Genomic DNA, 115,343 nt, shown 5'->3' with positions numbered 1-115,343 from the left:
TTCTCTTCCGGCAACGGATTGGCGACTGTGAACACTAGATGCTCATCCACAAACTGCAGCGATATGGCCACGGGATTTTCGGGCTTCCGTTTGTCGATGCCGTGTTTGAACAGGTTTTCGACCAACGGCATCAGCAACATGGGTGGTATCTGTTGTGTGGTGATGACGGGCAACTCGAACGTGAGCTGCAATTGGTGACGCATGCGAATGCGTTCGAGGTCGATGTAGTTTTGGAGAAACGCAATTTCTGTAGACAATGCTACCTGCTCGCGTGGACTTTCCTCCACAAAATAACGCATCATGCCCGACAGTTTGTCGATGAGGGCGGCCGCTCGGGGCGACTCGCGATAAGCTTCGTAGTAAATATTATTTAACGTATTGAAAAGGAAATGGGGCTGCACACGCGCCTTCAGTAAATCAAGTTCTGCACGGTAGCGTTGTGCTTCGCGGGCTTCTTCCATTTTCAGCAACGAAAAATAACGAATGGCGGCGTAGGCCACCACGCTGATGATCACGGTGAGGAATGTGGAGAAGGCTACGTAGGCTATTTGTCGCGGCGAGTAGTCGTACATGGTCTGGTTCAGGCGCACAAACAAAACCTCATAGTTCACCCACATGCGCACAGCGACAACGGCCACAAAAAAAAGAAACAGAACCGCCGCATACTGCCCAACCCGGCCCCGCGCATACCACGTGGGGATAAGCCACAACACGTTGCCATAGATGATGAGCAGATAGAAGCCCACGGCAATGAACGGCGTCACAAAACTCTCTGCCACACCCGACACCGGCCAGTAGTAGGCCACGTGAATGCAATATAATACCAGCCAGCCCACCACCTGGACCTTTGTGATATCGACCGACTGTAGTTTCTGCTGCTGCATAAAAAATCTCTCTTAAAAATAGAAACAATCGGTCACATTCGGTCACCTCTTCAACCGTTGCCCGCTATTCTTCAACGGTTCCATACTAACGGGTCGAACGCGGCATGCGTTGAATATTCGGGGCAGCCGGTTGAATAGTTTTTTTTGAGGCGAAGAGAACGTGCAGTTTCGGGTCTCACTAAATTTTATCTCCATGAACACAAACGCCCGTCAACTCGCCCGCCATGCCTTTCTTGTCTTCGCCCTGTTGTTTGTTATTGCCACACAGGCACAAAACACGTCGCCTGCAAAAGTTTTTGTGGTGGCCACCCTCTATCGCCACCACGCCACCACCCCGGCCTATGGTGTGGACAAACTCAAGGAAGTTATCAGCGCCATCGCCCCCGACGTGCTGGTGCTGGATGTGACGCCCTCCGAATTGAGTGCTCAAAAGGTGCACGCCAGCAAAGCCGAATATCCACAAGTGGTCTTTCCCTATGTGAAGGCCCACGCACGAAAAGCCTACGCCGCCGAACCCGATGAACCCGACTTTACAAACGTGGTGAATTCAACCATCAAATCTATCGGCGACTTTGAGAAAGCCCAACCCACGCTGGCCCAAACCATAGATCGTTATGAAGACGATGTCTATTCGGTTTTGAAAGCGTATTGGAAAACGGCTGCGGATGTGAACAATGCCAAGACCGATCTTGTGCTGTCCGGCAAGAAAACACTCTACGAAGAATTTGTAGGAGCGCCCTTCACCGACGGCGCGCGATTCTGGACCAGACACATGAGCGACGTGGCCATCCGCGCAGCGCAAGAGAATCCGGGCAAGACCATTCTTGTGCTGGCCGGCATTGAAAACTGCGGTGCCATTCGCGCGTTGCTTCACCAGGGTGGTGTAGACGTGGTGGATGTTGAGCGCTGGCTGCGCGACCACAACCTGTAATAATTGCCGGAAACCGCCCGACTATTGTCGGTTGCCACCTTCGTTGTTTTTCGCCGTGTGAATAGGTTTGTATCGTCAACAATTTACTCACAAAATGAAAAGCGAGAACACAAAAACGCGCGTGGTCCTCGACATCACCATGTCGCTTGACGGATACATTGCCGGCCCGAACATCAGCACAGCCAACCCGCTTGGCGAAGGCGGCCAACGTCTTCACCGCTGGATCTTTGAAGACAAAACAGACGCGGCGGCGGCCTTGCTTGAAGAAACCGTGAACACATCTGGCGCGGTGATCACCGGCGGACGAACCTATCACACAGCGATTGAAGATGCGTGGGGTGGTGTCTCTCCCTTTGCTGTGCCTACCTTTGTGGTGACGCACAACGTGCCGGCAAGACGCGTAGAAGGCTTCACCTATGTGACTGCGGGACCCGACGCCGCGCTGACCCTGGCACGAAATGCAGCGGGCGATCAAAACATCTGGGTGATGGGCGGCGGCGACATGGGCCGCCAATACCTTCGCGCCGGCGCCCTCGACGAATTGCACATTCACATCGCCCACGTGGTGCTGGGCGGCGGCACGCGTCTCTTCGACGATGTGTTGACCACGACCATTGAGTTGGAAAAGATCGCTACCGTGGAAACTCCGGGGGTATCACATTTCAAATTCTGCGTGCGTCGTTGAGGATTGTCCGGCACGGCCCTCCTCTTTAAGAAATCGGGCGGTGCCGGGAATTGCCCAAGCCTACATGATTCTTTCCCAAGGCTTGTCCTGATTTGATAATACACATGCCTTCAAGCTTATTCGATGCGTGTCATTATCTCCACATATTCACCATAACATACTGTTAATCAATATACTTACGAAACAACAACATCATCTGGCATCAATTTTGGCATAGGCGGCTTGAATCCCCGTGGGGTCAAACAAAAAAATATAACAATGATTAGCCAACGCCTTTCGACCTCATCACCCTTGTCTTCTATCGCGCGAGGCATTACGCTCCTCTTTACCACTTTGCTTGTTGGCCACTCAGCCATTCATGCGCAAGTAGTGAATGCCTATGCCAAGGTAACAGGCATCGCGGGCAACGTGCTCACGTTGTCGAACATCAATGAAACCAACCACACGTTCACGGTGGGGCAGACGCTCATCATCATGCAAATGCAGGACGATGTGATTGGCGCGAACACAAACGACGACACGAACTTTGGAAACCTCAGTGCCATTGGAAATGCCGGACGTTATGAAGTGCGCACCATCACCGCCAAGACGGCCACCACCATCACCATCACACCGGCCTTAACCTACACCTATAACACCGGCGCCAACGCGGCGGTGCAGATTATTTCCTATCGGGTCTACGGCAGCCCCAACTACACCACCACGGCCGACATGGCTGCACTGGATTGGGATGGGAACGTGGGGGGTGTGCTGGCCATTCGCGTGAACGGCACGCTCACCCTCAATCACAACATCACCGCCAACGGCGCGGGCTTTCGCGGCGGCGCAGCATCGGCTGCCGATGGCACGGAAGATTGTCAGGCTATCTATCGCACAGCAACCTCCACGTTGGGTGGCGAAAAGGGCGAGAGCATTTACAGAAACACGAGCACAACCTATCAATATGGCCGGGCCAAATCGCTGAACGGCGGTGGTGGCGGAAATCGTCACAATGCCGGTGGCGGTGGCGGCGGCAACGTGACGGCTGGTGGTCTTGGCGGACCAGGCTACTTGTGTTCATCCACACCCGTGGGTGGCCAGGGTGGCTTGTCGCTGAATGCACAAATTAGTGTGAGCCGCATCTTCATGGGTGGCGGCGGCGGTGGTGCCCACCAGAACAACAGCGTAGGCTCGGCCGGTGCCGACGGTGGTGGCATCATCCTCATCAAAGCAACACAGATTGTTACTACCGGATCGTGTGGCGGCCGCATCATTTCTGCCAACGGCCTCAACGCTGCCAGCGGTGCCAACGACGGCATGGGCGGCGGTGGTGCCGGTGGCTCTATCATTTTTGATGTTGGGAGCTTCAGCGTTGTGGGCACGTGTACGATTGGTGCACAGGCAAACGGCGCAAACGGCGGAACCACCAACGACGGCGCGACACACGGCGGTGGCGGAGGTGGTGGTCAGGGACGCATCATCTATTCGAATGCCACACCAGCCAACGTGACCACGACCACAAACAACGGAACCGCCGGATGCAACAACAACTCAAGCCCCTGCAACAGCCAGGCCGGCGCTGCTTCGGGCACTAACGGTTCGGGCATTAGTGCCAGTGCGGGACCTTCGCCGCTGCCCGTATCGCTGGTGTATTTTGCCGGCGCGTTCGAACGCACCACAGGCCACATTGTTTTGAACTGGGCCACCGCCACCGAAACGCATAACAAATTGTTTACGCTGGAGCGCTCGCTCGACGGAATGCAATTCGATGTGCTGAACGTGGTGGATGGAAACGGAACATCGGGCACATCGCATCGCTACGAAGTGATCGACTCGGCTGTGTATGAAGCCTATTATTACTACCGCCTGTCGCAAACCGATGTGGACGGCACGGTGACACCGCTGAAGGTGATTCGTGTGGATGCCGGCGCGCAAGCCGTTCCTACGGTATCAGTCTATCCCAACCCTGCACAGGAAGGCGATGTGTTGAATATCGATTTCATACGCATGCCGCAAACACAATATACGCTGGCCCTCGTGAACCTGCAGGGTCTTGAAGTGTATCGCCAGACGACTCAGATTTCGGCCGCCTTTCAACCCGTGGTGCTGGCAACGGAAACTGTTCCTGCGGGGTTCTATACGTTGCGCATCATCTCGGCACAAGGCAAAACTAACCACAAGGTGATTGTACGGCAGAACTAAGCCCTGGCTGGCTCATCTGAGTAAGCATGCCACGTTTCTGCATTTGACATTCAACCCAGACTAAGGCCGGGTGATTACGGTGAACTTTGAGCTGGTTTATTCGAGTACAGTGGAGATAATGTGGCGCGCATCTATATCGTGCCGCCATTCACCGAATATCCGGCTTCGGCCTATGACGCCAAGAAAAATCCGTTTATGATGCTGGCCGATGCCGTAAGGCAATCCCGCATTTTTTCCCGTGGGCAGAATGGTGAATTATCCGGTGGTGGATTATAATATTCCCCTGGTGAGTGTTTTCTCAACCAACAATCCCCTGAAAGCCCAGTACACAATCGACAACGCTCCCACGAACGTGACGTTGCAAGATTTCGCGTAAACGTATGATGGAAATCTGGTAAAGAAAATTGTGTGGTCATCCACGTTTTATACAAGCCCGACGGAAACGCGTACGTATATTTTTGATTACGAAAGGGTCAATTGTGATCCGCACGACGAACACCATGGTTCTTCGGGAGATCATTTGTATCACTAACGATCGTCGACGGGTGGTTCAACGTGGTGGCATGCCCGCACACACACTGCGTGAAGGACGGTAATGGAAAGCCCACAGCCGCTGGGGCATGTGCGTGGGGCGAGGACTTGGAATGGACGGCCTGGCCCCGACGGGTCGGGGACACGCCCACGTTTTTCTCCGAATGTTTGAATCATCCCAAGCCTGCATTGAACAGGCCCGGGCTTTATTCGTATTTCAGGGTGTCGGCCGGGTTGGTGCGCGCGGTTTTAAGAACCTGAAAGCTGATGGTGATGGCGGCGATGATAACGATGAGCAGTGCGGGCACCACAAACAGGAACCATTGCAGCGCGATGCGATAGGGATAGTTGGAAAGCCATTGTTGCATGGCGAGGTAGGCCAGCGGCACGGCCACGATGATGGCCACGGTGACCAGGCGGATGAAATCGGCAGACAGCAAGGTGATGATGCTGGCCAGCGATGCGCCCAGGGCTTTGCGTATGCCAATTTCTTTGGTGCGCTGCACGGCGGTGTAGGATGAAAGTCCGATGAGGCCGAGGCAGGAGATCATGATGCCGAGCACCGTGAAGATGGTGACGATTTTGGCAAACCGATTTTCGTCGTTGTATTGTGAGCGGTAGCGGTCTTCGATGAACGAGTATTCAAAGACGTTGCCGGGGAAAAATTTCAGATAGATCTTTTCTACGCTGGCCACCAGGGCCTGGGGTGTTGACGTGTTTGTTTTGATGGACGTGGACGCGTAGGTGCTGTAGGTGGGCAGAAACACAATGGGCTCCATGGGTTTCTTTAGTGACTCCTGGTGAAAGTTGTTGACCACGCCGATGATGACCCAGTGGCCGTCGCCATCGATGATGTCTTTGCCGATGGCTTCCTGCGCGTTGGCAATGCCCAACAGCGCCACAGCATTCTGGTTTAGGATGGCCGTGGTGATCTTAGAGAAATCGGCCTGGTGATCGGCGGGACGGAAACCACGACCGGCCACCAGCGACACGCCATAGGTGTCGAAGTGCGCATAGTCGGCGCCCATGAAGCTCATGGTGTAGTGCGCTTCGGATGGCTGCTCGCGAAGACGCAGCCCAAACGCCCGGCCCAACCGTTGCCCGGGCAGCTGGCTTGAGGTGGACACGCTGACCACCTGGTTCAACTGCGCAAGTTCTGCCTTATAGCTTTCTACCCGTTCGATGAAGGTGGAGTCCCACGCCGTGCGCTCCGGTGGACTCACGATCATGACACGGCTGAGGTTCATGCCCAGGTCGGCCTCGTTCATAAATTTCAACTGGCGCGACACAATGAGCGTGCCCGTGATGAGCGTTGCCGCCGCGGTGAATTGAAAAACAACCAGCCCTTTGCGCAGCAGCCCGCCACGCGACGACCGTTGAAACTTGCCTTTCAACACCGTGGCCGGCTGATAGGACGACAGCACAAAGGCGGGATAGAAGCCCGCGAGTATGACACCAGCAATCATGACACCGGCGAGGATAAACACCGTGGTCGGCTTGAGGCTGCTGAGCACGCCCCACCACGACAGCTGTGCGCCAATGATGGTGTTGAAACTTTGCTGCGACGCCAACACGATGACCCACGCCACCACAAAGGCCAGCATGCTGATGAGTATGGATTCGAAAATGAACTGGCGCACGAGCTGCGACTTGAGCGCACCCATCACTTTGCGCAAGCCCACTTCTTTGGCGCGGTCGAGTGCGCGCGAGGTGGTGAGGTTGATGTAGTTGATCCACGCGATGAGCAAAATGAACACGGCCACCACCAGCATGGCCCAAACGGCTTTGCCGCTGGCCGTACGCGCAATGTCGTATTCATAGTCGGAATACAGATGGGCTTTCTTGAGGGGTTGCAGGTAAAATTTTTCTACGCTGCCCGATACTTTATCGCCTTTGAAGTAGCGGTCGCTGAAGGCGGGGAATTTGTTTTCCAACGCTTTGGGATCGGTGCCGGGCTTCAGCACGATGTAGTGGCGGAAGTCGGACCAGGTCCAGCTGATGTCTGCACCTTTTTCGTCGCCGCTGTGGAGTGTGCTGTAGGAAACAAGTGCGTTGAATTGAATGTGCGAATTGTCGGGAACATCCTCGCAGATGGCGGTTACCTTATAGGGTTGTTCGTCGTTTCCCCAATACAACGTCTTGCCCAGCACGTCGGCCCACGCGTTGTCGGTGACGCCGAAAAATTTTCGCGCCGTGGTTTCGGTGAGCATGATGGTATGTGGATCTTTCAATGCGGTGGTGCGGTCGCCGGCCCGCAGGGGAAAACTGAACACGGACAGGAAATTTTCATCTGCGAAATGGCAGTTGTCGCCACGAAACATTTTGTCGTTCACCTTCACGTTGAGGTCGCCGCCGGGCATGAGGCGCGTGTAGCGTTCAATTTCCGGGTAGTCTTTGGCCATGGTGGGGCCAATGGTGGGATAGGTGATGGTGCCGTGTTGAATGAGTTTGCCGTTTTGAAAACGATCGTTGGTGATGCGATAGATGCGATCGGCATTTTCGAAGAAGGTGTCATAGCTCAGTTCGTAGGACACAAACTGAAAGATGAGCAGGCATGCCGCTAGGCCCGTGCCCAGCCCGAATATGTTGATGCCTGAAAACACTTTGTTTTTGGTGACATTCCGGATGGCGATGAGGATGTAGTTGCGTAGCATGATGGTGTTGATTAACGAATAGGAAAATGAATTTCGAAGCAGAATGCCGGGGCGACAATAGCGCACGGCGTTCCACACATATTTTCGGCGGGCGCGTTGCTCACCCACCCGCCTGCAGTCGCGCGCGAAAGTTTGCAAAAGGTCGCCTTCGATCTCTTCGGCAAGGTGTGGCGGGCAAATGGCAAGCAGAAACTTCAGGGCCCAGCGCGGAGGTATGAAGGGCGGTTGCTTGCTCATTGGCTCCCTCCTTTGTGTTGGCCCATGCGATCCGACTTCATTTACTTATATTTTGTTAAGCAAATAACAATAAATCGTTGAATAATGAAAATCGCCGGCATCTTTTTTCAGGAAAACCACAGGCACCGCCGTTCAAAACGGCTGTCCATCTCAACCCTGCATGAGCGGGCGAAGTGAGGCATGGGGACGCGCTACGGGGACTTTTCTCTACTGAACACATCCGGGTGCCTGCAAAAAATGCAGCATAGCGAGACGTTTGCCGGGTATCGTTTTTGTGTGGGTAGTGCGTACATAAACACAAAAAAAATGAGCACCACAGAAAAAAAACATCCGCGCCACAGTTCGGAAAGTAAAAGCAAGAAACCCACCTCCGACGAGGGCGAAGGACAGGCCGGAAATTTTGGTTCAGATAGCGACCAAGGGAAGCGCAAAGGGGTGTCTCCCGACCGGTCGAGTCCGAATGTATCGGGGCAGGATAAGCGTGAGAAGCGGGGATAAGTTTTCAGACTCCGATATCCGGATTTACCCTGATATAATTATGCGATAAACTCTGAGATATGGACGTTTGATTAACAACCAGCACGACCTAGTTTAGCGGCCGATCATTTTCTTCAAAAAACAAGTAGCATCAACCTTGGCGTGGTCGATGCAATATCGCCAATGAAACGACACGTTAAGCGACACATCTTCAAAGCCCGCCGGATCATTTACCAGGAAACGCTTGTCGATTTCCAGGAACATTTGTGGACGTTCGTGGGCGCTTTTCTAGGCATCGGAATTATCGGGCTGTTCAACAGCACCTACCTGCCGGCATCTGACAACCTGTTTTTAATCGGCTCCTTCGGGGCCTCCTCCGTGCTTATCTATGGTATTATTAACAGCCCCCTGGCGCAACCGCGAAATCTTATTGGCGGCCATGTGATCTGTGCCTTCACGGGTGTGCTGGTGCACAAACTGGTCCCGGGTGAAGTCTGGCTCACCTCTGCCCTATCGGTGGCGTTGTCGATCGTGTTTATGCAGATCACCAAGACCCTGCACCCGCCGGGTGGTGCCACGGCGTTGATTGCCAACATCGGGTCGGCCAAAATTCAGTCGTTGGGATTTTTCTATGTGATCAGCCCTGTGCTTTCGGGTGTTCTCATCCTTTTCTTTGTGGCCCTGCTTTGCAACAACGCGACTCCACACCGAAGCTATCCGAAGAACAAGCATTGGTTCAAGTTCTGGAAGCGGAGATATAAAAAGGCGGGCTCAGTGGCCAAATAGCATTAGCACATAAACAATGAAGGCCAGTCCGATCAATAGCGCCGCGCCGGCAACGAAAATGGTGATTTTTAAATAACGTTTCATCATAGCAACACACAAAATTAAAGCGCCCCGCGTTAATGGGTGGCTTTTCGGGCATAGTATAATTCTACTAATCTCACTCCCGGAATTCAGAATGACCTGACAACATCACCCTCTGCCCTGTGCCCATGGCGTTTTGTTAATCTCAAAAAATCAGAATTATCAACATCGGGCTTATTCTACACAATTGTTAAAACTATCCCGGATAATCAGAATCAGGGGCAACAATACAGCCTTGTCATATTTCCGTGGCAACGGGAACGTAACGTATTCGGCGACAATGCCGGGGGACTCAATTTCTTGTCGGCGGTATTATAGCAAGCTGCACTCGTTAGAAATAAAGCGCGCACGGATCCCACACGCGCTTCTTGTGGGATGTTATCACTGCAGGTTTGGGTTGTGAGGACTCGGGGTTGCCCGGTTCCTTTTTTTCTTTCATCACGTTGGGATTGGCCTCGACGCGATCCTTCTGGGTTGTATAACTTTTCATCTACCTAAGTCACGGTTGAATTTCTGCGACGTCTACGTTCATGCCTGTTGCTGATAGCGTCATCAGTTTTTTATAGTTCGCACTTTCTTCGTCCAATGTATATTGGAGCAAGGTCACTGCCCTTTCGCATCCCATGGTGATGGCCAACGTCTTCATGGTCTTATAGGCGAGGATTTCATAGCGTTCTATTTTCTGAAGAATGAAAAGTATGGCGGCATCGCGCTGGTTGCCTGCTCTGCGTTCTTTCGTGAGAACGTCGGCTTCGCGAATGAGGCGGTCTGCGGTATCGGATTTGCGGGCGCGATGGTCTTTACCGATCACGTTAAAAATTTCTTCTGCACGTGCTGCATGTTCTTCGGTTTCCACGAGGTGACCATCGAGAACTTTCACGAGATTGGCGGCTGTGGCCTGGCGCACCATGCGGGCAAGCACCTTGATGAGCGCTTTCTCCGTCCAATAGATTTCGCGCAGTTCATCTTCGAAAAGTTTCTCTAGGCGGACGTCCTGATCCACCACTGCCGTATCGGCCATGTTCTGTGGGAAGTTTTTCATATGGGTTGCAGCATCCCAAATTTCGTGCCCTTTGGAAACCGTTGTCAAACGTGGAATTATCATCCTTGTGGGGCGACCGTTGTGGAAAAACTTCAACAGGTTATAGCGGAATTTATACACAAATATACCTCATCACATGTCCGTTCATGTCTATGTTCTGACCTGGTCATGCATTAATCGCCGCCGTTTCAGGAACCGCGAGAGATCGCCACTTCCAACCTGTTTACATCATTGCAAACACTGCGCCTTTTCTGCATGGTAAACATTCAAGGAAGAAGCGGGCATCAAGTTTGCAATCCGACAATCCGATCCGGTCACATGACGGAAGTAAATTCATATGGACATCAAGCAGGATAAAAAACCGAACGAGGTCAACGTGGGTAAAAAGAGTTTCTTCGAGAAATTCTCGGGCGCCGTTACCTCTGCCGCAGGAAGCACGCCGGCGTTTATTGTGGCCTTCACGCTGGTGTTGCTTTGGGCTGTTACCGGGCCGGTGTTTCACTATTCGGAACAATGGCAACTGGTGATCAACACGGGCACCACCATCGTCACCTTTCTTATGGTGTTTCTTATTCAGAAATCTCAAAACAAAGATTCGCTGGCCATCCAGCTTAAACTGAATGAACTGGTGGCGGCCCATGAGTTTGCAAGCAACCGGTTGGTGAGCGTTGAGAACATGACGGAAGACGAACTGAAGGTCATCAAAAAATACTACGCCCATCTCAGCGAATATGCCAAGAAGGAAGAAAGCCTTCAGCAGTCACACTCCATCGACGAGGCAGCGGCGAACCACGAGTTTAAGAAGAACATGGAAGACGAGTTGAAAAAATGTTAGCGCTCCACTTCGCGTAATCGCTCAACGCGATGGGTACATTCTTCCTGCGCTACGTTTAAAAACATCCTGGCTCCATTTTGAGAGTGCTTCGGTTAATACTTCATAAAAAACAGAAAATTTAGACGCGCACATTAGGACCTCAAGCTATTAAACGTATCTTTGCGGTCCCAAAATGTTCGGGGCGTAGCGTAGCCCGGTATCGCGCTTGGTTTGGGACCAAGAGGTCGTCAGTTCGAATCTGGCCGCCCCGACACATAAAAACAGCGAATTCAGATTTGATTCGCTGTTTTTTTCTTCCCTTAAAAACTTCGGTCAGTTAGCATTGTCAGATAAGCGACCAAGAACCCCACTAAAGTCCCGTTCCGGTTTCCTCTACCGAAAGGCTGCCCTCGTGTCTTCGGAAAAAAATCCCTGGTACATCGTTTTCTACACCACCGACAGTCTCAACCAAAAACTGATCCGCCGCCGCGTGCTGCACGCCGAGCTGGCCGCGATCGAAAACCCCGACTTGCGCACCATCTTCGCCCACCAGGCCATTGCGGAAATAAACTCCCTGCTTTTTGACGACTGGCATACCGAAAGCCTTGAACCGGCGCCAAAGATTCTCGAATTCGATTTTAAACACTTCACCGTGCTGAAGGCGATCGACTACGTGTCGGCCTACAAACGCGATGTGGAAGACCTTCGCGCCAACAGCGTTAAGGCATACGCATCCCTGCGCACCACGGTGGTGGAATTCCTTCAGCATCAAAAATTAAGTCAGGACTACAAGCTTCGGGAGGTAAACGCGGCGTTCATGCGCATGTATTTTGACTACCTGAAGCAGGTGCGGGATGTCGCCAACAAAACCTACAACGGACACCGGGCGTCTTTTCATGCGGTCATGGCCGTGCTGATCGATCGCGACAGGAACCTTTTCAAAGGGAAAAATCCGGTTGCCGCTATTAAAATGCTCAGCACCACCACGCGCATGCACGCGGCCTATACCGACGAACAGCTGGCGCAGATCCGCGCCGCCCTGGTGAAGGCAGGGGAACACCACCTGGTGTTTTTTATTCAGGTGATGTATTACACGCTGGCCCGTCCCGAAGAGATGCGCTTCCTGCAGGTGGGGCACATCGATTTAGAGAAGCGACGAATTTTGTTCCGGGACGAAACGGCCAAAACCGGCATCGAACAATATGTGGGCATCAACGACGCCTTTGCCGCTATCCTCCAGGAGCGTAGGATTATGGAATTCCCGCCGTCGTGCTACCTTTTCTCAAACAACGGGTTCCACGGGGGATGGGGGCGAAAATCAAAACCTCACAATCCCGGCCCCTCACCTGTCGGAAAGAGTTTCTTCTATAAGTCAATAGCGCCCGTTATAAGAGCGCTGGGATTCTACAAGATAAATCTCCCAACTACACGCTCTATAGCTTCAAACACACGGGCGCCATCGCGCTCTACAAGGCCACCAAGGACATCAAGCTAGTGCAGGCGCAGTGCCGGCACCAGTCAATCGAGCAAACCAACACGTACCTTCGGGACTTGGGCGTGCTCGATGACTTCGTTCAGCTGAATCAATGGAAGGGCCCGATTTAGAATCCAAAGTGAATTTTTGTGTAAATTAATTCTGCAATCAATCACCAACAGATTAAAAATGAAAGCTGCGAAATCAGTTCTAGCGTTTTTTGTGTGGATCACTTCAATTGGTTACTGTTTTGGCCAACTTGAAGTCACCACTTTTTTCGGGCTACCTAAGGACGTAGCAAAAAAAAAATTCCTCAGCTTAGAAGGCGCCTCACTAATTGCGGAATATGAGACACTTCAATTGTACGGCATTGATTCGGGAGATAGAGATGGGGAAGATATTGTTCTAGATCTATTGGCATTGTCTTTCGCTGAAAACAAATGTGTTAGCGTTGGTATATTGGTTGAAAAGGAATTGATAAATGAATTTATCAGAGACTTCAATAGTAGATTGGTTGCAACTTCGGAATATCATTGGATCGATTACGAAAAGGACACAAATTGGGAAATTAAACGTCTGGAGGGCGTAGTTGTGCAAGGAGCAACTCTAAGCAACTATTTTTCCATTATTGCTAGCCCACACAATTAAATTTACTATATGAAAAATCAAGTTCTCAACATCCTGACAATCGTGTCCATCATGTTTCTCCTTTCATTTACCTATCAATCGCAGCAGCCCAATGCCATTGTAGATAAGATAGACGGAATCGACGTGTTTGTGTATTCGAAGCCTTCAAACCCCTACCAGGTAGTAAAGTCAGGTACAGCGGCAACCATGACCCTGCGCGGTACCGATGGCCTCGTAGATAAAGCTGTGAGCATTGCAGCAAAAGAAAAGGCAGATGGCATCATCCTAGACACGCGCAACGGTAAATATGAAGCGATAAAATATAAGTAGTCTATTGTGGGGACCAGATTTCAAGCAACCACTTTCCGGCAGGGCTGGGGGCAGCTGAATCGCCAAATCCGTTAAGAAGCCAGGCTTCATTTCCGTTAACAGTATGGACCATAAATTGGACACCCGGAAAATATTGCTTGATATTCTGAGATATCTCGTGCACTGTCATAGCCTGATGAATAATAATCAACCATGTGCCAGGTATCCAATGCCAAAACCCACAACCTAACGTCGTCAGGAAATTTGCAAATTCAATATCCATTTTGTTCTGGCCTATTGATTGAGAAATTGAAACAATGAACCTAGTCCTCATTGGTTTTAATATCAGTTTGATTTGCGATCGATCCTATTCTCGTTTGCGTTGGCGAAGGAGCTATCTTGCTAAATCCGCTAAGGCTGTCGCCTTGATAGCCTTTTTCGAATGCTATCATCTGTTCAGTATGCCTTTCGCTCCTAAGGAGGTTCGGATCCTTGTGCAAGCAATAAAGATACGCACCCATGAATATTAGAATTGCTAGTCCGAGAAAAATGAACACTGATATCAATAGCCACTCCGGACCCTTTAAATATAGGATGCCAAAAAGGGCAACGACTAGTATCATAATAAGGCCCCCAAGGCCTTTCAAAACCGTAGATTTGAAACTACTGTTTGCCCCCGTGAGGGTACGAAGAATTTGCACTGTTACTTCGCTCATCGTCTCTTTTGATTAGTGGAGAGTAGTCCTTTTTCTAGCTGCCAACACTTTACATATCTAAATTGTGGAAAAAAAACCACATAATGGCTTTTATTAAGAAAGAAAAGGAGAAAAACGGTATGGATTTGGTGAAGGGCTTCAGGATAGTGCGAGTTTCCTTCCCTAACGTATAGGCCACCCGTTCAGGTCTATGTTCTTACACATAGCACGCTTCGGACACTACCACCCTGAACCCTTCATGTTAACTCAACAGATACGCACCGGCACCAAGGCCGTGTAGACCACTCAAAAGTCCTCCCTTTTGCCAGTCGCCTTTGAATCGATACGGTCCGGGCTTTTCAAAGCTCATTCGCAGCCCCGAGTGAATGCCTATGATTGAAATATATCCATCTGGCCCCTGCTTCAGCTCCGAAACGTAGACAGAATCTTTACCATCCACTTTCACAAGTTTCCCGTATTTGTTCTCTGTGGCAGTCATTTCAAAAATATGACCATCCGGGTCTTTCCAAAGTGTTTGTTTTACCGGCACAACACCGCTTGAATTCACCGCAGGCGTTCCGGGCGCGGTGGCTGCCGGTCCTGCCGGTGTGGTCGCTGTATTCTGAACGGCCGGCGTTTGATTCTTTTTGTAGAGGTACCAGATGATGCCACCGGCAAGACCTGCGCCCACAACTAACACTACTGCTTTTCCCATGCCCTTTATTTTTTTGATGGAGATGAAACGAAATATATAAGTAACCCGGTGAACAAAACCCCACCGACCATAATGGCCACCGTCTTCCCGTCGAGCTCCTGTTTTTTGGAGGCAACCAACGCATTGTTTTCTAAGCTGCCGGCACAGCCCGCAGCTTTCCAATAGTTGATGTCGCCTGCACTGAAGGCCCGCTGACATTCCAGTGGTGTAAGTCCTAAACCGTGCATTACTTTTTCTTCTTAGAACTTGAAACGACGAAATAGGTAGCAATGCCCGCCAGTGCGACACCGCCCGCAATCATCACATATTTCAACGTGTTGCTTTCTGCGGCCGGCGCGGGTGTACCCGGTGTAGGGTTGGGATCGGGGTTTGTCACCCATGGATTCGCAGGCGCGGCCGGCTGCTGTGATGTAGCGTTATTACCCGTTTTTATTTGGGTGTAAACGTTCGTTGCCGGTTGCACCACTTTGGTGATGACGTTGTTCAATTTGTCCATCCAGTTGGTCGTGGCCGGCGCGGTGGTGGCGACACTTGTTGCATCGCCTAATGTTGCTATGTTCATAGTTGAAATTTTATTTGTCCAATGCGTTGATCTGCTTTTTTAACGATGCACGATTATCATACACCAGGTACCCGACAATTAGCGCGGCAGTCCCGCCCAATGCCCAGAATAGAAAATCTTTTGTAGTCTTCTGCTCTTTCAGCTCCAGGATGCTTTTCACCAATTTGTTGTATTCATCCAGCAGCGAAGCAAGTGCAGCGGGGAAGACTACCGTGGTCACCCAGTTTGCCGCGAGCTTCGAGCAATACATCTATTTGAACCTGGAGCTGCCCGACGACCGACAGCCTTTCGAACAGTTCACCACCATAGCGGTGTTGCTGCAGGCCGTATTCTTTTTGAAAAATAAAAGTCTCTCCCAAAGGCAGTATACGCTTTTGTTCATAGACGAAATTCAGGCGGCTCCCGAGGCCATGAACATTCTGCGTTATTTCCACGAGGAGGCTCCCGACATCGCCGTGATTGCCGCGGGGAGCATGTTAGAAACATTGTTCAATAAAAACGTCAGCTTCCCCGTGGGGCGGGTCGAATACAAGGTGTTGCGCCCGGCATCGTTCCCCGAATTTCTTTCGGCCATGAATGAAACGGCCGCGCGCGAACAACTTCAACATGTGCCGGCCGAGTCGTTTGCGCACCGGAAGTTGCTGGCGTTATTTCACACCTACGCGCTGATTGGCGGCATGCCGGAAGCCGTGCAGCACTACAGCACAAACAAGGACCTGGTGTCGCTCGCGCCGATTTACGATTCGTTGCTCACGTCCTACATCGACGATGTTGAAAAATATGCGCGCAATGATTCACAGATGCAGATCATACGACACGCCATCCGCGCGTCGTTTGCCCAGGCCGGAAAGCGCATCAAATATCAAGGCTTCGGGAACTCAAGTTACGGATCCAGAGACATGGGAGAAGCGTTGCGTGCGTTACAAAAAGCACTGCTCCTTTATCTTGTGTTCCCCGACACCGGGTATACTCTCCCGCTGCTGCCTGACCTGAAGAAGTCACCCCGCCTTCATGTGCTGGACACAGGGCTGATGAATTATTTCGCCGCCATTCAAAAAGAAATTTTAAGTACAGACGATCTCAACAAAGTATATCAGGGAAACATGATTGAACACATGATTGGCCAGGAGCTGCTTGCATTTCAACACGACGCACTCAGCGCATTGCACTTCTGGGTCCGTGAAAAAAAGACATCCGTTGCCGAAGTTGACTATCTGTTTCCGTTTGAAGGCCGGCTCATTCCCATTGAAGTGAAATCGGGCACTACCGGAACCCTGCGTTCGCTTCATCAATTTATGGATGCCACGCCGCATGACCTCGCGGTTCGTTTCTATGCCGGCGAAGTTTCCGTTGCCGACGTCGTTACCCCAAACGGCAAATCGTTTTCCCTGCTCAACCTCCCCTACTACGCCGTGTCGCAGCTTGAGAAATATCTGACCTGGATGCTGTCGCGGTAACGCCCGCCGCCCACACCGGAAATATTTTCATACAAAAATTTGCGCAAGCATTTACTTGCTTATATATTCGCAAGCACCTACTTGCCTATTATGAAAGCCAGACGCGACGTCTATCAGGCCATTGCCGACCCCACACGGCGGGCCATCATCAACATGATTGCCACCGAACCTCACAACGTGAATGCTATTGCCGAAAAATTTGAGGTGAGTCGCCAGGCCATTTCGCTGCATGTAAAAATCCTTATCGACTGCGGACTTGTGACGATCAGGCAACAGGGCCGTGACCGGTTTTGTGAAGCGCAGCTGGATCAGCTTGGTGAAGTGGCCCAATGGGTGGAGCAGTATCGCAGGCATTGGGAAAGCAAATTGGATGCAATGGAGACCTATATCGAAAAACTAAAAAAAGAAAGGCATGGAAAACGTAAAAAGTGACACCAAAGACCGTGAGATTCTTCTTTCCAGAACGATAAACGCACCGGTTGACCTGGTATGGGAAGTGTGGACAGAACCGGAGCACATTGTCCACTGGTGGGGACCCGACGGATTCACAAATACCATTGCCAAAATGGACGTGAAGCCCGGCGGCGAATGGGACCTCGTGATGCATGGCCCCGACGGAACCGACTATAAAAACAAAAGCATTTTCAAGGAAATTGTGCTTCACAAAAAGATCGTGTACGAACACGTGACCGCACCCAAATTTATCGCGACCATAGAATTTGAAGAACAGGGCGAAAAAACACTTATCCGTTGGCAAATGGTTTTCGAAACACGCGAACAATTTATACAGGTCGTGAAAACATTCAAGGCCGACGAAGGCTTGAAACAAAACCTGGAGAAGCTCGATGCGTACGTTGTCAACCAAAAAAACAAATCGTAAACAACGTTAGACCTAAAGAACCTCCATCATGAAAATTCTAAAGAACTTCACCTTTATTTTATTGATCATGAATGCATCTCTCTCGCATGCCCAAGCGCCGGGCAAATATGCCCAGGTGAACGGCATAAAAATGTATTATGAACTCCACGGCAGTGGTCATCCGCTGGTGCTCATACACGGCGGAGGATCAACCATTGGCACCACCTTTGGAAAAATTCTGCCGATACTCGCCAGGACACATCAGGTGATTGCCGTGGAATTGCAGGCGCACGGCCACACATCCGACAGGGAAGCGCCCGAATCGTTCGCGCAGGATGCAGACGATGTGGCCGAGCTGTTGAAACAACTTAATATCCGCGGCGCCGATCTCTTTGGTTTCAGCAACGGTGGCAACACGGCCATGCAAGTTGCCATCCGGCATCCGGAACGTGTGCACAAGCTCATCATCGCTTCCTCTTTCTACAAACGCGCGGGCATGCCTTCAGAATTCTGGAAAGGAATGGACAATGCCCAATTCAGCGACATGCCACAAATTTATAAAGACGCATTCCTGAAAATCAACAACGACCCCGCCGCCCTCCTGAACATGTTTAACCGGGATGCTACACGCATGCGCACGTTCAAAGACTGGAGCGACGACGACCTCCGCGCCATACAGGCACCATCGCTTGTGGTGACGGCCGACCGCGACGTTGTGAGTGCCGAGCACACGGTGCAAATGTCGCGCCTTCTGTCCCACGCCCGTCTGGCCATCTTGCCCGGCACTCACGGCAGCTACATGGGTGAAGCCATGACGCAGGATGTGAACAGCAAAGTTCCGGAGCTCTTTGTGGCCATGGTCAACGAGTTTCTGGCGGGTAATTAGCACGACAATGATGCTTAAGCGTCTTCTGAACGGGTAAGCAACATTGTATTTCTTTGGGACGTTGTGTTCTCTTCGTTCAGGCTCATCAGTCACAGCATCCCGGCGCACAGCAATTCACGGGCTTTTCGGCATACACAGTGATGCTGAAAATTCCGGTCTTGCCTTCTTTAAACTCATGAAGCGCTTTGTCGTCCAGATATTCGCTCAGAATTTCTGTTGGCAACGTGATCCGTTTCTCTTTTTGAATTTTAATATTTTTGAATCCTGCATTTTCAATGATGGCCAGGTATTCATCTTTTTGAATGGCTCCCGAAACGCATCCGGCATACATCTCCGCGCTTTTTTGCAATTCACCCGGAAGTTCGCCTACCAGCACGATATCCGAAACGCTGAAGTGCCCACCCTTTTTCAACACCCTGAACGTTTCTGCAAATGCCTGCTTCTTGTCGGGCACAAGGTTGAGCACACAGTTGCTCACCACCACATCGGCCGTGCCACCCGCCAGCGGCATATTTTCAACATCGCCCTGACGGAACTCAACATTCTTATAGCCCAACGTTGCTGCATTGGCTCTGGCCTTCTCTACCATCTTCTCCGTGAAGTCGATGCCGATGATGGTTCCCGTTTCGCCGGTGATCGATCGGGCCACAAAGCAGTCGTTGCCTGCGCCCGAACCAAGATCCACTACCGTGTCGCCTGGTTTTATCAGGGCAAATTCGGTTGGCAATCCACATCCCAGGCCAAGGTCGGCGTCGGCGACATAGCCTTCTAACGCGCCGTAGTCGTCGGCCATCAGGGCGCTATCTATTGTAGAGCATCCGCACGTGGCGCCACAACAACTCGTTTCGTTCTCGTCCTTACTCTGCATGGCGATCTGACTGTATTTCTCTTTCACCATTTGCTTCAGTTGTTCGGGGGTTTGCAAAGTTTCCATAGGGTTTATTGTTTATGTGTATATATAACCATCGTAATATTACGATCAATCAAATCAAAAAAAAGGCCTAGCAGCAGCCCGGCTCTTTATAGCTTTCAAACAAATCGGCAATCGCCTTCTTGGCTTTGTTCCAGGCTTTCTCGTCGATGCAATAGCAGACACTGGGGCCTTCGATGTCGCCCTTTATCAATCCGGCGTTTTTCAATGCCTTGAGATGTTGCGACACGGTAGACTGCGACAGCGGCAGTTCTTCTACGATGTCGCCACAAACACACGACCTGGTCTTTATCAAAAACTGAAGAATTGCTATGCGGGCGGGATGCCCCAACGCTTTGGCCAACACCGCCAATTCGTTCTGCGCTTTTGTGAATTCTTCTGTTTTGGTAAGCCCCATATTTGTTGTAATCGTAATATTACGATTAATGTTTCACTTCTTTACATTTATTTTTTTGAAGTGCTATGAGGAAATGGGGAAAATAGATTTCAGCAGCGTGCCACCGGGTTAATCACGTGACCTGCTAGGCACGTTGTGCCTGCTTTTTAGCGTTGGCAATCCGCGTCGGGCTTCCAAAGATATAGAAGAGTTTTCGTTTCCATCCACGAGCATGCTTCACGTCGCGCAACATGTCGGCGTATTCATGGAAATTGATGTGCAACGGATTTGCCTTATGTTCGATATTGTGGGTGATACCATACACGGCCTGCTCCTCTTCCTTTTGATAGGTATTGAACATGCGATCCCAAAAAATGAATGTGGCCCCGAAATTTTTGTCGATGTATTTTTCCTGCGAGCCGTGGTGCACGCGGTGATTGGATGGTGTGGCAAAGATGTATTCGAAAAAACGGGGAAGTCTGCGAATGTATTCGGTGTGAACCCAGAATTGAAAGAGGATGGCGATTTGGTTGGTCACAAAAAATATGACCGGGTGAAACCCCATGACGGCCACCGGAAAAAGAAAAATAACTTTCAGGTATTGAACCCAACTGAGCCTGAACGACACGGTGAGGTTGTAGTGTTCGCCGGAATGATGTGCCACGTGGGTGGCCCACCAGAACCGCTGACTGTGCGAAATGCGATGGGTCCAGTAGCTGCAAAAATCAAAAAACACATAACAGGGCACCAGCGTCCACCAGTTTAGTTCCATGCGCCACGGCACAATGTTATAGATCCACACGGCCATGTAGAACAGGCTCACTTTAATCCACGTGCTGATGAGCACATTGCCCAACCCAAGTCCAACCGAACCCAGCGTCTCCTTCTTGTCGTAATAGTTTTTGTTTTGTTTATACGAGATAACCAGTTCCACCAGCACAAAGAAAAACATGGCGGGAATGGCCCAAACAATCACTTCGGGAGCGCTGTCTTTGATGTCGTCAATTCGTTCCCAGGGTATTCTTTCTGCTCCAAAAACTTCTAAAAACTTCATTGGTTCATTTTTTATTGTAATGCGCCCGATTTAAAATCCAAATGAAACAGGTCACATGATCCGACCTTTCCATTCGGAGGGCGCTTACATAATGTTGTCAGGCTCGTTTATTTATAGCGCGATCAAGTTCATAAGGCCAGTCACTTGCATGAGTGCCGAACATGAGCCGATGCACCCGAACGCGCATAGCTCAAACCTTTCGCCATCTCTAGTTTATTTCATTGGCGCTCTCCAAACGTCGCGATTTGCAGTGGCCGGCGCGTTGCATAACTTTTTATTTTTCTTGCATCATTCGCGCATGGCACGCAACTTATTCCATGGTTCCATGCCGTTGCCACGTGTATTTGCGAACGGGGGAAATGGATTTCTGATCTCGTCGGGTACTGCCGAGAATTTTGCCACCAGGCCTGAGGGCGGATGGGAAAGCAGTCGGAAGATATTTTCAATAATATCTTTCATGGTCATGGTTGTTACTATCGGGCACAGCTTAAGCAGCAGTTTCATAAGATTTAATTTATTTAAGATGAAAGAACAACACGGTCTCTAAACGTTAGTGTTGTCCATGTCCTGATTATTTGTGAAATACTACGGCGCACTATTTCTGCGGTGGCGCCACCAATTCGCGCTCAAAATACGCGAAGTGCTTGTGGTCTGGTTGTCCCACAACGGAACAGTAGTATATCCGCTGATAGTATCGCGCAATGGTGAGCGGCAAGTCAGGATTCACCTTTGCCGTGATGCCCATGCCTACCGGATAAATATTGTCTGAACTCGGGGTGTTTCGCATTTTTTGTTATTTTTTTTGGACTATGTTTAGGACGTTGAAAAGTGAAGACACCGCCGGTTGGCAAACGGTGTCCCTAGAGGCAAACCCCTGCCGTATTCCTTACCGTGATTTGAATTTTCTTCCAGGAGATCATCATCCGCTGTAAATTCTTTGTAGTACCACCGCTGACAGACGTCAACATTGAAACAGGGCATGTGGAGTGTTTGTTCATAATAAAGAATTTAAAACGTAGCATTGATTTAAAGTGCCGTCTGGGGCTCGCCAGGTTGCGTCACCTTAATCTATAAAGGTCGTCATTCCCGGCGCAGCAAGTATTGCATTCAAATTCTGAAATGTTACACTATTCACAGGTTGGGATGGGCAGAACGAATTGGGAAGGACTGGTGTTGGTTGATTACGCCTCATCGGCCCAAGTGACCGGGAAGCAATCATTGCGTATCTTTGAGAAAGATTGCACATAAAACCCCCGCAGCGTGCCCCAACACCATGAAATGAAACTGTACATCAAGTATATGGTCAGCCTGCGGTGCAAACTACTTGTGAAGGAGGAACTGAATAAACTGGGACTTCATGCCGTGATTGTGGACCTGGGTTTGGTTGAGGTACTGGAAGAAATGAGCCTCACGCAACGGGAACAGCTTCGCGAAAACCTTCTGAAATCGGGACTGGAGCTGCTAGACGACAAAAAGAGCATCCTGATTGAACGAATCAAAAATGTGATCACGGAAATGATTCATTACTCCGACGAGCTGCCCACGCAAAACTATTCCGACTACATCAGCGAAAAGCTAAACTACGACTACACCTACCTGTCCAACATATTTTCGGAGGTGAAGGGCATCACCATTCAACAATTCATCATCATTCATAAAATAGAGCGGGTGAAAGAACTTCTGCTCTACGATGAGTTGAACCTCACCGAAATTTCCTACAAGCTGCATTACAGCAGCGTGGCCCATCTGTCGAACCAGTTCAAAAAAATCACAGGACTCACCCCCTCCTACTTCAAAAAAATGCGGCAATCCCGAAAAGGCAATCTGGAAAGTCTTTGATCGATGCTATGTTAGCGCATTATGTGAGAAATCTATAAAAGATACAATATATCTGTAACAGCAGCACTGGTGGAATCATCACCTTTGCTTACTGCCTCACCTGTCTGCCTCACCTGTCAACACGGGACGACTCGCCCGAAACAAATTGCTTACCCCATTTCAAGGACCACATTCAGAAACCGCCAGGTGCATCAATAATACATCGTCCTATATAGTTGACAGTGAAAGCGGACAGAAACTAAAACGTCTGTCCCTTTCCTTTTAGCTGATGGCTATGCGGCGCTGCCTTTTAAACTTGCATCTTTATCGGGCAAGATATTCCCCAAAACGAGGCGAGTCTGGATCGGTGCAAGCGAAGAACATGGGATCTATGCAAGATTCCCGACATAATGTATAAGACTTCAAGCTGGTAATAGCGCGTCCTTTGTAAGGTCGTCCACTAAAACGAAACGAATGGAAACCACAAAAAAACCAATTGAAGTTTTTACGATCACCGGCGATTGGGCCATGCAGTCGAAACTATTGAAGCTGAAATATGCACAACTCACCGACGCCGATCTGAAATTCGAAACCGGAACTGCTTGTCCGTATGGAGGCCCGGCTACACAAAAAAAGAGAAGAGCTCATCAACATAATTAAAAAGGGAAAGCCCACGGCAAAGGCATAACCCAGGCTTAAACGAAAAAAGCTGCCTGCCCAGCTTCTTTTCTATCGGCACACCGTTTAACTAAACTTCTATGCAGTGGAAAATTCTGAAGTCGAAAAATCAAAGTTATTCATCATCGTCGAGATTATTGAATACGTCCCCAATTCCGTGGTCATAAAAACCATCATGAAAAAAACGACTGGAAATGTTTCGGTTGTTTCGTTCGATTCAGGAGAAGCCCTCACCGAGAAATCATCGGCCTTTGACACGTTCATTCAAGTGATCGATGGAACGGCGCAGATCCTTATCGATGGTGTGAGCAACTCGCTTGAAGTGGGCCAGTCTATCATCATTCCGGCGCATTCCAGAAACTCCATCACGGCCAACGTGCGGTTCAAAATGATATCCACAGTAATCAAAAGCGGCTATGAAGAGGTAGAGGTCTGATGACCAACTAACACATTTAAACACAATCTGCGATGACACGATATAGCGAAAACGACATTGTGTGCGATAGCATAAACCCAGGCCGCCTGTTGGTGGTGGAGCGCTACTTTAAAGGACTGTATTATTGCAGGCTTTTCGAAGACATCGACAAAAAAGCGCGTGTTTATTTTGACTATGAGCTTGTGCCGCATAGCCAGTGCCAGCATTCCAAATCGGCTGTTAACGTAGCAATATGAAAACGCTCGTCATCTCCTTCCTTGTCCTGTTCGCAATATCCTTCACCGGCTATAGTCAGGATACGGTGTTTGTGCACGGGCACTCACAATGGAACGTCGGTCTGAAAGCAGGCATCAATTTCTCCAGTGCCTATGCCCTGCCGGAGGCTTTCACCGCCAAGCCCACCGTTAATTTTGCGGGAGGTTTGTTTATGGAGATTCCTCTCTGCCGGTCGCTCAGCCTCCAGCCCGAAGTTCTGTTTTCCACCCGCGGCATCAAGGGCACGGGCACCTCGCCTACCAATCCTTATTCTTTTACCCGAACCACAAACCATCTTGATGTTCCCGTGCTGCTGGTGATCAAACCTGCTCGCTTTATTTCGTTGTTGGCGGGGCCGCAATTTTCATACTTGCTCCGCCATCACGATTCGTTTTCGGCGGGCGCTCCTGCCACACGCGATGAGTTTAATCGCGAGCCAGTCCGAAAAACCAATGTCGCAATTGTTATCGGCGCCGAGTTCATTGTCCAGCACCTGGTGTTTAGCACGCGGCTGGGTTGGGATGTGCTGCCCAACACCAACAGTTCAACCGATCTCACACCCCGCTACAAATACGTTTGGTATCAGGCGGCATTAGGCTATAAATTGTTTTAACTGCACATCGCAAAGGCATCGCCTTTCATCTGTTAACGCTGCCGTCTCACTCCTTCCGTATCCATTGCATCATCCCAAACGCCGGAACGAATCCCACTTGCCGATAAAAAGGTGTGAGGTTCTCACCTGTGATGAGGGTAGCCAATGCGTTGTTTGGCGCGTGTTTGTCCAGCCATTGACGCAGGGTCTGCATGAGGGTCGTGCCTATGCGCTTGCCTTGCCACTCCGGGTGCACCATCACATCTTTCACATAATACACACTGGCGTTGTCGCTGAGCAACAAGGCGCAGCCCACAACCTGACCCGACGTTTTATGCTGGGCCACAACGGCGAATACCGGTGCAGCAAGAATGGTGGTGGTCAGGTGTAGGTTGGTCGTGGCTGTCCAGCCCACGGCGGCGATCAGGTGTGCGTATTCTTCGGCGGTGGGGGTGCGGGCCACGATGGCAATATCCGCCGGCATGTGTGCATCGTTGGTGCCCCGCTCCGACAACAAGGCACCACCAAAGTTGATGTAGTGGCCGTTGATGTCGCGCAACGTGTAGCCGGCCATGTGCCAGGGTTTGTTTTCAAGGGGATCCACAATGTCGGCGCCCTGGGTCTGATGAAATGCGTAGAGCGCGGGCAGATTTCGGACGTTGATGAAAATGGCTTGCCCTGCCGAAACTTCGGGCGTGAGCGAAAACTGTATCTGCAGGCCGTGCCACGAAACGGCACCATGATTCGGTGGTTCGCCCCATGTCCAATGCGCTGGGAAGCCCAACACGTTGTGCCAATACGATATGGTATCGGTGACGCTGGCAACGGGAAGAACCGGCTCCACGCCCAACAAGACCGGCGACGTGCCGGTGTCTGATGTTTCCATAATCTTTAGTTTTGTATCCGAAGATAAAAAAGAATCGACAGTTCGGATTCACTGAAAATTTAGTTTTCACGGAGCGCTGGTCTTCGCTCACTAACTTTTTTAAAATTTTCTTCGTCGGCTTTGTCCTATCCGGGTCCTTTCGTTTGTCATGGCTTTATAAAAACAATCGTAAACAAAAACAAAACACCATGGCAAAGCTCGTAATCTTCAATTTCACAACCCTGAACGGCTATTTCAAAGGTCCTGGCAACGACACCCGCTGGCACAAACACGGCGAGGAAGAAGGTCGGTATGCCGCCGAGGCCATGAACGTCGGTCCCGTGATCCTGCTCTTCGGTCGCATCACCTACGAAATGATGGCCGGCTATTGGCCCACACCCATGGCACTGGAAAGCGCGCCCGACGTGGCGAAGGGCATGAACAGCACGCAAAAAATTGTATTCTCACGCACCCTTCAGAAAGCCGGCTGGCAAAACACACGCCTCGTGAAAACCGATGTGGTCGATGAAATTAAAAAGCTCAAAAAAGGCAACACCGACATGACCGTGCTGGGCAGCGGCACACTGGTGACTCAACTGGCCGATGCGGGCCTGATCGACGAATATCAGTTTATGATCGACCCCGTGGCGCTGGGCGATGGCACCCCCACCTTCAAAGGGCTGCGCATGCCGTTGAACCTGACGCACACCAAGACGCATACGTTCAAAAGCGGCGTGGTGCTGCTGTGTTATGCACCCGAAAAAAAATAGCAGGCCCCGTTGTGTGGGCGATTTTTGATCCCTTCATAGTATATTGAGTAACCATAAACACACCGTGAACCATGGAAGAATTCGTATTATTATTCCGGCTCGACATCCTGACCAAGGATGCACAGCCGTCGCCCGAGCAGATGCAAGTGTACATGAAACAATATCAGGACTGGGTTGGCGGCATCGCGGCGCAGAACAAATTTGTTGGCGGCAAAGGACTTTCTACCGAGGGAAAAGTTTTGAAACACAACCATGTGATGACCGACGGCCCTTTTGCCGAAATTAAAGAATCCATCGCCGGCTACATCATGATTCGCGCCGCCGACTTTGACGACGCCGTGAACATGGCCCGCGAGTGTCCTATCCTGGGCGGCGAAGGCAATAGCGTTGAGGTGCGAAAGGTGGTGTCGGTGCACAACCTGTAGGCCATCGTCCACCTGTTTCATCACCACACGCATGGCCAACGTAGAACTCATCCCCCACTTGTTCAGAACGGAGTATCGAAAGATCGTGTCCGTGCTTTGCAAGCGTTTTGGGTTCGACCAAATGGAAACGGCCGAAGACATCGCCAGCGACACGTTTCTGACGGCCACCCAAACCTGGGGACTGGAAGGCACGCCACCAAACCCAACCGCGTGGCTGTATGCCGTGGCCAAGAACAAAGCCAAAAACCATCTGCAACGCCACGAGCTGTTCGAATCTAAAATTTCGCCACAACTCAAAGCTACACCCACAGTCCACGAACCGGACCTTGATTTGTCGCCGCAAAATATAAACGACAGTCAATTGCAGATGATGTTTGCGCTTTGCCATCCGGTGATCCCCGCCGAAGCACAGGTCGGCCTCGCCTTGCGCATCTTGTGCGGCTTTGGCATCGAAGAAATTGCCGACGCCTTTCTCACCCAAAAAGAAACCATTAACAAACGCCTGCTGCGCGCCAAAGAAAAACTGCGCGACGAAAAGATTGACATTGTTATGCCCGATCCAGCGCAGATCGACGTTCGACTCGACCCGGTGCTCACCACACTGTATCTTGTGTTCAACGAAGGGTATTATTCTGTGAGCAGCAACAACACGCTGCGAAAAGATCTTTGCCTGGAAGCGATGCGGCTTTGCACCATGCTGGTGGAGAACAAGGCTACCAACAAACCGCGTGTCAATGCATTGCTCGCCCTCATGTGTTTTCATGCGTCACGCTTCGACGCCCGTCTCAACACACGTGGTGAGCTTGTGCTCTATGATGCGCAAGACACCAACCTTTGGAACACCGACCTCATTAGCAAAGGCGGCTATTTTCTGCATTGCGCCGCCACCGGCACCACGCTTTCAAAGTATCACCTCGAAGCGGGCATTGCCTATTGGAACACACAACATCAGGACACACGCGAAAAATGGGAAAGCATGTTGCAGCTCTACAACCAACTGCTGCAAATAGAATATACACCCATTGCGGCACTTAATCGCACCTATGCGTTATGGAAAGCGAATGGGAAAGCGCAGGCCATTCGGGAAGCAGAAAAACTGAAGCTCACCAGCAACCACTTTTATTATGCGTTGTTGGGCGACCTGTATACGAACATCGATAATGGCAAAGCAAAACAACATTTTGAAGAGGCGCTCATGCTGGCGCGCACCGAAACGGACAAACAGGCGCTGCGAAAAAAGCTTGACCTCCTAAGCTGAGAAGGCTCTATGGTGTTGCCCTATGTCAATCCATATAGGATCAGTAGGATGGTGACAAATATGCTCATGATGCTGATGCTCGATTTTTGCCTCACCTTGCTCCATCCGAGCGTGACGTAAGGCTTATCATTTTTTAGTGTTTTCACGTGTGGTTGCATGGGCCTTTTGTTTTAGGGTTATCGATTCTGAACCGCGGGGGTAATGCGTGTCGAAGTTGCAAAGTGTATGCCGCAAGCCCCTGCCCTGTTCCATAGTTACGGGCAAGCCATTCTGGTCGACAAAACCCAACAGGCTTCGGCGAAATAAATATTCATTATAAATCCAGGGCGACCGCGCGGTGTTTCATGCCTCAGGTTGTGGAGTTAATTCCGCATTGTGTTGTGGTTATGGGTAGGCCTGGCGCCACGCACACATACCAACATTCAATATTCAACCTCATCTTGCCATCCCAAGGTTCGAACACCCGTATCGCAAGGTTGGCACTAATTTATCAGTGAGGTTTTGTGGGTGAGCCTTACAACCAAAGGTTTCCGCCCCAACCACTATCCGTAACGCACAGAAATTGATCATGAAAGATCTATCCGGCACCTATCGACACGAACGTTTTCACCAACTATGGGAAGTTGAAAAAGAAGATGACGCCTACATTATCCACGCCTATACGTTGTCTGACAGCAGGGAAAGACTCGGAACCTCCATGTCGACCATTGCCGAGTATCTGCACGAGCTGATCCGAAAAAAGGATCTCACCCTCGTAGAGGAAAAAAAGAGCGTCATGCGAAAGTTGATGAAGAAATTCTGGTAAAAATAAGCCAACACATCACGGCGTTCAGGCTTCCTGCTCAATCCACGTTTCGGCTTCGTGGCGTGTCTGAAAAAATTTCATGTCGATGTTGAACCGACCCGCGGTGAGAATCATCTGTTCGCGCTGGTGTTTTTGCTGATCGGGGGTGTCGATGCAGGCAATTTTCCGTAACCCGTTTTTTGATCCTTCGTTCAGGATCGATTCACCAAACCACACGTGATCGCTTTCGCCGAGGTTGCCACGCTTGCGCACATCGGCAATCCACCGCGGGGTGTTGTAGACGTGCAGCATCTCCAGGCACTTGGTCAACAGCAATCTGTATTCTTCGCTGCTCACCTTGCGCTTCCAGCTGAGGCCCATGGTATTGGTGCGTGCGTTATAGAGCACCGATCCATAGTCACAATCAAAACACAGCTGTCCTTCAATATCGCCCGGCAGTTTTATGTCGATGGTGAACGTGGTTCCTTTGTTCAGTTCGCTTTCGGCCACAATCGTGCCCTGCAATGCTTCCACTTGTGTTTTCACCAGATAGAGTCCAAGACCACGGCCTTCCACGTGGGTGTGAAAACGTTTATACATGCCAAAGAGATTCTTCCCGAACTGATCGAGATTAATGCCCAGCCCGTTGTCGCTCACGGCAATGCGGATGGAGCCCCGGTGGAGTGTGGTCTTCACATCGAGCAGCAAAGGTCGCTGCGGCGACCGGTAGCGGATGGCGTTGCTGGCCAGGTTGTATAAGATGCTGTGCAGGAATGGACGGATGGTATAAACAAACGGTGCTTCCTTGAAATCGGTATGCACAAACATGCCTTCATCAATTTGTGACTGCAGCGATTTGTAGACGTGCGTCCACTCTTCCTCAAAAAACACTTTCTCCTTCACTGTGTACAAATCGTTCCGGATGTCGATGATGCGCGAAAGTTCTTTGATGATGGTGTCGAGCTCCAGCGTGGACTCGCGCAGCAAACTCACCACCTGCCGGTTCTCGGCCGAAAGGTGCGGATCGCGGGTGTCTACCAGGCTGCCGAGCCCCAGCAGTCGAGCCACGGGGGCGCGCAGGTTGTGCGATACGGTATAGGAAAACTGGCGCAGCTCGCTGTTGATTTTGCGCAGCTCTTCGTTGGATTGGATAAGGTCCTGATTTTTTAAATGCACCAACTCCTCCAGCTTTTCCTTTTGCTCTTCAATGAGCTCGAAGGCGGCCGTGAGTTGTTCCGTTTGTGCAGCAATCTCTTCGTTTTGCGTTTCCAACTCATGGTTCTGGTTGGACATTGTTTTTAACAGATCGCGGTTCCGGTCCTCTTCGGCCACCACTATGCGTTTCAGGAAAATGATGCCGCCTACCACCGACAAGCTCACCAGCATGGCAATGGTGTTGATGTGATAATACGTAGCGTTAGCAAAGCCCCGTTGAAAATAGCCCAACCCAAACCATTCGTGGATGGGATCGTAGAGTGCAAGACACAGAAAATCAAAAAGGATGGCGCCATACATGCGCACCGGCTCGCGCGAACTGAAGATCATGCCCGGAAGGGCGCAGAAGCCCACCAGAATGATGCGACTGTCGAAGTAGTGCAGATCGTCGCCGGGCATGTTTTTTTTTAACACCATGGTGATGGTCAACAGCACGGCAGAAGGAATGACGCACAGCAAAAAGCTGCTGATGTTGACGTGGCCGTAGCCGTTCGCAAAAAACAGTCCGATGAAAATAAGGGCCATTCCTGCCGACAGCGGTGTGGCGCGCGACACCCCAAAGCTGAGCACCGAAACGAGCATGAGCACGCCGGTGAGCGCTGCGAATACCAGGGCGATGCGGGCCGTCATCTTGGCGCTTTTACGCATCGTTTGCATGGAGCCGGCTTCGCCTTCCAACGGGTCCAGCATGGTCCGGAATGTCCTGAGCTTCACAATTTCACAGTTAAACGATGTAACATATACGTGTGGCGCCAGGGCAAGTAACCCCCCTTCCTCAAAAATACACGATGTTTGTTACTGTAAAATAGATTCAGGGTTTTTCCAGCATCTCCAATCCTGAAATCCTGCAATTAATGGCTATCCCAAGCCCCTTTTTTTGGTTCAAAATACCTGTCCGCATGCCCAACCCCTCCCGCTACCCGTTAGCGCTTTGGATTTGGGCTGCGCCGTCAGCGCAGGGTCAACGCCTCAGTTTGTCCGCTGGGTTTCGTCTTCCGAGCCGGTGCTTCGCTGGCGGGCCCGCTTGAGCTGCTGGTTGCCAAACGAATACGTAAGGTTCAGCATCACCACACGCGTGTCGAATGCCAGGCGATAGTTCGATTTGAAATTGGGATTGTCCATTTTCCCGATAAAACGATTGGAGTGAAACACATCCTGCAGGCTAAGCTTCGCCTGAAGTCTGGGCGTTACGGCTTTTTGAAGGCCTAGGTCAAGCGACCCCAACCAGGGGGCACGCGACTGCGCGTAGGCCGACGGCGTCCTCACCCACCCCGTTGCCTCGGCCGTCCAGCCATGCCCCAGCACAAACGTGTTGGAGGCATTGAAGCGCCCCGACACCTGTTGCACCAGCACGGGTGTTCCCTGAAAAAGATAATCGAAACGACTATACACCCCGAGAAAATTTGTTTGAACATTCCATCCCTTCATAACCGAAATGGGGAAACTCACGGTGAGGCTGTAGGATTGGGCCTTACCGATGTTTAGCGGAATGCGTTCCGTGATCACGCTATCCACAGGCTGCACCAGATACGACACCATGTCGTTGATGAAGCTTGCCGACAACGACGTAAATAACTTTTCGTGAAAGCCATGTTTCAGCTCAAGCGAATGCGTGTATTGCGGCACCAGGTAGGCATTGCCCTGGCTGTAAAGATACGGGTCGGCATAGGACCGCGCGGGGTTCAGCGATTGATAGTTGGGACGGTCTATGCGATAGCTGTAAGAAAGCGTGAGCGTGTGGTGCGCCGACAACGGTCGCGACACAAACAAGGCAGGAAAGAAATTAAGATAGTCGCGCACCACCTTGTTGTTTAGGGTAATGGAATTTCCAACGGAGTGGGTATGCTCGGCACGCACGCCCAGCTGGAGCTGCGCCTTGCCTGCCTTGCCCGACACACTGGCATAGGCCGCATTGACCTGCTCGGTGTATTGAAAATGGTTCGACTGCGAAACGTCCTCCGTCAAATGTCCGTCCTCGCCCTGGCTCAACGTCAGGTTGTTGTCGCTGTAAACGTAGCTGCTCTTCACACCGCTTTCCAGCTTCCACGTTGTGGCGATGGTGCGGTTGTAGTCGATCTTCGCGGTGCGTATGTCGATGGTGGTCGGCATCTCCATCAGCAGTCCGGTGAGCGGCTGAACGGGTTGGCCCGGCGAACTGGTAGTGGTATGAAGGGCGTTCGAGAACGTGCGCACATAGCGCGCCACATCCACATCGGCCGACAACTGCCCTCCTTTCGCGCCGAAGGTGTGTTGCACATTCACGTTGCCGATCTGATTGGACGAAACGTTGTCAATGGTTTTGTCGGTCAGCGCCTGCAGATAGACGGGGCCGTTCGCTGCCTTTCGAAAATAACTTTCCGCAGTGCCTGCCTCGCCGTTGTCGTTCCAGAAGCCTGTCCACACCACACCGATCGTGGTGTTCTGGCTGAGGAAATAGTCCACACCGGCTTTTGCATTGTGACCACTATTCATTAGGTGAACATAGGTAGACTTGTCGGCAAAGTTTTGCGTTTCATTGCGGGTCACGGTCTGATGTGTTTCCAGATCAAAATAATTTCCTCCGCGATTCACGCTGTAGTTTCCAAAGAAGTTCATGCCCTTGGTCCGGTGATTGACCTGCACAGAGCCTCGCTCCCGATCGTAGTAGCCTGTGCCGGCACCCAGAGAGAGCGATCCGTTCGTGCCCACGCTGTTGTTTTTCTTTAGCCGGATGTTGATGATGCCCGAGTTTCCGGCAGCATCATATTTTGAAGATGGGTTGGTGACCAGTTCGATCTTGTCGATGTTGTCGCTCGACATGGTGCTCAGCAACGTGATGAGGTCGGCCATGGCCATGTAGGTTTGTTTGCCGTCGAGCTGAACGGTGACCCCGTCTTTTCCCTGGAGCTGCAACATACCGTTCTGCCGGTCAACGGTGACGCCGGGCGCCTTTTCGAGCACCTCCAACGCCGTGCTTCCGCTGGCGATAATGCTGTTGGCCACGTTCACCACCATCCGGTCAAGATGTTGCTCAACAAACGGACGCTTCTCGGTCACCACCACTTCATCAAGTTGTCGGCTGTCTTCGGTCAGGGTGATGATCACACTTTTTGGTTCGTCGTCACCCGTAACATTTACCGGAACCGGGTTAACCTGTTTGTAGCCCACCATAGTGACCTTCAGCAAATAGGTTCCGGCCATCACATGATCGATCGCATACACACCCGATGTGTCGGAGAGTACGCCCTTCACCAGAAGAGAGTCTTTGCTAGCGAGCAGCAACACATTCACAAACGGCAACGGCGCACCGTTCACGTCCTGTATTTTCCCTTTCAACGCCTGCCCTAGTGCAGGAAGGGTACCAACAGAAACAAACAACAAAATCAAGAGAGCATTCTTTTTCATACGAGGGGGGGATATTGAAAAGCAACATTTTTTGAATACAAAGTTCATGCTTATAGCGCCGTATGAAATACCCCTTTTGGTGTAAATCCATACAGATTTTCAGGTACCAATGTTGAAACCTGTAAATAAAATTCAGGATAAAGAGGGATGATCGAACGAGGCTACGTCGTGGCTAGCCCAATGCGTTTGTCCCGGCATTATTGTTACCCGCTTCGATGCCGTAAACATTTCTGTCAACATGAATGCGACAAAATAGAAAGGTGTCCGCGAAACGCTGACCGTGCCAGCGGCGGAAACGCGAATACAATTTGTAGCGGTTGTGAAAACACGCACCGTCGGAATGATGATGAAACATGGAGGGGTATTTTTCTATGCGTTTACGGCATGCCTGTCGGGCAGGTTCTCGTCTGTCTATCACAAATAAAGAGACACCGGTTTTCCGGGGTTTCTTTATTTTCCGGGAAAGGTCAATGTGAAGGTTGTGCCGTGTCCCTGTTCGCTTTCGATGGCAACACGTCCGTGATTGAGCTCCGTGAATTCTTTCACAAGGATGAGTCCAAGACCCGTACCCTTCTCACGCTCAGTGCCGCACGTGGTGCGTTGGCCTCGGAGGGAGAACAACGCATCGCGTTTTTGTTTGTCGATGCCCACGCCCGAATCGCGAATGCTAAGGGTGACAAGTTGTTCGTGCCGTGCGGCCACCATCGTGATGACGCCTCCGCGAGGTGTGAACTTTATGGCGTTGCTGACCAGGTTTCGGATGGCCGTGGCCAGCGTGTGGTGATCGGCCTGCAGCGTCAGATCATCTTCTACAGATAGATTCAATGTGATTTCTTTTGCCAGCAGACTGTCCTGATATAACGCTACAATTTGTTTCAGAAATCCGGGGAGCGTTATGGTTTCAAAAACACATTGTATCCCGTTGGTTTGACTCAGCGACCAGTCGAGCAGATTCTCCAACAAATGATTGAGGTTGTCGGCCGACTGATCCACCTTGTCGCAGAGGCTATCAATCTTGTCGGTCTGTCCAAGTTTATGATAGTGACTGAAAAGTCGCGCGAGACTCTGAAACGATGTGACCGGTCCGCGGAGGTCATGACTGATGATGGAAAAAAATTTGTCTTTGGTTTCGCTGAGCCTTTGTAACTCGGCGGTGCGTTCGCGTATTTTTTCCTCCATACTGTCGTACAGCATGGAGTTCTGTATGGACACGGCGAGTGGCTGTGCCAGGGTAATCAGAAAGTTTTCGTCGTCGCGCGTGAACACGCAGAAGCTTCGGCTCTCGGCCATGAGCACAGCCACCAGGGCGTCGTTGGCCACAAGGGGAATGGCCACCTGGCTCTCGGCATCGGGCAACCCGAGGGGCTTCAAAAAGTTCAATTCGCCTTCGTGGCTCACCGCGGCCATGTAGTGTTGTTTTCTGCGGATGCCCGTGAGGTTGATGTGCTTGCGACGCGCTGCCGACAACCCCACGATGCCCTGCCCGAAGGGAACCACCTTGTCTTTCGGATCTTCGTCGTAGCCGTGACTGGCCACCACGGTGAGTTGCCGCTGCTCGCCGTCGGGCACCAGAATCATGCTGTTCTGCAGGGAGAATTGATCGTTCAGAATGTCAAGTATGGTATGCAGCTTTTGCGGAAGGCTCACCAGCTTGCTCAGCTCGAACGACACCTTGGTGATGATGTCCATCTTTCGCTGCGAGCATTCCAGTTGCGTCGTGAGTTTGTGAAGCGCGGCGGTTTCCAAGGGATTATATTTTTTCGATGGACACGACTTCGTAGATATCGGCAGCCTTGAGTTTGAAGATGCCCTCCTTGTTTTGCGCGGTGGCCAGCGCTTCGAGCTGTATCTCCATGGCATCAAATATTTCTCCGTCCGTTTGCGACTCCTCATAGCGGAGAATGAAACGATAGAGGTCGTAGTGCACCGGGCACGTCACGATGGCGGTGAGCATCGGATTCTCGCGCACGTTGCGGATGGTCTTGTTAAAAAACTGATACGACAACGCCACATGATCGGCATCCACAAAATACACTTGCGATATATAGGTCACGTTCGGCGTGTGATCGGCCGATGCCGTAGCCACGATGGTCGGAATAACGCCTTGCAGCGCCGGCATCATGTCTTCCAGGTGAATTTTATCCTCGGTAGTCATGCGCAAACTTTTTCTCCGGTGCCACTTCGCGGCGATTGGTCAAACACGTGGGTAACCTGAAAGGTCAACGCGAGCACAGGGATGTGAAAATAGGCACCATACAATCCCTGTTTTGAGTGACCAAACGAACCCAGGATGTCGGAAAACGCTTCCATGTAACCGCGTTGAAATTCCACTTCATCTTCGGTGCAGCGTCGCCACGCCAGGTAGTTTCCCTTGTATTGATAGCTTTCGAAAGAATGCAGCTCGGTCACCACCAACGCCAATACGGGGTTCTCACGAAGGTGTTCAAAACCTATGGTCATAAATTTTTCAGGGACAAAGCAGGTGAATATCTCAGTCGCCGGATCAAAGACAATGCCGGTACACTTTATGGGTTCGGAGATATTATTCAGCCCGGTGGTCGCGAGCCAGAACGACAACGGTTGTTTCAGGAACTCAACATGCGATGCGGGTACCATGTGTTATGACAGATAATTTAGCGTTGCTAAAAGATGGTCCTTATACGTCTTTCCCACGGGAATGGTTTTGTCCAATATCCGCAGTGTCTGGTCGCCGGTATTGATTTCTTCTATGGCGCTTTTCCTCACCACAAAAGAGCGATGCACCTGAATGAAGTCGCCCGCCGGAAGCTTGTCCAGCAGATCTTTCAACCGCATGTTGATGATGTGTCGCTTGCGGGTCGTGACGATGAAGCAATATTTTTCATCCACTTCCACCATCATCACTTCATCGAGCTTTATTTTGATGAGACGGGTGTTGTCTTTGATGAAGAAAGCATCGCTTTGCACGGCGGTCGTTTCCTGTGCAGGCTTGGGCTGGTCGACACGGCTGAAAAACGCCAGCTCAATGGCAGACTGGAGGCTCACGGGATCGTAGGGTTTCAGAATGTAGGCCGCGGGCGAGGTGAGTTTGGCTTGCTGAAACGTTGCGTTGTCTTTGAAGGCCGTGACGTAGATGATCGGCACGCGCAGGCTTTGGTTGATGCGGGCCGCCAGTTCAATGCCGTTCATGGTGTCGCGAATGCCAATGTCCATGAGGATCAGGTCGGGCGGGTCGGTCTCCAGCAGCTTCAGGGCGGCGGCGGCGTTGTCCACAATGCCGGTGAGGTCGTAGCCCAGTTGTTCCACCACCATTTCCAGCGATGCGGCATAGATGGGATCGTCTTCAACGGCAAGAATTTTGAGAGTCGACACGGGTGCAAAACTTTAGGGCCACACAAAATAATAAAAGTTTTGCAGAATGCAGGGATGCACCGGAACATCGCGTGCCGGATGCTTATGCATTAATCAAAAAAGGAAATCACGATGCTAAGACCTACGAAAACGCGCGCACTTTCTGCGGCATGTCCGACAGCGACAACACCTGGTCGGCTGCCCCGAGCTTGATGGCTTCTTTGGGCATACCAAACACCACGCTCGACTTTTCGTCCTGCGCCACGGTTTTGGCGCCGGCCGATTTCATGTTCAAAAGTCCTTCGGCACCGTCGCGTCCCATGCCTGTCATGATGATGCCCAGCGCGTTTTGTCCGGCGTGTTTGGCGATGGAATTGAACAACACGTCAACCGAAGGTTTGTGGCGGTTCACCAGCTCGCCGTCGCGAATGCGGATGTAGTATTTGGCGCCGCTGCGATACAGCTCCATGTGTCTTCCGCCGGGCGCAATGTAGGCATGTCCGCGCATCACGCGTTCGCCGTCGGTGGCTTCCTTCACCGTCACCTCGCAGATGGTGTTCACCTGATCGGCAAACGATTTTGTGAAGCCGGGTGGCATGTGTTGTGTAATGAGAATGCCGGGGCAGTTGGCGGGTATGCTGCGCAGCAAAAAACGCAGCGCTTCCGTTCCCCCCGTCGACGCTCCCACGGCAATAACTTTGTCGGTGGTCTTATAGATCGGCGAATTGGGATTGGCGGGATCGGGTTTCACAACGGGGCTTTCGTCGGCCGCCGTGCGCAGGCTCTTGCGTTTAACGGGTGCCATATACGCCGCTTTGATCGCGTCGGTGATACGAATGCAGGATTCCTCCAGGTGTTCCTTTGTGTTTCGTATCTCCGACTTCGCCACAATTTCGATGGCACCCAGATCGAACGCGCGCAACGCCAGCTGGCTTCCGCGCTGGGTCAGGCTGGAGATGATCACCACGGGAATGGGATACTGGGCCATCAGTGTTTTCAAAAACGTGAGGCCGTCCATGCGGGGCATTTCCACGTCGAGTGTGATCACGTCGGGGATGAAGGTCTTGATTTTCTGCGCCGCGAAATACGGGTCCGCTGCCGTGCCCACCACTTCCAACTGATCGTCGGAGTTGATGATTTCCGTTAGCGTTTGCCGCACCAGGGCGGAGTCGTCAATAATTAAAACCTTTATTGATTTCTTCATTAATATCTGCTGCTGTTCTGTTCAATAGTCGCATTTTCACTTTGCCGGTGCCGGTGTTGAAAATTATTTTCCGTCCAAATTGACCACCGGTGTCGCTGGCCACGATGGCAATGTCGTTCTCTTTCAGGATTTGCCTGGCAACGTCGATGTTGCGTTTACCAATTTCGTAGAGGTCGTTCTTTTGGTAGAGCGAATTGCATCCGCCAAAAATTTTAGCCTCCAGGTCGGCCTTGTCCACACCGCGATTCAACAGCGAGCGGATCAGCATCTTCACAGCCGGAAACCCGCGGTCGGCGTTGCCCGCCTTGTCCTCTTCCGTACCCGGCAACAGATAGTGATTCATCCCTCCGATGTGTGTTCGTTTATCCCAGAGGCAAACCGACACGCACGATCCCAACACCGTGGAGATGAGCACCGGTGTGGTGGTGATGAAGAACTGGCCGTTCTGGATATAATATTTTCGGATCAGGTTCATGAGACGCATCATTGCACTTGATACACGGTGGGTTTCACCTGGCGCAAGGGCAAGTCCATGCCCATGATCGATTCGCTATGCCCGAGAAATAAAAGTCCTCCGGGACGTAGCAGGTTGCAAAACTTGCGGATCACTTTCTCCTGCGTGGCCTTGTCAAAATAGATAAGCACGTTGCGGCAGAAAATGATGTCGAGATCGTTCTTCACCAACCCATAGTGATCGTCCATGAGGTTGATGCGTTTGTACTGAATCTTCTTCCGGTACTGAGGCTTTACGCGCACCAACCGCGGGTTCAACTTTCCACGCATCAGGTAGGTGCGCTTCATTTCCAACGGCACGGGCTCCACTTTCTCCAGATCATAAATGCCCTGATAGGCCGTTTGAATGACGCGAATGGAAATGTCGCTGGCCAGAAGGTTATACGTCAGTTCGGGATGTGTTTTTTTGTATTCCTCCAGCGTCATGATGAGCGTGTAGGGTTCTTCGCCGGTGGAGCATCCCGCCGACCATATCTTGAGATGGTTGCGCGAGCCCTGGTTTTGATAGCCCGGAAGAAATTGCTGCGTGAGAAAATGAAAGTGTGCGGCTTCGCGAAAAAAATCAGTCTTGTTAGTGGTGATCAGGTCGATCACATGATAGAGTTCGCCTTGCTTTCCCTCGTCGCTGAAAATGAAGTCAAGAAATTCCTTATAGGAACTCATGCCGAGGCTTTTCACCTTTTTATTGAGCCGGCTTTCCAGCATCGACTTTTTGGTGGCTGGCAGTTTGATGCCATATTCCTGGGTCACATATTGGCTGAGGCGTTCAAAGCTTTCTTCGTCCATGCGGAAAAAGCCGTTGACGGGGGATTCCATAAATACGAGGGTCTTGTTTCGATCGATCATCCGCTGCTACTTCCGCAGCGCGCGGACCATTTCAAGCGTCATTAGAAAGTGCCCACGGGCTGGGCTCCTAACAAGAATTCCAGGCCCGCAGGACACTTACCCCCCCTATCGCCAAATGCGATACGGGGGGTTTGATAGATTGATTCTAGAACTCGGTGAAGTCCCCATCCGAAAGATCACTGTCGAGCTTCAGGTCGAAGCCGTGACCATTGGCGTGGCCGTTACCATTTTCATGCGCCAAGGCTTCGGCCACACGGGGCTTCGACACGGCACGTTTGATCATGTTTTTGCGCGAGGTTTTTGCACTCACACGGTTGTCGAGTTTGAAGTAGCTCACGGCCGCTTTCAATTCTTCGGCCTGGCTGTTGAGTTCTTCTGCGTTCGACGACATTTCTTCGGCAGCCGATGCGTTGCCTTGTGTTACCTGCGACAGTTGTTGTATCGCACCGTTCACCTGGTCAGCTCCTGTATTTTGTTCCACACTGGCTGCGGCAATTTCCTGCACCAATTCGGCGGTTTTGTTTATGTCGGGAAGCGTGTTCACCAGCAAGAGCTTCGACTCTTCGGCCGACTTCACAGTCTTGCCTGAAATTTCGGTGATCTCGGCTGCGGCCTTCTGGCTTCTCTCAGCCAGCTTGCGCACCTCGGCAGCTACCACGGCAAATCCTTTTCCATGCTCGCCGGCACGTGCAGCTTCCACCGCAGCGTTCAGGGCCAACAGGTCGGTCTTCGAAGCAATCTCTTCAATGATAGCAATGCGTTCGGCAATGGTCTTGATGGCATCCACCGTAGTCGATACCGACTCGCTGCTCACATGGATATCTTTCGCTGCTTTGTTCGCGATCTTCTCGGTTTCACGCGAGTTGTCGGTGTTCTGCTGAATGTTGGCCACCATCTGTTCCATAGAAGACGATACTTCTTCCGACGCGCTGGCTTGCTCCTGCGCACCTTGCGACATCTGCTGCGATGCAGCGGCTACTTGTTGTGAAGCGGTCGACACGTTTTCGGCGCCGTTATAAATTGTTGTGGCGATGTCGCGCAGGTTGTTCACCATTTCTTCGAGGGCCTGGTCAAGGTCGCCGCCGCGGTTCGACATGCTGCTGAAATCCATCGTGAGGTCGCCTTTGCTCACACGCTTGGCCACATCAACGCTGCTTCGCAATTTGTCGATCATAAACTGAAGTTCTTTCAGCATCAAACCTATTTCGTCGCTCTTGTTCACGTTCACGTCGGCCGAGAAATCGCCGGCGGCAATTTTCTTGATGGCACCGGTGGCCATGCTCAGCGACGACATCACATCTTTCAGCAACCAGATGGCTACGAGGCTTCCGATGAGGATGGCCAGCAGGATCACAATCACCATGGTGCGAACCACGCTGTCATACATTTCGTCTGTGTCAACCTGATCTTTTTCCAACTGTGCGTTGATGATGTCGTAGATGCGGCCAATCACTTCGTCGGCCTGGTCGTCGATTTTTTCACCCTGCAACACCGAGATTTCTTCTGCTTTTCCACCGGAGTTGGTGCGGGCGAGATTTCTCACCTGCATGTGCACGGTGTAGTAGTTTGCATACTGCATTTCGAAACGATCGAAGAGCAACTTAGATTCGCCGCTAAGCATGCGATCCAGCACTGTCGTGTTTTCTTCCACAATGCGTTCTGCATCGGCCACCTGACCCAGGTGTTTGTTGATGTCGTCGTCGGTCTTGGATATGATAAGATCTTTTTCGATCGAGTTGATCTGCGACACCGCTTGCTTCAGCAACACGAGTTCGCTCACCGCTTGTTTGTTGGTCACTTCACTGATGATCTGGTTCAACGTGCCGATGGCTTTTTCGAAAGCGGCTTTTGCTTCGTTGTCGGAAAGTTCTTCTGCTTTGATCTCGGTGTTCTGGGTGGCAATGCGCTGGATGTTTTCCTGCACATTAAAATAGTCATCCAGGATGTCCTTCAAAGACTTCACGAGCGTGAGGGTTTCGCCTTCGCTAAGGCTTTCCAGCTTCGTCATGTTGTCGGTGATGGCTTTGATGTTTTTGTCGATCACGCGGCCAATCTCAACCATCTTCTCGTCGTCGATGGTGGCAATCATGTTTTTCTGATCGCGTGAAATAGCGGTAATGTCGTGCTTGATCTGGCCGATGAGCAGCACCTTGTGGGAGGTGACATCGGTGATCTCGTTGATCCGCGCGTTCATTTCGCGGAAACGGAGGAAGGCAATCGCGAAGATCACGCCCATCAACAGGATGAGTACGGAGAAGGCAATGATCAGTTTGGTTCGAATAGTCATGGTAAACATATACTTCGGGGGTAATATTTTTTAATTTAAGGATCGGTTAAGTTCTACGATGTCGTTCACGGAAAACACCTTGGCGATGTCCATGATCATGGTGATGTCGCCTTGCTGATTCACAATGCCGGTGATGGGGGCATCGGTCTTCAGGTTTTCAAATTCGGGTGCTTCCTGAATTTCGCTGTCGCTGATCTCCACCACCTCGCGGGCGATGTCGACCATGGCGCCGATCTGCAGACTCTTTTCGTCCGACATTTGAATGTCGAGCACCATGATGCGGCTTTTCTGGGTGCGTTCCGTAGCCTGCAAGCCAAGTTTCAATTTGGTATCCAGCAACGGCAACACGCGGCCACGCAGGTTGATGATGCCCAACATATAGGCTGGCGCATGCGGAACTTTTGTGAATTGGCCAAACTCAACAACCTCCTGCACATGATCTACTTTAATGGCGAACTTCTCGCTGCCCAGGGCAAAAGTGAGGTACGCATTGGAATCGTTTTTCATTTATTTGGGGGAGATTTAATTATGGGATAATAAAAACAACCGCGATGGGTCCAGCACAAGCGCCAGGCTTCCGTCGCCAAGAATGGTGCTCCCGGCAATGAAGTCCTGTTGTTGATAGGCATCGCCCAGAGGTTTCAGTACCGTTTGCATTTTTCCTTCTATACGGTCCACAGCAATGCCCTTCTTCACACCGTTCACAGTCACCGAAATGATGTCGGTGGTTTTTGGCAGGGCCGCGGTTTTGTGAAATTCTTTTCGCAGCGAAAAAACCGACAACGGTTGTTCATTCACAACAATGGTTTTGTTCACGGTGTTCTCGCGATCCAGCGCTTCATAGGGAATGCGGTCGATGCGGTCCACCACGTTCAACGGCACCACATAGCGTGTCTCGGCCACGTTCACAAGCAAACCTTCGATGATGGAACGCGACAGCGGCAGTTTGATGTGAATGGACGTGCCCTTTGTGGGGGTGCTTTTCACCGTCACGTAGCCGCGCAGTTCGTTTATCTTTTGCTTCACCACATCCATGCCCACGCCACGACCCGACACTTCGGAGAGTTGTGACGCGGTTGACAAGCCAGGGTGAAAAATAAAATCCAGAATTTCTTCTTCGGTCAGCGAAACATCGGCCGACACCAGGCCTTTGTCTATGGCCTTGGCCAGCACACGGTCTTTGTCGATCCCCTTGCCGTCGTCGCTCACCACGATGTGCACATACGAGCTGGAGTTGTAGGCCTTCAGCTTCACCGTGCCGTGTTCCGATTTGCCGGCAGCTTTCCGATCGGCAGGTTTTTCAATGCCGTGATCGATGGCGTTCCGCACAATGTGCATGATGGGTTCACCCATCACTTCAATCACATCCTTGTCCATTTCGGTATCGGCACCCTCAGAAATGAAGTTCACCTTTTTACCCAACGACTTGGACAAGTCGCGCACGAGGCGTTTAAACTTTGTGACCAGGGTTTCGATGGGCACTAGTCCGATTTCGAGCGACGTGTCGCGCAGGCGGTTGGTGATCATCTCCAGCTGCTCGGTCACTTCGCGGATGTCGGTTGATTGGATACCGCTGGTGGCCGTGGTGAGCTGGGCTTGCAAGATGATGAGTTCGCTGATCCAGTTGAGCAGGTCGTCGATCTTGCGTTTGCTTACTTTAATGTAGGTATCGTTGAGAACTCGTTTTCGGGAAACAACTCCTCCTTCGGCGTCGTCATCGTCGTCCTGTTTTTTAGAACGTTCCAGCGAAAGCGCAATGATTGGTTCAAGGGTTGCAATCTCAAACGGATCATCACCCAACGTCTCAAGATGCTGAACAAATTCGGGTTGCTCGAATAGATCGCAAGCAGCAAGTTTGGTATAAGAAACATGGCATTCATTTTCAACAAACAGAAAATAGCTTTCCAGTTCCGCCTGTGGTGTGGTGGTGGAGATGAAAAGCTCCCAGCACGCAACCTCGCCCGATGCTTTTTTCATGAGCCGGGTTTTGGCGGTTCCGAGGGCAGCAATGTCCTGGATGATGAACACCAAAGGGTGGTTGCCATCTTCCGTCATGCTGATGGTGGGTGTGATGCACAGATAGAACGTGGCAAGCTCGTCGCGTTGCACGGTGTTGCTGTCCAGGGCTGTGCTGGATTGCGACTCCACGGATTTCAAAAATTCCATGGCAATGCGCAAGTGGTCTTTCAGGTCGTCGGCCTGGGCAATTTTGGCGGCGTCTTTTTCTTTCAGCAAATCGCGCACTTTGTCGAAGGCGTGCAGCGTGATGCTGATCAGTCCATCCGAAACCTGCAGATGGCCTTGACGCACCAGGTCATAAAGCGTTTCCAACTGGTGGGCCAGCTCACCAATCTTCTCGAAGCCAAACATGTTGGCGCCGCCTTTGATGGTGTGCATGGTGCGGAAAACTTGCTCGAGGGGGGCGCTGGCGTTTGGATTAGCCTCCAATTGCATGAGGCCTTCATCCAGCTCGTTCAGCAGGTCGAGCGCGTCTTCTACAAAACGCTTTTGGTTACTATCCATTGCTCATGGCATTTTCGATCTGCGCAAAGAATGTTTCGGCGCGATACGGTTTTTTGATCCACGCGCTGAGGCCGGCTTCTTTTGCCGCACGCATCTTGTCGGGGTTGCTTTCGGTGGTGAGAAACACCACGGGCACCTGGGCAATGGTTGGATTGGATTTAATTTTTTTCAGCAGTTCAAAACCCGTGCAGTCGGGCATGTTGTAATCGGTCAGCACGAGGCTCACTTCTGGTTTGTCGGCCAACAGTTCGTAGGCATGGTTTCCGTTGGAAGCGCCTACGGTGTCGTAACCTTTGCGCTGCAATGTTTCACACACAAAATCGCGGATGCTGGCAAAGTCGTCTACAACTAAAATCGTTTTTTTCATTTTGGGGGAAATTAATTTGTCGATTTATGATTCGAAGATATCGTGTTTAGTTCCCGCGTCCTTGGCACAATGAGCAGCCGGGCCGCAGAACTTAGCAAGTGGATTATTTAAATGCTCTGAAGGAAATACCGGTGCTGAGGAAATAATCAGGGGCAACATCGTTCAACCCAATCCCGCCCGAAACATCCCACTGCACGATGGGCGTGAACTTGTAGGTGAGACCGCAGTCGAAACGGTGGTCGGCTTTGTCTTCTTCGGGGAAGAAGCTATACGATTCCACAAACATGCCAACGCGATCCGAAGCTGCGTAGCCCAACGACAGGGTGTAGAGGAACGCCGCATCGGGTGTTTCGCCATTCCACTCGGCACCAAGGTTGTAGCTCAGTGCGAATTTTTCGCTGAGGGTGTGGGCAAACGTGAACCGGAAATCGGCCGCGGTGTAGCTGGGGGTGTATTCCTTCGAGCCGGTTTTCAGGTTGATATGGCCAATGAATGCCGCCGTGGGCCAAAGGCCTTTCTCTTCGGCAAGTTTGATTTTCACACCCAGGGCCAGCGGGCTGAAGCCCTGCACTTTCGACACCGGCGCTTCGGCAACGCGGGCGCGGTTTCCTAAAAATTCTGTAATGAAACGAAGTTCGAAATGATCATTGACACCGTATTTGATGAGCGTGGTATTGTAGGTGAAGTTGGTCATGTCCGTGTCGCCCTGATGGTCTTTCTCGTAGACAAAACCGGTTTCCACCTGCAGGCCACCTTTGGGAACAAGCACAGGGGCTTCCGTTTGGTCAGGACGGTCAGTCACAAGTTCGGGCTTTTCGGTTTGCCCGTGGCTCAGAATCGCGGCTCCCAGAAATGGCAACAATAGAAGAGATTTTCTCATTTGGTTTAAAAGTTTATGAACCAAAACTCTCTCTTATTTTGTTGCCGGCGAATCCAGAATGATTAAGCGGGACCGTTGCGTTAGCAAGTGGGATAAACCAAACGCAGTAGGCGAATGTACATTGCAAACGGTCGAGGTTTAATTTTTGGTGGTGGTGTGGAGCGGTTTTGTGCGGAGCTTGCAGGCTTGGGATGGTGTATAAAAGAAAAAGGCCCTGCGATCGTCTATCACAAGGGCCTTTTGAAATCCTGCAACCTAAACCCTAACCTATGCGCAGGAAAAATTACTGTTGTGGTACAAAGGTGCACCGCTTTTGCCCGGGGCGATAGTGACACTGCGCAGGCGGCGGGTTTGGATGAGTAAGTGGGAGATGTTTTTAGCAGACGGGAGGAATTTTCGGGTCACCGGACAACCCGTCGTTTTCAAAACAGCGGAAGCTGTTGCATGTCTTTCACCGGAATGGAGATGGTGATGCGTTGCTTTTCGGGTGTCAGGAAGTGCACGGTCATCCGGGCGTTCATTTTCCAGGCCACTTTCTGGGCGGCAAAGAAATTGAGAAGACGCGGATAGTGAATCATGTCGGTGTACAGAAACTCCTCCTGACGCATCGCCTTGCGCATGGCATCCTCCACCTCGAACCCGTGGGCTCCGATGGTGATGATCAACTGGCCCTCCTCCACGTTCAGGCGGAAAAAGATCTGGTTGTTCAGCTTGCTCTTGGGCAACGATAAAAGATATAGCAACACATTGGAGAGCAACGACTTCAGCAGGATCTCATTCACACCCATCAAATTTTCACGCGGGGCGGAAAAATGAAATTCCAGAAAGTCGATGAACGCATTTTGTTCGATCACCTTGCGCAGCAGCGTTTCAAACTGGTTGAAGTTGATGCTGTTGCAGGGGGTGTTGTCCTCCTCGTCCGACTGGGCCAGATACACCATGTGGTAGAGGCGCTCGTCCAGTTTGTGGGCGTGGGCATCCAACAATTGGATGATGCGGTCGAGTTCCGTATCGTCTTCGCGTATTTTCAGGAGATTCAGCAGGCCTTGCATGGTGGCCAGCGGGCCGCGCAGATCGTGGGCCGCGCGGTAGATAAATTTGTCGAGCTCGGCTTTCTTCTGCTGAAGCTGCTGGTTGATGAGTTGCACCTCGTCGAGGTTGCGCACTTTCAGAATGATGTGGCCGTTGATGTCGCTGATCAGGCCCAGGTAGAAACCCGATATGCCAACGCTCACGCGACGATTGCCTTTGGTGTAGAAACCTACTTGCTGTTCTTCGAAGAAACCCGACGACAGCGCACGCTTCAACACCATGGCAAGATCTTCTTCACCAGCCACATAGTTGATGGGTTTCAGTCGCAGTTCTTCGTTGGTGAATTCAAGAAAATCCAGAACGTTCTGGCTAATCACCACAATATTGAAATTCAGGTCCACTACCATCGAATCCAAAAAGATGGTGGGCAACTTCTCACGTATGGATTCCTGCGAAATTAATCGCGATGATATATCTGGATCGCTTATGCTCATAGCTACACGTTAAAAGAAGTGCCGGTTCTCCGCTCAGAAAGAACCGGGCACTAACTTTTCCCTAACCTAACCCTAATCTTAGTTTTGTTTTACGCCCCAGTTCCAGGTAAGAATCCACTGGGCAAATTGACTTTGTCGCTGGCTTTGTGTGCCCGACAGAATGCGAAGCACTTCACTTGAAGTCGGCACCGTTACCCACTCCACAGCAACCGAACCCACCGTACCGTTAACATACACCTGGATGGCTGCGTTTTCCAATCTCTTCTTACTCATGGGGATTTGAGTTTAATTGTTTTGTTGATCTGTTTTCTTCACTACTCCCTGTTTGCTGAACAGGCTTCTTTTCTTATGCTACGTGTCGTCTCAACTGGTTTTCCAGTTCGGCGATGCGTGCCTGATATTCTGCTTCCTTGCGGTTGAACTTCTCTTCCTGTTCGGCAATCGCTGTGTTGGCTCTGTCTTTTTCCAATTGTGCGGCTTTCACCGACTGCACGTTTGTGGTAATGTCTTTGGTGAACACACAGGCACCCGAAATTTTTCCTTCGCGGTCATAGAGCGGCAGCGTGGTGATTTCGTAGAACTTGCCAAAATATTCCTGGTTCTCGGTGATGGTTTCGCCCTGCAACACACGGCGATAGTTTTCGCGGGAATGTTCCTGTTGATCGGGATGCGACAACGCAAACACACTCATGCCGGTTTCGACCGTGAGGCCCTGTGCCTGAAATGTTTTTGCGAGGTATTGGTTGAACATCACGATGTTCAACTCCAGATCCACCGTCACGATGGCGTCGTTGTAGGCATTGAGCAGGGCGCTGAGATAGGCTTCCTTGTCCTGCACCAGGCCCAGCACACGTTGCATTTCGTCTTGTGTGGCCGAGAGTTCTTCCATGTTCTGGCGAATCTCTTCTTCCTGCGCTTTCAGCTCTTCGGCTTGTTGTTGTGCTTCTTTCAGCAACGCGTCGGTTTGCTGTTGGAGGCGTGTGGCTTCGGTGATGTCGTGGGCCACGAGGCTGGCACCGATCACTTCGCCTTGCGAGTTTTTCAAAGGCCCGTAGTGCACTTCAAAGTCGCGGCCGAAATAAGATTTGTTTGCCTTGGTCTGCTCGCCTTTGAAGGCGCGGTCGTAGGGTGTTTTGAAAGTCTCCACGTTTCCGGCGCCGGCAAGTGTCAACACGCTCGCGCCTTTCGACAGGTTCACACCATTTTTCCCGAATGTTTCGGTGATCATGCTGTTGGCCAGCACAATGGTGTAGTTCTTGTCTACGGTGAGGATGCTGTCCGACAGTCCGTTCAGCGCGTCGTTGAAGTAGGCGAATTGATTTTTTGATTCTTCCAGCAAGCGCTCGGTTTCCTTTTGCGCCCGGATCAGCAATGTAGCGTCCTTGGCAAAGAGGGCAACCGAAACTATCTCACCCTTCTCGTCGCGGAGGGGACTGTAGCTGGTAACATAATAGGTTTCATGACCTTGGGTTTCATAGCGGTCAGTAACCTCGAAAGTCTCTCCCTTAAACGCTCTATCATAATAGGATTTGTTTTTTACTTTTTGTTCGCCTTGCAAAAGACTCAGCATGTCGAAACCCTTCTCAAGGTCGCCCCCCACGGCGCGGCGGAACGACTTGTTGAAGTTTTGCACGCGATAGCTTCTGTCTACAGTGGCAATGGCGTCGTTCGATGAATCGATGAGTTCGTTCATGTAGCGCTCCTTGCCTTGCACTTCTTTCAACACACGGTGCATTTCTTCCTGTGTGGCCGAAAGCTCTTCCATGTTCTGGCGCATCTCTTCTTCCTGCGACTTCATTTGCTCGGCCTGCACTTGTGTTTCGTGCAACAGCTTCGAGGTGCGGTCGCTCACTTTGGCCGCCGATATGGTGGCTGCGATGCTCTCGCCCAGTTTTTCAACAAACTCGCGTTGATACGATTTGATGGGTTCGAACGAAGCCATCTCCACCACACCAAACACTTTTTCTTCGATCTTCAGGGGCACGATGAGGAGGTTGCGCGGAAGCGCGTCGCCCAGACCCGATGTGATGCGTACAAAGTTTTTGGGAATGTCGGTCATGTAAAGCGTGGCCTGCTCAAGCACCACTTGCCCCACCAGGCCTTCGCCCAACGCGATCCGCTGGTGCATGTGCTTTTTGCGGTCGTAGGCATAGCACGCCGACATTTCTATGAACACGTCCTGTTGATCGTCGTCGTTCACCAGGTAGAGTGCGCCCTGGTTGGCGCCCATGTATTTCACCAGGTGGCGGATGATGTTATCCGACAAGGTGGACAGGTCTTCATTTTTCGAACGGAGGATGTCCACAAATTTGGCAAGTCCTTCGGTGGCCCAGTTGCGTTCCTTCTCTTCCTGCGAGAATTTTTTCATCTGATCGCGCATGCTTTGCAGCGATACGCTGAGGGCATCAACTTCGTTTCCGGCAACTTCCTCCTGCGTATACTGAGCATCCAGGTTTCCACGTTCGATTTCCTTCACGAAAACCGTTGCGGACGAAATCTGCGTTTCCTTGGTTTGCAGCGAGCTTCTGATTTTCTCGAAGGTTGCCTGTTTTACCAAAGTGTAGCGAAGCCTGCTCATAAACGTTTTTTCGTGCCGTGGTTAATTGATACACAAGATTACGTGCGCCAGCCTCAAAAGAGAACATAGAATGAGCAGGTGGGGGTGTTGAGTGAGCGGGCGGACAACGGCTTAAAATTCGATTAAAATACCGGCCATCAGGCACTTGACAGTGCACTCATTGTCAGGGCGTTACTTAGGCATTTCGCACGCCGATCTTGCTGAGGAACGCTTCCTTTTTGCGTTTGGACACATCCAGCGATACGTCGTTGCTGAGGATGACATAGCCTCCTTCGCCTTTCACATATTTTTTGATCGCGTTCAGATTAATGAGGTAGGAATTGTGGATGCGAAAGAAGTTGTGATCAGATAGCAGGTCTTCATATTCCTTCAACGTCTTGCTGACCAGATATTTCTTTCCGTCGCCGGTGTAGATCTGGGTGTAGTTGCTGGAGGCTTCGCAATAGAGAATGTCGTTTGTGCGAATAAAAATGAGTCCTTCCAGCGTGGGCAATGCCAGCTTGTAGTTTTCGGTAGTGCCTACGCGCAGGTTTTGCACCAGCTCGGTGAGGCGGCTCGTGATGTTTCCGTTCACGCGCTTCTCCACTTTGCCCACGGCCTTCTTCAGCTCTTCGATGTCGATGGGTTTCAGCAGGTAGTCGATGGCCGAGAAACGAAACGCTTTGATGGCATATTCGGAATAGGCTGTGGTGAAGATCACTTCGAAGTTGATGTCTTTCACCTTGGTGAGCAGGTCGAATCCGGTTTCGCGTTGCAGCTGAATGTCGAGGAAAACGATGTCGGGTTTGTCGCGTTCAATGGCTTGCATGGCTTCGGAGATGTCCTGGCACAGCGACTTCACTTCCACTCCTTCCACAAAATCATGCAAGAGAATCTGAAGACTTTCACGACTTTTGGATTCATCGTCAACAATTATGGCTTTTAGCATACAGTTCTTAGCGGGGGATCAAAACGTATCATTAAGTCATTAAAGTTCTTCAAGGGTCAAACCTAAGAAAAGACTCGTATTCAAGATATTAAGAAATTACTATTTTCTTACATCCCTATCCAAATCTTTACCCGGGTGCCCGCGGGCTGCCCGCCTTGGAAGAGGTCAATCACTTCATAGGATACCTGCTCGTCCTGGTTCACCAGTTTGAGGCGTTCTTCGGTGAGGACCGTGCCCATGGATTTGTGCTGGGGAAAGTTCTGCTGACGCAACTTGAGGGCCGCCGTACGGCCAATACCGTCGTCTTCGATCTCAAACAGCACCCGGTCGCCGTCTTCCTGCACGCGAATGCACAACCTACCTTTGCCCGCCTTGTTGTAGAGGCCGTGAAGAATGGCGTTCTCCACATACGGCTGAATTAACAGCGACGGGATTTCGATGTTGTCCACGTCCAGGTCGGGGCTCACTTCAAACACACAGTCAAACTTGTCTTCGAAACGCACCAGCTCAAGGTTCACATAGTGCTGCAGCAATTCAATTTCGTCGGCCAGCCTGATCTTGTTTTTCACAGAGTTTGTGAGAATGCCCCGGATCAGCTTCGAAAAGGTCGACAAATAGTTGATGGCGTTGAGCCTGTCGTTTTTGGCGATAAAGAATTGTATGGAGTTGAGGGCGTTGAAGATGAAGTGCGGGTTCATGACCGAGCGCAGGGCCATGAGTTTGAGCTCGCCGATCTTTTTGTTTGCTTCCAGCAGTTCGCGTTCGCGTAGCACCCGGTCGGTGATGTTGCGCGAATAGATGGCTGCACCCACCACGTTCTGGCCTTCGATGATCGGGTTCACGGAATATTGCAGGTAGGCGTTGTTCAGTTCACCTTCGGTCAGCACAATTTCGCCGGCCAGCGCTCGCTTGAAGAGCGAGGTCCAGTAGTCCAGCATTTCGTCGGGCACCTTGTCTTTCGAAATGTCAATCATCTGCTGCCCCACTTCATAGTCCAACCCATACCATTCGCGCATGTAGGTGATGAAATTGTTGTTCACGGCCATCAACCGGAAGTCTTTGTCGACCGACCAGATGCTCATGTCGGAGTTGTTGATGATGGCGTTCATGTTCACCTCGTTTTGCAGAATTTTCCGTTCGGCCAGTCGCCGGTCGGTAATGTCTTCGGCAAACACCGCCACCCCGTCAACGCTGTCGTTGCTGAGGATGGGGCTCAGCGAATATTGAAAGTCGCGGTCGCGGAAACGAGCCTCCACTTTCAACGGTTCGCCCGACAACACTTTCTGACACCACTCCGACCACGAGGCCAACTGCGTTTCGGGAAACGACGTTTTGAAAAACGACCGCACGTCCATGCCCACTTCCAGGTCTGCGCCGTAGGTGCGCTTTATGTGATCTTTCCACGGCTTGTTGAGCGACGTGAGTTGGTATTGACGGTTGATGGACCAGATAAAAAATTCTGTATTGTTGATGGTGGCGTTCAGGTTGGCTTCGCTGGAGATCAGCTTGGCCTCTGCCTCTTTTTTCTCGGTGATGTCGCGCACGATGGTGATGATGTGTCGCTCGCCCGAGAGGTTGATGCGGCTCGATGCCACGGTTCCATAAAACGATTCTCCATTTTTTTTCAGAAACATCGCTTCATAGTAAGCTTCGCCGTGTTTGAAAAGCTCTTCAAAAAACAGCTGGCGCTCATCCAGATTCATCCACAAATTAAATTCTGTCGACGAGCGTCCGATCACTTCTTCGCGTTTGTAGTAGGACACTTCTTCCAGCTTGCTGTTGGCTTCCACCAGCACCATGTCGCGTTCGCGGAAAATGAGCGTGAGGTCAGGGTTGAGGTCGAATGCTTTTTGAAATTTCTCTTCGGCGGCTTTGCGTTCGGAAATGTCCTGGATCACGGAAATAATAAAGGCTTTTCCCTCTATTTCGATACGACTGCTGTTGAGGCGGATCTGGATGCTTCTTCCCTCCTTTCTTCGCCACGCGCATTCCAGCGACACTTCGCCGTGTGTGAAGTATTGCATGTAATAGGCCTGTCGCTCGTGGTCGTTCACAAAGAAGCCAAACTCCATGGCCACTTTGCCAACCACTTCCTGGCGCGTGTAGCCCAGCACATCGAAAATCTTTTCGTTAACGTCCACAATCACGAAGTCTTCTTCGCGCATGATGGTCATGAGGTCGGGATTGTTGCGGAAGGCTTTTGCAAATTTTTCCTCACTCGCTTTGAGGCGCTCTTCCGATTCCTTGAAATAGGTGATGTCGTAGGTCAGGCCCAGCACACGGCGGAAGGTGTCGCCCTCCAGCATGGGGTAGGCCGTGATGCGCACCCATTTTTTATAGCCCAGCGGCGTAACCGTGAGGGCCGTAAGGTCAAAGGGATGATTCTGTTGCTGCAGAATGTTTTGAAACGATTCCTTCACCAGGTGCCCGCTGTTTTCGTCGAACAACCCATAGATTTCATTTAGGCTGTTCACGTTGAAGGAGTGGTCTACGCCAAAGATGTTATACATCTCGTTGGACCAGTACATGGTTTTGGCCTGCACATCATAGTCCCAGCTGCCGATCTTGGCGAGGTGTTGCGATTGGGTGAGGATGAATTCACGCTCGGAGAGCGTTTTCACATTTTCAGAAAGTTGTTCGTTGATCTGACGCAGCTCTTCTTCGGTGCTGGTCAGTTCTTCTTCGCGCAGGGCAAGTTCTTCGTTTAGGTTGCGCTGGTATTGCAGGGCTTCTTCAAGCACGCTCTCACGCTGGCGCTCGCGGGTGATGTCCACCCAGCCGCCCAACGCGCGAACGGCGTTGCCGTTTTCGTCGCGGATGATGGTGGCCTGATCAAGCATGGAGGCATAGCTGCCATCGAGTTTCTTCACGCGGTAAACGTCGACATAGCGCGACGATCCCGAGCTGAGCACGTCGTCAAAATATTTGTCCACGCGGTCGCGGTCGTCTTCGTGAAGGGAGTTCTTCCAGTCTCCCAATACATAGCCAACCCGGTTCAGTCCAAATTCGTCCAGGGCTTTGCTGCCGGCATACCACGACAGGTTTCCGGTGGCCACGTCGAGGTCCCACATGGCGGCGTTTGAAATTTCGGAGATGAGTTTGAAGCGTTCGCGTTCGGTTTCCAGGTTGCGCAGCGTGTCCTCCAGCATTTGTTGACGGCTGCGCTGGTCACTGATGTCTTTCCACGCCCCGATCACCTTATAGGCGCGGCCATCGGCATGGCGCAGAAACTTCATCGTGTCTTCAATGTAGAAGTATTGGGCTTTGTAGCCCCGATAGCGATAGGTGTGCTTGAACTTCAGCACGTTTTTGTCGGCCAGCGCTTTTGCAAACGCCGCGGTGGCCTGGGTTGCGTCGTCGGGATGGATGCCCTGCAACCAGAAGTCCTGGGGCACCTCATCCGGTATGTTGTATTTCCTCCGATTTTCATCCGAGGCGATCCATGTGCCCGCACCGGTGTTTATGTCTTTCATCCAAATGGCTTCGGATGTGATGTCGAAAATGGAGGCAAAAAATTCCGGTCCAAGCTCTCCCTTTAAAAATTGCTCCTGAAAAGTATTCACAGCCTTTAAATTACAAAAAAATAAATCCCGGTTTAGGATAGAGCCTGCGGCACCGTTAACATTTTTCACGATTATTACAGCATGACGTCGGCGTTTTTCCCCTACGAAACCACAACCCTGCATTACACGGTGTCGGGTCATGGACCGGAACCGCTACTCCTCTTCCACGGTTTCGGCCAGGATCACCGCGCGTTTGCCACGCACCTCGAAGTGCTGGCGTCTCACTACACCGTTTATGCGTTCGATCTTTATTTCCATGGCCAGAGCAAGTGGGGGTTGGGCGAACAGCCGCTGACAAAACCGTATTGGAAAAAAATTCTGCAGGCGTTTCTGGATCAGCAACGGCTCACCCGTTTTTCGTTGGGAGGCTTTAGCCTGGGGGGCAAATTTGTGCTGGCCACACTGGAAGCGTTTCCCGAAAAAATCAACGCCGTGTTTCTCATGGCGCCCGACGGCGTAAAAACCAGTTTCTGGTATAGCCTCGCCACATACCCGGTTATGTTCCGCAGGTTCTTTAAAAGCATGATTGTGCATCCGTCGCGATTCACCACGCTGACCCGCACATTCCTTACCCTGGGCGTTGTTGACAAAGGGCTGCTGCGTTTTGCCGAGCATCAGATGAACACGCCCGAAAAACGACAACAGGTCTATTGCTCGTGGGTTGTGTTTCGCGATCTTCGGTTTAACCTTCGTCACATTGCGTCGCTGGTGAACACACATAACATTTCGTTCACTCTCACGTCTGGTAAATACGACAAAGTGATTCGGCCGGCAAACATGCACCGGCTGCTGCGGCATGTAAAGACCCACCGTTTCGAAGTGCTGGAGTGTGGACATAACGCGCTGGTGCGCGAGAGTATTCATTACTTTCTGCGGGCGTAGAACGACCGGCCGTAGCTTCGGGCTCATACTTTTTCAGTTGAACTTGGTCGTCCAAATTTAGCATGCGGTTTCGCACCAGTCAAAAAGATAATCCCTGACAATCAATTCATTACAAAATAAAAAGTACTTGTTTAAACAAATACCTTCGCGTTTTGTTTATGTTTGTATTACCAACAAAAAATTAGACAAGACACGTATGAAAAAAATCAACACACTCTTCGCGCTTTTGCTGTTTGCTACGGCTGGCGTGTTTGCACAAACCACATGGAACCTCGACAAAAACCATTCGAACGTTCAGTTCAACGTTACGCACATGGTGGTGTCGGAAGTGAATGGAAGCTTTAAAGATTTTTCGGGCGTTGTGAAAAGCAAAACCGAAGATTTCAACGGTGCCGATGTTGAGTTCACCGCCAAGGTGGCTTCGGTCAACACCGACAACGAAAAAAGAGATGGCCACTTGAAGTCGGACGACTTCTTCGCCGCTGAAAAATTCCCTGAAGTAAAATTCAAAGGCACCCTCGTGAAAGAAGGTGGCAAGTATGTTTTGAAGGGCAACCTGACCCTGCGCGACGTGACCAAACCCGTAACATTCGACGTTACGTATGGTGGCACCGTTGACACTGGCAATGGCGTGAAAGCCGGGTTCAAACTGAATGGCAAAATCAACCGTCTGGACTATGGCCTGAAGTGGAGCAACAAACTCTCGAATGGCGAAATGGTAGTAGGCGACCAGGTTGAAATCGTCTGCAAAATTGAATTGAACAAAGCCGCATAAGTTTTTTAAAAACGACCCCTGCACAAACAGGGGTCGTTTCTCTTTTTATGAAGATCGAAGACGAAATCAAACAGAAGAAATTTCTCAACGCACACCAGAAGGCAGTCATCAACCTGCTCTACACCGTCAATTGGCTGCAAGGCAAACACCAGCATCTGTTCAAGTCTTTCAACATCACCCCGCAGCAATTCAACATCCTTCGCATTCTGAAAGGCCAACATCCCAACAGCATTTCGGCCACCGAAATCAAATCGCGTATGCTCGACCGCAATTCGGACGTATCGCGTTTGCTCGACCGACTTGTGTCTAAAAATGTGATTGTGCGAAAAGCCTGCCCCACCGACAAGCGCGCGTCTGACGTGAACCTCACCGACGCCGGTCTGGAACTGCTGCGCACCATCGACAAAAAACAAAGTGAGCTAGACAACATCCTCAGCCTCTCCGACGAAGAGGCCCTGCAACTCAGCAACCTGCTGGATAAAAGCAGAGGATAACGCAAAGCTCTTTCTTCACGTTATCCTCTATTGATTTCGACTGTGTTCCTGTAACGCGAGGCCTATACTTTGGCCAGTTCTTCGCGCACAAAATCCATCAGTTCTTTTATGTATTCGCGGCTGAAGTTGAATTCGATGCCGGCGGCTTTATAGATCTCGGGTATGCTGCGCAGATAACCCAGCTTCAACGCGTTCTGATAGCCCGCCAAGCCCTTCTCCGGATTCTTTCTGAAATTGCGCCACACCGCAATGGCACCCAGTTGGGCCATGCCATATTCGATGTAGTAGAACGGCACTTCATACAAGTGCAATTGTTTTTGCCACAGATAATCTTTCACCGGTTGCAGTCCAGACCAGTCTGTTGCCGTGTCGGCGAAGCGGTCGAAGATGGCGTTCCATTCGGCCGTGCGCTGCGCGGGTGTGTGGTTGGGGTTGGTGTAGAGCCAATGTTGGTAGCGGTCTATGGTGGCTACCCAGGGCAAGGTCTCGATAATGTCTTCGAGGTGTTCGCGTTTGGCGCGCTTCAGCTCGGCAGGGTCGGTAAAAAAAACATCCCAGTGATCGAGCGAGATCAGCTCCATGGACATGGAAGCAAGCTCGGCCACTTCCGACGGTGTTGACTTGAAGTCGTTCAGCTCCAGGTCGCGTGTCAGAAAATTATGAACCGCGTGGCCTCCTTCGTGCAGAATGGTGACCATGTCGCGAAGGGTTGATGTGGCGTTCATGAAAATGAAGGGCACGCCAATTTCCGCGAGAGGATAGTTATAGCCGCCCGGCGCTTTTCCTTTTCTCGATTCCAGATCAAGATGCCCCATGGCTTTCATGATGGACAGGCATTGGCCCAGAAACGGATCAAGGCGATGAAACACTTCTATAGTCTTGTCGGTCAGTTCCTGGCTGCTGGTGAATGGCTTCAGCGCTTCGCGTCCTTCGGGATCGACAGCTTTGTCCCACGGGCGAAGCTGCGATACCTTCAGTGCGGCTTTGCGTTCCTGTGAAAACGTGTTGAGGATGGGCACCACCTGATGTTGAATGGCGTCGTGAAAGTCGAAGCAATCCTGGGGCGTGTAGTCGAACCGTCCCAACGATTTGAACATGTAGTCTCTGAAGTTGGCGAAGCCTGCATTTTCTGCCACGCGATGGCGCAAGTTCACCAGGGTGGAAAACAAACTGTCGAGGGCGTCTTTGTCTTTGAGACGGCGGTCGGCAATTTTATGATAGACTTCTTCGCGCACCGCGCGGTCGGTCGACATAAGGTAGACCGAAGCTTGTTGCAGCGTCAGTTCCTTGCCGTCTACCTGCACCGTCATGGCGCCATTGAGCTGGGCGTACTTCTGTGTTTCGATGTTGATCTCCGTGTAGAGCGGCACGTTGGCGTCGCGAAAGATTTCGATTTCTTTTTTGAGGCTGCGGATCATGATGTCGTAGCCTTCGGTGTGCGCCAGCTCATCGAGGAAGGGTGAGGCGGCGGCTTTTTTGTTGAGCTTGTCCGACACCGGGGCCACAAGTGGCTGTATGTTTTCTACGAAGTCTTGATAGTGTTTGCGGTATTCTTCGTTGTCGGTGTAGCACGTCATGCGGATATAGCGCCAGGCCATGTCTTCGCTGATGACGGACTCGAGTTCGCTGCGGTCGAGGAACCACGTCTTAAGGGCTTGCGCGGTGTTGAGCGGTCTTTCCAGAAGGTTATCGAAGAGCGGTTTGAGCACATCCCAGGATGTGACTTTAAAATCTTCGCCGAGAAATTTTCGTTTGGGGCGTTTTGGTATTTCCAGTGTTTGAGCCATACGTGCGATCTGTGAAAAAAGTGTGTATTGTGTCAGGCTGTTGCCACAAAGCAACAACCATTCTATTCCGAAAGGTTCGAAAATAGTAAAACTGTATAACACTTGCGAACCGGCAGCACAGGGCAGGGAAATGGCGCAATGCGGATGACGACAAACCAATGTCCGATAACTCACTTCACTTGCATGGCCGACAACGTGGACCCACCGGAATGCGGTGGGGCCGAAATGACTATTCGTGATGCGCTGTGACGGCGCAAACTTCGTCTACAAAATCGCGCCACACCAGGGCACCGGGGGTTCCGTTGCTAAACAGGTCCATCAGTTCGTCCATCACTTCGGCAGGCAAGTGGAACGACACCAGCAAGTTTCGGATAAACAAGATTTCGTTTTCATTCACCTGACGGTCAACGTATACCAGCTCCATGAGGTCGTAGAGCATGTTCATGCGGTTGGCCATCGATTCGGGCAAAAACACGGTGTGTGCGCTTTTGTCTTCGATGAGTTCGTCGATTTGCCAAACCTTCAGGCCGCGGCGCACGCCGATTTTGGTGATGAGTGCTTTTTCTTCCGATTCCAGATGGCCATCGGCCGAAGCCAGGACAATGAGGTTGCGGAGGTAGTTGCGTTTGAAGCTGGAGCGTTGGTGTTCAAAGAAGCTGGTCATGATTTCTAATGTTCTTGCTGATGTACTTATCAAAATCATTCCAATCCGCTTGGGGGTACGTGGGATTTCGGTAATGTATGAAAAACAGCGAATTACGCATATTTTGATTGCAACCGTTGGCAACCAATGCAGGGCAAATGTCTCATTTCCATATTTCGAATCTCAATTCTGGAATTACCTGAACCATTGCCCTGGTCAGAAACTTGTGTTGCGGTGCTTAATCGATCGTTATTTGTTCGAATCCGCTTCGAATCCGCTTCGAGTGTTCTTCGAATGTTGTTCGACACCGCTTCGACAGAGGTTCGACAGAGGTTCGACACCGCTTCGACAGAGCTTCGAATGACACACTGCAAAAACGACCCTGGACCGCAGAATGATCCCCCCTAAACATTCCCAGTTTTGCATGGCCTTAATGGTCCCCAATACCGGCGTTAAAACATTCAATCACAGGCTTGCCAACGATATTTCGTTGGGCCAACGATATTTCGTCGGCACGCCCTCAAAAAAACCTATCGAACGAGGCGTTAGCGACAGCTGTGGCTCGCTTCTTCGATGCTCATTTTCCAAAAGTAAATCGATAAACTTACATCTACACGCCGGAGTAACTCGATGGAGATTCCGAGCGTGATCATGGTATTCTGCTTGCCGAAGGATTTGATGCCGCCGGAACTCCAGGCGGAAAACCGATGGCGGCACCATTATCCCGGAAGACCTTACATCTCTAAAACGCCTCGTTTCCGGAAAAACGAAAATGCCTTGGTTCTTGGTATGGCGATTGACAATGGCGGAGGAATTCATCCTTTGCACACTAAAACTCCTCGCCATGAAGACCCATCAAACAACCGGAATTTTCGCTTTGTGGGCAACATGTTGTCGGTTCGGCAGGCAACTGCTAACCCTTTCCCCCACCCCTCTACAGCGGATCTGCGTTTTGATCGCCTTCTTCTCGATAGCACCCGGCGCCAAATCGCAAGACCGGATTGTAGACAGTCTTTCGGCGCTGATTCCGTGGCAACACAACCTGGAACTCACGCAGACCTATCTGGAAATGGCGTTTCGTCATAACAATCTTTCGCATGTGGAGCTGGCTTTGACGTATTGTGCGAAAGCCGATTCGATGGCGGAAAGCAATGGTTACGAAAAAGAAAACCTTCGGGCATCCATCCTATTGGCGCGGCTGTATATGCTTTCGGAAAAACTTGACCTGGCCGAAAAGAAAATTCAGTCGGCCTTGCAGAAAGCAAGAAAACGTGATGCTGTTCCCCAACAGCTGCAAGCGTTGCGCGTGTGGGGCATGATTGAAGAAAGAAAAAACAACCACGTGAAAGCATCGATGATCATGGACGAGGCCATTGCACTGGCTCGAAAAGCGAACGATCATAACAATCTGTTGATTCTGCTCACGACCAAAGGGGTGTATCTTTACAGCAACAAGCAGTACGATAAATTCAACGCGCCGATGGAAGAGGCGGTACAGCTTGCCGGAAAATATCCCACCAGTAGCTACAGTGAAACCTTGTATGGCACCTATTCACAGATTCTCTTGGAAATGGGTGACCTGGAACGCGCGGATCTGCTTAACGAGAAAGCCTTTCAATACGCAAAAGCCGATGGCAACATGGCCCACATGCGAAGTTATCGCAGCACGAGCATCATCATTTATCATGCCTTGGGCAAATACCCGGAGAGCATTGCCGCTGCGCGCGAGACCATTCGGTGGGCACGGCAACTGAAAGACACCACGAAAGTTATCAGTTCTCAGTTGAACCTGGCAAACGTGTTTCGTTCCATGGGCCACTTCAGGGAAAATTTCCAGTTGCTCGATTCCACATATGCCCTGCATCACCAAATGAAAGAACCTTCCCCGCAGGTAGAAGCCTATTTGCTCCGCCATTTTGCCCATCTCTACAGTGAGGTTGAAGATTATCCGCGATCCATTCAATCACTGAAACAAGGGCTTCGTTTGCTAGACATACCCGCCAATGGTTTTGAGGTGAACCGTTCCACCTTTCTACGGGGCATTGCCACGGCCTATAAAAAATTGGGACAGCTTGATTCTGCCTTCTTCTACAATTCCGTGGCCCTGCGCGAAAAATTGATGCCGCTCTACCGTGAGACACTACTGGTGCAACGGAGCGATCTGTTTTTGCAAGCCGACCAGATCGATAGCGCCCGCGTTTATATGGACCAGGTTCACCAGGCTTTGCAACTCAGAAATGCCGCTATCCTCAAGGGCTTTCATCCCGAAAATGCTATCGCTGTTGTGGAGCGAAGCAACTACCTGGTGTTCGACTACTACCGGGTGGCCGGGAGCCTGGAAAAGCAACGTGGCCACTACGACAAGGCCATTTCATTTTTCGAGACGGGATTGAAACTGGGCGACTTCTGGGATGCCTACTCGATCGAACCCCTGCTCTATCCGTGCTACCAGGCCGTGGGCCGAACAGAAGATGCCTTGAATTCGCTGCAACGGTATCTGTTGCTAAAAGATTCTGTGACACACTCCGAGATGGCCTATGCGCAAAGCGAAGCACTGGCACGATTCAGGACGCTGGAGAAAGAACATGAGAACGCCATGCTGCAACTGGACAAACATCAACAGACAGACACCATTGAAAGGCAGAAGAATATCATTCTCTTTGGTGTTGGGGGAATTGCGTTGCTGGCGTTGTCGACCGGAATTGCATTTTATAACTACCGCCAGAAGCAAGCCGCCAACGTGGTGTTGAAGCAACAGCACGACGAGATTGTTTTGCAAAAACAAAAGACAGACGATGCGTTTCAGGAGTTGAAAGAAACCGAGTCGCAATTGATTCACGCCGAAAAAATGGCGGGGCTTGGCCAACTCATTGCGGGCATTGCACACGAAATAAACAACCCGCTCAATTTTGTCGTGAACGGCGCCGAAGGCATCAAGTCCAACCTGGAGGCTGTGCGCAACGGCGACGACTCGCACGAAACCCTTGCCGAAGTGGAATTGCTGTCGAACACCATTCGCACCGGCAGCCTGCGCATGCGCGCCATTGTAGAGAGTCTTCTCAAAATTTCGCACGACAACACGGAAACCATTGGCAATGTGAACCTGGTGGAGAACATTGAGCTCGCGCTGGTGCTGATTCAAACTTCGGTGAAAACACGCGACGTCAAAATCGCCGTGCACGTGGAAGGGTCGCCCATCATTCTCGGCAACTCGGGCGAAATCAACCAGGCCATGGTGAACCTGCTCACCAATGCCGTACAAGCCATTCCTGACGCCGGGCGGGTCGACATTTCGGTGACGGAATATGGTGACGAGAGCACAACCGAAATTATTGTGCGCGACACGGGCACCGGCATTGCTCCGCACCATCTGCCTAAAATATTCGATCCCTTCTTCACGACCAAGGCGGTGGGCCAGGGCACAGGACTTGGCTTGCCCATCACCATGAAGATCATTCAAAAACACGGCGGCACGCTCACGGTGCGCACCGGTGTGGGCGAAGGAACGGAGTTTGTGATACGCCTGCCGCGGGGATATTAGATGATCTCGTGCGTTTCTTTGATGGTATCCATAATGAAGATGCTTTTGGTCTGCCCGATGCCTTTCACTTCGCTCAGCACATTCACATAGAAGCTATGATAGTCGGCCATGCTTTCGGCTACGATCTTGAGCATGAAGTCGAAGTCGCCCGACACGTTGTAGCATTCCACAATCTCCTTGAATTTCAGAATGGCCTCGATGAATACTTTACCGGCTTTGCGGCTGTGTTCAGACAGGGAGACATAACAAATCACCTTGATGCCTTTGTTGACGTGGCGCGGGTCGAGCAGGGCCACATACTGGCGGATCACGCCATCGGTCTCCATCCGTTTGATGCGTTCGTGCACCGGCGTTGGACTGAGGTGGACCTGGGCAGCAATCTCACGCACCGTCAGTTTAGCGTTGCCCTGCAACAGGCGCAGAATTTCATAGTCTTTTTTGTCCAGCACTGCAGCACTGGTCGGTTGTTCTTTCGGGGACGGCTTTGGCATAGCGAAACAGTGTGTTTGTTCTTACAAAGAACACATTTATGGACGTTTGTTCCAATTTTTTATCTATTCTATTCATTCGTTTCATAATCGCGTAGAATTGCAGGAACAAAGCACTAAAACAAACCCATGCAACAGCACAAAAACCTTATTCTAATGGTGGCGTCGACGGCCGTCTTCTTTGAGGCGCTCGACATTGCCATTGTGAACCTGGCGGCGCCCATCATTCAGCGCGACCTGGTCCTGAGTGCAAACAGTATTCAGTGGCTTCAAACGCTCTACCTCATTCCGTATGGTGGCTTTCTTATTCTGGGTGGCAAACTGGCCGATACCTATGGACGCAAGCGTATGTTTTTGTGCGGCGGTTTCATTTTCATGCTCACCTCATTGTGTGCCGGGCTTTCAACTTCATACGAGGTTTTACTTTTCTTTCGCATGGTGCAGGGTGTGGGTGCTGCGTTGATCATGCCGGCCGCGCTGTCTATCATTTCATTCACGTTTCAGGAGCCGGCAGCACGGGGCAAAGCGATGGGCATCTTCAGTGCGTTTGCCGCGGTGGGATCAGGACTGGGTATGTCGGTAGGTGGACTGGTGGCCACGTTTCTGGGTTGGCCCTGGGTGTTCTTCATCAACGTCCCCGTGATCGCCTCCACGCTATGGCTGGGCTACAGGTTCATGGACAACGATGATGTGAAAGAAAACGATGCCCGGCCCGATATTTTGTCGGCGGCCTGTCTCACGGGCAGCATCGTGCTGTTGTCGGCATTCATTCACCTGGCGGGCGACCTTCGTCAGCATGTGGCGCTGTCGCTCATCATGCTGGTGTCGTTTGGCATCACGCTTGGCATTTTCATTCTGCGAAGCACTTCATCCAAAAATCCGCTCATCAATTTTTCGGCGATGCTCAATTCGTCCACCAGATTGGCCGTGGGTGTGTTTGTGCTGCTGGGGGCTTTCTTCAACGGCTATTTGTTTGTGATCTCCATCATTCTTCAAAACAGTCTGCACTATAGCGCGGCCCACGCGGGGCTTCTGCTTTTTCCTTTTGGTCTGGTGTCGATGGTGGTTTCCAAATATGCGTTGCCGTTGTTGCTTCACCGGTTCAACATGCACGCCATTGGCATGCTGGGATTGGTGAGCATGGTGGCCGGGGCGGCGGCGCTGTTGTTCTTTTTCCAGGGTGACTATAATTTTATGTTCTTGCTCATGGCCATACTGTGCATCTCGGGTGTGGGCATGGCGATTTGCATTCCCAGCCTCATGGTGCTCACTGTTCAGCACGTGCGCGACGAGCATCATGGTGTTGCGTCAAGCCTCGGCACCACGGCCTATTTTCTGGGTGGCGGTCTGGGCCTTTCTGTCCTCACGCTGTTCGCACCAACCGAAACCGGCTCGGCGCAGGTGACCTCCACGGTGATTGTAGTGTTGGGTTTGTTTGCCGTGGCCGGACTGCTCTGGATGTTGACCCGTGTGAAAATAATATCGCTGCGTTCACAATTCTAAGTGGAACGAGTTAAAGACTTTTTGGCTTTGCGTGTCATTCTGCTTCGGCAAATAACTCGCGATTCCAAAGACAAACCGAAACAAACTACCCGTAACGTTTCGGCATCAAACTAAAAAAGGAGAGCAGACGGCTCTCCTTTTTTGTTGTTCAACATTTTTAATTATTCAGTATTAATCCTCAGCGCCAATCAATACCCCCCGTTCTGAGGATACTTCTTATCGCCGGCCGTGGGGTCGACTGAACCGTCAATCTGGGGCTGGGGAATGGGGCGAAGCACGTGGAAGTCTTTGATGCCCGGGGCTGCCTGGGCGTTGAAGGCTTTCACGCGGTCGAGCAGCTTGCCTGTGCGTGCGAGGTCGAACCATCGCATTTGTTCGCCACACAATTCGCGTGCGCGTTCGTCGAGGATGTAGTCGATGCCGGTGGCCGTCAGGTCAGCTTCTGTGTTGGCCGTTATGGCGGCAATGGCGCCGACATTCGCGGCAGCGCGTGTACGCACCACGTTGATGAGGTTGGCTGCATCGTTGATCTGGCCCAGTTTGTAGGCTGCTTCGGCGGCTATGAGGTAAGTCTCTGCGAAACGATAGACGATGAAGGGCCGCACCGACGTGATGTTGGGGTCGTTGTTGGGACGGCCTTGGGTGGCGTCAAACTTTTTCAGCGTGGGATAGAATTTATTCTGGCCGTTCACTTCCGTGGGCAGAAACACGCGGTATCCTTTTTTATCTTTCAGCGGCGTGAACTTGCCTTCCAGGTTTTTGGGAACCATGAAGGCCGCGGTGTCGCCGAGTGCAAACTTCGGTTGCCCGATTTTTCCGGCCGAAACATTTCCGGCGTCCACGTCGGCTTGTGTCCAGGTGGGAATGGTGCCGGCGGTGTTGGCGATCCATACGGTTTGAAACGATTTGTTGTAGCGCGAATCGTTCACCTTGTCTGCAAAGGCGTTGTCCAGCAGCCATGGCGTTGGTTTGTAGCGCACAAAGGGGCGGCCGTTGGTGACATCGCGCACCATGCCGGGCAAGTCGATGTAGCGACAGCGGAAAAGGAAAAGGCTCACGTTCTGGCGCACGCCGTCGTCGCCTTGCGCGCCGTTGGCCACGTTGTTATTGTATTGTGTATTGTCGATCCAGTCTACCTGAAAGAGCACTTCCTTGCTGTATTCATTTCCCTGCCGGTGCACGTCGGCATAGTCGGGCAAGAGATCCACGCCATAGGTTGTTTTGTTGTCGATGAGTTGTTTCGCGACCTGGTAGGCATTTTGAAAATCGTTTGCCTGAGCCTGGGCCGACCATCCACGCGTGAGATAAGCTTTTGCGAGCAGGTGCAGTGCGCTGGCTTTCCACACACGTCCCTGGGCAGCCGGTCTGTCGGGCAGGTTCTTCGAAGCTTCTGTGGCATCGTCGATGATGGCGGTATAAACTTCGGCCACCGATGAGCGACTGGCAATGTTAGAAGGTGTGGCATTAAACTTTAGCGGCCCTGATCCGAGGTCGAGGGTGACGGGGCCAAATGTCTGTAGCAATATGAAATACCATTGCGCTCTTAAAAACTTGGCTTCTGCCAGCAAGAGGGTTTTCTGCGCGTCGGTGAGCGCTGTTGATTTCTGTGCATACTCAATCACGCCGTTGCAGGTGTTGATGGCGGGATAGGCGCGGTTCCATGGTCCGGACACATCGCCGTTGCTGGAGTTGATGCCGGTGTAGATATTCAGCGGCGGGTTGTTCAGCTCCGACCCGTGTGTGAACTCGTCGGTTCCAAACACCGAAAGGTTCATGCCGCCTTGTGTGCCGTAATAAAATCTGAAATACGAATAGGCGGCCGTCAAGCCGGAGGTAACGCCTTGCGCAGTTTGAAAATAGTCGGGGGTCAACCGGTCTTTCGGATGTTCTTCCAGCACCTGATTGCACGACGATGCCAGCACGAACAGGGCAACGAAGAGTGTGGTGTATAGTTTGAATTGTGTTTTCATACAGTTGATGTTAAAGGCTTAGTACTTAATGCTGAGTCCGACAATGAAGGAGCGCGTGAGCGGCGTGTTAGGTTGCACCGTGAGGCGCTGTCCCCATCCGGTTTGCGCGGCCGAACCTCTGCCCGTGGCTTCGGGATCGAGTCCTCCTGCGTCTACATAAGGCGAGAAGAATGCTTTGAACGGATTGTTGGCCGCTACATAGATTCTTACCGAGCTCAGGCCGGTGCGTCCCAACCAGCTGTCGGGAAGTTTGTAGCCGAGGTTGATGCTTCTCACTTTCAGAAACGTAGCATCGAAATAGCCGAGCGTTGAGCCATACTTGTTGTCGTTGCCCAGGCTTGCAGGTTTGGGATAGTCATTGGTAGGGTTGTCGGGTGTCCAGTAGTCAACCTTGGGGCCGTTGCGTCTTCCTTCGAGTGTGCTGATGGGGAAGCTGGGGTTGGATTGATAGAGTGTGCTGACGAGCATCCCTCCTACACGGGCAAACATGACAATGGAAAGGTCGAAGCCTTTATAGGTGAAACGGTTTGTCATGCCACCCTGCCATTTGGGTTGCAGTGAACCTATGATGGTGCGGTCGGCCGGGTCGGCCACACCGTTCGGGTTGATGTCGGCTATTTTGATGTAGCCTGCTTTCGAGCCGTCGAACGCGGCAGCGGCGGTGGCTTCTTCGGTTTGCCAGATGCCGATTTTTTTATAGTCGTAGATCACGTCTACGGGTTGTCCCACAAACCAACCGTTGTTGATGTCTTGTGTGGCGCCGTCGGCCAGGTAGGTAATTTCTTCGCGGTTGCGGAAGTAGTTGAGTTCAGTTGTCCAACCAAACCCTCCGCTGTTTTTGCTTTCGATGTTCACCGAACTCAGGGTCACTTCTATTCCTTTGTTTTCGGTCTTGCCGATGTTCTGCGCATAGGCACCGGGTATGCCGGCGGTGACAGGCAGTGTGCGGTTCTGCAGGATGTCGGAAGTTTTCTGCTGATAGAATTCGATGGAACCGGTGATGCGGTTTCGCAGCAGGCCAAAGTCAAGCCCAATGTTTGCCGTGGTGGTGAACTCCCAGCTCAGGCCCGGGTTGGGCACGTTCTGCACCAACAGACCATAAAGACCGGTAGTGCCAAAATTGTAGGGCACGCGCGTGAGTTGCCCCAGCGACGAATAGGGCGCGATGGCCTGGTTGGATGTTTTGCCGATGCCCAGTCGCAGTTTCAGGTTCGACAGTGCCGTCACGTTTTCCATGAACGTTTCGTTGTGAACATTCCAGGCCAGCGCAGCTGCGGGATAGTAGAACCATTTGTTGCCTTCGGCCAACCGCGACGATCCATCGGCGCGGGCGGTGACGGTGAGGAGATAGCGGTCGTTGTAGTTGTAGTTCACACGACCCATGTAGGAGAGCAGGCCCCAACGTGAGTACGTGCCCGTGGCGCTGTTGAAGGTGTTGGCCAGCGACGGGTTGGTGTATTGCACGGGGTCGGCCAGGATGTCGCTCATGTTAAAGGTACTTGAGCTGTTTTCCAGTTCCTGCACACTGAAGAGGCCCGTGAAATTCAGTTTGTGTTTTTCGGCAAAGGTCTTGTCGTAGATCAACAGGTTTTCGAGCGTGTAGCTCCAGTTGGTTTCGTCGCGGATCTGGGCCGTGCTGATGGCGCCGTTTTGAAACGGTGTGTTGGAGCCGCGATAGTCGCCGAAGGTGTCGGTGAAATAGTCAAGCCCTACGTTGAGCCGGTAGCGTAGCCCTTCGGTGAGTTTCACTTCGCCGTAGAGACTGTTGAAGGTGCGCAGTCTTTTGCGTTGCTGTTTCCAGAGGTCGTTGTTGTAGATGAGCAGTGGGTTGCGTGTAGTGTTGTCTATCGATCCGGTGGCGGGAAGTTCGTTGATGGAGCCGTCGGCGTTGTGTGCTCTGTAGAGCGGGCTCAGGGTGATGACCTGGAACATGGGGTTGGCATTTTCGCCGTCGGTGATGTTCACAGAGTTGAGCGTGTTCAACCCGATCTTGATGCGCTCGCCCACTTTCTGATCGAGTGTGGCGCGCAGCGAATAGCGCGAGAAGGCCTGCCCCGGAAGCACGGTGGTTTCTTTGAAGTAGCCGGCACCGATGGAATATTGTGTGTTCTCCACGCCACCCGAAAGGCCGACGTTGTGGTTGGTGATGAATCCTTTCTTGTATACTTCATCCTGCCAGTCGGTTTGCGTGCCGGCGTTGAACGAAGCTTGTTCGTCGGTGGTGAATCCTTTCAGGGGATCGGCGGCCGTAGCGCCGTTGTAGCCCGAGGCGGTGCGGAATGCAGCATATTCTGGTCCGTTAAACAGTCCGTATTTTTCAATGGCGGAACTCACGCCATAGTAGCCGTCGTAGGTCAGTTGGGGCTTGCCCACTTTTCCACGTTTGGTGGAAATGAGGATGACACCGTTAGATCCGCGTGAGCCGTAAATGGCGGTGGCCGATGCATCTTTCAACACATCGATGGCGGCGATCTCGTCGGGGTTGATGTCGTTGATGGTGCCGCTAAAGGGAATGCCGTCTACCACGATGAGGGGATCATTGTTGCCGGCATCGGCTGCACCCAGGGAGCGAGTGCCACGCACGCGGATCTGCATGCCGGCCCCGGGGCGCGACGATGTGCGATCTAACGTGACGCCTGCTGCGCGGCCCTGCAAGGCCAACCCTACATTTGACGTGGGCACTTCGCGCAGGGTTTGTTCATCTACGCGCACCAAGGCTCCGGTCACATCGCTTTTCTTGGCTGTGCCATAGCCCACCACAACCACTTCGTTGAGGGCCTGAATGTTGGGAGCGAGCGATACGTCGATGGCCGAGCGACCGGCAACGGTTTGTTCCTGACTGTCAAAGCCGATGAACGAAAACACCAGCACCGGATTTTGAGCGGACTCGGGAATGCTCAGCACATAGCGGCCATCTGCATCCGTTGTGGTGCCCGTGGTTGAATTCTTGAGCAGCACGTTCACGCCGGGCATGCCAACGCCTTCGTTGTCGATCACTTTACCCGACACGTTGTTCTGAGCCTGCGCGGTGTGCGCCAGCAGGAGGAAATGGAGCGGCACGCCCCAGCGACACATCCGTCGCAACCACGCCAGGCCAATTGAAAATAGTAGACTTTTCTGTTTCATAAGTATAGGGTTTAGAATGATTGCAAACGATTGCATAACTATAGCAAACAGCTTCTCATCCCGGCCTCACAGAAAGCGGTAGCGGCAAAATCTCCGGCGAAAAGAAACAATGAGAAGACTAATGTCCGCGATTGCCTATAATATTGCAACCGATTGCAAAAATATCTTCAAATACTATCGTAAATCGATTAAAATGATCATAATTGTAATGCAACCGATATCATTATTCACTCCTTTAATAGCGACTTACGAATAGATGCTGGGAACGAGGACAAAGGGGAGGTCGAGGATTTTATAGTGCCTCTGCCGGCTGGGCAGGAGGGCACAACCAGCCATATCCTTTGATTCATGATGAAAAACAATGTTGGGGGGTTGAGCAACGGGGAGATTGATTCGGATTGGGCATTCCATAACTTTCACAAAAAAGGATTTTTGTTTCGCACACATGAGTAAGCAGATCACCATATACGATATCGCAGAAGCACTTCAGCTTTCGCCGGCCACCGTGAGCCGGGGGCTGAAAGATCATCCGGCCATCCGGAAGGATACGCGCAAGCGCATCGTCGACAAAGCCCGGGAGATGGGCTATCAGCAAAACCACTTTGCCAGCAACCTGCGCAAAAGCAAAAGCAACACCATCGGCGTCATTGTGCCGAGGCTCAATAGTTACTTTATGGCGTCGGTCATTTCGGGGATGGAGAAGGTGGCGAATGCGGCCGGCTACAACCTCATCATCAGCCAGTCGATCGAGTCGAAGGAAAAAGAATTCACGAATGTGAAGACGCTTTACGACAGCCGTGTGGATGGCCTGCTGGTGTCGCTGGCCTATGACACAGAAGATATTTCGCACTTCGACCTGTTTCTGGCCAAAGGCATTCCGCTCATTTTCTTTGACCGCGTGTTTGAGCATCCGCAGTGCACCAGCATTGTGATCGACAATTTCAAGGCCGGCTATGAAGTGACGCAACACCTTATTGACCAGGGGTGCAAACGTATTGCTCACGTGACGGGCAACATCATGCGCAATGTGTATAGCGACCGTCTGCGTGGCTACAAGCAGGCGCTTGCCAACGCAGGCCTGCCCTTCGATGAGGCCTTGGTGTATTATTGCAACCTCAGCGAACAGGCCGGCGCCGAAGCCGCCAGTCACCTGCTGGCACTCCCCCACCCGCCCGACGGAGTTTTTTGTACCAACGACACCACCGCCGTCAACTGCATGCGCGTGTTGAAGCAAGCGGGCATCCGCATTCCCGAACAAATTGCTGTGGCTGGCTTCAACAACGATCCGCTGTCGAAAGTAATTGAGCCTAACCTCACCACCCTGAACTATCCCGGACAGGAAATGGGCGAGCTCGCTGCCGCCACGCTCATCCGCAAGCTCGACCGGAATGAGGGCAGCAGCATCAACACTTTGGTGCTTCGTCACGACCTTATTGTCAGGGAATCGTCGCTTCGAAAAAAATAACCTCGCCGCTCTATGTCATCACTCACCCGCGTTTGTTTTGTTCTTTGTCTTTCGCTCAGCGTTTGTGTTTCAGGCTTTGCTGACGATGGTTACGAGCTTTGGCTTTCCTATCGCCCTCTTGCAGATGCTACGGTGGTGAAACGCTACAAGGCTGCGCTTCAAACGCTGGTTACGGAATATGAGTCGCCCACCCTAACCCTGGCGACCCATGAAATAACGCGCGCCACTGCAGGCCTGTTAAAGACATCGCTTGTGCGTGCAAAGACACCTGCACAAGGATCTCTCCTGCTCGGCACGCCACGACAATCGCCGCTCATCGCGTCGTTAAATCTCGCCTCCCTGGCCACCCTGGGCGACGAAGGTTTTGTGATTGTGAACACCACGGTGAAAGGCAAACCGTGCATTGTTATTGCCGCCAACACCGATGTGGGTATGTTGTATGGAACGTTTCATTTCATCCGCCTGCTGCAAACACAACAGTCCATCCAAAACCTGTCTGTTGCGCAGGCGCCGGTCATTCAACGACGCATTCTTAATCACTGGGATAATCTTGACCGCACGGTGGAGCGTGGCTATGCCGGTTTTTCGCTGTGGGATTGGCACAAGCTTCCCGACTATATCGATCCCCGCTATCACGCCTATGCGCGCGCCAATGCGTCCATCGGCATCAACGGCACGGTGCTCACCAATGTGAATGCCAATGCCCAAATTCTCACGGAACCTTACCTCCGCAAAGTGAAAGCATTGGCCGACGTTTTCCGTCCCTATGGCTTGAAGGTTTATCTCACGGCACGGTTCAGTGCGCCGGTGGAAATTGGGGGATTGTCTACAGCCGACCCGTTAGACCCGGCAGTGAAGGCATGGTGGAAAAAGAAGATCGACGAGATCTATACCTATGTGCCCGACTTTGGCGGCTTTTGTGTGAAGGCAAATTCAGAAGGACAACCCGGCCCCCAAAACTATAACCGCTCACACGCCGACGGCGCAAACCTCTTTGCCGAAATGCTCGCGCCCCACGGGGGCATTGTGATGTGGCGCGCGTTTGTGTACAGCAACGAAACCCCCGACGACCGCGCGAAGCAAGCCTATACCGAATTCAAACCACTCGACGGCAAGTTCAACAGCAACGCACTGGTGCAAGTGAAAAACGGCGCCATCGACTTTCAGCCACGCGAACCGTTTCATCCGCTGTTTGGCGCGATGCCCAAGACGCCGCTGATGCTGGAGTTTCAGTTAACGCAGGAGTATCTCGGTTTTGCCACGCACCTCGTCTACCTCGCGCCCCTCTTCAAGGAAACCCTCGACGCCGACACGTATGCGAAAGGCAAGGGCTCGCAGGTGTCGAAGGTTGTTGACGGGTCGCTGGATCATCACACCGTGTCGGCCATGGCCGGTGTGGCCAACATTGGCAACGACCGGAACTGGTGCGGGCATCCGTTTGGGCAGGCCAACTGGTATGCGTATGGACGCCTGGCGTGGAACCATGCCCTGACTGCTGAAGCGATCGCCGACGAATGGATTCGCATGACGTTTTCGAATGATCCTTCGGTGATAACACCGGTGAAGGCAATGATGCTGTCGTCGCGCGAAATTGCTGTGCAGTATATGACGCCGCTGGGCCTGCATCACATTATGGGATACAATCATCACTATGGCCCCGGACCGTGGATCAGAGACAAGCCTCGTGCCGACTGGACGTCGGTTTATTATCATCAGGCCGACAGCCTTGGCGTTGGGTTTGACCGGACAAAAACCGGAAGCGATGCGCTCTCGCAATATGCACAGCCGGTTCAGGATTTGTATGGGCCGTTAGCGAACTGTCCCGAAAAATATCTGCTATGGTTTCACCACCTGCCGTGGGATCACAAATTGAAGTCAGGAAAATCGTTGTGGGATGAGATCTGTTTTGCCTACTATCACGGCGCCGACTCTGCACGCTGGATGCAGCAACAATGGAACCTGACGGAACACAAAGTGGATGACGAACAATTTCAACACGTGAAGAGCCTGTTGGCCATTCAGCACCAGGAGGCGGTGTGGTGGCGTAATGCTTGTGTGGTCTATTTCCAAACGTTCTCTCGACAGCCTATTCCTGCGGGGTTGGAGAAGCCAGATCACACACTGCCATATTATGAAGGGCTGGAGTTTCCATTTGCACCGGGCATACGGCCGAAGTGGTGAGTGTCGCTTGCGAAAATGAAGCGTACCTACTTTTTCTTCTCCACTTCATAGACACCGTTCATTCCCAACACGCCATATTTATCGAAGGCTTTTTTGCCGGTGAGGGTTCGGACGGTGAGCTTGGACAGATCCTGTTTGCTCAGGTCTTTTTGAAATTCGCGGTTCACTTTATGGCTCTTCAACACAAGACCATAGCCGTCGACCTTGTCTATCCGCTGCTTGTAATGTTTTCCATTCAATACATAGAGCATGTACTTGTCCGAGATGCTATTTTTATCCACATATGTAAGACCCGATACGCAGTCGTATAAATTCTTCTCGCGAATCACAAATTTCGCGGCAAGCAAACGTTTCACCACAATTAAGTCGGGCGGCTTTGCCGGTGTGAAGGTTATAGTGTCGTTTATAACCTTGTGGGTTGGTGGGCCGGGGGAGTTTCGCATGCTAACGACCGAAAACGTGATCGTGTCGTTTACCATCTTATAGTGCAGCAAGATTTCGGACGGATATCGCACACCCGCCATGGCCTCACCGTGATTTAATCCTTCGAACTTGAGCGAACAGTTTCCAGGAGTTTTAAAGGTCAGGTAGTGAAGTTTGATATGTTCTTCCCGAACCGTTCTGTAGGTACCATTGATGATCTGGGCCTGGGTTGTGCAGAGACTGAAAACAAGAACACCACTGAGTATTATTTTCGTCGTGGTGAGTCGCAGGCAAAGTTTCATCATACGAGGTTATGCGTGGCGGCTTGTTTTACTTAAACGAAAACACATTCCCCAAATTAAGTCCCACGTGCACGCTCTTTGAAAAGGGAGATTGTTTGAGGTCGGCAAAATAGGATGAAAAGTTGGGGTCCACATCGAAGCCGCGATAGCCGATGTCGCCGGAGATGAAGGCGTCGATGGTGAAGCCGGTGGCGTTGTTGCGTTTCATGATGCGGTAGCCCAGCATGGCTCCCCACTCGATGCGTTGCTCCACGGCGTTGAAGGTGAAGATGTCGTCGGGGTTTTGGCTGTTCACCTGTTTCATGTTCACGAAGTGGCCCAGGTTGGTGAAGCGTATCTCCTGACCAAAATACCACATGCCTGCTTTCAGAGGATTGTAGAACTTTTGTTTGATGGCGATGCTGTAGCCGCGCTCGAAACGCTTGCCGGGTGTGATGCTGCCGTCGGCCACAAAGAAGGGACTTCGGATGCCGATGAATTCAAATTCGTGACCGATGCGTTCCTGAATGTAGAACTCCAATCCGAGCGGTATCCGGCCCGTGGCGAGCCACACGGGGTTGGTTCCAAAGATCACGCCCTGAAATTCGTTGAAGCGCGAATCGAAGTATCCGAACCTGCGTGATGCAGCCTGTCCTTTCTTCACCGTTCCCTTCTTGTTGGCCAGTGTGGCAATTTCCTGACTCAGTTTTTGATCGTCGTAGAAAGGACGGTAGTAGCCCGATAGTTTTCCGTCTTTTTCGTAGATCTCCCATGTGCCGGTTTTCAAATCGTCTTCCAGTGTTCCTTTGGTTTGGAGGTTGCCGCTGGGATAGTAGCCATAGTAGGTGCCTTTGCCTTTGTCGTATTCGCAGGTGCCTTCTTTCTTGCCGTCTTCATAATAGAACTCCCACTTGCCCTGGCGCTTTTCGTCTACCAGGTTGCCGCGCACTTTCAGTTTGCCGCTGGGGTAATATTCTTTGTATTCGCCCGTGCCTTTGGCATAGGTCACTTCGCTTTTCAGTTTGCCCGCGGCGTCGAGTGTTTTCCAGTAGCCGTCTTTTTTGCCGTTTTGAAATTCACCTTGCGAGCGCACGGTGCCGTCTTCATAGAGGTATTGCCAGCTGCCGTTAGGGTCGTCGTTGTTGAACACGCCTTTGGAGGCCACTTTGCCCGAGGGATAGTAGGATGTCCAGGTGCCGTTCTTTTTTCCGTTGTCGAAGTCGCCTTCGTTCTGCAGTGTTCCGTCTTCGGCATAGTAGCGCCAGAGGCCCACGTTCTTTGTGCCACTGCGCGGACCTTCGCCGTATATTTTTCCGGAGTGATAATATTCCGTGTAGCGCCCAAAGTCGTCGACGTATTCTATTTCGCCTTTGAGGGGACCGTCTTCAAAATAGGTTTTCCAGCGGCCGATGTGTTTGCCCGATTTGTATTCGCCGGTTTCTTTGAGCTGCCCGGTTTCGTAGTAGGTTTTCCATTCACCTTCGCGGTTCTTTCCGTAGATGATGCCCTCCATGCTTTTGCGGCCGCTCTCGAAAAAATACTCCCACATGCCATAGTTGGCGCCTTTAAAAAGGATGCCGCGCATTTTGAGGTTGCCGGTTTCATAATAGAATTCCCACACACCCGATGTTTCGTTGTTGGTGAACTGTCCTTTCGATTCGATCTTGCCGCTGAGGAAGTAGGAAATGTAGTGGCCGTTCAACACGTTCTTGAGCGTGTCTTTGACCTGGTAGACTTCTTTGAGGTGTTTGCGTTCGGCGTCGTGATAGGTTTGCCGGGTGATGCCCTGGCCACAAACGCGCAAGCCGACGCCCGCAAGGAGGAGGATAATTATCGTTGTAAAAATTCTCAAAGCCAGCGCGTTAGTCCCTGGCAAAGGTAGCAATTATTCAGGGTTTATGAATCAGTTCCATGGGATTGCTCACGAAGGCGGCTTTGCCCCAATCGTCCTTTTCTTCGGGCGACCACAATTCGGGGAAAAACATGATTTTCTGGAATCGCGGAGGCAGGAACTTCTGCCAGTTGGTGCCCCCGGTGGCCTTGATGTCTTCGGTGTTTTTGTGCAGGTAGTGACCGGCCGCCTTGAGGTGGGCCAGCGGCCAAAGCACGTTGGCCAGGGTGTCGAATTCGCGGAGGGCCGAAATGACTTCGGGGCTGTGGGGGAAATATTTGAGGTAGCGTTTGCGCACGTTTTTGTCGCGGAATTTCATGCCGGTGCTTTTGAACCAGGCCATGTATTTCTCTTCAAACTGCTGGAGTGTCAACGTCTTTTTGCCGGTGGCCAGCTCGGTGGCTCCGCTGCGCCAATAGAGTTTTTCAAGCTGCGAGTCGATGTCGCTGTATTCGTTCACGGCTTCGCGCTCCGACACGTTCACGAGGTTGATCATGTCGGTGCTGCAAATTTCGATGAGGCGGTATTGGGCCGATTGAAAGCCGCTGGCTGGCAGCAGCGACATGCGGAACTTGAGAAACTGCTCTTTCTCCATGCCTTCCACCATGATGGAAAACGATTCCTTGAGCTGGTGAAAATAGCGGTTCACGCGCTTGAGCCGCGCCACAAAGAATGTTTCGTCCACGGTTTCGCGGTTGGCCAGTTGTTCCAGCTCGTGCAGGATGAGGTTGAAGTATAGTTCGGTGATCTGGTGATAGACGATGAACACCTTCTCGTCGGCAAAGTGCGTTTTGGGGGTTTGAAGGCTCAGCAGGGTGTCGAGGTGAATATAGTCCCAGTAGGTTAAATAGTCGGAATAGAGCAATCCGTCGAGGTATGAGGACAGGTCCTGACCCATCACGTTGTATTTGGCCTGAAGTTTTTTCAACTGTTCCAGAAGGGAAGGATCCACCGCGTTGTCGGCCATGTGCTTGAGATAAGAATGTAAATTACTTGTGTAAATTTGTCCCGAAAGTTAAAAACAAAAAGATTACCGGAGCGAACCCCAGGCTTCAAAAACAACGGAAGGGAGACGGAAAAAGTTGATGCGAACACCGGTTTCGCCGGCAAAGCACAGCGCATCCCAAGCCCGGGCCTGTTTTTATCCACCACGCGCATTAACCAAACTGAATTCATATGTCAACCCAGAACGGCAAGGAAGCAACCCAAACCAAGAAATCGCTGAAGCAAGATGTGTATGAGCAACCCGACTTTTACGCCATCGACGACCTGCTGACGGAAGAACACAAGCTGATCCGCAGTGCCATCCGCGATTTTGTGAAACGCGACATCTCGCCCTACATCGAAGACTGGGCACAACGCGCACACTTCCCCTATGAGATTGTGAAAAAGTTTGGCGACATCGGCGCCTTTGGACCCACCGTGCCCACCGAATATGGCGGCGGCGGTCTTGACTATATTTCCTACGGCATCATCATGCAGGAGATTGAACGCGGCGATTCGGGCATGCGCTCTACCGCGTCGGTGCAAGGCTCGCTGGTGATGTATCCCATCTACAAATTCGGTTCGGAAGCACAACGCAAGAAATACCTGCCCAAGCTGGCTTCGGGTGAGTGGCTCGGCTGCTTTGGATTGACAGAACCCGACCACGGCTCCAACCCCTCGGGCATGGTGACCAACTTCAAAGACATGGGCGACCACTATCTGCTGAACGGCGCCAAGATGTGGATCTCCAACTCACCCCGCGCCGATGTGGCCGTGGTGTGGGCCAAAGACGAAAGCGGCCGCATTCACGGCCTCATTGTAGAGCGTGGCATGGAAGGTTTTTCCACGCCCGAAACACACGGCAAGTGGTCGCTGCGGGCCAGCGCAACGGGCGAGCTGGTGTTCGACAACGTGAAGGTTCCCAAAGAAAATCTGTTGCCCGGCAAGAGCGGCCTCGGTGCACCCATGATGTGCCTCGACTCGGCACGCTACGGCATTGCGTGGGGCGCCATCGGCGCAGCCATGGACTGCTATGAATCGGCACGTCGCTATGCCGCCGAACGTGTGCAGTTTGGCAAACCCATCGCATCCTTTCAACTCGTACAAAAGAAGCTGGCCGAAATGCTCACCGAGATCACCAAAGCACAGTTGCTGAACTGGCGCCTGGGTGTGCTCATGAACGAAGGCAAAGCGTCCACCCCACAGATATCGCTCGCAAAACGCAACAACGTGCACGTAGCATTAGAGATTGCACGCGAAGCCCGCCAGATACACGGCGGCATGGGCATCACCGGAGAGTATCCCATGATGCGTCACATGATGAACCTGGAGTCGGTGGTGACCTACGAAGGCACACACGACATTCACTTGCTCATTCTCGGAAATAACATTACAGGAATACCCGCCTTCTCTTAGTCCTCAACGTAGGCTGAGAAGGTGATGCGCTGCACAGGGTTCTGTGGATCGTTGGAATAGACGGTCACAGACTTCTGCTGCGTGCCCTTGCGCTCAAGCGGGTTGAAGGCGATGCGTATGGTGCTGCTCTCGCCGGGCTTCAGCGTGGTCTTTTTTGCGGAAGCCGATATGCACGAGCAATTGCCCTGCACCGATTTGATGGCCAGTTCTTTTTTGCCCGCATTGAACAGTTGCACCTCGCGCTCGGTGGTGGCATTGGGTTGCACACGGCCAAAGTCGAGGCTGGTGGCTTGCAGGCGCAGTTGGGGTGCTTTGGCAAGCTCTTCGGGTTTCAGGTCGGGAAATTGATCTTCGAGGGTGGCATAGACCGAGAATGACTTTGCGCTGCCTTGCTCGTCGTCGGTGAAGAGTTCGATGTTGTCGGATTGAAAGCCGTATTGTCCTTTCATCTTGCCGTTATAGCTGATCTTGATGTTTCCTTTTTCGCCGGGGTGAAGCACTTTGGGCGATATATCCACTTTGATGTAGGCCGGTCCCACAAATTTGCCGGAGTAGGCAATGTCCTTGGTGCCGCCGTTCACAAACACAAAATCGCGAATGGTGAACTCGTCTTTCACATACACTTTGCCCATGTTGAACGAGCCTGATTTCAGTTTCCAGCTGCCGTTGGAGACCTGATAGTCGGTGTTCACGCCGTCGCCTTCCACGGCCACCTGGCCTTTGATCTGGAGGATAATGGGATTGGAATCGGCATCGGTGGTGACGGTGAGCGACTTGTTGAAATAGCCGGGGCGTCCTTTGGGGTTATAGCTGGCCTGGATGAAGCCGGTTTTGCCGGGGCCTACGGGTTCTTTCGACCATGCCGGCGTGGTGCATCCGCACGAAGCCTGCACCGACAGTATTTTGATGAAGCGGCCGGTGGTGTTGGTGAACAGGAACTCATGGGTGACAGGGCCTCCCTCCTCCTTCACAGACCCGAAATCGAACAATTCCTCGCGGAACTGAACCGGCCGGGCCATCTGACCAAAAGAAACAACAACGGCAAAAAGGAAAAAGACGCTTAGGGATACCCGCATGATGCTCATTATTTTATCTACGCAAATTTAAAACTAATTCAGTTCAGCTTTATTTTATTTTCTTTGCAAAACTATGTCAAGAATCTTAACCGGCATTCAGAGCAGCGGCCGCCCGCATTTGGGCAATTTGCTGGGAGCCATCATCCCGGCCATCGAGCTGTCGAAAGCGCCTGGCAACGAGTCGTTTTTTTTCATCGCCGACCTCCACTCGCTCATCACCATCAAAGACACCGAAACACGCACCAACAATGTGCAGGCTGTGGCCGCCGCCTGGCTCGCATTCGGGTTTGATACAGAGAAAAACTACCTCTACCGTCAGTCGCGCATCCCCGAGGTGTGCGAGCTCACGTGGTATCTCAGCTGTCTCACGCCGTTTCCCATGCTGGCCAATGCGCATTCGTTCAAAGACAAATCCGAAAAACTGTCGGATGTGAACGCCGGCTTGTTCACCTATCCCGTGCTGATGACGGCCGACATCATTCTCTACGATGCACACTATGTGCCCGTCGGAAAAGATCAGCGTCAGCACCTGGAGATTGCCCGCGACATTGCCACGGCATTCAACAATGTGTATGGCGAAACGTTTGTGATTCCCGAAGCCAAGATCGAAGAAAGTGTGATGACCGTGCCCGGCACCGACGGCCAGAAGATGAGCAAGTCGTATGGCAACATCATCGACATCTTCCTTCCGGAGAAAGAATTGCTGAAGCAGCTCAAGACCATCAAGACCGACAGCAAAGGGCTTGAAGACCCCAAAGATCCCGACACCGACAATGTGTTTGCCCTCTACAAACTGCTAGCCACTCCGGAGCAAACGTTGGCCATGCGACAGAAATATCGCGCGGGCAACTATGGCTACGGCCATGCCAAGCAGGAATTGCTGGAGGTGATTCTCACCAAGTTCGCCAAAGAACGCGAAGCCTTTAACTACTACATGAGCAACCTGGAGGCGCTGGAGCAGAAACTCGAAGAAGGAGAAGCCAAGGCCCGCAACGTGGCGTTTGCCGTGCTGGACCGGGTGCGCAAAAAGCTAGGAACAAAATAAGGAACAGGGCCGCGCAGCACGTTCGTGTTAGCGCGGTCCGTTTTCTCTTCATATTTCTCGAACAGACCCTATTTAGGTTATCCCTTGTGCTTCCTTAAAAAGCAAAGCTTTAGCATACTGACACCTGAAGGTCAGTTCGATGCAGGCCCAATGCTGTTGTAAATGGGAATAGTCGTCCGGGGAGGTTCTTATGCTTTCTCAGCGCTCCACACTACTTGTTGTTTGTCTTTGCCAAGGGCCAGAACAATGCGGGTGGGACCTGCATACAACACGAGGCGTGTGTCTTTGCCGGGCAGCTTGTCGATGTCTACGGGAATGCCGGCGCCGAGGTAGGCAATGGCCGTGAGCACATCGTTATCAGGACAGAATTCGTCGTGCACGTTTTGGAAGGCTTCCTCCAGATAGTCGCCATACTCATCCTGAAAGTCGTCTTCCAGGTCGTGCAATTGGTCTTCCAGGTCGTCGTATTTCGGGTTGTTATAGTCTAACTTTTCCAGTTCTCCCCGCTTTGCAACAATTTCCTGAAGGGCCTGGTCGAGTGCTTTCGTGTCCATAAGTGATATTTTCCGTAAAGATTGAAGAATTCGTGGAAATACAAAAATGGAGTTGAGAACATCGGCCGGTAGATCCCGACGCTTTCTGCGCCCCTAATGCCTCTATCATGCCTGTGACTTGCCTCCGTCCTGCCGGTATCATGCCTTAGACCCAACTCCAGGGCATGTCCTGCCGGAAGTGAAGGGAAACTACGTCCATAAAATTTGGTGAGGTCGACGTTTTTTGCGGGGTGGGCCGAAGAATCGTTCTTCAAATCGCGCTTTGCAGAATGTCCTTCGCAATGCGGGTGCGGGAGTTGGGGATACGTTAATTTTGGGAGACTTAAAACGATTGTTCTATGACGGAAGATTTTCTGCCGCTGCTCGGCACCGACCATGTGGAGATGTATGTGGGCAATGCCAAGCAAGCCGCGTTGTTCTATCAACACTGTCTTGGCTTTCAACTGGTGGCCTATGCTGGTCCCGAAACCGGTGTGCGCGATCGTGCATCGTATGTGTTGCAGCAGAACAAGATCCGTATCGTACTCACCACATCGTTGCAACAGGACTCTCCTATCGCCGACCACGTGCGCAAGCATGGCGACGGTGTGAAGGTGCTGGCGCTGTGGGTGGATGATGCGCGCAAGTCGTTTATCGAAACTACGTCGCGTGGCGCAGAAGCCGTGCACGAACCTCGTGTGCTGAGCGATGAGTTTGGCGACGTGGTGATGGCGTCGATCAAGACCTATGGTGAAACGCTGCACACTTTTGTGGAGCGTAAAAATTATAAGGGCCCGTTCCTTCCCGGCTACAAACCCCGCAAAGGATTTATTGAAGCACAGCCCATCGGCTTGCTGCACATCGACCATTGTGTGGGCAATGTTGAACTGGGACAGATGAACCGGTGGGTGAAATTTTATGAAGACGTGATGGGCTTCAAGCTCATGGTCACGTTTGACGATGCCGACATTTCTACGGAATACAGCGCGCTCATGTCGAAGGTGGTTTCCAATGGCAACGGCTATGTGAAGTTCCCCATCAACGAGCCGGCTTCGGGAAAAAAGAAATCGCAGATCGAAGAATACCTCGACTTCTACAACGGTCCCGGTGTGCAACACATTGCCATCGCCACCGACGACATCATCTATACCGTGGCCGAGCTGCGCCGCCGTGGTGTGGAGTTCCTTTACGTGCCCGACAACTATTATAGCGATGTGATGGATCGCGTGGGCACCATCAGCGAAGACCTCAACGAGCTGAAGAAGCTCAACATCCTGATCGATCGCGACGAGGAAGGCTACCTGCTTCAGATCTTCACCAAGCCCCTGCAAGACCGCCCCACGGTGTTCTTCGAAATCATTGAGCGCAATGGGGCCAAGTCGTTTGGCAAAGGTAATTTCAAGGCGCTCTTCGAGTCGATCGAGCGCGAGCAGGAGCTACGGGGAAATCTTTAGAGCTTCCTCCCCTTTCTGTTCACACAAGCAAAAGGCGTCAACCTGAACCGTTCGGGTTGTCGCCTTTTGCCTGCATGGCGCGGTCGTCCATCCCAGGTTAACGGTACGTTCACACAGTAATTAGGAAAAATTCCTACTTTTGGCGCGTATCACCTTATTTTAAAATACCTGAATGAACGACCTTCTGGAAAGCGTGCGCACAAAAGCACAAACCTGGCTCGACAGCCCCGCCATTGACGATGCAACCAAGGCTGACGTGAAAGCCCTTTTGGCAAAACCCGATTCGAAAGAACTCATCGACAACTTCTACAAAGATCTTGAATTTGGCACAGGCGGTTTGCGCGGCATCATGGGCGCCGGCTCCAACTGCATGAACAAATACACCGTGGGTGTGGCCACCCAGGGACTTGCCAACTACCTGAACAAAACATTCCCCGGCAAAAAAATCTCCCTCGCCATCGCGCACGACAGCCGCAACAACAGCCGCTTCTTTGCCGAAGTGGCCGCCGGCGTGTTGTCGGCCAACGGCATCGACGTGCACATGTTTGCAGAACTGCGTCCCACACCGCTGTTGTCGTTTGCCATTCGTTATCTCAATTGCCAGTCGGGCATCGTCATCACGGCGTCGCACAATCCGAAAGAATACAACGGCTACAAAGCTTACTGGACGGGTGGTGCACAGGTTGTGCCGCCGCACGACAAGAACATCATCACAGAAGTGAATGCCATCACGTCGTTTGAGCAAGTGCGCTTCCAGGCCGACGCTTCGCGCATCCACACCATTGGCCCCGAAGTGGAGAAGGCGTATTATGAAGAAGTGAAAAAACTTATTCCCAACAAGGAAGTCATTGCCCGTCACCATAACATTCCGTTGGTCTACACCAGCATTCACGGCGCCGGCATCACGATGGTGCCCGAGTGTTTGAAACAAATCGGGTTCACCAACATTCAATTGGTAGACGAACAGAAAGTGCCCGATGGAAATTTCCCCACGGTGCCCTCGCCCAACCCCGAAGAAAAGTCGGCCATGGAAATGGTGATCGCCAAAGGCAAAGCCGTGAACGCCACCATGGTGATGGCCACCGACCCCGACACCGACCGCGTAGGCATTGGCGTGCGCAAGGCCGACGGCGAATTTATTTTGCTGAATGGCAACCAGGCGTTCTGCCTCATGATGTATTTCATTCTCAAAAATCAAAAAGACAAAAACAACGCCTACATCGCGAAGACCATCGTGACCTCCGAACTGGTGGACACCATGGCGAAGCAACTGGGCATTGCGTGCTATAACACCCTGACCGGTTTCAAATACATTGCCGAACTGATGGGCAAGCTCGAAGGCAAACAACGTTTCATTGCCGCCGGCGAAGAAAGCTATGGCTACATGGTGGGCGACTTCGTGCGCGACAAGGATGCCGTTTCGGCGTGTGCCTTCTTTGCCGCCATGGCCGCCAGCGCCACCGACGAAAACAAGTCGATGTATGACTGGCTCATCGACATGTATGTTGACTTCGGTTTCTACAAAGAAGCCCTCGTGAACGTGACCAAGAAAGGACAGCAGGGCGAACAGGAGATCAAAGCGCTGATGGAAAAATTCCGCAGCAACCCTCCCGCCGAAATCACCGGCAGCAAAGTGGAACGCCTCCTCGACTACAAGACACTCAGCGAAAAGAACCTCATCACCGGCGCCACCTCCACGCTCGACTTCCCCAACTCTGACGTGTTGCAATTCTATCTGCAAGACGGCAGCAAGCTGTCGGTGCGGCCTTCGGGCACAGAACCAAAAATAAAATTCTATGTAAGCGTGCATGCCCCGCTGAAGTCGAAAGAAGACTTTGCCAAGGTGAATGCCACCCTGGATGAGAAGATCAAACAGCTGGAAGCCTACCTGCTTTCGGTCTAAGGTTTTTAAATTGCCGGAACACAAGCAACGAAAGATCATCTTTCAACCCTTGTGTTCCGGCAATTCAACTTTTGTCTGATAAAAAATCACGGTTATGAATCCCCTGCTCCTCTCCCTCCACAAAATCTTCGCCCGCGACCTCGCCAAGCTCGAAGAAGAAATCAAACAATATCCCACAGAGGAATCGTTGTGGAACATCAGCGGGGCCATCAAAAATCCTGGTGGCAATCTTTGTCTTCATTTGTGTGGCAATCTTCAGAACTATATCGGCGCCGTGCTGGGCAACACGGGTTATGTGAGAAATCGGGATCTTGAATTTTCTGCCAGGAACATTGCACGTAAGGACCTGCTGGCAGAGATTCAGAAAACACGGCAAGCTGTTTCTTCCACGCTTGAAAAAATGGATCCCGCTGTTCTCGAACAGGAATATCCCGCGCCGGTGTTTGACTATCCGATGACTACGTCTTATTTTCTTATTCACCTGTCTGCGCATTTGGGATATCATTTGGGACAGGTGAATTATCATAGAAGGTTGAGTGTGGAATAGGTGCACTTCATTTCACCAGGCAAATCTTAATGAAAATCGGCGTGCATTACAGGTAGCTCCTAACAGAGCTCAATCGCTTCCTTTCACGCTTTTTCTATAGACAGGATGCTCCTACAGGAGCAAACGCAAAAGTTTCCGCTCCGTCAGGAGCATCCTGTATATAGAAAATCATATTCAAGATATTAGACTCCGATAGGAGTCACCTGACTTCCAACGAGCTAATGCTCATCCGAACACGCACGCTGTTTCCTTTCACGTTGTTCTATACACCGGATGCTCCTACCGGAGCAAAACGCTAAAGTCTCCGCTCCGTCAGGAGCATCCTGTCTATAGAAAATCCGAATCAGGATATTCAGACTCCGATAGGAGTCACCTGATTCTGATGCTGCATGGCTCTACGGGCAACACCATTCGAAGGCGTGCCGTTGCTGATGGCAAACTGCGCTGCGATGTTGGATGCATCTCCGTATATCTTGACACAAAACAAAAAAAGCGCAACGTCCGTGAACGAACGTTGCGCTTTCTATTTGTGTGTCCTCTATTTCTTTCCCGTAAGGGGTTTTAACGTCACTTCTTCCTTTCTCGGCGTCCAAGCCAAGTCTCCTGCCTCAGGGACTTGGCGTTGCATTGTGGACCACGTCGTTCAAAGACGCGCAGTCCCCGATGGGAGACTGCGCTGCGACACGTTAAACTATTTCTTTCCCGTGAGTGATTTTATCAACGCTACTTCTTCTTTCTTGTAGGGGGTTCCGTCTTTGCGGAAGATTTCGTGGAACCAGACTTTGGGTTCTTTGCCGTTGGGCATGGGGTCACTCCAGGCATAGATGGTGTTTGTTTTGCCGGCTACGAGGCCCCAGTTGTAGGCGCCGATGTTTTCGGCTTTCAGCAGGGGCATGATGTTTTCGAAGCGGCTGCCGCGGGTGCGGGCCATGTATTCGGTGCAGATCAGCGGGCGGCCATAGGTGCGCAGGCTGTCGATCCACGACTTGTGGTCTTTTTCGTCGGCGTAGTTGTGATAGGTGGTCACGTCGGAGTTGTTCAGTTGGTAGTTGTTGAGGTCTACCAGGTCTTTGCGCCACACGCCCGACGACAGCGGTTGTGAGGGATTTACTTCGCGTGCCCACAGGAAGGTTTTCTCCAGCAAGGGCAGCGACTTGTTGCCGTAGTTGCTGTTGCCGGGTTCGTTGTAGAGATCCCAAAGCACAATGCGTTTGTCGTCTTTGAAGGTGGTGAGCACGTCTTTCACGTAGCGTTCCAGAGTGGCCAGCTGCGTGCTGTCGAAGGTGGTGAACGTGGTGTCCGTGAACACCTTGTTGCCGGGGTCGCGAACCCAGCCGGAGTTGTGGATGCCAGTTTTGGGTGCGGGTTGTTTGCCGGCTTCGTAGGATGGGTTCCAGCAGTCGTCGAAGAACACGAACAGCGTGGAGATGTGATGTTTGTCGGCAATGGTGAGGTAGGTGTTCACGCGGTCCTTGAAGCCCGCGGGGTCCACTTCCCACGCGAGGTGGTGGAGGTAGACGCGCATGGAGTTGAGGCCGATCGACTCAGCCCAACCCAGCTCGCGGCTGATGGTGGTGGTGTCGAACGATTCGGCTTGCCACATCTCCAGCTGGTTGATGGCCGAGCTCGGAATGAAGTCGCTGCCGCGCAGCCATCCCCATTGTTTATACCACTCGTTGGCTTGCTCCTTGCTCCATATCTCACGAACGGCTTTCACCGTGTCGACCGCCGCCGTGGTTTCGGCCGGCTTTTCTTTTTTCGCGCACGATAGCAACACGGCTGCGAAGCACAGTGCTATGAGAGACGTTGTTTTGAACATTGACTTCATGTTGACTTTTATAGTTGGTTTTGGTAATTGTTTCTTACGCTCAGTTCACTTCCAAATCATTCTTCGCCGGCAGTTTCGGAAACGACGCATGGGGTTCGGCCTGATACCAATAGACCACCGCGCTGATGTCGGACTGCTGTGGCAGGTAGCGGCCTTCGCTGCGCCATCCCAAATCCTGAATGGTGATCTTCAATTCTTTTTCGAAGCGAATGGGGTCCATGATGTGCCAGCGATACAAGCCAAAGCGCTGCTGCGTGGTGTACAAGCCGTCGGGGCGAATGACCTGGTGCAGGCCGGTGTAGGCCGTGGAGAATTCCTGGTATTGATGGGTCTTCTTGTTTTCAAAATTGTAGGAGCCGCAGAAATAATCTTCGGTGCCGGTGCCGGCAATGGTGGGAAACTTGCTGTCGCCATCCATAAAGAATTTGATTTCACCTTCGCCCCACCAGCCGTTGTTGTTCACACCCCAGGCCATGTATGTTCCCACATAGTGGCCTTTCCCTTTGATGCCGTCGATGAGGGTGAAGAGCGATCCCTTGGTGGGATTGTTTCTTCTGAATTGTGCGTGCAGATAGGCCGCGTCGGCAGGCACATCGGTGAGTGTGTAGTCCACCTGGTAGTAGAGGCTCATGCGCTCGGCGCCGATGTTCTCCATGGTGATTCTGCACTTCTTGCGGAAGGGCATGGTCCAGTAGCAGTTGAATGCACTGCCGGGGTTGACGGTGACGGGCAGCGAATTGAGGTGCGCATACTCACCCCATCCCATGCCAAAGAAGTCTCCCACCGGCACTTCCACCGAAGGCTCTTTCTCATCGTCCCAATAGAAACGAAGAATCGAATAGCGCCAGTTTCCGGTGGGTGTCATCCAGATGTGTTGGATGGCACCGGGGCCGGTGATCTCGCCCAGGGTGAATGTTTGCCCGGGTTCGATGAGCACAAAGGGATTCACCTTCCAACCTTGACCCAGGTCGCGCGCTGCATTGCGGGCGTTGCCCTGTTCGAGGGTGGCGGCGCCGCCTTTGCCCGGCTCGCCTGTAAAGTTTTCGGGACTGATGGAACGTGTCTTCGCGTTGGACATCCGGTAGAGATTGCCCAGGTTCATGTCGAGTCCGTTGAAGTTTGCCGGCGACTGCGCCAGGGTGGCCGTTGCCAGCAAAGAGCATACACAAAAGAAGAGCAGGTTTTTCATACGCATGAGGTTGTGGTTTGTTCTAAGATAATTAATCCGGCGTTCTCAGCTGTTCTGTACACTCCTGTATCCCCTGTGTTATTTGTCAAGCATTTTAATGAAGTATCCACCCACCACGCTGCGCGCCTGGAAGCCTACTTGTCGGCCGTCGGTGGTTTCGTGCCAGTCGCAGAGGGGCACGCGTGTCGGGGTTTCGGTGGCATAGGTGTAGATCGGTTTGATCAAGGCTTCAAAGTCGCTGCGGTTGTCGGCCAACGTTGACGTCCACACAATCCAATCGGACTTTGTGTAGGTCTTGCGGCTGTCGAGGGGAATGCCAAAGGTGTTTTGTTTGGTGAGGTAGTATTTTATTTCCTTCGCGTACACGTCTTTCGGAAACAACGACAGGCCCAGCAGTTTGTCCCACACCAGGTTGTACTTCTGACTCCACGTGCCGGGTTGTCCAAAGGCCAGGGTGTAGTGGTCGCCATCGTCGGCCATGGTCATCCATTTTTGTGCGAAGGCTTTTGCCAGGGCGCTGTATTTTGCTGCGGCCTCTTTCTCGCCAAGTTTGTCGGCCAGTTGCGCGTAGGCACCAATGCCCACAATGGCTTTCACAGAGAGGTTTGCGTTGCGCGCAAGGTGACCTGCAAAGTCGTCGGTGCACAGTTGGTTGGCGGGATCAAAGCCGTCGTTCTCCAGGAACTTCACCCATTGGGTCAGGGTGGTCCAGTGCTTGCGGGCATACTCCGCGTTGCCCTCGGCTTTCGCGATGGCAGCGGTGAGAATGATCATGTTGCCCGATTCTTCTACCGGCATGTCTTCGCCATACGTTTGCCCATTGGCCAGCGGATAGGTGCCAAGGTCGTGAGCAGCAAACGGTTTGGTCCATTTGCCGGATTCGCTATAATAGAAAATTCCATTCAGCATGCCCTTCAGCAGATCGGGATTGTAGAGCAGGAAAAGCGGAGCCGATGGATAGGTAACATCAACCGTGTTGATGGAACCATTGCTGAAGTTTTCTTTTGACAGAAAAAGTATGTCACCTTGCGGACTCTTCACCAACTGATGCGCGGCAATGGATTGACGATAGGCCAGCGCACAAAGTTTGGCATATTCTTCACCACCCGCTTTCAGCGCTTCGGCATACATCTTTTCATCGAATGCCTTGCAGGCCGATTGAATGGCTTTATAGTCTTTCGATGCTTTGGCTACAACGTCCTGAATAGACGCGCCATCTTTGCTCCACCAGGCTTTCAGATTTTGATTGAAGTATTGGATGGCCTCGCGATCGTCATAGGCAAGCATCAGGGTTTTGTCTACGGCGGTGTTGCCAATGGTGCCGAGGTCGTAGTAGGTATTCATCCATACGCTGGTGCCGTTCGCTTGTGTTTTGCCGGGAGCAACTTTGCCACTGCTAAAATTCTTCAGTGTTTCTTCTACGCTGCCGAGGGTTTGCACGGGTTTGTCGCTGTCGGTGGCCACCACATAAGCATAGCCCCAATCGATGCGCACATCGTCGCCTTTGCGTTTCAAAACCGGTTGCTCCACGGTTCCAGCTTTCAGCCATTGAAAGCCGCCTTCGCTTTTTCGTTCGGCCAGCACCGGTTGCTTCGCCGTGTTCACGGCCAGATCGGACGAGGCACTGAAGTTAAGTTGCACGGTGTGCGGCTTGCCATCCGTAGCGCGCGTGCTCATGCTCACGTAGGTGACGGGGCGGGCCAGCAGATCAAGGTCGCTCATCAAAAGCGGGGAAAGGAAGGTGAGGTCGAGTGCCACGGGTCCGCATTGCAATGTGTATTTGGTTTGGGTGGCCGTGATGCGCACGGCGGTTTGCACGGCCGGTGTCAGTCCTTTGGGCACCACCTGGCGCGCCAAGCCGGCGTCTATCCACGCGTTGCCACGGGGGTTGATGCAATGCATGGCCAGCACGTTACGGCCTTTCACCAGTTTGCTTTTCACGGCGTCGCTGAGTTTGTAGGGTCTGTAGTCGCCCACGTAGCAGTCTACACAGCTATACGCCAGTTCGCCGTTGATATACACTTCCACATCGTCGTCGTGGCGAAGTTGGAGGATCAGTTGTTCGAGGGAGCCTGTGTCTTTAAACTCAAATGTTCGGCGCACCCAGATTTCTTTTGATGTCCACACGGTGGCGGGGTTTCCTTCGGGTGTTCCGAAGGGCGCGGTGCCTTTTTTCCAGGAGGCGTCGTTGAAGGATGACTGCATCCAGTCGGCTCCCGGCTTGTCTTCGGTGTACTGACAGGCATATGGTTTTTCCTCACCCGTGGGCAGCAGGGTTTGCGCGGGATATTCGGGTTGCCCGAGAAACGCGTAGGTTTTGCCATCTACTTTGATGAGGCCCAGCAGGGGATTTGCTTTGCCCGTCCAGTGACGAGTAACGCTTTCGTTTAGTTTATCGGTGAACGACCAGATGCTGAAGTAGGGATTGTGTGTCACCAACGGATAGGCCGGAGCTTTATCAGCTTGCGCAAACAAGGCAACGGTTGGGGCTACACAACAGAAAAGAACACTAGTGAATTTCAAAAAACGCATAGGGTTTATGGTTAGGGGAAGAGGATCTATGGCAATCTTACTTTTTTCGGGTAAGTATCGAAGGCATTCTACAGCAATGTAGGGGTAAATGGCAAAAAAACGATGCCGGTAACGTTGTCGAATGACGGCCTGGAATGATGGGCAAAGGCGCAAAAATGCCATTCCAACGTCTCCTGCCCATAGTTTCGGCGGCACCCGACATGTTACGCCGACATTAAACTTTGCCCGTGGAAATGAAAATTTGGTGAAGCGTTTTGCACATAACCCAGCGTCGCCTTCGATTCCGTTGCCAGAGAAACGAATCGTCATTAACATTCATTTAATGCGTTGTCACCGCCGGTTGGGGCACCTCCCATTTCTTTTCCATTTCATTTATGTTTACCCGAAGTAAACCTACCCCCTCATGATCGACAACGAAGTAGTGACCCGCATTGCCCAAAAGATTCGCAGCACACGGCTCGAAAAAAATCTGACCATTCAGCAACTGGCCACGCGCACACACGTGAGCAAAGGCCTGCTGTCGAAGATCGAAAACTCGCGTACCATTCCTTCGCTTCCCGTTTTCATCACGCTCATTCAGTCGCTGGAGATTTCGCTGAAGGAATTTTTTCAGGACATGGTGTTGATGCACGGCAAAGACTACCTGTTTGTGAAGAAGGGCGACTATCGCAACATGGAACGCGAACGCCGCGAGGGTTTCAACTATCACTACATCCTTTCCCAAACCATTCCACACTGCACCATGGAGGCACTGATCCTCACGCTAGAGCCCGGCGCCAAAGGCAGAACCGTACCCACTGAAGGTTTTGCCTTCAAGCACATCCTGGCCGGCACGTGCGACTATCAGATCCACGACGAAACGTTTACCATGGAAGAAGGCGATTCACTTTATCTCGACGCCTCTGTGCCTCACCTGCCGCTCAACAAAACACGCAAGAACGCCGTGATGCTGGTGGTCTATTTCATTTTACCGAAAGGATAATTTCACGCATACTAAAAAAGGCCCGGGCTTTGTCCAACGATGGATGTAGCCCGGGCCTTTTGACATTTTAAGATTCTGTGCCCTTACAGGGCTTCTATATTTTTTTCGGCCAATCCAAAACTCAAGGTCATGCCTGCGCCGCCCATGCCTGTGACGATGGTAACGCCCGGCTCGGGATGCACGGTGAGGTTGATGTTGCCTTGCACTTTGGGATACACGCCGTGCCAGCGCTCGGTGATGCGCAGGTCGCCCAGTTCGGCAAACGAACGGAGGTAGTTCAGGATGATGTCGTTCACCTCTTCGCTGTCGAAGGGTTCCACGGTGCGGCTGTAGTGGTGCGAGTCGCCGATGATGAGTTCGCCTGCTGCGTTCTGCGCCAGCAACACGTGCACGCCGTGGTTTTTATACGCTTCCGATTCCCGGTCGTAGCGCGCGTCGACTTTAGACAACGACGGACATTTTCCAAAGGCGGCGTAGTGACGAAGCGTTAAGCCTGCGCACAGTGTCGGCCCGAGGTCAACCGGTTTTGCCGTGACGGCTTTCATCATGTGCAGTTTGCATTTCGACACGGGGTGCTGATCAAACACTTCGGGGTAGAGCGTTTCGAAATCGGCGCCGCTGCACACAAACACTTTCGACACGTTCCAGGTTTCGCGTGCTGTCTTCACGCGGGGAAGGGCGATCTCGGTCACCACGTGACCGAACTTCAATATCAGCCCGTATTTTTCCTGTAGCCACAGGGGGATGCGGCGAATGGCTTCGCGCGGATTCACCGTGCCTTCGGTGGCGCTCCACAAGGCACCACGCAGTCCCTGCTGCTTCACCACGGCCGACTTCTCTTTCACCTGTGCGGGTGTCAGCAACGCACACTGAAAGGGTGAGGCGGCATAGCGCTCCATAAATTCCTGCAACACGTCCCACTCGTCGTCGTGATAGACCACGTGCAGCGAGCCGTTGGGTTTCATCCAGAAGCCTGCCTCGCGGGCCACTTCCTGCCAGTGTTGCCTGGCGCGCAGCGCATAGTCGAGGCCCACGCTGGGTTCCTGCCCGATGGGCCACGACAATCCGAAATTTCTAACGGAGGCGCCAACGGCAAACTGGTCGCGCTCGAACATCACAACCCGGTGTCCTTTTTTGAGTGCCATGTAGGCGTGGGCCAGTCCAACGATGCCGGCGCCAACGATGGCGATGTCTGCTGTATTATCCATGATGTGTTGTTCTGTAATTTTCCCTGATGTATCTGTCTGACAAAAATGCAAGTTTAAACTGAATTGTGGTGGTGTTCATGCAAAGGGTTTTATCGTTTCATTAAGATTATCAAAGCTTACTGAAAAGAAAATTTGATGGATTTTGTTCACAGCCCAAGGAGTTCTATCCGTCTTTACTTAAATTAACTATTCTAAAACCACCACGCCATGACATAGTAAAATAGTATAACACGTTAACACCTCTATCTATGTGGATGATAAAACCCTCTCTTCCTCCACCATCACTAGCATCTGTCATTCAATATTATTGGATTGGCCATGTGCCCCATGGTGAAACTATTCCCACTGTTTTCCTGCCCTCTACGGGCTGCAGTTCAATGCTGATCTCTTTTGGAAAAAAGCATCTGAAGCTGCGGACCTTTGGCGAACGTATTGTGCAAACGCACAAGGTTGTTGTGATGGGCCAGTACTACAACAATCTCGAAGTCATCATTCCCGACGACCTCGACATTATTGGCATACTGTTCCGGCCCACCGCATTGAACCGATTCTGCGGATTCAACATGGACACGCTCACACACAACATCCTGCCCGGCGAAGATGTGTTTGGCAACAGCGTGCTTCAACTTTCCGACCGCATCGCCGAGGCCGACGCGGAGGCTCGCAGGCTTCGGTTGGTCGACGACTACTTTCTGAAGTTGTTCAAACACCCCAACAACGTTGGGCCATTGGTGCAGGAAGCGCTTCACTACATCGCGGCAAAAAAAGGAAACGTACAGGTGTCGGCGCTGGCCGACTACTTCCATGTATCGGGTCGCTTGCTGGAGAAGCGTTTTCGCGAACAGGTGGGCATATCGCCCAAGTACATGAGCAAGGTTGTTAAGTTCAACACCATGCTGGGCATTCTCAAAAGTCGTCCGAACATCCGGTGGGCGGAGCTGGCTTACCTGGCAGGCTATTACGACCAGTCGCACATGATCAGCGCGTTTATTGAATTCACCGGGAGGACGCCGGTGCAGTATGAGGGGAACGACAATGAGATGACTGAATTTTATCTGAACGCGTAGCGTGTGTTACCGGAACAAGAATTTATTCGCCGCCTGTCCGCGTCAGGTGGGAACGACGGCGAATAAATTTTGAAAGCCGCGCGAAATACTCTAAACTGGAGGTTGAAACCGAAACCTGTCAACCGCCATGTGGTCGAACGTGCACACTCATAGTAATTTCTGCGATGGCAAAGGCCCTCTTTCCGACTATGTAGCACGCGCGCAGGCGTTGAACATGACGAGCCTTGGCTTCTCATCGCACGCGCCCGTTCCATTCGACTGCAAGTGGTGTATGAAAGCCGAACGTCTCGACGAATACATTGCCGCCGTGAAATCGCTGGCGCAAAATTCTGCAGGGCTGGAAATTTACCGCGGGCTGGAAGTTGATTTCATTCCCGGCATGATCGGCCCCAAAGACTTTGCATCAAAACTCGACTACACCGTGGGGTCCGTTCACTTTGTGGACGCCTTGCCCGACGGCACGCCTTGGGAAATTGATGGGCTTCACACCTTGTTCCTGGAAGGCTACGAAAAAATATTTCAGTCCAACATCCGCGACGTTATTTCGCGCTACTATGAACTGACGCGCGCGATGGTGGAAACGTCCTGCCCTACCGTGGTGGGCCACATCGACAAAATCAAAATACAGAATGTGGACGGCAAGTTTTTTGACGAACACGATGCGTGGTATCAGGACCAGATCAACCAAACCCTGCGCACCATCCAAAAAAGTGGCGCCATTGTGGAAGTGAACACGCGTGGGCTCTATCAGAAAAAGTCGACCACACCCTACCCCAGCCCCTGGGTGCTACAACGGCTACACGAAGAAAACATCCCCATCACGCTCAACAGCGACGCCCATCACCCCGACGATCTGACAAACCAATTCCCCGAAACGGCGGCGTTGCTGTCGTCCATCGGATTCAAAACCATAATGGTGCTGCACGAAGGCACCTGGAAACCTTTTTCATTCAACACACATGGCCTCCACCCTTGAATCACCCATCACCCGATGGCTGAAGCAAACCCATAGCTTTTGGTTTGCACTCTATGCCACGCTGATGGCCTTTTGTCTCTACACGTGTGTGTATGCTTTTCGCAAAACATTTTCCGTCGCCACATTCGAAGGCATGAGCTTTGGGCCGTTGAGCTACAAAAGCTGGCTTGTCATCTTTCAGGTGATTGGCTATGCCTGTTCGAAATTTGCCGGCATCAAAATCATTTCTGAACTGAAAGCATCGTCGCGCGCCAAAGGCATTCTCATGATGGTGGCCGTGGCCGGTGTGTCGTGGTTGTTTTTTGCGTTGACACCCGCTCCCTACAACATCATTTTTCTGTTCACCAACGGTTTCCCGCTGGGCTTTGTGTGGGGCATGGTGTTTGGCTATCTCGAAGGCCGGCGGTTCACCGAAGTGCTGGGCGCCGGGTTGTCGGTGAGCTTTATCTTCTCGGCAGGTTTTGCCAAATCGGTTGGCGGTTTCATTATGCGCGACTGGGGCGTTTCGGAAATGTGGATGCCGTTTGCAACGTGCTGTGTGTTTCTGGGCCCCCTGCTGGTGTTTCTCTATTTTCTTGACAAGCTTCCACCACCTACTGAAGAAGACGAGATCCTGCGCACCAAGCGCTTGCCCATGGATGCCACCGAACGCAAAACTTTTGTGCGCACATTTCTTCCCGGCATTGTATTGTTCACCCTGAGCTATATGATGCTCACCACCTTCCGCGACCTGCGCGATAATTTCTCGGCCGAAGTGTGGAAGACGTTGGGCTATGGCAACTCGCCCGAAATTTTCACCACTACCGAGATTCCCGTTTCCATTGCCGTGCTGATGGTGATGGGCGCCACCATGCTTATCAAAAACAATAAACTTGCGTTGATGGTGAACCACCTCATCATCTTCTTTGGCATGGTGCTCATTGGCGTGAGCACGTTTTTATATCAGCAGGAGCTTGTATCACCCACAGGCTGGATGATTCTTATCGGGCTGGGTTTGTATCTGGGCTATGTTCCCTTCAACAGCATTTTCTTCGACCGTCTGCTGGCCGCGTTCAAATATGTGGGCACCGTGGGCTTTGTTATCTATGTGGCCGATTCGTTTGGTTATCTCGGAAGCCTTGGCGTGGTGCTGTTCAAAGAGTTTGGGTTTGCTAAAGTGAGCTGGCTAGACTTCTTCATTTCGTCGGGCTATTTCATTTCGGTTGCCGGCAGTGCGCTCATTGGCGGGTCCATGTTCTATTTCCATTGGAAACACCGGCAGTGGCAGGCAGGCCAAATCAAAACGACGCCATCGACTGTTCTACCCTGATGCCCTGGTTATAGAATTCCAGAATGCGAATGGCATCGGCGCTGCGGGTTGTGCTGAGCTTGTTGGAGGTGATGAAGAAAACAATTTTGTCGCCCGAGGTTTCCACCAGCGTGGGATATACTTTCTGGTTGAACTTGTGCAACGAAATTAAATTGTCGTGAAAGACAATGAAGTAGTCGAAGTCCAACGCGTCTGAATTGGCGTGGGCAACGCTTTCCTTCTGGCGGCGCAAAACGCCGATGTCTCCGTTCAAAACAACTTCAAAGAAGCGTGAGAGCTTCACGGTTTCGCTTCCCTCCTGCCACGTCACAAACTTCCGGTTGATGTTGGCTTCCGTATCGTAGTAATAAAAGGATTTCACTTTGTGTGCCGGCAGCACCCTGCATCCGTCGCCGTGCTGAAGCAATATCAGATCGTGCGACACCTCCACCGAAAGTTTGCCGGTGAGCACTTCGCCTGTGGCAAGCACCACGGCACCATCGTGCCAAACGGGTGGGCTAGCGGCCGCAGTTTGAACGTTGAGCCAGAGTAAACAAATGAATAGTCGTTTCACTTCATGTCACATTCGCGTAACATGAATATAACAATTCAGTAATGCCGGATCAATCTTTCACCCTAAAATATATCGAGCAACTCGGCCACATTCTCTACGAGGTGTGTATGTTTTTCTTTCAGAAGTTGTTGTCTTGTGAATGCGCCGGTGGTGACGCCGATCACCCATCCACATCCTGCGGCTATGCCTTCCTGCATGTCGGAAGCAGTGTCGCCTACTTTTGCTACGTGCGCCGCGGCCATCACACCGGTGAGTTCCATGGCTTTGAACACCAGGTCGGGATAGGGTCTGCCACGGGGCACTTCGTCGCTGGTGACGCTGGCATCGATGAGGCCGCGTTCGTTCCATCCCAGTCTTGCCAGCAGCGCATTTGTTATTTTCCGGTCAAAGCCTGTGTCGACGGCAACTTTGAGTTTACGCTCCTTCAACTTTTTGAATGTTTCGCTCACGCCGGGTTTCTCGCCCACCGACGCATCCGTTTCATAGAACCGGATCATGCCCTCTACAAAGATTTCGTGAATGCGATCGATCCACGCGTCGCTGATGCTCAACGGACCTGCATAACGTTTCTCCAGCAGCTGGCGGATGGCCACGGGTTTGGGAATGCCCATCACGTCGTTGGCATCGTCGATTGAAATTTCAACGCCTTCGGCGGCGAGGGCTTGCTGCAACACGCGGTGCACATCTTTATTATCTTTCACGGTTGTTCCCGCGAGATCGAATACGACAAGTTCTATGGCCATGGTTTTCTAAAAGTTTGGTTCCAAGTTACCGGGGTTTTGCGAAAGCACCCCTGCAAATCAAATGAATCTTAGTTTACCATTTGATTATTTGAAAAAAATAATCCCCTCGTAATACAATCCTTTTTACCTTCGTTTCTCAAAATCTCCTTACATCATGAGCAGCACCTCCATTGACACCATCGTTGACGAAGTTTTGGGTCTCTACGAAAAATTTGGCAACGCCGACTACATCGGCGAACCCGTGTCGCAGCTGGAACACATGTCGCAGTCGGCACAACTGGCCATCCAGGAAGGCTATGACGACCAGGTGGTGCTGGCCGCTTTCTTTCACGACATCGGGCACATTTGTGTGATGAACAACGAAGAAAACAACATGGGCGGCTACGGTGTGAAAAGCCACGAAAAAATTGGCGCCGACTACCTGCGCGCAAAAGGGTTTCCCGAAGCCGTGGCACAAATGGTGGAGAGCCACGTGCAAGCGAAGCGCTACCTCACGTTTAAATATCCGGAGTATTATAATGCGCTTAGCGAGGCCAGCAAAAAAACTCTGGAGTATCAGGGTGGCCCCATGCACGAAGATGAAGCGCTTGTGTTTGAGTCGCATCCCTTGTTTCCCACCTTCATTCGCCTGCGTCAGTGGGATGAATTGGCTAAGGAAACCGAAGTTCCTATTGTGGACTTTGAAGAGATCAGGAATCGGGCGCGGAAGGTGTTGAGCCATTCCTGAATTGCGTTCTGTTGTCGTTGAAAATCTTTTGTTTTATGGAATAGCACGTCGCCGGCGTGGTCTTCCGCCAGTTGGCGGAGACTATGTGGGTTGGGATGTGCATGCTCCTGGCGACTGTCGGGTATCGCCTGATGAAGGGTGGACTTCGTGTGCCAATATAATTCAGTAGATCGAGGTGATTTGTGCTGTGGCACGATGGTGCGGAGATGTTATTTAAATCGCCGGGTGGAACCCGGCGATTTTGCAGAGGCCCGGTTCAGAAATTGGAATGTTGTTTTGCCTTTGATACTATGCGGATTTTAACGCACACGCTTTCAGATAAAATCACAGTCCTCGTAAATATGCGGGGACTGTGATTTTTGTTTTGTATTAGAAATTGAAGTATTGTTTTGCATTGCCGTAGCTGATGTCGCTGATGAGACGGCTGAGGTGGCGCATGTCGTCGGGGAGTTCGCCTTTTTCGACGTCGTTGCCAACGAGGTTGCAGAGGATGCGGCGGAAGTATTCGTGGCGCGGGAACGACAGGAAGCTGCGCGAGTCGGTAACCATGCCTACAAAGCGCGACAGCAGGCCCATGTTGGAGAGGGTGTTCATTTGTCGCTCCATGCCGTCTTTCTGGTCGAGGAACCACCAGCCGCTGCCAAACTGCATTTTGCCGGGCACGGTGCCGTCGTTGAAGTTGCCCGTCATGGTGGCGAACAGTTCGTTGTCGGCGGGGTTGAGGTTGTAGAGGATGGTTTTGGCCAGCTGGTTGGTGTTGTCGAGGTGATCGAAGAAACGTGTCATCGGTTTTCCCTGAGCATATTCGCCAATGGAATCGAAGCCCGTGTCGGGACCCAGTTCACGGAGCATGCGCGAGTTGTTGTTGCGCATGGCGCCCAGGTGAAATTGCTGTACCCAGCCTTTGCTGTGGTAGATCTTGCCTAGGTTCACCAACACAGCGCTCTTGAACAGCAGCACTTCGTTTGCATCGAGTGTTTTGCCCGACATCACTTTGGTGAACAATGCTGGTGCTTCCTGCTCTCCCCTTTCGTGGAAATACAAATGCTCCAGGCCATGATCCGACACACGACATCCCAGCTGATGGAAATAGTCGACGCGGTTCTTCAACGCCTGCAATAAGTCGTCGAAGTTCACGATGCTTGTGCCGGCGGCGACGGCGAGTTGTTCGATGTATTTTTTATACGCCACGGCATTCTCTACCCCAAACGATTTGTCGGGACGGAACGTGGGGAACATGCGGAAGCCTGCGCGTTGTGAGGCAAACTGGCGGTGATATTCCAGCGAGTCAATGGGATCGTCGGTGGTGCACAGCACCTCCACGTTCATTTTTGTCAGCAGGCTTTGCACGGAATAGTCTTCCTGTTGTAGCAGGGCTGTGCAGGTTTCATAGATCTCGTGGGCCGACGATTCGTCGAGCAGGGTGGTGATGCCGAAATAGTTTTTCAGCTCCAGGTGTGTCCAGTGAAACAGGGGATTGCGCAGGGTGTAGGGAACGGTCTCAGCCCATTTCATAAATTTTTCGAAGGGTGCGGCGTTGCCGGTGCAATAGCGTTCGGCCACGCCGTTGGTGCGCATGCCGCGCCATTTGTAGTGGTCGCCCTCCAGCCAGATTTCGGTGAGGTTGTTGAACCGGCGGTTCTCGGCAATGTCTTTTGGCGAGAGGTGGTTATGATAGTCGATGATGGGCTTGGTGGCGGCGTGTTGTTCGTAGAGATAGCGCGCCACGTCGGTTTCCAGAAGGAAGTCGTCGCCGAGGAAAGTCTTGGATGTTTTTATCATACCCTGATGGTTCAATGTTCGTTCAGCATGCGTTGTATGCCCGTTTCGAGTCCTCTCAATTCGGCCAAGCCCCGCAGACGGCCTATGGCAGAATAGCCGGGGTTTGTTTTCTTTTTCAGATCGTCGAGCATCTGATGACCGTGGTCGGGCCGGAATGGGATGGCCTTTTCACGTTTGTGTTGCTCACGCACCAGTTCCTGCATCACAGCAAACATGTCGGTGTCGCCTTCGAGGTGGTTGGCTTCATAGAAGTTTCCATCGGCGTCGCGCGTGGTGTTGCGCAGGTGGATGAAGTTTATGCGCGAGGCAAAACGCCGCACCATGGCGGGCAGGTTGTTGTCGGGGCGCACGCCAAACGAGCCTGTGCAAAAACATAGGCCGTTGCTGGGTGCATCGTAGGCGGCCAGCAGTTGCTCCACATCTTTTTCGGTGCTCACCACGCGGGGCAAGCCGAAGATGGGAAACGGAGGGTCGTCGGGGTGTATGGTGAGCTTCACGCCGGCCTTCTCGGCTACCGGGGCCACGGCCGCGATAAATTCGTAGAGGTGCTTGCGCAGCTCGGCGTCGCCTATGGTGGCGTATTCGTTCAAGGCGTTTTGAAATTCTTCGAGCGTGTAGCCTTCTTCGGCTCCGGGCAGTCCGGCCAGCACGTTTTTTTGCAGCGACACCAGCTCGGTTTGCCAGGCATTTTCCATGTAGGCGCTGGCTTTGGCAACTTGGGTGGTGGTGTATTCGGCCTCCGCTCCCGGGCGCTTCAGCACAAACATGTCGAAGGCGGCAAAGGCGTTGGCGTCGAAGCGCAGGGCTTTCGATCCATCGGCCACTTCATAGGCCAGGTCGGTGCGGGTCCAGTCGAGCACGGGCATAAAGTTGTAGCACACGGTGTATACGCCGCAGGTGGCGAGGTTCCGTATGCTTTGCTTATAGCTTTCAATGTAGCGTTGATAGCCCGGCTTTTGTTTTTTGATGTCTTCGTGCACGGGCACGCTTTCTACCACCGACCACACCAGTCCTGCAGCTTCAATCAATTTTTTGCGGGCATGGATTTCTTCGATGGGCCATGCTTCGCCGTTTGGAATGTGGTGCAGGGCGGTGACGATGCCCGTGGCGCCGGCTTGCCGGATGTCGGCGAGGCTCACGGGATCGCTGGGTCCAAACCAACGCCAGGTTTGTTCGAGAGTACGGTTCATGTTCTGGGCTTTCTCAACAGTTTCTTATCGTCGTCACTTTTCCTACACGCCACAGAACACGGTGAATCCGCCGTCTACCGGAACCGTTACGCCGGTCACAAATTTGGACGCATCCGAGCATAGCCAGATGAGGGTTCCTATCAATTCTTCGGGTTGGCCAAACCGCGCAAACGGTGTTTGACGGATGGCCGCTTCACCACGGGCGGTATAGCTGCCGTCGGGGTTTGTTAACAGGTTACGGTTTTGTTCGGTGAGGAAAAAGCCGGGAGCAATGGCGTTGACACGAATGCCTTCGCCGAATTTCTTGGCCATCTCCACGGCCAGCCAATGTGTGAAGTTGTCTACAGCCGCTTTTGCTGCCGAGTAGCCTACCACACGTGTGATGGGACGGTACGACGCCATGGAAGCGATGTTGATGATGACGCCCTTCTTTTGTTTTGCCATTTCTTCGGCAAAGATCTGTGTGGGCAACACGGTGCCGTCGAGGTTGAGGGCCACCACTTGCTTGAAGGCGTCCATTTTGAGGTCGAAGAAATTCTGATCGGGCGCGATCACGGCGCCGGCCATGTTTCCTCCGGCGGCGTTCACCAGGATGTCGAGTGAGCCGTAGGTTGACAGGATGGTTTCTTTTGCTTTCAGCAGATGGTCGGCGTTCAGCACGTCGGCTTCCACAAAGATGGCTTCTTGTCCTTTGCTGCGGATGGCTTTCACCACTTCGTCGCCGGCTTCCTTGCGGCGGCCAATAATTACCGTGCGTGCGCCGGCGTCGGCCAATCCTTTTGCCATGGCGCCTCCCAGCACACCCGTGCCTCCGGTCATCACAGCTGTCTTTCCTTTCACATCAAAAAGTCCTGTCATAAAAAAGTTATTGAAGTATGGATTTGAATGATTTTCGTTCGGGTAAAGATAGAACAGAAATACTTGTCTGAAACCAAAGGGTTACAAAGTGCCGGCTGCACTTCTTCTATGGCGTCACAACAGATCCTCGTCCTTGAAACGTTGTGTTAATCTGGCAAAGGCGCGGTCGGCATCAAACGGTGGCTCCGGATCTACGGGGTTTACGTTTTGATCCATCCGTTTCAATTCCGATTTCAATTCAGGGTGGCGTGTCACCAGGTCGTCCAGTTCCACCAAGTCGGTTTCGCTCGCTTCCGATTTCAGATAGCGGGCAATTAAAGACCAGTCTCCCGTGGTGAGTCCTTTCATGGTGTGTTCAACTCCAATTGAAAAGACGAATTTGGGAGACGATACCCTGAATTACAATGGGGGGTTATGTGAATTTTACAGGGGCGGCAAAGCGCTGCGCAGGTGTTTGAGGGCGCGGCCCATTTGGGTTTCCACTGTTTTAACGCTCAGGTTGAGCTGGGCGGCTATCTCTCTGTACTTGAGGCCTTCTTCGCGGCTCAGGGTAAAAATGAGGCGGCATTGCTTGGGAAGCCTTGCCATGGACTGTTCGAGGGTGGTGTTCAGTTCTTCCAGCACCAGCAGGTCCTGACTGTCGGTGACGCCGGCGGGCACATCCGATGCTTCTTCGAGGTCGCACCAGGCTGTATTCTTGATTTTACGTAAGTGGTCATATCCTTTGTTCCGGACCGATGCAAACAGATAGGCTTTTGGTGAAGCGATGACGAGGCGGCTCCGGTTTTTCCAAATGTTGTAGAAGACATCGCTCACCAACTCTTCGGCCACCTCACGAGCCTTCACGAACTTCATGCAGAACTGACACAACGGAGAATACATTTTTTTGAAGAGCAATTGAAACGCCGTGTAGTCGTCGTGTTGGATGATGCGGCTCATCAACGTGTCGGTATCGGAATTCAGGTTGAGCGAAATTCCCGGGAATGACCCATAATTCCCGCGTGATTCCGAAGAAGTAAAGTTGTTTGCAGGTAGAGGTTGAATCATAACGAAATCGATTGATTGCTCTAATTTTGACATTTTTATCAGGAAACAATCACGATTCGATTAGTTTTTTCATAATATTTTCACGGGACCGTTCCCGGGAACGGTATCAAGTATTATCTTTATTCCCGGCTCCCCGATCCCAAATTCCATGGATAAAAAAACCGTCACCATCAAAGACATTGCCCGCATGCTGGGCATTTCAAAGTCAACCGTGTCGCGCGCCCTCAGCGGGCGCTCCGACATTCATCCCGAGACCAAGCAGAAAATCATGGCCCTGGCCAGCGAGCTTCACTACGAACCCAACGCCCTGGCCATAAACCTGAAGCAACAAAAGACCAACACCATCGGCGTGATCATTCCCGAAACCATGAACCGTTTCTTTGCCCACGCCGTGGGCGGCATCCAGAAGGTGTCTGACATGGCCGGTGTGAATGTGATGATCTGCCAATCGAACGAATCGTATATCTCCGAGAAAAACAACCTCCACTCCCTGGTGTCGAGCCGCGTGGACGGCCTCATCGTTTCCATTTCGCGCGAGACCGACCGCACCGATCACTTCAAGCCCATCATCGACCGCGGCATTCCCATGGTGTTCTTCGATCGCATCTGTCAGGACATCGACGCCTCGCAGGTGTATACCGACAACTATGAGATTGCTTTTGAGGGAACGGAACATCTCATTCTGCAAGGCTATCGGCGCATTGCCTTTGTGGCGGGACCACAGCATTTATTCAACAGCCGAAACCGGCTTCAGGGTTATGTGGATGCGCTGAAGAAACACAACCTTCCCGTCAGAGAATCTTATATCGTGCATTCGCACTATCGCAGCGACAAAGTGGAAGAGTATACGCGCTACCTCATGCAACTGCCACAACGCCCCGACGCCGTGTTTGCCATCAACGATTATGCCGCCATCGAGATGATGCACATCATGAAAAAGAGCGGCCTGAAAATTCCAGACGACATTGCGTTTCTCGGCTTCAACAACGAGAGCATGTGTCGTTTTGTGGAGCCACCGCTCAGCAGCATCGATCATCCGGCACACGACATGGGCGCCGCCGCCGCCGAAATTCTGATCACACAAATCCGCCATCAGAACCTGAAGCCCGAAAACCGGATCATCAAAAGCAAACTGGTGATTCGCGAATCGACCGGCGCGAAGCAGGTGCTTTAAGAAATAGAAGACACTGACTTTCTTATGTGGATGAAAACAAAGAAGCCCCGACGTGTCGGGGCTTCTTCCTTCCAAAACTAAATCCACCTTCTCTAATAGCCGGGGTTCTGCAAAAAGAGCGAACCGTCGGAATTCGAAGTCCTGTCAATCTGGTCTTGCGGAATGGGCCGCACCGTACTGGTTTCTTTAATGTTGTCTTTTGCTTGCGCGTTATAAAGCTTCACGCGCTCCAGCAATTTTTTCGTGCGCACCAGGTCAAACCAACGGTGTTGTTCGCCCAGCAATTCGCGCGAACGTTCGTCGAGAATGAAGTCAAGCGTCACATCCGCATCGGCAATTTCCATGTCGGCTTCTTTGCCTGCAAATGCTGCACGACGGCGCACGGTGTTGATGAGGGCTGCCGAGCCGGGTTGGCCCAGCATGAGCAACGCTTCGGCACGAATGAGGTAGGTTTCTGCCAAGCGGAACGCAAGAAAGTCGCGCGAACCTTCAAACGTGGTCACGTCAGGACGGAGCGGGTCGAGGTATTTGCGCAGGGAAGGGAAAAGCTTCTCGGTGTATTTGCTGGGTGTGATTACCTGGAAGTTTTTCGCGGCAATCACTTCGGGGGCAAGCTCCACGCCGGGCAGCCACATGGTGGTGTCGCCGGTGGCCAGCGTCACCGACTTGCCGTTGATGGTGTAGGTGCCGGGCTTGTTGCAATAGAACACCTGCTTGAAGTTTTTGTCATAGCGGCTGTCTTTGGCGCGATCGTAAAGTCCCAGCGTGTAGTTGGTGGGCTTGAAGCGTTTGAACGGACGACCGTTGGCGATGTCGCGTTGCATGCCGGGCTGCACGTCGTATTCCATGAGGAAAAACACGTGGGCGTTGTTGCCGCCGCCGTTGGTCAACGGATCGCTGGTGTATTGCACAGACCAGATCACTTCTTCGTTGATTTCGCCCGAGCCTTGCTCAAACACTTTTGCATAGTCGCTCAGCAACTTGAACGAATACTTGGTGAGCACTTCGTTCGAAAGGTCGGCAGCTTTCTGATATTCTTCCTGTGGTGTGGCCGTGGGATCTACCGTGGCCCGCGTCAGGTGCACACGCGACAACAGGTGTTGTGCGGCGGGTTTGGTGGCGCGTCCCCAGTTGGGTTGGGTGGCGGGCAGGTTGGCTATGGCAAATTCGAGGTCGGCCACGATGGCATCATAGATGTCGGGCACCGGTGCGCGATGGGCTTCGGTGCTGGCCGTTACCGTCTCGTTGAGTGTGAGGGGCACGGGGCCGTACAATTGCACAAGAATGAAATAGAACTGCGCGCGCAGAAATTTTGCTTCGGCCACACGGGTTGTTTTCACCGCAGCATCGAGGCCCACAATCTTGTCGGCGCGGTCGATGGCCGTGTTGGCCGTGTTGATGCCACGATAAAAATCAGTCCACAGTTCCGACAGGATGCTGGTGCGTGAATCGAATTGTGAGGTGTATTGATTCACAAACTTGAAGCTTCCATCCGAGCCGTTGGTGTATTCGTCGGTGCCAAACACTGTGAGCGACATTCCGCGTTCGGTAGCATAGAACGAGCGCATGAATGAGTAGGCGCCTTTCACAGCATCTTCAAAACCGGGTATGGTGTTGAAGTAGTCCGGAACGGCATTCGATTTATTTTTCTCCTCCAGCATATCAGCACACGACTGAAATACGAGGGCGACAAAGCATATAGCGATAATTTTCTTCATGGTCCTGGTAGATTAGAGTTTCAGGTTGATACCGAACAAGATGAGTTTGCTGGCAGGCGTTGAAGCGTCCAACTCGGCGGTGCGTTCGCGGCCGGCCGAAGGTGTGCGTGCAAATTCAGGATCGATGCCTTTGTATTTCGAACGATACGAAGCAAAGATGAACGGGTTCTGCGCGCTGGCATAGATGCGCACCGACTCAAGGTGCAGGCGTTCGGAGATGCCCTTGGGCAGCGTGTAGCCAAACGTGATATTACGAATCTTCACAAACGATCCGTCGAAATAGGTCAGCGACGAGCCATATACCGGGAACTCCTGGTTTTGGTTGGGGCGTGGATAGTCGTTCGAAGGATTGTTGGGCGTCCAGTAGTTCACGTCCAGGTTGTTGTAGCGACCAAACAGGTTGTTGTAGTTGCTGTGGAACAAGCTGCGGATCATGCCGCCCTGGCGGGTGTAGATGAAGAACGAAAAATCGAATCCTTTATACGAGAAACGGTTTGTCATGCCACCGGTCCAGTCGGGAACATCAGAACCGAGAATGGTGCGGTCGTCGGCGTTGATCTTGCCGTCGGCACCAGCCACCAGGTTGCCGTTTGCATCGCGACCCGCAAGGTCGGCTACTTTAATTTCACCGGGCTTGCGTTGGTATTGCGTGGCCTGATCCAACTCTGCGGTTTGCCAGATGCCTACTTTCTGATAGTCGAAGAACACCGTCATGGGCTGGCCGATAAACCAGCCGTTGCCGATGTCATCCTTCGTGCCACCATACAGGTTCACGATGGCTTCGCGGTTTGCATAGATGTTGAAGTCGGTTGTCCACTTGAAGTTACCGTTGTCGATGTTCACCGTTCCGATCGAAAGTTCGATGCCCTTGTTGCGGGTCTTGCCCACGTTCGACAGGAAGAGGTTTGATGTTCCGGAGTTTGCCGGCAACTGTTGTTCCATCAGCAAGTCGGAGGTGTTCTGCACATAGAAGTCTAACGAACCCTGCACACGGCCATTAAACAACCCGAAGTCCAGACCGATGTTGGCCGACACGGTGGTTTCCCATTTCAGATCGGGGTTTTTCAGGTTGCGCGGACGGTAGCCGTAAGCCCCCGAGTTTCCAAAAGCATACCTGGTTCTTTCCAGGTCGCCCAGCGTTCTGTAGGGATCAATGCCTGTGTTGCCGGTTTTGCCATAGCTGGCGCGCAGCTTCAGGTTGGTGAACACAGGAATGCCTTTCATGAAGTCTTCTTCAATGATATTCCAACCCACTGCAGCCGACGGGAAGAACCCGTATTTACGACCATCGGCAAAGCGCGACGAACCGTCGGCCCGTCCCGTAATCGTTAGCAGGTATTTATCTTTAAAAGAATAGTTCACGCGACCCATATACGACTGAATGGCCCAGTCAACATAAATGCTGCCCACACCTTCGATGATCGGCGCAGCACCCAGGTTTTCAAACTGCATGTATTCTGCGGGCACGCCACGAACCTGTGTGGTATAATATTCGTCGGTCTGGCGCTGCAAGCTATAGAGGCCCGTCACGTTGAAGTTGCTGGACCCAATGGTCTTTGCATAGTTCACCACGTTCTCCAGTGTGTAGGCTACCGTGCTCCAGTTGTCGCCACGTGCTGTGGGATCGCCCTTGCGGCGCGCGTTGGTGAGGCTTCCGGTGAATTCTCCTTTTCTTCTGTTCTGAAAGTCGGGGCCGAAGTTGATGCGATACGTGAGGCCTTCAATGATTTTTGCTTCTGCATAGAAGGAGGTGAACACGCGCATGCGCTTGTCTTCGCGCACAATGGCGCCGGGAACAATTTCATTCAACGGGTTCGAACGAAGACCGTCGGTGGTGGGAAGAAAATTCAAGGAACCGTCGGCATTGTAAGGATTGCCCAGCGGGTTGTTCAGCAACGCTTCCGGGATGGGATTGAAGCCGTCGCCGTTTTGTTTGTTATACGAGGTGAGCGTTGATGTTCCGATCTTGAAACGCTTGCCGAATTTATGGTCAAGGTTGATGCGGAAGGTTGCGCGTGTAAAGTCCTGGTTTGGCACAATGCCCACGTCGTTGAAATAGTTGGCCGATACGGCAAATTGTGTGTTCTCGTTACCACCCAAAATACCGATCTGGTGATTTTGCTGGTGGCCGTTGCGGATGATCAGATCCTGATAGTCGGTAGTGCGACCCGACTGAATGCCTTCAAGTTCTGTGGGCTCAAACAATTTCTTGTCGGCGGCCACTTTGTCGTTGTCGTCATAGGTGCCGGTGGCGCGGCGCGATTCGCGTTTGTATTCAGCAAACTGTGCGCCGTCCATCATGTCGATGTTGCCGAGACTGCTCGACACGCCGTAGTAGCCATCGTAGGTCACTTTCGTTTTTCCATCAGTAGAGCCACGTTTCGTGGTGATGAGCACCACGCCGTTGGCACCGCGCGATCCGTAGATGGCAGTGGCCGATGCATCTTTCAACACATCCATCGACTGGATGTCTTGCGGATTGATGTCGCCGATGCCGCCGGCCAGGGGAATACCGTCCAATACATAGAGCGGGTCGTTGCCCGCGTTGAAGGAGCGACGTCCGCGAATGCGCACGCTCACACCCGAACCGGGGGTTGTTCCGGTCGACACCACGTCAACACCGGCGATGCGTCCTTGCAAGGCTTGTTGTGCGTTGGTTACGGGAAGCTCCGTCACTTCCTTGGTCGATACCGATGCCACCGAACCGGTGATATCCTTTTTGCGCTGTGTTCCATAACCCACCACCACAACTTCCGTCAGTTGCTGGATGTCGGCGGCTAGCGTCACGTTCACCGTGCTTCTACCGTTGAGGGGTTGTTCCTGTGCCAGATAACCAATAAAGGTGAAAACCAACGTGGCCGAAGCATCGCCTGCAACAGCGATCGAATACTTTCCGTCTGCATCGGTGGTGGTGCCGTTGCTTGTTCCTTTCACAATCACGTTCACACCAGGCATTCCCACACCGGAGTCGTCCGAGACCGTTCCCGTGACCGTGGTGGCCTGGAGCATCGCCATTGCGCCGCTCGCATTTGCATAAACACCCACCGGACTCATGCAGAGCATAACCCCGATGAGCGAGAGCGTTCCATACCGTAATAAAAATTTCATAGGCTTTAAGTGTTTTAGTCAGTTACTCTCCTGACGTTAAATAGCGCGCGACCACCTTACAGGAAAGGTGCTTTTTCTTTCTATTCAATCGGATGAAACCCCAAAACGGTATGTGGCTAAACTATTATCATCATGACAACAATCTGATCGTTGGTGATGTATCTCCCCCATTTGCGAACATTAGGCGACCAGGCTATCGGGTGTACGGATTTGTATAAAAACAGCAAAGCATTGTATCTTCGATACGCTTGCGATTATCAGGCTTCTTTTCGCGTTTGTTTTCGTTTCACCTAAAATTCAAATGCTATGTTCCTACTCTTTCTGATTTTGTATGTGCTGTGCGGCGTCACGTTCAGCTTAATCTTTTTGTCACGTTTCATCACCGCGCTCCACGAGGCATCGAGCGAAACACGGTGGACGTTCATGCTCATCATCTTGCCGGCTTGCGTTGTGCTGTGGCCTGTGTTGCTGGCGAAATATGTGACCAATCGAAACGAGATGAATGATGACCAGACGGCATAGCCGGCATGGTTCGCGTCAACGGCGCACAACAGATTCCACTCCTTCTTCCGAAAAAATTTCGCGCTGCGAGCAGGCAGGCGCTTGTCTTCATAGGCGATGATGTTACCTTAGGGCTATGAAGAAAGTATTGATCACCGGTGCATCCGGTAATTTGGGGAAAGCCTCGGTCGAAAAGTTTTTGAAAGAAGGCTACAAGGTGCTCGCCACCGTCACGCCAGGCAAGACGTTGGGCTTCGAGGTGTCGGGCGACATCCAAACGTATGAAGCCGACCTGACCGACGAGAAGTCTGTGTCGGGTGTGATCGCCACCATCATTGAACAGCACGGCGCCATCGACGCGGCCTTGCTGCTGGTGGGCGGCTACACCTTTGGTGGTATTGCCGAAACCGACGGAGCCGTGTTGAAAAAAATGATGGCGTTGAATTTTGAAACGGCCTATTATGTTTCGCGTCCTGTGTTTCAGCAAATGCTGTTGCAGTCTACGGGAGGCCGCATCATTTTTATTGGTGCACGCACCGCCCTGAAAGCGTCTGATGGCAAGAAGTCGCTGGGCTATGCCTTGTCGAAATCGCTGGTGTTCAAACTGGCGGAGTTTCTGAATGCGGCCGGCAGCGGCTCCAACGTAACGGCCTCCGTGGTTGTGCCCAGCACGATAGACACTCCCGTGAATCGTGAAGCCATGCCCAACGCCAAGTTCGACACGTGGGTGAAACCCGAAGCCATCGCCGACGCACTCGCCCATCTTTGCTCGGATGCCACCGGGCCGTGGCGCGAGAATGTGGTGAAGATCTATGGCGGAGCCTGAGCGCTTTTTACGCTACACACGCCTGATAAAAAAAAGGCCATGTCTTGAAGAAGACATGGCCTTTTGGTTTGTGCACTTTCAATTACTCGCTTCGCAGCGACGTCACCGGGTTGGCAAGCGCGGCGCGCACCGCCTGATAACTCACGGTCAATGTCACGATGACCAACACCATCACCAGGCTGATCACATACGATGTGGCCGTGATGTCGGTGTGGTATACGAAGTTGGTGAGCCATTGGTTCATGAGGTAGTAGGATACGGGCACGGCGATAACAAAGCCCAGCACAATCAACACGGCAAAGTCGCGATAGATCAGCATCAGGATGCTCTTCACATTTGCGCCCAGCACTTTGCGCACGCCAATCTCTTTCACCTTGCGTTGCACGGTGAAGAGCACAAGGCCATACACCCCGAGACAGGATATGAGAATGGCGATGCCGGTGAAGGCCTGGATGATGGTGCCGAAGTCGCGGTAGTTGTTGTATTGTCCATTCAGGGCATCGTCGAGGAAACCGTATTCAAACGCCTTCTCGGGAAACAGTTTGTTCCAGTCAGCCTCCAGCTTGTTGATGATGTCTTGTCCGTTGGCATTTTGGAACGTGATGCTGAGGGTGGTGAACTGGTCGGCATCAAGATCGAGCACGAGTGCCGACATGGGTGTTGACAACGACGCGAAGTTAAAATCTTTTACCACGCCAATCACCTTGCCCTTCTTGCCTTCCTTGTTCACGGTTTTGCCCAATGCGTTCTGAGGGGTTTCCCATTTAAATTCGCGCACGGCGGTTTCGTTCACCACATATCCCTCTTCGGCATCGGTGCCGTGTTCGCGGCTGAAGCCCCGGCCCGCCACCAACTCCATGTCATACGATTTCAGAAAGTCGTAGTCAACCGACATGTTGGCGATGAACATGTTGTCTTCGGGGGTGAAGCCTTCGGGAGTGATGCCGTGAAAAATGACACCAAGTCCCGGCGCGCCCGACGACAGCGTTGTTAATTTAACACCCGCCAATCCCTCGGCCGTGTGGCGAAAGGTTTCTAGGCGCGAGCTGAAGGCGCTGTCGCGCTGACTAAAGATGCCGTTCAGGTTTTGGCTGGTCAGTGGAATGTTGATGACCTGGTCGTGCAGAAACCCAAGCGGGCGGTCTTCGAGGTAACGAAGCTGTTTCACAATAAGCAACGAGGCCGACAGCAGCATGCAGGCAATGGCCAGCTGAAAAACAACCAACGCCTTTCGAAAGAATTGGCTGCCATGATCCAGTTTGCCGTGGCCCTTCAGTGCATTGACCGATTCGAACTGCGTCACAAAATAGGCCGGGTATCCTCCCGCCATGGCGGTGATGAACAGCAACAGCAGCACCGAAGCCACAATCAATTTCACATCTACCGCTTCGGCAAAAACAAGATGCTTGCCCGTGAGCAGGTTCAACAGCGGCAGCGTGAGATGAAACACCGCATAGGCAAAAGCCATCGACAACAGCGAGAACAAAAAACTCTCGGCCAGAAACTGCACGATGAGCTGAAATTTCATGGAACCCAATATTTTACGTATGCCGATTTCCTTGATGCGCGAAAACGACTGGGCCGTGCTGAGGTTGATGTAGTTTATACAGGCGATGATGAGCGTGAGAATGCCCACCCCCACAAAGATGTAGATGTTGGCCATGCTGTTGGTCGACGACGGCTCGGCCAGCAACGTGCTTTTCAAATGGATGTCGAGCAGGGGCATGAGCTGAAACACCTGCCCCACCAGGAAACGCGGCTGTGCATATTTTTTCAGGAAGTCGCCCATGCTGCTGTTGATGTGGGCCGACGTGGTCCCCGGCTTCAGCAGCACATAGGTGTAGGAGTGCGAGATGATGAAATTGATGTCGAGATTTTTACGCAGCACTTCGGCCGTTTGAGGTGTCTCCAGGTCGAACATGTTGTCGTAGGGCACCAGCATGTTGAAGCGGATGTGCGAGTTTTCGGGGAAGTCTTTCACCACACCCACCACCTTGAAACTTTGACGGCCCGAGAAGATGAGCGATTCGCCGATGGGATTGGCATCGCCGAAATATTTTTTGGCCATCTCTTCATTGATGAGCACCGTGAACTTGTCGCACAAGGCGCGTTTAGGATTGCCCTTCACAAACTCGAACGTAAACATTTTGGCCAGGGCCGAGTCGGCAAACAACACCCCCGACTCTTCGAAGGCTTCGGCGTTGTTGGGACGCGTGATGCTGACGTTGCGCAGGTAGACGCGCGCGGCTTCTTCTACTTCCGGAAAATAATCTTTCAATACGGGAGCGATGGGTGGCGGCGAGCTGGCAATCTCCAGGCCGTTGGGCGCTGTGTAGCGCATGCGATAGAGGCGATCTGCCTTCTCGTGGAAGCGGTCGTAGGAAAGTTCGCTTCGCACGTAGGTGATGATGAGCAGGGCAAGCGCAAGTCCACAGGTGAGGCCCACAAAGTTGATGAACGCGTAGGCTTTGTACTTGAGGATGTTGCGAAAGGCTGTCTTGAAAAAATTCTTAAGCATAGGCAGTTGGTTTTATGTACCCCATGGCGGGGTACGATTTGGCGTCCCCTCCAAAGTATTGACAGCATCCGTACGTAAAAAACTTTGCCGGAGTTGTTGCTATGTGATGAGCGGAAACAAAACTACCTCCTTCAACCCCATGCGTTTTTTCTCCGTATCACACGGCCGTTGTAGACTTGGCCTGTGTGACTTCGCGCGGCGCCGCTTCCAGCAATCCGTATTGTTTAATAACGCGCAATATTTCTCCCACACCCCAGGCCTGCGCCACACAACCGCGCGGGGCGTAGGGCGCTTCGGCGTCGAATATTTCCGACACGGTGCCTACACATCCCTCGTTTAAATGCGCAAGGAATTTTTGCACCAACTGCGATGCTTCCGCCCATCCCTTTTCTTCTTTCACCACCATCACGGCGTCAACATAAGGTCCCAGCAAATAGCTCCACACTGTGCCCTGATGATAGGCACCGTCGCGACTGCGCACATCGCCGCCATAGGCTGGACAATACTCACGGTCTTGTGGCGACAGGCTGCGCAGTCCCCGGGGTGTGAGCAAGTGTTTGGTCACCGCGCTCAACACTTTCTTTGCGCGCTCTTTGGTGAGCAGGGGAAAAGGAAGGCTGATGGCATAGAGTTGATTGGGACGCAGCTCGGCATTTTTTTCCGAGTCGTTCACGTAGTCATACAGCACGTTTTGTTCTTTGTTCCAGAACACGGCATTAAAACTTGTTTTCACCCGGGCTGCTTTCAGTTCGTAGGCTTTGGCTTCTTCGTCTTTGTCGGATTCGGCACAGAGAAAATTCATGATGCAAAGGGCGTTATACCACAGGGCATTGATTTCAACGGGCTTGCCTCTGCGGGGAGTCACCACCCAGTCGCCCACCTTCACATCCATCCACGTGAGTTGCACGCCTTCCTGGCCACCACCGAGGAGGCCATCTTCGGGATCGACTTTTATGTTATAGCGCGTTCCTTTTTCGTGCCATTGCATGATGTCGCGCAACACGGGCATCACCGCTTTCAGAAACGATTTGTCTTCGGTGTTTTGATAATAGTGATACACCGCCTGAAAATACCACAGCGTGGCATCGATGGTGTTGTATTCGGGTGCTTCGCCATAGTCGGAGAAGCGGTTGGGCAACATGCCTTCGCTCACGCTTCCGGCAAATTGAAGCAGGATCTTTTTTGCTTCGCCAAAACGTTCTGTGGTGAGGCACAGGCCCGGCAGGGCAATCATGGTGTCGCGGCCCCAGTCGGCAAACCAGTGGTAGCCTGCCAGGATGGTGCTCAATGCACCGCGCTTCACAATGAACTGGTCGGCGGCAAGCGCAAGTTGTTGCAGGCTTGCATGTGTCGAAAATTTCTCGGTGAGCTTTTCGCGACGCTTCCGTTCGTTTGCCAACAACTTCAACGCATTCTTTCCTTCCGGATCGTCGGTAGAGACAATAACACCAAGCACGTCGCCGTATTTCAGCGTCACCGAAAATTTGCCCAGCGTATAGAGGTCTTCCTGAAAGTCGAGGCCGCGTTGTTGCTCCACGGCATATTCAAAATTATAATACCAGCCCTGTTGTTCGGTGAATGTGGCGCCGGGCACGGCGATAAAAATTTCAGGACAGCCCTGGTAGTTTAGCGTGCGGAAGATGCCGTCTTCAAAAAGATATTGTCGGCCAATGTAGTCGTTGGCGTGCGACAGGCTGTGAAAGTCGCGACACGAACTCAACGGCAGCAGTTCCAATGTGAATGGCGCGGGGGCGCGCAGCACTTCATAAATAACCAGCGTGGTGCTTTCGCCATGCACAGCGGCAATGGTCTTGCGCAATTCGATGCCTCCTGCTTCGTAGGTGAACACCGGAAAAAACTCGCGCTCAAAAGATTTCAGGTGCGTATATCCCTGCGGATGCACGACACCGGGATATTGGTTGGTACCCAGTTCGATGCGCGTTGTGTCCTCTCCTTCCGTCAACACCAATGTTTCGTCAAGCTTGGAGAGTGCCACCATGCGACCCACCGGTGGTTGCTGTGCCGCCACCAGCAGTCCGTGATAGCGACGTGCGTTGGCGCCCGACACGGTGCCTGCAGCATAGCCACCCAGTCCATTTGCTTCGATCCATTCCAGACCAAGCGCGGTGTCAAAGTCGGAAAGTGTTGTGTTGTCAAACTTCATGGCCCAATAGTTTATGTAACGTTTCTACTCCTTCACTGTGTTTTTTTTCTGCGCGGTTGAATAAGCTTGGCCACCAACCCGGTCCAGCCGGTCTGGTGTGTCGCGCCCACGCCGCGGCCGCTGTCGCCGTGAAAATATTCGAAGAACGGAATATAGTCGCGGAAATGGGGATCGGTTTGCAGCTTCTCAAAATCGCCATGCACGGGTCGTCTTCCATTGGCGTCTTTTCTGAAAATGCTGATCAGTCGCTCGGAAAGATCGTCGGCAATTTGTTTCAGCGTTTTCATGTTGCCCGATCCTGTGGGATGCTCCACTTTGAAGTCGTCGCCATAATAGTGATGAAAGCGTTGCAGCGATTCGATGAGCAAAAAATTCACCGGGAACCAAATGGGACCACGCCAGTTTGAGTTGCCGCCAAACAACGACGTGTCGCTCTCGCCCGGCGTGTATTTCACTTTAAATTCCGTGCCGCCGGTACGCAACACATACGGATGATCGAGGTGATAGCGCGACAGTGCACGAATGCCATAGCCCGACAAAAATTCGGTTTCGTCGAGCATACGTTTCAGCAGGCGCTTCATGCGATGGCCGCGCAGCAACGACAGCAGGTGTCGCGCGCCTTTTCCTTTTTCTGTCCACCTCGAAATGAGGTTGGCCAGGTC

General features: G+C 52.1%; 102 protein-coding genes and 1 tRNA gene (2 of these 103 running past the window's edge). 45 read left to right on the top strand and 58 right to left on the bottom strand.

Features of this window, described 5'->3' with window-relative positions; genetic code table 11:
* A protein-coding gene (locus JI741_RS25425) for a sensor histidine kinase (protein WP_202014308.1) crosses the window boundary here: on the bottom strand, nt 1-884 show its 5' portion. The gene continues 136 nt to the left of window position 1, outside the view; the window shows 884 of its 1,020 coding nt (coding positions 1-884); the start codon lies at nt 882-884; the stop codon falls past the left edge of the window.
* Between the two features lie 193 nt (nt 885-1,077).
* Between JI741_RS25425 and JI741_RS25420 the strand changes: the two genes are divergently transcribed.
* The 4 genes from JI741_RS25420 to JI741_RS25405 all read left to right on the top strand — a co-directional run bounded on the left by JI741_RS25420 (nt 1,078) and on the right by JI741_RS25405 (nt 4,957).
* Nucleotides 1,078-1,815 (top strand): hypothetical protein, encoded by a 738-nt coding sequence (locus JI741_RS25420; RefSeq protein WP_202014306.1) that lies wholly within the window; start codon nt 1,078-1,080, stop codon nt 1,813-1,815.
* Between the two features lie 94 nt (nt 1,816-1,909).
* Nucleotides 1,910-2,500 carry a dihydrofolate reductase family protein gene (locus JI741_RS25415; RefSeq protein ID WP_202014304.1) on the top strand — a complete coding sequence of 197 codons (591 nt, stop codon included), beginning with the start codon at nt 1,910-1,912 and terminating at the stop codon, nt 2,498-2,500.
* Nucleotides 2,501-2,758: 258 nt separating this feature from the next.
* Entirely contained in the window at nt 2,759-4,681 is a 1,923-nt protein-coding gene (locus tag JI741_RS25410) for a T9SS type A sorting domain-containing protein (RefSeq protein WP_202014302.1), read from the top strand.
* A gap of 120 nt (nt 4,682-4,801) precedes the next feature.
* Nucleotides 4,802-4,957, top strand: a complete 156-nt coding sequence (locus JI741_RS25405; RefSeq protein ID WP_202014300.1) for a hypothetical protein — start codon at nt 4,802-4,804, stop codon at nt 4,955-4,957.
* Nucleotides 4,958-5,418: 461 nt separating this feature from the next.
* On the opposite strand, the gene JI741_RS25400 is transcribed toward JI741_RS25405, so the two are convergent.
* On the bottom strand, nt 5,419-8,103 hold the full coding sequence (locus JI741_RS25400; RefSeq protein WP_202014298.1) for an ABC transporter permease: 2,685 nt from the start codon (nt 8,101-8,103) through the stop codon (nt 5,419-5,421).
* A gap of 306 nt (nt 8,104-8,409) precedes the next feature.
* Here JI741_RS25400 and JI741_RS25395 point away from each other — a divergent pair, with 306 nt between their 5' ends.
* A complete protein-coding gene (locus JI741_RS25395; RefSeq protein WP_202014296.1) occupies nt 8,410-8,601 on the top strand; it encodes a hypothetical protein in 192 nt (63 codons plus the stop codon).
* Nucleotides 8,602-8,763: 162 nt separating this feature from the next.
* Nucleotides 8,764-9,366, top strand: coding sequence for an HPP family protein (locus JI741_RS25390; RefSeq protein WP_202014295.1), 603 nt, complete (start codon nt 8,764-8,766; stop codon nt 9,364-9,366).
* Nucleotides 9,367-9,946: 580 nt separating this feature from the next.
* On the opposite strand, the gene JI741_RS25385 is transcribed toward JI741_RS25390, so the two are convergent.
* Nucleotides 9,947-10,489: a YciE/YciF ferroxidase family protein gene (locus JI741_RS25385; RefSeq protein ID WP_202014294.1), complete on the bottom strand. Its 543-nt coding sequence runs from the start codon at nt 10,487-10,489 to the stop codon at nt 9,947-9,949.
* A gap of 337 nt (nt 10,490-10,826) precedes the next feature.
* On the opposite strand from JI741_RS25385, the gene JI741_RS25380 reads away from it, so the two are divergent.
* The 5 genes from JI741_RS25380 to JI741_RS25360 all read left to right on the top strand — a co-directional run bounded on the left by JI741_RS25380 (nt 10,827) and on the right by JI741_RS25360 (nt 13,734).
* The gene (locus tag JI741_RS25380) at nt 10,827-11,324 is read left to right on the top strand and encodes a low affinity iron permease family protein (protein WP_202014293.1); all 498 of its coding nucleotides are present in this window, start codon (nt 10,827-10,829) and stop codon (nt 11,322-11,324) included.
* Nucleotides 11,325-11,501: 177 nt separating this feature from the next.
* Nucleotides 11,502-11,575: transfer RNA gene (locus JI741_RS25375), tRNA-Pro, on the top strand.
* A 140-nt stretch (nt 11,576-11,715) separates the two neighbouring features.
* On the top strand, nt 11,716-12,798 hold the full coding sequence (locus JI741_RS25370) for a tyrosine-type recombinase/integrase (protein ID WP_202014292.1): 1,083 nt from the start codon (nt 11,716-11,718) through the stop codon (nt 12,796-12,798).
* A gap of 168 nt (nt 12,799-12,966) precedes the next feature.
* Complete coding sequence (locus JI741_RS25365; RefSeq protein ID WP_202014291.1) at nt 12,967-13,425, top strand: hypothetical protein; 459 nt, start codon at nt 12,967-12,969, stop codon at nt 13,423-13,425.
* Nucleotides 13,426-13,434: 9 nt separating this feature from the next.
* Nucleotides 13,435-13,734 carry a hypothetical protein gene (locus JI741_RS25360; protein ID WP_202014290.1) on the top strand — a complete coding sequence of 100 codons (300 nt, stop codon included), beginning with the start codon at nt 13,435-13,437 and terminating at the stop codon, nt 13,732-13,734.
* A 1-nt stretch (nt 13,735) separates the two neighbouring features.
* Here JI741_RS25360 and JI741_RS25355 read toward each other — a convergent pair whose 3' ends face one another.
* The 4 genes from JI741_RS25355 to JI741_RS25340 form a co-directional block, all read right to left on the bottom strand.
* Nucleotides 13,736-13,996 (bottom strand): hypothetical protein, encoded by a 261-nt coding sequence (locus JI741_RS25355; protein WP_202014289.1) that lies wholly within the window; start codon nt 13,994-13,996, stop codon nt 13,736-13,738.
* Between the two features lie 674 nt (nt 13,997-14,670).
* Nucleotides 14,671-15,123: a hypothetical protein gene (locus JI741_RS25350; protein ID WP_202014288.1), complete on the bottom strand. Its 453-nt coding sequence runs from the start codon at nt 15,121-15,123 to the stop codon at nt 14,671-14,673.
* A gap of 5 nt (nt 15,124-15,128) precedes the next feature.
* Nucleotides 15,129-15,350, bottom strand: coding sequence for a hypothetical protein (locus tag JI741_RS25345; protein WP_202014287.1), 222 nt, complete (start codon nt 15,348-15,350; stop codon nt 15,129-15,131).
* Nucleotides 15,350-15,685 carry a hypothetical protein gene (locus JI741_RS25340; protein WP_202014286.1) on the bottom strand — a complete coding sequence of 112 codons (336 nt, stop codon included), beginning with the start codon at nt 15,683-15,685 and terminating at the stop codon, nt 15,350-15,352. Before JI741_RS25340 ends, JI741_RS25345 begins: the two co-directional genes overlap by 1 nt.
* Nucleotides 15,686-15,834: 149 nt before the next feature.
* Here JI741_RS25340 and JI741_RS25335 point away from each other — a divergent pair, with 149 nt between their 5' ends.
* The 4 genes from JI741_RS25335 to JI741_RS25320 all read left to right on the top strand — a co-directional run bounded on the left by JI741_RS25335 (nt 15,835) and on the right by JI741_RS25320 (nt 18,887).
* Entirely contained in the window at nt 15,835-17,142 is a 1,308-nt protein-coding gene (locus JI741_RS25335) for an ATP-binding protein (protein WP_202014285.1), read from the top strand.
* 90 nt (nt 17,143-17,232) lie between these two features.
* Nucleotides 17,233-17,574: an ArsR/SmtB family transcription factor gene (locus tag JI741_RS25330; RefSeq protein WP_202014284.1), complete on the top strand. Its 342-nt coding sequence runs from the start codon at nt 17,233-17,235 to the stop codon at nt 17,572-17,574.
* Nucleotides 17,555-18,022 (top strand): SRPBCC family protein, encoded by a 468-nt coding sequence (locus JI741_RS25325; RefSeq protein ID WP_202014283.1) that lies wholly within the window; start codon nt 17,555-17,557, stop codon nt 18,020-18,022. Before JI741_RS25330 ends, JI741_RS25325 begins: the two co-directional genes overlap by 20 nt.
* Nucleotides 18,023-18,050: 28 nt before the next feature.
* Entirely contained in the window at nt 18,051-18,887 is an 837-nt protein-coding gene (locus JI741_RS25320; RefSeq protein ID WP_236676265.1) for an alpha/beta fold hydrolase, read from the top strand.
* A gap of 85 nt (nt 18,888-18,972) precedes the next feature.
* Here JI741_RS25320 and JI741_RS25315 read toward each other — a convergent pair whose 3' ends face one another.
* The 5 genes from JI741_RS25315 to JI741_RS25295 all read right to left on the bottom strand — a co-directional run bounded on the left by JI741_RS25315 (nt 18,973) and on the right by JI741_RS25295 (nt 22,035).
* Complete coding sequence (locus JI741_RS25315) at nt 18,973-19,812, bottom strand: arsenite methyltransferase (protein WP_202014375.1); 840 nt, start codon at nt 19,810-19,812, stop codon at nt 18,973-18,975.
* Between the two features lie 76 nt (nt 19,813-19,888).
* Entirely contained in the window at nt 19,889-20,215 is a 327-nt protein-coding gene (locus JI741_RS25310) for an ArsR/SmtB family transcription factor (protein WP_202014282.1), read from the bottom strand.
* 124 nt (nt 20,216-20,339) lie between these two features.
* On the bottom strand, nt 20,340-21,248 hold the full coding sequence (locus JI741_RS25305; protein WP_202014281.1) for a sterol desaturase family protein: 909 nt from the start codon (nt 21,246-21,248) through the stop codon (nt 20,340-20,342).
* 288 nt (nt 21,249-21,536) lie between these two features.
* Complete coding sequence (locus JI741_RS25300; protein WP_202014280.1) at nt 21,537-21,752, bottom strand: hypothetical protein; 216 nt, start codon at nt 21,750-21,752, stop codon at nt 21,537-21,539.
* 91 nt (nt 21,753-21,843) lie between these two features.
* On the bottom strand, nt 21,844-22,035 hold the full coding sequence (locus tag JI741_RS25295) for a hypothetical protein (protein ID WP_202014383.1): 192 nt from the start codon (nt 22,033-22,035) through the stop codon (nt 21,844-21,846).
* A 491-nt stretch (nt 22,036-22,526) separates the two neighbouring features.
* Here JI741_RS25295 and JI741_RS25290 point away from each other — a divergent pair, with 491 nt between their 5' ends.
* From JI741_RS25290 to JI741_RS25270, 5 genes are all read left to right on the top strand, one after another.
* A complete protein-coding gene (locus tag JI741_RS25290; protein WP_202014279.1) occupies nt 22,527-23,087 on the top strand; it encodes a helix-turn-helix domain-containing protein in 561 nt (186 codons plus the stop codon).
* Between the two features lie 453 nt (nt 23,088-23,540).
* On the top strand, nt 23,541-23,726 hold the full coding sequence (locus tag JI741_RS25285) for a hypothetical protein (RefSeq protein ID WP_202014278.1): 186 nt from the start codon (nt 23,541-23,543) through the stop codon (nt 23,724-23,726).
* 193 nt (nt 23,727-23,919) lie between these two features.
* The gene (locus JI741_RS25280) at nt 23,920-24,180 is read left to right on the top strand and encodes a cupin domain-containing protein (RefSeq protein ID WP_202014277.1); all 261 of its coding nucleotides are present in this window, start codon (nt 23,920-23,922) and stop codon (nt 24,178-24,180) included.
* Between the two features lie 32 nt (nt 24,181-24,212).
* On the top strand, nt 24,213-24,416 hold the full coding sequence (locus JI741_RS25275) for a hypothetical protein (protein ID WP_202014275.1): 204 nt from the start codon (nt 24,213-24,215) through the stop codon (nt 24,414-24,416).
* Nucleotides 24,413-25,048 (top strand): porin family protein, encoded by a 636-nt coding sequence (locus tag JI741_RS25270; RefSeq protein ID WP_202014274.1) that lies wholly within the window; start codon nt 24,413-24,415, stop codon nt 25,046-25,048. Before JI741_RS25275 ends, JI741_RS25270 begins: the two co-directional genes overlap by 4 nt.
* Before the next feature lie 46 nt (nt 25,049-25,094).
* Here the strand turns inward: JI741_RS25270 and JI741_RS25265 are convergent, their stop codons facing one another.
* Nucleotides 25,095-25,913 carry a GNAT family N-acetyltransferase gene (locus JI741_RS25265; RefSeq protein WP_202014273.1) on the bottom strand — a complete coding sequence of 273 codons (819 nt, stop codon included), beginning with the start codon at nt 25,911-25,913 and terminating at the stop codon, nt 25,095-25,097.
* Between the two features lie 188 nt (nt 25,914-26,101).
* Here JI741_RS25265 and JI741_RS25260 point away from each other — a divergent pair, with 188 nt between their 5' ends.
* The 4 genes from JI741_RS25260 (at nt 26,102) to JI741_RS25245 (ending at nt 29,150) form a co-directional block, all read left to right on the top strand.
* Complete coding sequence (locus JI741_RS25260; RefSeq protein ID WP_202014272.1) at nt 26,102-26,662, top strand: dihydrofolate reductase family protein; 561 nt, start codon at nt 26,102-26,104, stop codon at nt 26,660-26,662.
* A gap of 71 nt (nt 26,663-26,733) precedes the next feature.
* Nucleotides 26,734-27,087, top strand: a complete 354-nt coding sequence (locus JI741_RS25255; RefSeq protein ID WP_202014271.1) for a YciI family protein — start codon at nt 26,734-26,736, stop codon at nt 27,085-27,087.
* 31 nt (nt 27,088-27,118) lie between these two features.
* Complete coding sequence (locus tag JI741_RS25250; protein ID WP_202014270.1) at nt 27,119-28,345, top strand: RNA polymerase sigma factor; 1,227 nt, start codon at nt 27,119-27,121, stop codon at nt 28,343-28,345.
* Nucleotides 28,346-28,913: 568 nt separating this feature from the next.
* Complete coding sequence (locus JI741_RS25245) at nt 28,914-29,150, top strand: hypothetical protein (protein WP_202014269.1); 237 nt, start codon at nt 28,914-28,916, stop codon at nt 29,148-29,150.
* 24 nt (nt 29,151-29,174) lie between these two features.
* Here the strand turns inward: JI741_RS25245 and JI741_RS33145 are convergent, their stop codons facing one another.
* The 14 genes from JI741_RS33145 to JI741_RS25175 form a co-directional block, all read right to left on the bottom strand.
* Nucleotides 29,175-31,058 (bottom strand): sensor histidine kinase, encoded by a 1,884-nt coding sequence (locus tag JI741_RS33145; protein WP_202014267.1) that lies wholly within the window; start codon nt 31,056-31,058, stop codon nt 29,175-29,177.
* 255 nt (nt 31,059-31,313) lie between these two features.
* Complete coding sequence (locus tag JI741_RS25235) at nt 31,314-33,728, bottom strand: TonB-dependent receptor (RefSeq protein WP_202014265.1); 2,415 nt, start codon at nt 33,726-33,728, stop codon at nt 31,314-31,316.
* Nucleotides 33,729-34,178: 450 nt separating this feature from the next.
* Nucleotides 34,179-35,474, bottom strand: coding sequence for a GAF domain-containing sensor histidine kinase (locus JI741_RS25230; protein ID WP_202014263.1), 1,296 nt, complete (start codon nt 35,472-35,474; stop codon nt 34,179-34,181).
* A 4-nt stretch (nt 35,475-35,478) separates the two neighbouring features.
* Nucleotides 35,479-35,883, bottom strand: coding sequence for a pyridoxamine 5'-phosphate oxidase family protein (locus JI741_RS25225; RefSeq protein WP_202014261.1), 405 nt, complete (start codon nt 35,881-35,883; stop codon nt 35,479-35,481).
* Nucleotides 35,880-36,344 carry a hypothetical protein gene (locus JI741_RS25220; RefSeq protein ID WP_202014259.1) on the bottom strand — a complete coding sequence of 155 codons (465 nt, stop codon included), beginning with the start codon at nt 36,342-36,344 and terminating at the stop codon, nt 35,880-35,882. The genes JI741_RS25225 and JI741_RS25220 overlap by 4 nt, the downstream gene beginning before the upstream one ends.
* A gap of 3 nt (nt 36,345-36,347) precedes the next feature.
* The gene (locus tag JI741_RS33140) at nt 36,348-37,079 is read right to left on the bottom strand and encodes a LytR/AlgR family response regulator transcription factor (RefSeq protein ID WP_202014257.1); all 732 of its coding nucleotides are present in this window, start codon (nt 37,077-37,079) and stop codon (nt 36,348-36,350) included.
* A gap of 121 nt (nt 37,080-37,200) precedes the next feature.
* Nucleotides 37,201-38,262, bottom strand: coding sequence for a protein-glutamate methylesterase/protein-glutamine glutaminase (locus JI741_RS25210; RefSeq protein WP_202014255.1), 1,062 nt, complete (start codon nt 38,260-38,262; stop codon nt 37,201-37,203).
* A complete protein-coding gene (locus tag JI741_RS25205; RefSeq protein WP_202014253.1) occupies nt 38,231-38,737 on the bottom strand; it encodes a chemotaxis protein CheD in 507 nt (168 codons plus the stop codon). The genes JI741_RS25210 and JI741_RS25205 overlap by 32 nt, the downstream gene beginning before the upstream one ends.
* An 8-nt stretch (nt 38,738-38,745) precedes the next feature.
* The gene (locus tag JI741_RS25200; protein ID WP_202014251.1) at nt 38,746-39,591 is read right to left on the bottom strand and encodes a CheR family methyltransferase; all 846 of its coding nucleotides are present in this window, start codon (nt 39,589-39,591) and stop codon (nt 38,746-38,748) included.
* 175 nt (nt 39,592-39,766) lie between these two features.
* Nucleotides 39,767-41,908 (bottom strand): HAMP domain-containing methyl-accepting chemotaxis protein, encoded by a 2,142-nt coding sequence (locus JI741_RS25195; RefSeq protein ID WP_202014249.1) that lies wholly within the window; start codon nt 41,906-41,908, stop codon nt 39,767-39,769.
* Between the two features lie 30 nt (nt 41,909-41,938).
* The gene (locus tag JI741_RS25190; protein WP_202014247.1) at nt 41,939-42,415 is read right to left on the bottom strand and encodes a chemotaxis protein CheW; all 477 of its coding nucleotides are present in this window, start codon (nt 42,413-42,415) and stop codon (nt 41,939-41,941) included.
* 15 nt (nt 42,416-42,430) lie between these two features.
* A complete protein-coding gene (locus tag JI741_RS25185; protein WP_202014245.1) occupies nt 42,431-44,431 on the bottom strand; it encodes a chemotaxis protein CheA in 2,001 nt (666 codons plus the stop codon).
* Entirely contained in the window at nt 44,424-44,798 is a 375-nt protein-coding gene (locus JI741_RS25180; RefSeq protein WP_202014243.1) for a response regulator, read from the bottom strand. The genes JI741_RS25185 and JI741_RS25180 overlap by 8 nt, the downstream gene beginning before the upstream one ends.
* Before the next feature lie 103 nt (nt 44,799-44,901).
* Nucleotides 44,902-45,678, bottom strand: a complete 777-nt coding sequence (locus JI741_RS25175) for a transporter (RefSeq protein ID WP_202014241.1) — start codon at nt 45,676-45,678, stop codon at nt 44,902-44,904.
* Between the two features lie 114 nt (nt 45,679-45,792).
* Between JI741_RS25175 and JI741_RS25170 the strand changes: the two genes are divergently transcribed.
* Nucleotides 45,793-46,041, top strand: a complete 249-nt coding sequence (locus JI741_RS25170; protein WP_202014238.1) for a hypothetical protein — start codon at nt 45,793-45,795, stop codon at nt 46,039-46,041.
* Between the two features lie 59 nt (nt 46,042-46,100).
* Here the strand turns inward: JI741_RS25170 and JI741_RS25165 are convergent, their stop codons facing one another.
* The 5 genes from JI741_RS25165 to JI741_RS25145 form a co-directional block, all read right to left on the bottom strand.
* Nucleotides 46,101-47,204, bottom strand: coding sequence for a histidine kinase dimerization/phospho-acceptor domain-containing protein (locus JI741_RS25165; protein ID WP_202014235.1), 1,104 nt, complete (start codon nt 47,202-47,204; stop codon nt 46,101-46,103).
* 78 nt (nt 47,205-47,282) lie between these two features.
* Nucleotides 47,283-47,477, bottom strand: coding sequence for a hypothetical protein (locus JI741_RS25160; RefSeq protein ID WP_202014233.1), 195 nt, complete (start codon nt 47,475-47,477; stop codon nt 47,283-47,285).
* A 73-nt stretch (nt 47,478-47,550) separates the two neighbouring features.
* Nucleotides 47,551-49,782, bottom strand: coding sequence for a PAS domain-containing protein (locus tag JI741_RS25155; RefSeq protein ID WP_202014231.1), 2,232 nt, complete (start codon nt 49,780-49,782; stop codon nt 47,551-47,553).
* Between the two features lie 175 nt (nt 49,783-49,957).
* A complete protein-coding gene (locus JI741_RS25150) occupies nt 49,958-50,710 on the bottom strand; it encodes a LytR/AlgR family response regulator transcription factor (RefSeq protein WP_202014229.1) in 753 nt (250 codons plus the stop codon).
* 107 nt (nt 50,711-50,817) lie between these two features.
* The gene (locus tag JI741_RS25145) at nt 50,818-54,273 is read right to left on the bottom strand and encodes a PAS domain S-box protein (RefSeq protein ID WP_202014227.1); all 3,456 of its coding nucleotides are present in this window, start codon (nt 54,271-54,273) and stop codon (nt 50,818-50,820) included.
* Between the two features lie 81 nt (nt 54,274-54,354).
* On the opposite strand from JI741_RS25145, the gene JI741_RS25140 reads away from it, so the two are divergent.
* From JI741_RS25140 to JI741_RS25130, 3 genes are all read left to right on the top strand, one after another.
* Nucleotides 54,355-55,155 carry an alpha/beta fold hydrolase gene (locus JI741_RS25140; RefSeq protein ID WP_202014225.1) on the top strand — a complete coding sequence of 267 codons (801 nt, stop codon included), beginning with the start codon at nt 54,355-54,357 and terminating at the stop codon, nt 55,153-55,155.
* Nucleotides 55,156-55,351: 196 nt separating this feature from the next.
* Nucleotides 55,352-55,930: a YceI family protein gene (locus JI741_RS25135; protein WP_202014224.1), complete on the top strand. Its 579-nt coding sequence runs from the start codon at nt 55,352-55,354 to the stop codon at nt 55,928-55,930.
* Nucleotides 55,931-55,977: 47 nt separating this feature from the next.
* Complete coding sequence (locus tag JI741_RS25130; protein ID WP_202014222.1) at nt 55,978-56,424, top strand: MarR family winged helix-turn-helix transcriptional regulator; 447 nt, start codon at nt 55,978-55,980, stop codon at nt 56,422-56,424.
* Between the two features lie 62 nt (nt 56,425-56,486).
* On the opposite strand, the gene JI741_RS25125 is transcribed toward JI741_RS25130, so the two are convergent.
* Nucleotides 56,487-58,211: a M3 family oligoendopeptidase gene (locus tag JI741_RS25125; protein ID WP_202014220.1), complete on the bottom strand. Its 1,725-nt coding sequence runs from the start codon at nt 58,209-58,211 to the stop codon at nt 56,487-56,489.
* 229 nt (nt 58,212-58,440) lie between these two features.
* Nucleotides 58,441-58,875 carry a tellurite resistance TerB family protein gene (locus JI741_RS25120; protein ID WP_202014219.1) on the bottom strand — a complete coding sequence of 145 codons (435 nt, stop codon included), beginning with the start codon at nt 58,873-58,875 and terminating at the stop codon, nt 58,441-58,443.
* Between the two features lie 931 nt (nt 58,876-59,806).
* On the opposite strand from JI741_RS25120, the gene JI741_RS25115 reads away from it, so the two are divergent.
* Entirely contained in the window at nt 59,807-62,395 is a 2,589-nt protein-coding gene (locus JI741_RS25115; protein ID WP_202014218.1) for an ATP-binding protein, read from the top strand.
* On the opposite strand, the gene JI741_RS25110 is transcribed toward JI741_RS25115, so the two are convergent.
* Entirely contained in the window at nt 62,392-62,886 is a 495-nt protein-coding gene (locus tag JI741_RS25110) for an Lrp/AsnC family transcriptional regulator (protein ID WP_202014217.1), read from the bottom strand. The two genes, JI741_RS25115 and JI741_RS25110, sit on opposite strands and share 4 nt — an antisense overlap.
* A gap of 126 nt (nt 62,887-63,012) precedes the next feature.
* Between JI741_RS25110 and JI741_RS25105 the strand changes: the two genes are divergently transcribed.
* Nucleotides 63,013-64,386: an MFS transporter gene (locus JI741_RS25105; RefSeq protein ID WP_202014216.1), complete on the top strand. Its 1,374-nt coding sequence runs from the start codon at nt 63,013-63,015 to the stop codon at nt 64,384-64,386.
* Nucleotides 64,387-64,574: 188 nt separating this feature from the next.
* Here JI741_RS25105 and JI741_RS25100 read toward each other — a convergent pair whose 3' ends face one another.
* Both JI741_RS25100 and JI741_RS25095 read right to left on the bottom strand, forming a co-directional pair.
* Entirely contained in the window at nt 64,575-66,356 is a 1,782-nt protein-coding gene (locus tag JI741_RS25100; RefSeq protein WP_202014215.1) for a RagB/SusD family nutrient uptake outer membrane protein, read from the bottom strand.
* Between the two features lie 18 nt (nt 66,357-66,374).
* Nucleotides 66,375-69,482 (bottom strand): SusC/RagA family TonB-linked outer membrane protein, encoded by a 3,108-nt coding sequence (locus JI741_RS25095; protein ID WP_202014214.1) that lies wholly within the window; start codon nt 69,480-69,482, stop codon nt 66,375-66,377.
* Between the two features lie 445 nt (nt 69,483-69,927).
* Here JI741_RS25095 and JI741_RS25090 point away from each other — a divergent pair, with 445 nt between their 5' ends.
* Entirely contained in the window at nt 69,928-70,947 is a 1,020-nt protein-coding gene (locus tag JI741_RS25090; RefSeq protein WP_202014212.1) for a LacI family DNA-binding transcriptional regulator, read from the top strand.
* A 12-nt stretch (nt 70,948-70,959) separates the two neighbouring features.
* Entirely contained in the window at nt 70,960-73,128 is a 2,169-nt protein-coding gene (locus JI741_RS25085) for an alpha-glucuronidase family glycosyl hydrolase (protein ID WP_202014210.1), read from the top strand.
* Between the two features lie 26 nt (nt 73,129-73,154).
* Here JI741_RS25085 and JI741_RS25080 read toward each other — a convergent pair whose 3' ends face one another.
* From JI741_RS25080 to JI741_RS25070, 3 genes are read right to left on the bottom strand one after another with little or no spacing between them, the layout of a single operon-like run.
* A complete protein-coding gene (locus JI741_RS25080) occupies nt 73,155-73,856 on the bottom strand; it encodes a hypothetical protein (RefSeq protein ID WP_202014208.1) in 702 nt (233 codons plus the stop codon).
* A 25-nt stretch (nt 73,857-73,881) separates the two neighbouring features.
* Nucleotides 73,882-75,684: a toxin-antitoxin system YwqK family antitoxin gene (locus JI741_RS25075; RefSeq protein ID WP_202014206.1), complete on the bottom strand. Its 1,803-nt coding sequence runs from the start codon at nt 75,682-75,684 to the stop codon at nt 73,882-73,884.
* 37 nt (nt 75,685-75,721) lie between these two features.
* Complete coding sequence (locus tag JI741_RS25070) at nt 75,722-76,690, bottom strand: tryptophan 2,3-dioxygenase family protein (protein ID WP_202014204.1); 969 nt, start codon at nt 76,688-76,690, stop codon at nt 75,722-75,724.
* 209 nt (nt 76,691-76,899) lie between these two features.
* Between JI741_RS25070 and JI741_RS25065 the strand changes: the two genes are divergently transcribed.
* Nucleotides 76,900-78,123 (top strand): acyl-CoA dehydrogenase family protein, encoded by a 1,224-nt coding sequence (locus JI741_RS25065; protein WP_202014202.1) that lies wholly within the window; start codon nt 76,900-76,902, stop codon nt 78,121-78,123.
* Here the strand turns inward: JI741_RS25065 and JI741_RS25060 are convergent.
* Nucleotides 78,120-79,199 (bottom strand): DUF1573 domain-containing protein, encoded by a 1,080-nt coding sequence (locus tag JI741_RS25060; RefSeq protein WP_202014200.1) that lies wholly within the window; start codon nt 79,197-79,199, stop codon nt 78,120-78,122. The genes JI741_RS25065 and JI741_RS25060 overlap by 4 nt on opposite strands.
* 73 nt (nt 79,200-79,272) lie before the next feature.
* Between JI741_RS25060 and trpS the strand changes: the two genes are divergently transcribed.
* On the top strand, nt 79,273-80,244 hold the full coding sequence (gene trpS / locus JI741_RS25055; RefSeq protein ID WP_202014198.1) for a tryptophan--tRNA ligase: 972 nt from the start codon (nt 79,273-79,275) through the stop codon (nt 80,242-80,244).
* A gap of 188 nt (nt 80,245-80,432) precedes the next feature.
* Here trpS and JI741_RS25050 read toward each other — a convergent pair whose 3' ends face one another.
* Nucleotides 80,433-80,798: a hypothetical protein gene (locus JI741_RS25050; RefSeq protein WP_202014196.1), complete on the bottom strand. Its 366-nt coding sequence runs from the start codon at nt 80,796-80,798 to the stop codon at nt 80,433-80,435.
* Nucleotides 80,799-81,136: 338 nt separating this feature from the next.
* On the opposite strand from JI741_RS25050, the gene hppD reads away from it, so the two are divergent.
* The 3 genes from hppD to JI741_RS25035 all read left to right on the top strand — a co-directional run bounded on the left by hppD (nt 81,137) and on the right by JI741_RS25035 (nt 84,681).
* The gene (gene hppD / locus JI741_RS25045; protein ID WP_202014194.1) at nt 81,137-82,231 is read left to right on the top strand and encodes a 4-hydroxyphenylpyruvate dioxygenase; all 1,095 of its coding nucleotides are present in this window, start codon (nt 81,137-81,139) and stop codon (nt 82,229-82,231) included.
* A 172-nt stretch (nt 82,232-82,403) separates the two neighbouring features.
* The gene (locus JI741_RS25040) at nt 82,404-84,134 is read left to right on the top strand and encodes a phospho-sugar mutase (RefSeq protein WP_202014192.1); all 1,731 of its coding nucleotides are present in this window, start codon (nt 82,404-82,406) and stop codon (nt 84,132-84,134) included.
* A gap of 94 nt (nt 84,135-84,228) precedes the next feature.
* Nucleotides 84,229-84,681 (top strand): DinB family protein, encoded by a 453-nt coding sequence (locus JI741_RS25035; RefSeq protein ID WP_202014190.1) that lies wholly within the window; start codon nt 84,229-84,231, stop codon nt 84,679-84,681.
* A gap of 691 nt (nt 84,682-85,372) precedes the next feature.
* Here JI741_RS25035 and JI741_RS25030 read toward each other — a convergent pair.
* From JI741_RS25030 to JI741_RS25020, 3 genes are all read right to left on the bottom strand, one after another.
* Complete coding sequence (locus JI741_RS25030) at nt 85,373-86,509, bottom strand: cellulase family glycosylhydrolase (RefSeq protein WP_202014188.1); 1,137 nt, start codon at nt 86,507-86,509, stop codon at nt 85,373-85,375.
* A 40-nt stretch (nt 86,510-86,549) separates the two neighbouring features.
* Nucleotides 86,550-87,698 carry a glycoside hydrolase family 172 protein gene (locus JI741_RS25025; protein ID WP_202014185.1) on the bottom strand — a complete coding sequence of 383 codons (1,149 nt, stop codon included), beginning with the start codon at nt 87,696-87,698 and terminating at the stop codon, nt 86,550-86,552.
* A gap of 78 nt (nt 87,699-87,776) precedes the next feature.
* Nucleotides 87,777-90,230 (bottom strand): glutaminase family protein, encoded by a 2,454-nt coding sequence (locus tag JI741_RS25020; RefSeq protein ID WP_202014183.1) that lies wholly within the window; start codon nt 90,228-90,230, stop codon nt 87,777-87,779.
* Between the two features lie 403 nt (nt 90,231-90,633).
* Here JI741_RS25020 and JI741_RS25015 point away from each other — a divergent pair, with 403 nt between their 5' ends.
* Nucleotides 90,634-91,212 (top strand): helix-turn-helix domain-containing protein, encoded by a 579-nt coding sequence (locus tag JI741_RS25015; RefSeq protein ID WP_202014181.1) that lies wholly within the window; start codon nt 90,634-90,636, stop codon nt 91,210-91,212.
* An 83-nt stretch (nt 91,213-91,295) separates the two neighbouring features.
* Here the strand turns inward: JI741_RS25015 and JI741_RS25010 are convergent, their stop codons facing one another.
* Nucleotides 91,296-92,420 (bottom strand): TIGR03364 family FAD-dependent oxidoreductase, encoded by a 1,125-nt coding sequence (locus JI741_RS25010; protein ID WP_202014179.1) that lies wholly within the window; start codon nt 92,418-92,420, stop codon nt 91,296-91,298.
* Between the two features lie 248 nt (nt 92,421-92,668).
* On the opposite strand from JI741_RS25010, the gene JI741_RS25005 reads away from it, so the two are divergent.
* The 3 genes from JI741_RS25005 (at nt 92,669) to JI741_RS24995 (ending at nt 95,772) form a co-directional block, all read left to right on the top strand.
* Nucleotides 92,669-93,487: a helix-turn-helix domain-containing protein gene (locus tag JI741_RS25005; protein WP_202014177.1), complete on the top strand. Its 819-nt coding sequence runs from the start codon at nt 92,669-92,671 to the stop codon at nt 93,485-93,487.
* Nucleotides 93,488-93,626: 139 nt separating this feature from the next.
* Nucleotides 93,627-94,463, top strand: a complete 837-nt coding sequence (locus JI741_RS25000) for a histidinol-phosphatase (RefSeq protein ID WP_202014175.1) — start codon at nt 93,627-93,629, stop codon at nt 94,461-94,463.
* Nucleotides 94,447-95,772: a DUF5690 family protein gene (locus JI741_RS24995; protein ID WP_202014174.1), complete on the top strand. Its 1,326-nt coding sequence runs from the start codon at nt 94,447-94,449 to the stop codon at nt 95,770-95,772. The genes JI741_RS25000 and JI741_RS24995 overlap by 17 nt, the downstream gene beginning before the upstream one ends.
* Here JI741_RS24995 and JI741_RS24990 read toward each other — a convergent pair.
* A complete protein-coding gene (locus tag JI741_RS24990; RefSeq protein ID WP_202014173.1) occupies nt 95,741-96,325 on the bottom strand; it encodes a hypothetical protein in 585 nt (194 codons plus the stop codon). The two genes, JI741_RS24995 and JI741_RS24990, sit on opposite strands and share 32 nt — an antisense overlap.
* 62 nt (nt 96,326-96,387) lie before the next feature.
* Nucleotides 96,388-97,068 (bottom strand): HAD family hydrolase, encoded by a 681-nt coding sequence (locus JI741_RS24985; protein WP_202014172.1) that lies wholly within the window; start codon nt 97,066-97,068, stop codon nt 96,388-96,390.
* 154 nt (nt 97,069-97,222) lie between these two features.
* Here JI741_RS24985 and JI741_RS24980 point away from each other — a divergent pair, with 154 nt between their 5' ends.
* Nucleotides 97,223-97,795, top strand: coding sequence for an HD domain-containing protein (locus JI741_RS24980; RefSeq protein ID WP_202014171.1), 573 nt, complete (start codon nt 97,223-97,225; stop codon nt 97,793-97,795).
* A gap of 369 nt (nt 97,796-98,164) precedes the next feature.
* Here the strand turns inward: JI741_RS24980 and uxaC are convergent, their stop codons facing one another.
* The 5 genes from uxaC to JI741_RS24955 all read right to left on the bottom strand — a co-directional run bounded on the left by uxaC (nt 98,165) and on the right by JI741_RS24955 (nt 102,564).
* Complete coding sequence (gene uxaC, locus JI741_RS24975; RefSeq protein WP_202014170.1) at nt 98,165-99,577, bottom strand: glucuronate isomerase; 1,413 nt, start codon at nt 99,575-99,577, stop codon at nt 98,165-98,167.
* Nucleotides 99,578-99,588: 11 nt separating this feature from the next.
* Nucleotides 99,589-100,767: a mannonate dehydratase gene (uxuA, locus tag JI741_RS24970; RefSeq protein WP_202014169.1), complete on the bottom strand. Its 1,179-nt coding sequence runs from the start codon at nt 100,765-100,767 to the stop codon at nt 99,589-99,591.
* A 42-nt stretch (nt 100,768-100,809) separates the two neighbouring features.
* Nucleotides 100,810-101,625, bottom strand: coding sequence for an SDR family oxidoreductase (locus JI741_RS24965; RefSeq protein ID WP_202014168.1), 816 nt, complete (start codon nt 101,623-101,625; stop codon nt 100,810-100,812).
* A gap of 114 nt (nt 101,626-101,739) precedes the next feature.
* Complete coding sequence (locus JI741_RS24960) at nt 101,740-101,973, bottom strand: hypothetical protein (protein ID WP_202014167.1); 234 nt, start codon at nt 101,971-101,973, stop codon at nt 101,740-101,742.
* A 75-nt stretch (nt 101,974-102,048) separates the two neighbouring features.
* Nucleotides 102,049-102,564 (bottom strand): RNA polymerase sigma-70 factor, encoded by a 516-nt coding sequence (locus tag JI741_RS24955; protein ID WP_202014166.1) that lies wholly within the window; start codon nt 102,562-102,564, stop codon nt 102,049-102,051.
* 256 nt (nt 102,565-102,820) lie between these two features.
* Between JI741_RS24955 and JI741_RS24950 the strand changes: the two genes are divergently transcribed.
* The gene (locus JI741_RS24950) at nt 102,821-103,846 is read left to right on the top strand and encodes a LacI family DNA-binding transcriptional regulator (protein ID WP_202014165.1); all 1,026 of its coding nucleotides are present in this window, start codon (nt 102,821-102,823) and stop codon (nt 103,844-103,846) included.
* Between the two features lie 92 nt (nt 103,847-103,938).
* On the opposite strand, the gene JI741_RS24945 is transcribed toward JI741_RS24950, so the two are convergent.
* The gene (locus JI741_RS24945; protein ID WP_202014164.1) at nt 103,939-105,564 is read right to left on the bottom strand and encodes a RagB/SusD family nutrient uptake outer membrane protein; all 1,626 of its coding nucleotides are present in this window, start codon (nt 105,562-105,564) and stop codon (nt 103,939-103,941) included.
* A gap of 12 nt (nt 105,565-105,576) precedes the next feature.
* The gene (locus tag JI741_RS24940) at nt 105,577-108,672 is read right to left on the bottom strand and encodes a SusC/RagA family TonB-linked outer membrane protein (RefSeq protein WP_202014163.1); all 3,096 of its coding nucleotides are present in this window, start codon (nt 108,670-108,672) and stop codon (nt 105,577-105,579) included.
* 306 nt (nt 108,673-108,978) lie between these two features.
* Here JI741_RS24940 and JI741_RS24935 point away from each other — a divergent pair, with 306 nt between their 5' ends.
* On the top strand, nt 108,979-109,194 hold the full coding sequence (locus JI741_RS24935) for a hypothetical protein (protein WP_202014162.1): 216 nt from the start codon (nt 108,979-108,981) through the stop codon (nt 109,192-109,194).
* Nucleotides 109,195-109,309: 115 nt separating this feature from the next.
* A complete protein-coding gene (locus JI741_RS24930) occupies nt 109,310-109,999 on the top strand; it encodes an SDR family NAD(P)-dependent oxidoreductase (RefSeq protein WP_202014161.1) in 690 nt (229 codons plus the stop codon).
* A gap of 82 nt (nt 110,000-110,081) precedes the next feature.
* On the opposite strand, the gene JI741_RS24925 is transcribed toward JI741_RS24930, so the two are convergent.
* The 3 genes from JI741_RS24925 to JI741_RS24915 all read right to left on the bottom strand — a co-directional run.
* Nucleotides 110,082-112,517 (bottom strand): ABC transporter permease, encoded by a 2,436-nt coding sequence (locus JI741_RS24925; protein ID WP_202014160.1) that lies wholly within the window; start codon nt 112,515-112,517, stop codon nt 110,082-110,084.
* A gap of 157 nt (nt 112,518-112,674) precedes the next feature.
* Nucleotides 112,675-114,681, bottom strand: a complete 2,007-nt coding sequence (locus JI741_RS24920) for an amylo-alpha-1,6-glucosidase (protein WP_202014159.1) — start codon at nt 114,679-114,681, stop codon at nt 112,675-112,677.
* A 32-nt stretch (nt 114,682-114,713) separates the two neighbouring features.
* Nucleotides 114,714-115,343: the 3' portion of an MGH1-like glycoside hydrolase domain-containing protein gene (locus tag JI741_RS24915; RefSeq protein WP_202014158.1), read on the bottom strand. It continues 1,995 nt past the right edge of the window; the window shows 630 of its 2,625 coding nt (coding positions 1,996-2,625); the start codon falls outside the window, past its right edge; it ends in the stop codon at nt 114,714-114,716.

Source organism: Chryseolinea lacunae (assembly GCF_016735595.1).
Classification (GTDB): Bacteria; Bacteroidota; Bacteroidia; order Cytophagales; family Cyclobacteriaceae; genus Chryseolinea; species Chryseolinea lacunae.
This window is presented reverse-complemented; position numbering and strand designations above follow the sequence as displayed.

What these genes read in the sequence shown, in the direction of transcription:
- JI741_RS25420 (WP_202014306.1), top strand. Translation starts at nt 1,078, where the DNA reads ATGAACACAAACGCCCGTCAACTCGCCCGCCATGCCTTTCTTGTCTTC.
- JI741_RS25415 (WP_202014304.1), top strand. Translation starts at nt 1,910, where the DNA reads ATGAAAAGCGAGAACACAAAAACGCGCGTGGTCCTCGACATCACCATG.
- JI741_RS25410 (WP_202014302.1), top strand. Translation starts at nt 2,759, where the DNA reads ATGATTAGCCAACGCCTTTCGACCTCATCACCCTTGTCTTCTATCGCG.
- JI741_RS25400 (WP_202014298.1), bottom strand. Translation starts at nt 8,103, where the DNA reads ATGAGCAAGCAACCGCCCTTCATACCTCCGCGCTGGGCCCTGAAGTTT.
- JI741_RS25395 (WP_202014296.1), top strand. Translation starts at nt 8,410, where the DNA reads ATGAGCACCACAGAAAAAAAACATCCGCGCCACAGTTCGGAAAGTAAA.
- JI741_RS25390 (WP_202014295.1), top strand. Translation starts at nt 8,764, where the DNA reads ATGAAACGACACGTTAAGCGACACATCTTCAAAGCCCGCCGGATCATT.
- JI741_RS25385 (WP_202014294.1), bottom strand. Translation starts at nt 10,489, where the DNA reads ATGAAAAACTTCCCACAGAACATGGCCGATACGGCAGTGGTGGATCAG.
- JI741_RS25380 (WP_202014293.1), top strand. Translation starts at nt 10,827, where the DNA reads ATGGACATCAAGCAGGATAAAAAACCGAACGAGGTCAACGTGGGTAAA.
- JI741_RS25365 (WP_202014291.1), top strand. Translation starts at nt 12,967, where the DNA reads ATGAAAGCTGCGAAATCAGTTCTAGCGTTTTTTGTGTGGATCACTTCA.
- JI741_RS25360 (WP_202014290.1), top strand. Translation starts at nt 13,435, where the DNA reads ATGAAAAATCAAGTTCTCAACATCCTGACAATCGTGTCCATCATGTTT.
- JI741_RS25355 (WP_202014289.1), bottom strand. Translation starts at nt 13,996, where the DNA reads ATGGATATTGAATTTGCAAATTTCCTGACGACGTTAGGTTGTGGGTTT.
- JI741_RS25350 (WP_202014288.1), bottom strand. Translation starts at nt 15,123, where the DNA reads ATGGGAAAAGCAGTAGTGTTAGTTGTGGGCGCAGGTCTTGCCGGTGGC.
- JI741_RS25345 (WP_202014287.1), bottom strand. Translation starts at nt 15,350, where the DNA reads ATGCACGGTTTAGGACTTACACCACTGGAATGTCAGCGGGCCTTCAGT.
- JI741_RS25340 (WP_202014286.1), bottom strand. Translation starts at nt 15,685, where the DNA reads ATGAACATAGCAACATTAGGCGATGCAACAAGTGTCGCCACCACCGCG.
- JI741_RS25335 (WP_202014285.1), top strand. Translation starts at nt 15,835, where the DNA reads ATGCTTTTCACCAATTTGTTGTATTCATCCAGCAGCGAAGCAAGTGCA.
- JI741_RS25330 (WP_202014284.1), top strand. Translation starts at nt 17,233, where the DNA reads ATGAAAGCCAGACGCGACGTCTATCAGGCCATTGCCGACCCCACACGG.
- JI741_RS25325 (WP_202014283.1), top strand. Translation starts at nt 17,555, where the DNA reads ATGGAAAACGTAAAAAGTGACACCAAAGACCGTGAGATTCTTCTTTCC.
- JI741_RS25320 (WP_236676265.1), top strand. Translation starts at nt 18,051, where the DNA reads ATGAAAATTCTAAAGAACTTCACCTTTATTTTATTGATCATGAATGCA.
- JI741_RS25310 (WP_202014282.1), bottom strand. Translation starts at nt 20,215, where the DNA reads ATGGGGCTTACCAAAACAGAAGAATTCACAAAAGCGCAGAACGAATTG.
- JI741_RS25305 (WP_202014281.1), bottom strand. Translation starts at nt 21,248, where the DNA reads ATGAAGTTTTTAGAAGTTTTTGGAGCAGAAAGAATACCCTGGGAACGA.
- JI741_RS25300 (WP_202014280.1), bottom strand. Translation starts at nt 21,752, where the DNA reads ATGAAACTGCTGCTTAAGCTGTGCCCGATAGTAACAACCATGACCATG.
- JI741_RS25295 (WP_202014383.1), bottom strand. Translation starts at nt 22,035, where the DNA reads ATGCGAAACACCCCGAGTTCAGACAATATTTATCCGGTAGGCATGGGC.
- JI741_RS25290 (WP_202014279.1), top strand. Translation starts at nt 22,527, where the DNA reads ATGAAACTGTACATCAAGTATATGGTCAGCCTGCGGTGCAAACTACTT.
- JI741_RS25285 (WP_202014278.1), top strand. Translation starts at nt 23,541, where the DNA reads ATGGAAACCACAAAAAAACCAATTGAAGTTTTTACGATCACCGGCGAT.
- JI741_RS25280 (WP_202014277.1), top strand. Translation starts at nt 23,920, where the DNA reads ATGAAAAAAACGACTGGAAATGTTTCGGTTGTTTCGTTCGATTCAGGA.
- JI741_RS25275 (WP_202014275.1), top strand. Translation starts at nt 24,213, where the DNA reads ATGACACGATATAGCGAAAACGACATTGTGTGCGATAGCATAAACCCA.
- JI741_RS25270 (WP_202014274.1), top strand. Translation starts at nt 24,413, where the DNA reads ATGAAAACGCTCGTCATCTCCTTCCTTGTCCTGTTCGCAATATCCTTC.
- JI741_RS25265 (WP_202014273.1), bottom strand. Translation starts at nt 25,913, where the DNA reads ATGGAAACATCAGACACCGGCACGTCGCCGGTCTTGTTGGGCGTGGAG.
- JI741_RS25260 (WP_202014272.1), top strand. Translation starts at nt 26,102, where the DNA reads ATGGCAAAGCTCGTAATCTTCAATTTCACAACCCTGAACGGCTATTTC.
- JI741_RS25255 (WP_202014271.1), top strand. Translation starts at nt 26,734, where the DNA reads ATGGAAGAATTCGTATTATTATTCCGGCTCGACATCCTGACCAAGGAT.
- JI741_RS25250 (WP_202014270.1), top strand. Translation starts at nt 27,119, where the DNA reads ATGGCCAACGTAGAACTCATCCCCCACTTGTTCAGAACGGAGTATCGA.
- JI741_RS25245 (WP_202014269.1), top strand. Translation starts at nt 28,914, where the DNA reads ATGAAAGATCTATCCGGCACCTATCGACACGAACGTTTTCACCAACTA.
- JI741_RS25235 (WP_202014265.1), bottom strand. Translation starts at nt 33,728, where the DNA reads ATGAAAAAGAATGCTCTCTTGATTTTGTTGTTTGTTTCTGTTGGTACC.
- JI741_RS25225 (WP_202014261.1), bottom strand. Translation starts at nt 35,883, where the DNA reads ATGACTACCGAGGATAAAATTCACCTGGAAGACATGATGCCGGCGCTG.
- JI741_RS25220 (WP_202014259.1), bottom strand. Translation starts at nt 36,344, where the DNA reads ATGGTACCCGCATCGCATGTTGAGTTCCTGAAACAACCGTTGTCGTTC.
- JI741_RS25210 (WP_202014255.1), bottom strand. Translation starts at nt 38,262, where the DNA reads ATGAAGAAATCAATAAAGGTTTTAATTATTGACGACTCCGCCCTGGTG.
- JI741_RS25205 (WP_202014253.1), bottom strand. Translation starts at nt 38,737, where the DNA reads ATGAACCTGATCCGAAAATATTATATCCAGAACGGCCAGTTCTTCATC.
- JI741_RS25200 (WP_202014251.1), bottom strand. Translation starts at nt 39,591, where the DNA reads ATGGAATCCCCCGTCAACGGCTTTTTCCGCATGGACGAAGAAAGCTTT.
- JI741_RS25195 (WP_202014249.1), bottom strand. Translation starts at nt 41,908, where the DNA reads ATGACTATTCGAACCAAACTGATCATTGCCTTCTCCGTACTCATCCTG.
- JI741_RS25190 (WP_202014247.1), bottom strand. Translation starts at nt 42,415, where the DNA reads ATGAAAAACGATTCCAATGCGTACCTCACTTTTGCCCTGGGCAGCGAG.
- JI741_RS25185 (WP_202014245.1), bottom strand. Translation starts at nt 44,431, where the DNA reads ATGGATAGTAACCAAAAGCGTTTTGTAGAAGACGCGCTCGACCTGCTG.
- JI741_RS25180 (WP_202014243.1), bottom strand. Translation starts at nt 44,798, where the DNA reads ATGAAAAAAACGATTTTAGTTGTAGACGACTTTGCCAGCATCCGCGAT.
- JI741_RS25175 (WP_202014241.1), bottom strand. Translation starts at nt 45,678, where the DNA reads ATGAGAAAATCTCTTCTATTGTTGCCATTTCTGGGAGCCGCGATTCTG.
- JI741_RS25170 (WP_202014238.1), top strand. Translation starts at nt 45,793, where the DNA reads ATGTACATTGCAAACGGTCGAGGTTTAATTTTTGGTGGTGGTGTGGAG.
- JI741_RS25165 (WP_202014235.1), bottom strand. Translation starts at nt 47,204, where the DNA reads ATGAGCATAAGCGATCCAGATATATCATCGCGATTAATTTCGCAGGAA.
- JI741_RS25160 (WP_202014233.1), bottom strand. Translation starts at nt 47,477, where the DNA reads ATGAGTAAGAAGAGATTGGAAAACGCAGCCATCCAGGTGTATGTTAAC.
- JI741_RS25155 (WP_202014231.1), bottom strand. Translation starts at nt 49,782, where the DNA reads ATGAGCAGGCTTCGCTACACTTTGGTAAAACAGGCAACCTTCGAGAAA.
- JI741_RS25150 (WP_202014229.1), bottom strand. Translation starts at nt 50,710, where the DNA reads ATGCTAAAAGCCATAATTGTTGACGATGAATCCAAAAGTCGTGAAAGT.
- JI741_RS25140 (WP_202014225.1), top strand. Translation starts at nt 54,355, where the DNA reads ATGACGTCGGCGTTTTTCCCCTACGAAACCACAACCCTGCATTACACG.
- JI741_RS25135 (WP_202014224.1), top strand. Translation starts at nt 55,352, where the DNA reads ATGAAAAAAATCAACACACTCTTCGCGCTTTTGCTGTTTGCTACGGCT.
- JI741_RS25130 (WP_202014222.1), top strand. Translation starts at nt 55,978, where the DNA reads ATGAAGATCGAAGACGAAATCAAACAGAAGAAATTTCTCAACGCACAC.
- JI741_RS25125 (WP_202014220.1), bottom strand. Translation starts at nt 58,211, where the DNA reads ATGGCTCAAACACTGGAAATACCAAAACGCCCCAAACGAAAATTTCTC.
- JI741_RS25120 (WP_202014219.1), bottom strand. Translation starts at nt 58,875, where the DNA reads ATGACCAGCTTCTTTGAACACCAACGCTCCAGCTTCAAACGCAACTAC.
- JI741_RS25110 (WP_202014217.1), bottom strand. Translation starts at nt 62,886, where the DNA reads ATGCCAAAGCCGTCCCCGAAAGAACAACCGACCAGTGCTGCAGTGCTG.
- JI741_RS25105 (WP_202014216.1), top strand. Translation starts at nt 63,013, where the DNA reads ATGCAACAGCACAAAAACCTTATTCTAATGGTGGCGTCGACGGCCGTC.
- JI741_RS25100 (WP_202014215.1), bottom strand. Translation starts at nt 66,356, where the DNA reads ATGAAAACACAATTCAAACTATACACCACACTCTTCGTTGCCCTGTTC.
- JI741_RS25095 (WP_202014214.1), bottom strand. Translation starts at nt 69,482, where the DNA reads ATGAAACAGAAAAGTCTACTATTTTCAATTGGCCTGGCGTGGTTGCGA.
- JI741_RS25090 (WP_202014212.1), top strand. Translation starts at nt 69,928, where the DNA reads ATGAGTAAGCAGATCACCATATACGATATCGCAGAAGCACTTCAGCTT.
- JI741_RS25085 (WP_202014210.1), top strand. Translation starts at nt 70,960, where the DNA reads ATGTCATCACTCACCCGCGTTTGTTTTGTTCTTTGTCTTTCGCTCAGC.
- JI741_RS25080 (WP_202014208.1), bottom strand. Translation starts at nt 73,856, where the DNA reads ATGATGAAACTTTGCCTGCGACTCACCACGACGAAAATAATACTCAGT.
- JI741_RS25070 (WP_202014204.1), bottom strand. Translation starts at nt 76,690, where the DNA reads ATGGCCGACAACGCGGTGGATCCTTCCCTTCTGGAACAGTTGAAAAAA.
- JI741_RS25065 (WP_202014202.1), top strand. Translation starts at nt 76,900, where the DNA reads ATGTCAACCCAGAACGGCAAGGAAGCAACCCAAACCAAGAAATCGCTG.
- JI741_RS25060 (WP_202014200.1), bottom strand. Translation starts at nt 79,199, where the DNA reads ATGCGGGTATCCCTAAGCGTCTTTTTCCTTTTTGCCGTTGTTGTTTCT.
- trpS (WP_202014198.1), top strand. Translation starts at nt 79,273, where the DNA reads ATGTCAAGAATCTTAACCGGCATTCAGAGCAGCGGCCGCCCGCATTTG.
- JI741_RS25050 (WP_202014196.1), bottom strand. Translation starts at nt 80,798, where the DNA reads ATGGACACGAAAGCACTCGACCAGGCCCTTCAGGAAATTGTTGCAAAG.
- hppD (WP_202014194.1), top strand. Translation starts at nt 81,137, where the DNA reads ATGACGGAAGATTTTCTGCCGCTGCTCGGCACCGACCATGTGGAGATG.
- JI741_RS25040 (WP_202014192.1), top strand. Translation starts at nt 82,404, where the DNA reads ATGAACGACCTTCTGGAAAGCGTGCGCACAAAAGCACAAACCTGGCTC.
- JI741_RS25035 (WP_202014190.1), top strand. Translation starts at nt 84,229, where the DNA reads ATGAATCCCCTGCTCCTCTCCCTCCACAAAATCTTCGCCCGCGACCTC.
- JI741_RS25030 (WP_202014188.1), bottom strand. Translation starts at nt 86,509, where the DNA reads ATGAAGTCAATGTTCAAAACAACGTCTCTCATAGCACTGTGCTTCGCA.
- JI741_RS25025 (WP_202014185.1), bottom strand. Translation starts at nt 87,698, where the DNA reads ATGAAAAACCTGCTCTTCTTTTGTGTATGCTCTTTGCTGGCAACGGCC.
- JI741_RS25020 (WP_202014183.1), bottom strand. Translation starts at nt 90,230, where the DNA reads ATGCGTTTTTTGAAATTCACTAGTGTTCTTTTCTGTTGTGTAGCCCCA.
- JI741_RS25015 (WP_202014181.1), top strand. Translation starts at nt 90,634, where the DNA reads ATGATCGACAACGAAGTAGTGACCCGCATTGCCCAAAAGATTCGCAGC.
- JI741_RS25010 (WP_202014179.1), bottom strand. Translation starts at nt 92,420, where the DNA reads ATGGATAATACAGCAGACATCGCCATCGTTGGCGCCGGCATCGTTGGA.
- JI741_RS25005 (WP_202014177.1), top strand. Translation starts at nt 92,669, where the DNA reads ATGTGGATGATAAAACCCTCTCTTCCTCCACCATCACTAGCATCTGTC.
- JI741_RS24995 (WP_202014174.1), top strand. Translation starts at nt 94,447, where the DNA reads ATGGCCTCCACCCTTGAATCACCCATCACCCGATGGCTGAAGCAAACC.
- JI741_RS24985 (WP_202014172.1), bottom strand. Translation starts at nt 97,068, where the DNA reads ATGGCCATAGAACTTGTCGTATTCGATCTCGCGGGAACAACCGTGAAA.
- JI741_RS24980 (WP_202014171.1), top strand. Translation starts at nt 97,223, where the DNA reads ATGAGCAGCACCTCCATTGACACCATCGTTGACGAAGTTTTGGGTCTC.
- uxaC (WP_202014170.1), bottom strand. Translation starts at nt 99,577, where the DNA reads ATGATAAAAACATCCAAGACTTTCCTCGGCGACGACTTCCTTCTGGAA.
- uxuA (WP_202014169.1), bottom strand. Translation starts at nt 100,767, where the DNA reads ATGAACCGTACTCTCGAACAAACCTGGCGTTGGTTTGGACCCAGCGAT.
- JI741_RS24965 (WP_202014168.1), bottom strand. Translation starts at nt 101,625, where the DNA reads ATGACAGGACTTTTTGATGTGAAAGGAAAGACAGCTGTGATGACCGGA.
- JI741_RS24960 (WP_202014167.1), bottom strand. Translation starts at nt 101,973, where the DNA reads ATGAAAGGACTCACCACGGGAGACTGGTCTTTAATTGCCCGCTATCTG.
- JI741_RS24955 (WP_202014166.1), bottom strand. Translation starts at nt 102,564, where the DNA reads ATGAGCCGCATCATCCAACACGACGACTACACGGCGTTTCAATTGCTC.
- JI741_RS24950 (WP_202014165.1), top strand. Translation starts at nt 102,821, where the DNA reads ATGGATAAAAAAACCGTCACCATCAAAGACATTGCCCGCATGCTGGGC.
- JI741_RS24945 (WP_202014164.1), bottom strand. Translation starts at nt 105,564, where the DNA reads ATGAAGAAAATTATCGCTATATGCTTTGTCGCCCTCGTATTTCAGTCG.
- JI741_RS24940 (WP_202014163.1), bottom strand. Translation starts at nt 108,672, where the DNA reads ATGAAATTTTTATTACGGTATGGAACGCTCTCGCTCATCGGGGTTATG.
- JI741_RS24935 (WP_202014162.1), top strand. Translation starts at nt 108,979, where the DNA reads ATGTTCCTACTCTTTCTGATTTTGTATGTGCTGTGCGGCGTCACGTTC.
- JI741_RS24930 (WP_202014161.1), top strand. Translation starts at nt 109,310, where the DNA reads ATGAAGAAAGTATTGATCACCGGTGCATCCGGTAATTTGGGGAAAGCC.
- JI741_RS24925 (WP_202014160.1), bottom strand. Translation starts at nt 112,517, where the DNA reads ATGCTTAAGAATTTTTTCAAGACAGCCTTTCGCAACATCCTCAAGTAC.
- JI741_RS24920 (WP_202014159.1), bottom strand. Translation starts at nt 114,681, where the DNA reads ATGAAGTTTGACAACACAACACTTTCCGACTTTGACACCGCGCTTGGT.